At 44.7% G+C, this 115,343-nt stretch carries 103 protein-coding genes and 3 pseudogenes (2 of these 106 cut by a window edge); 40 read left to right on the plus strand and 66 right to left on the minus strand.

Going from position 1 to position 115,343, the window contains the following annotated elements:
* The 4 genes from HFV01_RS27375 to HFV01_RS27390 form a co-directional block, all read left to right on the plus strand.
* Positions 1-427: the end of an exonuclease domain-containing protein gene (locus HFV01_RS27375; protein ID WP_193520597.1), read on the plus strand. The gene continues 2,135 nt to the left of window position 1, outside the view; the window shows 427 of its 2,562 coding nt (coding positions 2,136-2,562); its start codon lies beyond the left edge, outside the window; it ends in the stop codon at positions 425-427.
* A gap of 111 nt (positions 428-538) precedes the next feature.
* The gene (gene bchI, locus HFV01_RS27380; RefSeq protein WP_006670057.1) at positions 539-1,696 is read left to right on the plus strand and encodes a magnesium chelatase ATPase subunit I; all 1,158 of its coding nucleotides are present in this window, start codon (positions 539-541) and stop codon (positions 1,694-1,696) included.
* Positions 1,697-1,741: 45 nt separating this feature from the next.
* Positions 1,742-2,260 (plus strand): crossover junction endodeoxyribonuclease RuvC, encoded by a 519-nt coding sequence (gene ruvC, locus HFV01_RS27385; protein ID WP_006622409.1) that lies wholly within the window; start codon positions 1,742-1,744, stop codon positions 2,258-2,260.
* Between the two features lie 10 nt (positions 2,261-2,270).
* Positions 2,271-2,654, plus strand: a complete 384-nt coding sequence (locus HFV01_RS27390) for a hypothetical protein (protein ID WP_006622410.1) — start codon at positions 2,271-2,273, stop codon at positions 2,652-2,654.
* Positions 2,655-2,707: 53 nt separating this feature from the next.
* Here the strand turns inward: HFV01_RS27390 and HFV01_RS27395 are convergent, their stop codons facing one another.
* Together HFV01_RS27395 and def are read right to left on the minus strand one after the other, a co-directional pair.
* Complete coding sequence (locus HFV01_RS27395; RefSeq protein ID WP_006622411.1) at positions 2,708-2,908, minus strand: hypothetical protein; 201 nt, start codon at positions 2,906-2,908, stop codon at positions 2,708-2,710.
* A gap of 46 nt (positions 2,909-2,954) precedes the next feature.
* A complete protein-coding gene (def, locus tag HFV01_RS27400; RefSeq protein WP_006670056.1) occupies positions 2,955-3,518 on the minus strand; it encodes a peptide deformylase in 564 nt (187 codons plus the stop codon).
* A 551-nt stretch (positions 3,519-4,069) separates the two neighbouring features.
* On the opposite strand from def, the gene HFV01_RS27405 reads away from it, so the two are divergent.
* Entirely contained in the window at positions 4,070-4,396 is a 327-nt protein-coding gene (locus tag HFV01_RS27405) for a hypothetical protein (RefSeq protein WP_006622414.1), read from the plus strand.
* On the opposite strand, the gene HFV01_RS27410 is transcribed toward HFV01_RS27405, so the two are convergent.
* Positions 4,397-4,834, minus strand: a complete 438-nt coding sequence (locus HFV01_RS27410; protein WP_006622415.1) for a hypothetical protein — start codon at positions 4,832-4,834, stop codon at positions 4,397-4,399.
* A 202-nt stretch (positions 4,835-5,036) separates the two neighbouring features.
* On the opposite strand from HFV01_RS27410, the gene HFV01_RS27415 reads away from it, so the two are divergent.
* Positions 5,037-5,639 (plus strand): esterase/lipase family protein, encoded by a 603-nt coding sequence (locus tag HFV01_RS27415; protein WP_006622416.1) that lies wholly within the window; start codon positions 5,037-5,039, stop codon positions 5,637-5,639.
* A gap of 37 nt (positions 5,640-5,676) precedes the next feature.
* Here the strand turns inward: HFV01_RS27415 and HFV01_RS27420 are convergent, their stop codons facing one another.
* Complete coding sequence (locus HFV01_RS27420) at positions 5,677-6,804, minus strand: RNA-guided endonuclease InsQ/TnpB family protein (RefSeq protein ID WP_193520598.1); 1,128 nt, start codon at positions 6,802-6,804, stop codon at positions 5,677-5,679.
* 200 nt (positions 6,805-7,004) lie between these two features.
* Between HFV01_RS27420 and HFV01_RS27425 the strand changes: the two genes are divergently transcribed.
* Complete coding sequence (locus tag HFV01_RS27425; protein WP_006622418.1) at positions 7,005-7,802, plus strand: TIGR00297 family protein; 798 nt, start codon at positions 7,005-7,007, stop codon at positions 7,800-7,802.
* A gap of 122 nt (positions 7,803-7,924) precedes the next feature.
* Positions 7,925-8,689, plus strand: a complete 765-nt coding sequence (locus HFV01_RS27430) for a peptidylprolyl isomerase (RefSeq protein WP_006622419.1) — start codon at positions 7,925-7,927, stop codon at positions 8,687-8,689.
* A 1-nt stretch (position 8,690) separates the two neighbouring features.
* Here the strand turns inward: HFV01_RS27430 and HFV01_RS27435 are convergent, their stop codons facing one another.
* From HFV01_RS27435 to HFV01_RS27460, 6 genes are all read right to left on the minus strand, one after another.
* Positions 8,691-10,349 carry an alpha/beta hydrolase gene (locus HFV01_RS27435; protein ID WP_006670054.1) on the minus strand — a complete coding sequence of 553 codons (1,659 nt, stop codon included), beginning with the start codon at positions 10,347-10,349 and terminating at the stop codon, positions 8,691-8,693.
* 896 nt (positions 10,350-11,245) lie between these two features.
* Complete coding sequence (psb28, locus tag HFV01_RS27440) at positions 11,246-11,596, minus strand: photosystem II reaction center protein Psb28 (RefSeq protein ID WP_006622421.1); 351 nt, start codon at positions 11,594-11,596, stop codon at positions 11,246-11,248.
* Positions 11,597-11,676: 80 nt separating this feature from the next.
* On the minus strand, positions 11,677-12,951 hold the full coding sequence (locus tag HFV01_RS27445) for a hypothetical protein (RefSeq protein ID WP_046319041.1): 1,275 nt from the start codon (positions 12,949-12,951) through the stop codon (positions 11,677-11,679).
* Between the two features lie 31 nt (positions 12,952-12,982).
* The gene (locus HFV01_RS27450) at positions 12,983-13,411 is read right to left on the minus strand and encodes an NUDIX hydrolase (RefSeq protein ID WP_193520599.1); all 429 of its coding nucleotides are present in this window, start codon (positions 13,409-13,411) and stop codon (positions 12,983-12,985) included.
* A 33-nt stretch (positions 13,412-13,444) separates the two neighbouring features.
* A complete protein-coding gene (locus HFV01_RS27455) occupies positions 13,445-13,903 on the minus strand; it encodes a DUF3531 family protein (RefSeq protein WP_174447170.1) in 459 nt (152 codons plus the stop codon).
* 136 nt (positions 13,904-14,039) lie between these two features.
* The gene (locus HFV01_RS27460; protein ID WP_006622425.1) at positions 14,040-15,038 is read right to left on the minus strand and encodes a Sll0314/Alr1548 family TPR repeat-containing protein; all 999 of its coding nucleotides are present in this window, start codon (positions 15,036-15,038) and stop codon (positions 14,040-14,042) included.
* Between the two features lie 137 nt (positions 15,039-15,175).
* Between HFV01_RS27460 and HFV01_RS27465 the strand changes: the two genes are divergently transcribed.
* Both HFV01_RS27465 and rsmG read left to right on the plus strand, forming a co-directional pair.
* Positions 15,176-15,844 (plus strand): ABC transporter ATP-binding protein, encoded by a 669-nt coding sequence (locus HFV01_RS27465; RefSeq protein ID WP_006617410.1) that lies wholly within the window; start codon positions 15,176-15,178, stop codon positions 15,842-15,844.
* Between the two features lie 5 nt (positions 15,845-15,849).
* Entirely contained in the window at positions 15,850-16,605 is a 756-nt protein-coding gene (gene rsmG / locus HFV01_RS27470) for a 16S rRNA (guanine(527)-N(7))-methyltransferase RsmG (protein WP_046319039.1), read from the plus strand.
* Positions 16,606-16,697: 92 nt separating this feature from the next.
* On the opposite strand, the gene aroH is transcribed toward rsmG, so the two are convergent.
* On the minus strand, positions 16,698-17,084 hold the full coding sequence (gene aroH / locus HFV01_RS27475) for a chorismate mutase (RefSeq protein WP_006670050.1): 387 nt from the start codon (positions 17,082-17,084) through the stop codon (positions 16,698-16,700).
* A 92-nt stretch (positions 17,085-17,176) separates the two neighbouring features.
* Complete coding sequence (gene sppA, locus HFV01_RS27480) at positions 17,177-17,998, minus strand: signal peptide peptidase SppA (RefSeq protein WP_006622428.1); 822 nt, start codon at positions 17,996-17,998, stop codon at positions 17,177-17,179.
* Positions 17,999-18,362: 364 nt separating this feature from the next.
* Between sppA and HFV01_RS27485 the strand changes: the two genes are divergently transcribed.
* Genes HFV01_RS27485 through treY form a run of 3 tightly spaced genes read left to right on the plus strand, consistent with a single transcriptional unit; the run spans position 18,363 to position 24,103 of the window.
* Positions 18,363-19,409 carry a DMT family transporter gene (locus tag HFV01_RS27485; protein ID WP_006670049.1) on the plus strand — a complete coding sequence of 349 codons (1,047 nt, stop codon included), beginning with the start codon at positions 18,363-18,365 and terminating at the stop codon, positions 19,407-19,409.
* Positions 19,410-19,431: 22 nt separating this feature from the next.
* The gene (treZ, locus tag HFV01_RS27490) at positions 19,432-21,252 is read left to right on the plus strand and encodes a malto-oligosyltrehalose trehalohydrolase (RefSeq protein WP_193520600.1); all 1,821 of its coding nucleotides are present in this window, start codon (positions 19,432-19,434) and stop codon (positions 21,250-21,252) included.
* A 40-nt stretch (positions 21,253-21,292) separates the two neighbouring features.
* Positions 21,293-24,103, plus strand: coding sequence for a malto-oligosyltrehalose synthase (treY, locus tag HFV01_RS27495; RefSeq protein ID WP_006622431.1), 2,811 nt, complete (start codon positions 21,293-21,295; stop codon positions 24,101-24,103).
* A gap of 4 nt (positions 24,104-24,107) precedes the next feature.
* Here the strand turns inward: treY and radC are convergent, their stop codons facing one another.
* From radC to HFV01_RS27515, 4 genes are all read right to left on the minus strand, one after another.
* Complete coding sequence (gene radC, locus HFV01_RS27500; protein ID WP_006622432.1) at positions 24,108-24,839, minus strand: RadC family protein; 732 nt, start codon at positions 24,837-24,839, stop codon at positions 24,108-24,110.
* Positions 24,840-25,045: 206 nt separating this feature from the next.
* Entirely contained in the window at positions 25,046-27,241 is a 2,196-nt protein-coding gene (locus HFV01_RS27505; protein WP_193520601.1) for a calcium-binding protein, read from the minus strand.
* A 504-nt stretch (positions 27,242-27,745) separates the two neighbouring features.
* Positions 27,746-29,008 (minus strand): glycosyltransferase family 4 protein, encoded by a 1,263-nt coding sequence (locus HFV01_RS27510; protein WP_006670044.1) that lies wholly within the window; start codon positions 29,006-29,008, stop codon positions 27,746-27,748.
* Positions 29,009-29,026: 18 nt separating this feature from the next.
* The gene (locus HFV01_RS27515; RefSeq protein ID WP_187758323.1) at positions 29,027-30,613 is read right to left on the minus strand and encodes a sulfotransferase domain-containing protein; all 1,587 of its coding nucleotides are present in this window, start codon (positions 30,611-30,613) and stop codon (positions 29,027-29,029) included.
* Positions 30,614-30,716: 103 nt separating this feature from the next.
* Between HFV01_RS27515 and HFV01_RS27520 the strand changes: the two genes are divergently transcribed.
* Positions 30,717-31,424, plus strand: a complete 708-nt coding sequence (locus HFV01_RS27520; RefSeq protein WP_193520602.1) for a methyltransferase domain-containing protein — start codon at positions 30,717-30,719, stop codon at positions 31,422-31,424.
* A gap of 83 nt (positions 31,425-31,507) precedes the next feature.
* On the opposite strand, the gene HFV01_RS27525 is transcribed toward HFV01_RS27520, so the two are convergent.
* Both HFV01_RS27525 and HFV01_RS27530 read right to left on the minus strand, forming a co-directional pair.
* Positions 31,508-32,092: an NADPH-dependent FMN reductase gene (locus HFV01_RS27525; RefSeq protein ID WP_006622438.1), complete on the minus strand. Its 585-nt coding sequence runs from the start codon at positions 32,090-32,092 to the stop codon at positions 31,508-31,510.
* 6 nt (positions 32,093-32,098) lie between these two features.
* Positions 32,099-32,836 carry a pirin family protein gene (locus tag HFV01_RS27530; RefSeq protein WP_006622439.1) on the minus strand — a complete coding sequence of 246 codons (738 nt, stop codon included), beginning with the start codon at positions 32,834-32,836 and terminating at the stop codon, positions 32,099-32,101.
* 571 nt (positions 32,837-33,407) lie between these two features.
* Here HFV01_RS27530 and HFV01_RS27535 point away from each other — a divergent pair.
* Both HFV01_RS27535 and HFV01_RS27540 read left to right on the plus strand, forming a co-directional pair.
* Positions 33,408-33,799 (plus strand): annotated as a pseudogene (locus HFV01_RS27535) (zinc ribbon domain-containing protein); the annotation flags it as partial.
* A gap of 105 nt (positions 33,800-33,904) precedes the next feature.
* Positions 33,905-35,485, plus strand: a complete 1,581-nt coding sequence (locus HFV01_RS27540; protein WP_006670041.1) for an NAD(P)H-quinone oxidoreductase subunit N — start codon at positions 33,905-33,907, stop codon at positions 35,483-35,485.
* 94 nt (positions 35,486-35,579) lie between these two features.
* On the opposite strand, the gene cmoB is transcribed toward HFV01_RS27540, so the two are convergent.
* Positions 35,580-36,569, minus strand: a complete 990-nt coding sequence (gene cmoB, locus HFV01_RS27545) for a tRNA 5-methoxyuridine(34)/uridine 5-oxyacetic acid(34) synthase CmoB (RefSeq protein WP_235720252.1) — start codon at positions 36,567-36,569, stop codon at positions 35,580-35,582.
* A 35-nt stretch (positions 36,570-36,604) separates the two neighbouring features.
* The gene (cmoA, locus tag HFV01_RS27550) at positions 36,605-37,360 is read right to left on the minus strand and encodes a carboxy-S-adenosyl-L-methionine synthase CmoA (RefSeq protein WP_006622443.1); all 756 of its coding nucleotides are present in this window, start codon (positions 37,358-37,360) and stop codon (positions 36,605-36,607) included.
* 151 nt (positions 37,361-37,511) lie between these two features.
* On the opposite strand from cmoA, the gene HFV01_RS27555 reads away from it, so the two are divergent.
* Entirely contained in the window at positions 37,512-38,123 is a 612-nt protein-coding gene (locus HFV01_RS27555) for a LysE family translocator (RefSeq protein ID WP_006622444.1), read from the plus strand.
* Here the strand turns inward: HFV01_RS27555 and HFV01_RS27560 are convergent.
* The 13 genes from HFV01_RS27560 to HFV01_RS27620 form a co-directional block, all read right to left on the minus strand.
* Positions 38,094-38,741: a cyclase family protein gene (locus tag HFV01_RS27560; RefSeq protein ID WP_006622445.1), complete on the minus strand. Its 648-nt coding sequence runs from the start codon at positions 38,739-38,741 to the stop codon at positions 38,094-38,096. The two genes, HFV01_RS27555 and HFV01_RS27560, sit on opposite strands and share 30 nt — an antisense overlap.
* Positions 38,742-38,823: 82 nt before the next feature.
* Positions 38,824-39,534 carry a tRNA1(Val) (adenine(37)-N6)-methyltransferase gene (locus tag HFV01_RS27565; protein WP_006622446.1) on the minus strand — a complete coding sequence of 237 codons (711 nt, stop codon included), beginning with the start codon at positions 39,532-39,534 and terminating at the stop codon, positions 38,824-38,826.
* A gap of 8 nt (positions 39,535-39,542) precedes the next feature.
* Positions 39,543-40,703, minus strand: coding sequence for a U32 family peptidase (locus HFV01_RS27570; RefSeq protein ID WP_006670040.1), 1,161 nt, complete (start codon positions 40,701-40,703; stop codon positions 39,543-39,545).
* A 109-nt stretch (positions 40,704-40,812) separates the two neighbouring features.
* Complete coding sequence (locus HFV01_RS27575) at positions 40,813-41,100, minus strand: hypothetical protein (RefSeq protein WP_006622448.1); 288 nt, start codon at positions 41,098-41,100, stop codon at positions 40,813-40,815.
* A 60-nt stretch (positions 41,101-41,160) separates the two neighbouring features.
* Entirely contained in the window at positions 41,161-42,411 is a 1,251-nt protein-coding gene (locus HFV01_RS27580) for a peptidase U32 family protein (protein WP_006622449.1), read from the minus strand.
* A gap of 14 nt (positions 42,412-42,425) precedes the next feature.
* Complete coding sequence (locus HFV01_RS27585) at positions 42,426-43,718, minus strand: S-layer homology domain-containing protein (protein WP_006622450.1); 1,293 nt, start codon at positions 43,716-43,718, stop codon at positions 42,426-42,428.
* Positions 43,719-43,768: 50 nt separating this feature from the next.
* Entirely contained in the window at positions 43,769-44,452 is a 684-nt protein-coding gene (locus HFV01_RS27590; protein WP_006622451.1) for an SDR family oxidoreductase, read from the minus strand.
* Positions 44,453-44,496: 44 nt separating this feature from the next.
* Positions 44,497-45,675 carry an 8-amino-7-oxononanoate synthase gene (gene bioF / locus HFV01_RS27595; protein ID WP_006622452.1) on the minus strand — a complete coding sequence of 393 codons (1,179 nt, stop codon included), beginning with the start codon at positions 45,673-45,675 and terminating at the stop codon, positions 44,497-44,499.
* Between the two features lie 28 nt (positions 45,676-45,703).
* Entirely contained in the window at positions 45,704-45,922 is a 219-nt protein-coding gene (locus HFV01_RS27600) for a hypothetical protein (RefSeq protein WP_006622453.1), read from the minus strand.
* Positions 45,913-46,788 carry an ion transporter gene (locus tag HFV01_RS27605; protein ID WP_006622454.1) on the minus strand — a complete coding sequence of 292 codons (876 nt, stop codon included), beginning with the start codon at positions 46,786-46,788 and terminating at the stop codon, positions 45,913-45,915. The genes HFV01_RS27600 and HFV01_RS27605 overlap by 10 nt, the downstream gene beginning before the upstream one ends.
* A 116-nt stretch (positions 46,789-46,904) precedes the next feature.
* A complete protein-coding gene (locus HFV01_RS27610; RefSeq protein ID WP_193520603.1) occupies positions 46,905-48,131 on the minus strand; it encodes an HhoA/HhoB/HtrA family serine endopeptidase in 1,227 nt (408 codons plus the stop codon).
* Positions 48,132-48,164: 33 nt separating this feature from the next.
* The gene (locus HFV01_RS27615; protein WP_006622456.1) at positions 48,165-48,434 is read right to left on the minus strand and encodes a hypothetical protein; all 270 of its coding nucleotides are present in this window, start codon (positions 48,432-48,434) and stop codon (positions 48,165-48,167) included.
* Between the two features lie 35 nt (positions 48,435-48,469).
* Positions 48,470-49,450: a DnaJ C-terminal domain-containing protein gene (locus tag HFV01_RS27620; protein ID WP_006622457.1), complete on the minus strand. Its 981-nt coding sequence runs from the start codon at positions 49,448-49,450 to the stop codon at positions 48,470-48,472.
* A gap of 680 nt (positions 49,451-50,130) precedes the next feature.
* Here HFV01_RS27620 and HFV01_RS27625 point away from each other — a divergent pair.
* Positions 50,131-50,289 carry a hypothetical protein gene (locus tag HFV01_RS27625; RefSeq protein WP_193520604.1) on the plus strand — a complete coding sequence of 53 codons (159 nt, stop codon included), beginning with the start codon at positions 50,131-50,133 and terminating at the stop codon, positions 50,287-50,289.
* A 264-nt stretch (positions 50,290-50,553) separates the two neighbouring features.
* Here HFV01_RS27625 and HFV01_RS27630 read toward each other — a convergent pair whose 3' ends face one another.
* Entirely contained in the window at positions 50,554-50,994 is a 441-nt protein-coding gene (locus HFV01_RS27630) for an Hsp20/alpha crystallin family protein (protein ID WP_006622459.1), read from the minus strand.
* A 312-nt stretch (positions 50,995-51,306) separates the two neighbouring features.
* On the opposite strand from HFV01_RS27630, the gene HFV01_RS27635 reads away from it, so the two are divergent.
* Entirely contained in the window at positions 51,307-51,513 is a 207-nt protein-coding gene (locus HFV01_RS27635) for a hypothetical protein (protein WP_006622460.1), read from the plus strand.
* 87 nt (positions 51,514-51,600) lie between these two features.
* Here the strand turns inward: HFV01_RS27635 and msrB are convergent, their stop codons facing one another.
* Together msrB and HFV01_RS27645 are read right to left on the minus strand one after the other, a co-directional pair.
* A complete protein-coding gene (gene msrB / locus HFV01_RS27640; RefSeq protein ID WP_006622461.1) occupies positions 51,601-51,999 on the minus strand; it encodes a peptide-methionine (R)-S-oxide reductase MsrB in 399 nt (132 codons plus the stop codon).
* Between the two features lie 58 nt (positions 52,000-52,057).
* A complete protein-coding gene (locus HFV01_RS27645) occupies positions 52,058-52,486 on the minus strand; it encodes a DUF2996 domain-containing protein (protein ID WP_006622462.1) in 429 nt (142 codons plus the stop codon).
* Between the two features lie 450 nt (positions 52,487-52,936).
* Between HFV01_RS27645 and HFV01_RS27650 the strand changes: the two genes are divergently transcribed.
* Positions 52,937-54,541, plus strand: a complete 1,605-nt coding sequence (locus HFV01_RS27650; protein ID WP_193520605.1) for a cation:proton antiporter domain-containing protein — start codon at positions 52,937-52,939, stop codon at positions 54,539-54,541.
* 56 nt (positions 54,542-54,597) lie between these two features.
* Here HFV01_RS27650 and HFV01_RS27655 read toward each other — a convergent pair whose 3' ends face one another.
* From HFV01_RS27655 to HFV01_RS27670, 4 genes are all read right to left on the minus strand, one after another.
* The gene (locus HFV01_RS27655) at positions 54,598-55,485 is read right to left on the minus strand and encodes a hypothetical protein (protein ID WP_006622465.1); all 888 of its coding nucleotides are present in this window, start codon (positions 55,483-55,485) and stop codon (positions 54,598-54,600) included.
* Positions 55,486-55,509: 24 nt separating this feature from the next.
* Complete coding sequence (locus HFV01_RS27660; protein WP_318286309.1) at positions 55,510-56,625, minus strand: RNA-guided endonuclease InsQ/TnpB family protein; 1,116 nt, start codon at positions 56,623-56,625, stop codon at positions 55,510-55,512.
* Complete coding sequence (locus tag HFV01_RS27665; protein WP_438861267.1) at positions 56,582-57,187, minus strand: IS607 family transposase; 606 nt, start codon at positions 57,185-57,187, stop codon at positions 56,582-56,584. The genes HFV01_RS27660 and HFV01_RS27665 overlap by 44 nt, the downstream gene beginning before the upstream one ends.
* A gap of 95 nt (positions 57,188-57,282) precedes the next feature.
* Complete coding sequence (locus HFV01_RS27670) at positions 57,283-57,786, minus strand: hypothetical protein (protein ID WP_006670789.1); 504 nt, start codon at positions 57,784-57,786, stop codon at positions 57,283-57,285.
* 205 nt (positions 57,787-57,991) lie between these two features.
* On the opposite strand from HFV01_RS27670, the gene HFV01_RS27675 reads away from it, so the two are divergent.
* The 5 genes from HFV01_RS27675 (at position 57,992) to HFV01_RS27695 (ending at position 62,589) form a co-directional block, all read left to right on the plus strand.
* A complete protein-coding gene (locus tag HFV01_RS27675; RefSeq protein WP_006622468.1) occupies positions 57,992-59,383 on the plus strand; it encodes an NAD-dependent malic enzyme in 1,392 nt (463 codons plus the stop codon).
* A 218-nt stretch (positions 59,384-59,601) separates the two neighbouring features.
* Positions 59,602-60,135, plus strand: coding sequence for an adenylyl-sulfate kinase (cysC, locus tag HFV01_RS27680; protein ID WP_035759991.1), 534 nt, complete (start codon positions 59,602-59,604; stop codon positions 60,133-60,135).
* Positions 60,136-60,290: 155 nt separating this feature from the next.
* On the plus strand, positions 60,291-60,812 hold the full coding sequence (locus tag HFV01_RS27685) for a phosphoribosyltransferase (protein WP_006622470.1): 522 nt from the start codon (positions 60,291-60,293) through the stop codon (positions 60,810-60,812).
* Between the two features lie 92 nt (positions 60,813-60,904).
* Positions 60,905-61,330 (plus strand): helix-turn-helix domain-containing protein, encoded by a 426-nt coding sequence (locus HFV01_RS27690; protein WP_006622471.1) that lies wholly within the window; start codon positions 60,905-60,907, stop codon positions 61,328-61,330.
* 179 nt (positions 61,331-61,509) lie between these two features.
* The gene (locus HFV01_RS27695; protein WP_193520608.1) at positions 61,510-62,589 is read left to right on the plus strand and encodes a glycosyltransferase family 4 protein; all 1,080 of its coding nucleotides are present in this window, start codon (positions 61,510-61,512) and stop codon (positions 62,587-62,589) included.
* Here the strand turns inward: HFV01_RS27695 and HFV01_RS27700 are convergent.
* Both HFV01_RS27700 and HFV01_RS27705 read right to left on the minus strand, forming a co-directional pair.
* Positions 62,579-62,935 carry a (2Fe-2S) ferredoxin domain-containing protein gene (locus HFV01_RS27700; RefSeq protein ID WP_006622474.1) on the minus strand — a complete coding sequence of 119 codons (357 nt, stop codon included), beginning with the start codon at positions 62,933-62,935 and terminating at the stop codon, positions 62,579-62,581. The two genes, HFV01_RS27695 and HFV01_RS27700, sit on opposite strands and share 11 nt — an antisense overlap.
* Before the next feature lie 41 nt (positions 62,936-62,976).
* Positions 62,977-63,780, minus strand: a complete 804-nt coding sequence (locus tag HFV01_RS27705) for a hypothetical protein (protein ID WP_006622476.1) — start codon at positions 63,778-63,780, stop codon at positions 62,977-62,979.
* Between the two features lie 121 nt (positions 63,781-63,901).
* Between HFV01_RS27705 and HFV01_RS31470 the strand changes: the two genes are divergently transcribed.
* Positions 63,902-64,024 carry a hypothetical protein gene (locus HFV01_RS31470; RefSeq protein WP_273247983.1) on the plus strand — a complete coding sequence of 41 codons (123 nt, stop codon included), beginning with the start codon at positions 63,902-63,904 and terminating at the stop codon, positions 64,022-64,024.
* Between the two features lie 16 nt (positions 64,025-64,040).
* On the opposite strand, the gene opcA is transcribed toward HFV01_RS31470, so the two are convergent.
* The 4 genes and pseudogenes from opcA to HFV01_RS27725 all read right to left on the minus strand — a co-directional run bounded on the left by opcA (position 64,041) and on the right by HFV01_RS27725 (position 69,272).
* Positions 64,041-65,372: a glucose-6-phosphate dehydrogenase assembly protein OpcA gene (opcA, locus tag HFV01_RS27710; protein WP_006622478.1), complete on the minus strand. Its 1,332-nt coding sequence runs from the start codon at positions 65,370-65,372 to the stop codon at positions 64,041-64,043.
* A 58-nt stretch (positions 65,373-65,430) separates the two neighbouring features.
* Positions 65,431-66,960 (minus strand): glucose-6-phosphate dehydrogenase, encoded by a 1,530-nt coding sequence (zwf, locus tag HFV01_RS27715; RefSeq protein WP_006622479.1) that lies wholly within the window; start codon positions 66,958-66,960, stop codon positions 65,431-65,433.
* A 54-nt stretch (positions 66,961-67,014) separates the two neighbouring features.
* Complete coding sequence (gene fbp / locus HFV01_RS27720; RefSeq protein ID WP_006622480.1) at positions 67,015-68,088, minus strand: class 1 fructose-bisphosphatase; 1,074 nt, start codon at positions 68,086-68,088, stop codon at positions 67,015-67,017.
* Positions 68,089-68,146: 58 nt separating this feature from the next.
* Positions 68,147-69,272 (minus strand): annotated as a pseudogene (locus tag HFV01_RS27725) (RNA-guided endonuclease InsQ/TnpB family protein).
* Positions 69,273-69,613: 341 nt separating this feature from the next.
* Between HFV01_RS27725 and HFV01_RS27730 the strand changes: the two are divergent.
* On the plus strand, positions 69,614-70,483 hold the full coding sequence (locus HFV01_RS27730) for a peptidoglycan recognition protein family protein (RefSeq protein ID WP_193520609.1): 870 nt from the start codon (positions 69,614-69,616) through the stop codon (positions 70,481-70,483).
* A gap of 80 nt (positions 70,484-70,563) precedes the next feature.
* On the opposite strand, the gene HFV01_RS27735 is transcribed toward HFV01_RS27730, so the two are convergent.
* From HFV01_RS27735 to HFV01_RS27745, 3 genes are all read right to left on the minus strand, one after another.
* Complete coding sequence (locus tag HFV01_RS27735; RefSeq protein ID WP_006669436.1) at positions 70,564-71,487, minus strand: TraB/GumN family protein; 924 nt, start codon at positions 71,485-71,487, stop codon at positions 70,564-70,566.
* Positions 71,488-71,597: 110 nt separating this feature from the next.
* Positions 71,598-72,611 (minus strand): cytochrome d ubiquinol oxidase subunit II, encoded by a 1,014-nt coding sequence (cydB, locus tag HFV01_RS27740; protein ID WP_006622484.1) that lies wholly within the window; start codon positions 72,609-72,611, stop codon positions 71,598-71,600.
* A gap of 84 nt (positions 72,612-72,695) precedes the next feature.
* A complete protein-coding gene (locus tag HFV01_RS27745; protein ID WP_006669435.1) occupies positions 72,696-74,135 on the minus strand; it encodes a cytochrome ubiquinol oxidase subunit I in 1,440 nt (479 codons plus the stop codon).
* Positions 74,136-74,233: 98 nt separating this feature from the next.
* Between HFV01_RS27745 and HFV01_RS27750 the strand changes: the two genes are divergently transcribed.
* The 3 genes from HFV01_RS27750 (at position 74,234) to HFV01_RS27760 (ending at position 76,220) form a co-directional block, all read left to right on the plus strand.
* Positions 74,234-74,410: a hypothetical protein gene (locus tag HFV01_RS27750; protein WP_006622487.1), complete on the plus strand. Its 177-nt coding sequence runs from the start codon at positions 74,234-74,236 to the stop codon at positions 74,408-74,410.
* Between the two features lie 114 nt (positions 74,411-74,524).
* A complete protein-coding gene (locus HFV01_RS27755) occupies positions 74,525-75,088 on the plus strand; it encodes a DUF697 domain-containing protein (protein ID WP_006669434.1) in 564 nt (187 codons plus the stop codon).
* Positions 75,089-75,275: 187 nt separating this feature from the next.
* A complete protein-coding gene (locus HFV01_RS27760; protein ID WP_006622489.1) occupies positions 75,276-76,220 on the plus strand; it encodes a hypothetical protein in 945 nt (314 codons plus the stop codon).
* A 26-nt stretch (positions 76,221-76,246) separates the two neighbouring features.
* On the opposite strand, the gene HFV01_RS27765 is transcribed toward HFV01_RS27760, so the two are convergent.
* Positions 76,247-77,554: an ABC transporter substrate-binding protein gene (locus HFV01_RS27765; RefSeq protein ID WP_006622490.1), complete on the minus strand. Its 1,308-nt coding sequence runs from the start codon at positions 77,552-77,554 to the stop codon at positions 76,247-76,249.
* Between the two features lie 232 nt (positions 77,555-77,786).
* On the opposite strand from HFV01_RS27765, the gene HFV01_RS27770 reads away from it, so the two are divergent.
* Both HFV01_RS27770 and HFV01_RS27775 read left to right on the plus strand, forming a co-directional pair.
* Positions 77,787-79,013 (plus strand): bifunctional sterol desaturase/short chain dehydrogenase, encoded by a 1,227-nt coding sequence (locus tag HFV01_RS27770; protein ID WP_006669433.1) that lies wholly within the window; start codon positions 77,787-77,789, stop codon positions 79,011-79,013.
* A 21-nt stretch (positions 79,014-79,034) separates the two neighbouring features.
* On the plus strand, positions 79,035-79,466 hold the full coding sequence (locus HFV01_RS27775) for an NUDIX domain-containing protein (protein WP_193520610.1): 432 nt from the start codon (positions 79,035-79,037) through the stop codon (positions 79,464-79,466).
* Between the two features lie 86 nt (positions 79,467-79,552).
* Here the strand turns inward: HFV01_RS27775 and HFV01_RS27780 are convergent, their stop codons facing one another.
* The 8 genes and pseudogenes from HFV01_RS27780 to HFV01_RS27815 form a co-directional block, all read right to left on the minus strand.
* A complete protein-coding gene (locus HFV01_RS27780) occupies positions 79,553-79,747 on the minus strand; it encodes an NblA/ycf18 family protein (RefSeq protein WP_006622493.1) in 195 nt (64 codons plus the stop codon).
* 229 nt (positions 79,748-79,976) lie between these two features.
* Positions 79,977-82,604 (minus strand): primosomal protein N', encoded by a 2,628-nt coding sequence (gene priA, locus HFV01_RS27785; protein WP_193520611.1) that lies wholly within the window; start codon positions 82,602-82,604, stop codon positions 79,977-79,979.
* A 16-nt stretch (positions 82,605-82,620) separates the two neighbouring features.
* Entirely contained in the window at positions 82,621-83,778 is a 1,158-nt protein-coding gene (locus HFV01_RS27790; RefSeq protein WP_193520612.1) for a nucleotidyltransferase family protein, read from the minus strand.
* A 284-nt stretch (positions 83,779-84,062) separates the two neighbouring features.
* Positions 84,063-85,334: an RNA-guided endonuclease IscB gene (gene iscB / locus HFV01_RS27795; RefSeq protein WP_193520613.1), complete on the minus strand. Its 1,272-nt coding sequence runs from the start codon at positions 85,332-85,334 to the stop codon at positions 84,063-84,065.
* 725 nt (positions 85,335-86,059) lie between these two features.
* The gene (locus HFV01_RS27800) at positions 86,060-86,674 is read right to left on the minus strand and encodes a hypothetical protein (RefSeq protein WP_231296466.1); all 615 of its coding nucleotides are present in this window, start codon (positions 86,672-86,674) and stop codon (positions 86,060-86,062) included.
* 143 nt (positions 86,675-86,817) lie between these two features.
* The gene (locus HFV01_RS27805; protein WP_193520614.1) at positions 86,818-88,515 is read right to left on the minus strand and encodes a CHAT domain-containing protein; all 1,698 of its coding nucleotides are present in this window, start codon (positions 88,513-88,515) and stop codon (positions 86,818-86,820) included.
* Entirely contained in the window at positions 88,505-89,620 is a 1,116-nt protein-coding gene (locus HFV01_RS27810; protein ID WP_318286310.1) for an RNA-guided endonuclease InsQ/TnpB family protein, read from the minus strand. The genes HFV01_RS27805 and HFV01_RS27810 overlap by 11 nt, the downstream gene beginning before the upstream one ends.
* Positions 89,577-90,185, minus strand: a pseudogene (locus tag HFV01_RS27815) (IS607 family transposase). The gene HFV01_RS27810 and the pseudogene HFV01_RS27815 overlap by 44 nt, the downstream one beginning before the upstream one ends.
* 462 nt (positions 90,186-90,647) lie before the next feature.
* On the opposite strand from HFV01_RS27815, the gene glgX reads away from it, so the two are divergent.
* A complete protein-coding gene (glgX, locus tag HFV01_RS27820) occupies positions 90,648-92,714 on the plus strand; it encodes a glycogen debranching protein GlgX (RefSeq protein WP_006622503.1) in 2,067 nt (688 codons plus the stop codon).
* Positions 92,715-92,749: 35 nt separating this feature from the next.
* Positions 92,750-93,487 (plus strand): phosphoribosylaminoimidazolesuccinocarboxamide synthase, encoded by a 738-nt coding sequence (purC, locus tag HFV01_RS27825; protein ID WP_006622504.1) that lies wholly within the window; start codon positions 92,750-92,752, stop codon positions 93,485-93,487.
* Between the two features lie 157 nt (positions 93,488-93,644).
* Here the strand turns inward: purC and HFV01_RS31475 are convergent, their stop codons facing one another.
* Positions 93,645-93,842, minus strand: a complete 198-nt coding sequence (locus HFV01_RS31475; RefSeq protein ID WP_318286318.1) for a hypothetical protein — start codon at positions 93,840-93,842, stop codon at positions 93,645-93,647.
* Between HFV01_RS31475 and HFV01_RS27830 the strand changes: the two genes are divergently transcribed.
* A complete protein-coding gene (locus tag HFV01_RS27830) occupies positions 93,745-96,354 on the plus strand; it encodes a cell surface protein (RefSeq protein ID WP_008056271.1) in 2,610 nt (869 codons plus the stop codon). The genes HFV01_RS31475 and HFV01_RS27830 overlap by 98 nt on opposite strands.
* A gap of 31 nt (positions 96,355-96,385) precedes the next feature.
* Here the strand turns inward: HFV01_RS27830 and HFV01_RS27835 are convergent, their stop codons facing one another.
* The gene (locus tag HFV01_RS27835; protein WP_006622506.1) at positions 96,386-96,583 is read right to left on the minus strand and encodes a hypothetical protein; all 198 of its coding nucleotides are present in this window, start codon (positions 96,581-96,583) and stop codon (positions 96,386-96,388) included.
* A gap of 164 nt (positions 96,584-96,747) precedes the next feature.
* Here HFV01_RS27835 and HFV01_RS27840 point away from each other — a divergent pair, with 164 nt between their 5' ends.
* A complete protein-coding gene (locus HFV01_RS27840) occupies positions 96,748-97,644 on the plus strand; it encodes a segregation/condensation protein A (RefSeq protein ID WP_193520616.1) in 897 nt (298 codons plus the stop codon).
* A 2,058-nt stretch (positions 97,645-99,702) separates the two neighbouring features.
* Here HFV01_RS27840 and HFV01_RS27845 read toward each other — a convergent pair.
* From HFV01_RS27845 to HFV01_RS27855, 3 genes are all read right to left on the minus strand, one after another.
* Positions 99,703-101,319: a Ppx/GppA phosphatase family protein gene (locus tag HFV01_RS27845; RefSeq protein WP_006669427.1), complete on the minus strand. Its 1,617-nt coding sequence runs from the start codon at positions 101,317-101,319 to the stop codon at positions 99,703-99,705.
* Positions 101,320-101,494: 175 nt separating this feature from the next.
* Complete coding sequence (locus HFV01_RS27850) at positions 101,495-102,793, minus strand: YcjF family protein (protein ID WP_006618295.1); 1,299 nt, start codon at positions 102,791-102,793, stop codon at positions 101,495-101,497.
* A 13-nt stretch (positions 102,794-102,806) separates the two neighbouring features.
* Complete coding sequence (locus HFV01_RS27855) at positions 102,807-104,021, minus strand: DNA double-strand break repair nuclease NurA (protein ID WP_006618294.1); 1,215 nt, start codon at positions 104,019-104,021, stop codon at positions 102,807-102,809.
* A 206-nt stretch (positions 104,022-104,227) separates the two neighbouring features.
* On the opposite strand from HFV01_RS27855, the gene HFV01_RS27860 reads away from it, so the two are divergent.
* Positions 104,228-107,287, plus strand: a complete 3,060-nt coding sequence (locus tag HFV01_RS27860) for an ATP-binding protein (RefSeq protein ID WP_193520617.1) — start codon at positions 104,228-104,230, stop codon at positions 107,285-107,287.
* A 636-nt stretch (positions 107,288-107,923) separates the two neighbouring features.
* On the opposite strand, the gene HFV01_RS27865 is transcribed toward HFV01_RS27860, so the two are convergent.
* Together HFV01_RS27865 and patX are read right to left on the minus strand one after the other, a co-directional pair.
* Positions 107,924-108,163, minus strand: a complete 240-nt coding sequence (locus HFV01_RS27865; RefSeq protein ID WP_006618292.1) for a hypothetical protein — start codon at positions 108,161-108,163, stop codon at positions 107,924-107,926.
* A gap of 329 nt (positions 108,164-108,492) precedes the next feature.
* Entirely contained in the window at positions 108,493-108,690 is a 198-nt protein-coding gene (patX, locus tag HFV01_RS27870) for a heterocyst-inhibiting protein PatX (RefSeq protein ID WP_006618291.1), read from the minus strand.
* 224 nt (positions 108,691-108,914) lie between these two features.
* Between patX and HFV01_RS27875 the strand changes: the two genes are divergently transcribed.
* Both HFV01_RS27875 and cobN read left to right on the plus strand, forming a co-directional pair.
* Complete coding sequence (locus HFV01_RS27875) at positions 108,915-109,199, plus strand: DUF3288 family protein (protein ID WP_006618290.1); 285 nt, start codon at positions 108,915-108,917, stop codon at positions 109,197-109,199.
* Positions 109,200-109,204: 5 nt separating this feature from the next.
* Positions 109,205-112,915 carry a cobaltochelatase subunit CobN gene (gene cobN / locus HFV01_RS27880; RefSeq protein ID WP_193520618.1) on the plus strand — a complete coding sequence of 1,237 codons (3,711 nt, stop codon included), beginning with the start codon at positions 109,205-109,207 and terminating at the stop codon, positions 112,913-112,915.
* Between the two features lie 47 nt (positions 112,916-112,962).
* On the opposite strand, the gene HFV01_RS27885 is transcribed toward cobN, so the two are convergent.
* The gene (locus HFV01_RS27885) at positions 112,963-114,633 is read right to left on the minus strand and encodes a mechanosensitive ion channel (protein ID WP_193520619.1); all 1,671 of its coding nucleotides are present in this window, start codon (positions 114,631-114,633) and stop codon (positions 112,963-112,965) included.
* Positions 114,634-114,943: 310 nt separating this feature from the next.
* Here HFV01_RS27885 and HFV01_RS27890 point away from each other — a divergent pair, with 310 nt between their 5' ends.
* Positions 114,944-115,343 carry the 5' portion of an SRPBCC family protein gene (locus HFV01_RS27890; protein WP_006622517.1) on the plus strand. Its footprint extends 53 nt past the window's final position, so only the first 400 of its 453 coding nucleotides appear in the window; the start codon lies at positions 114,944-114,946; its stop codon lies off the right edge, out of view.

Genomic DNA, 115,343 nt, shown 5'->3' on the forward strand with positions numbered 1-115,343 from the left:
GCTGAAGGTTGAACAACTGTCATTTGGACAGCGAAAAATACCAGAGCATTTGTGTATTAAAACAGGTCAACAAACTTATGTGCTGGCATTTTTGCATGGTTCAGGGAGTGCGTTTACTGGGAGAATTAAAAATTTTAATCGATTGGCTCTTGCTCATAAAAAAATGCGGTTTCGGTTAATGCGGGATGCTGTGGAACCGCCGATAAGGGGAGATGTTGGTCTGCGAGAAATTCAGATACTTGATGCGGTTAACCATGGGGAATATGTGATTATGGATAGGAGCGATCGCATTTGTTTTGAGTGTATATATCAAGCGATTATTGATTGGGAAAATCGCGAGTTTGCTGTAGGGATAACTCTGGAAGATATAGTTGATTTTTTGTCGATGAAACTGCCAGATTATTGGTTGATTAAGTGCCTGAGTTAATGGTAGAATGGGGGAAGCGATCGCCCCACTTCCTGAAAAAATGGTCGGACCAGTGGCGCGGCGGGGGGTGGGTATCAATGACAAACAGCAAGGGGTCTGAATTAGCACGCTATGCGATCGCCCCAATATGAGACAATAGAAAACGGTATACCGGAAACTAGAGAAACAATTGTGAGTCCAACAGCCGTCACAACTGATACAGCCAAAATATCCCAAACCAGCCGTCGCGCCGTTTTTCCCTTTACGGCGATCGTTGGTCAAGAAGAAATGAAATTAGCCCTGCTGCTGAACGTGATTGACCCCAAGATCGGCGGCGTAATGATTATGGGCGATCGAGGTACAGGTAAATCGACCACCATTCGCGCCCTAGCTGACCTGCTACCAGAAATAGAGGTCATAGCCGACGACCCCTTTAACAGTCACCCCAGCGATCCTGAACTGATGAGTGATGGGGTCCGAGAACGCATGAGTTTATCCGAAGCCATCCCGGTGACCCGTCGCAAGGTACAAATGATCGACCTACCCCTAGGGGCGACAGAAGATCGGGTTTGTGGAACCATTGACATTGAAAAAGCGTTGGCTGAAGGGGTAAAAGCCTTTGAACCGGGACTATTAGCCAAAGCCAATAGGGGTATCCTCTACGTTGACGAGGTAAACCTTCTCGACGATCACCTAGTCGATGTCCTACTAGACTCCGCCGCCAGTGGTTGGAATACGGTGGAAAGAGAAGGCATTTCTATCCGCCACCCGGCGCGTTTTGTCCTGGTGGGTTCAGGAAACCCAGAAGAAGGGGAATTGCGACCCCAATTATTAGACCGTTTTGGAATGCACGCGGAAATTCGCACGGTGAAAGAACCTAGTCTGCGAGTCAAAATTGTGGAACAGCGGACAGCCTTTGACCAAAACCCGCCGGAGTTCTTAGGAGAGTATCAACTATCCCAGGAAGAACTACAACGGCGCATAGTAGAAGCCCAAGAGAGACTATCGGGGATTAATATTGATTATGATCTGCGGGTGAAAATCTCTCAGGTCTGCTCAGAATTAGATGTAGATGGACTGCGGGGAGATATTGTCACTAACAGGGCGGCGAAGGCTTTAGCTGCGTTTGAAGGGGCTACAGAGGTCACTGTTGACCATATTGGTCGGGTGATTACTTTGTGTCTGCGCCACCGACTGCGGAAAGATCCATTGGAGTCTATTGATTCTGGAAACAAAGTCCAGAAGGTGTTTCGCCAAGTGTTTGGATTACCCGAACCGGATCAAAATTAGTTAACAACATCACAGGCAACTTTGCCTGTGTTACCGTATCGGGTTATGGTGGTTCGGATTATGGGGTTGGACCCCGGTCTAGCAACTTTGGGGTTTGGGATTATTGAATGTCACACTTGCGAAGAAGCTAGGGGAGGGTCTTTGTTCTCGGTGATGGACTTTGGGGCGATTCAAACTGAGGCTAATCAACCCCTGGGCGATCGCCTACAAACTATTTATGCTGACCTCCATACCCTACTCGAACAATGGCAACCGGATCTTGTCGGTGTCGAAAAATTGTTTTTTTACCGCATGGGAAATACGATCGCAGTTGCTCAAGCTAGGGGGGTTTTGCTGTTGGTTTTGGCTCAACGACACCTTCCTATATTTGAGTTTACCCCGGCTCAGATTAAACAGGCATTAACCGGATATGGTAATGCTAAGAAATATCAGGTGCAAGAGGCAGTAGCCAGGGAGTTAAACTTACAGGCGATACCTCAACCGGATGATGCGGCGGATGCTTTGGCGATCGCTTTGGCGACTTGGTTTGATCATGATCGGGTTTCCGATTCAATTTTAAGCTGATTGATAATCTATGTCTAATCTCATTCTGACTTCTCAAGAAATTGCTCAATTTCGTTCCCAATTGGCTGAATATTCCTCGGCATTACAAGCCTTAGATATGATTGAAGACTGCGAGGGTGATATCGAAGATGCCGCGATTTCTATGGCGATTAATGTCGGTCAATCTCCCACTACATCGGAAAATTGGCTTGATGGTTTAGCCAAGCGCCACCGAGTTACTATCTGTGAACCTAGCTATCAAGAGGATTTATTACAGTCCAATATAGCCCCGATAGTCGCTCATTTAATTTACCAAAATCAATGCCCGCCACTACTGGTCACTCCCGTGGTTATTTATGTGTTAAAAACTGGGGTTGAACAATTTTGTGAGCCTTTAAAATACAAAAAAATTTAACTGATAAATACTGACCGTAGAGCCTTAACCCTACGGTCTTTGGGCGTGTTGGTCTACTGATTGGCGCGGGCATCTTGAACCGCTGCCCAAAATAGTAGCACTGATAGGGGTATACTCAAGGCTAGAATCACCCCTGTGATTAATCCCCCTAATTCCGGTTCCCCAGAGGAAAGTTCAAAAATTGAACCAACGGCGGCGATCGCTGTAATACACGATCCGGCTAATAATAAACCACTTTTTGGCGTTCCAACCATGATCAGTTTTGACCCCACATTATTTAACTTGTTGAGTGTAATCGTGCTATTTAACCGGCTTGACTGCTTTCGGAGAAAACTTATATTTAGCCAATTCCTCATTCAGGGCTAATTGATTGTCAACGCGATCGACAAATAACACCCCCTGTAGGTGATCGATTTCATGTTGAATGGCTCGACAAAGTAACTCCGTAGCCAATATGCTCCGAGGACGGCCGTTTTCATCCTTAAAGGTAACTTCTACCTCTTCTGGGCGGACTACATCCATATAAACCCCTGGAATACTTAAACATCCTTCCTGGAAAGGTGATAACTCGCGGCTTGACTTTTTGATGGTGGGGTTAATCAACACTAGGGGGGGAGTCGCTGCATTATCAGGTTCGCAGTCAATCACGATTACCTGTTTGTGTACCCCTACTTGGGGAGCGGCTAAACCAATACCATCGGCACTATACATGGTTTGTAACATCTCCCGCACCAGTTGCCGAATTTCATCGTCAATGCGCGAAACCCGTTTGGCTGGCTGTCGCAAAACGCGATCGCCCAAATAGTGAATATCCAGGGGGGGTTTTTCTAACTTTTGCTTTTCCACCAGAACTTGAGACGTCATGAAATCCTTACTCGCTTTCGTTAACACTTATTCATATTTGATTTTAGATCGCAATCGGGGTTTGGGAGAGCGATCGCTACATATTGGATCTCAGTATCCTGGCTAAGATTCTCAATCACCCCCAATAATTAAATTTTTGCTAAGTTTTCCTGTATTTGAGCCAAATCGGTTTACGTTTAAGTCTTTTATGGCGATAATTGACTCTGGATCAAAAAATCCACCAGCTTGCGGCTGATGGATAACTCACCTATTCGTAGCATCTCAGTTGTTAATGTATCAGTTCCCGACTATTTTGACATCACCTGACCGGGTGATATTCGGTAACTAGATATCCTCAAAACAGGGGGGATATTCTTGCTCCACCATTTGCTAGGGGGTTTCACAGTGTACCTCCTCCTGTTTTTAGCCTCGTGGGTGAACTTTCACAGCTTGACCTAGAGAGTAGACAATTCAGATTCTGGCTGGAGTCCCCATTGACTGCATCTCTGTAATTCTCCATCCTAGGTAATAAGCTAAAAATCTTCCTCAACTCATTCTCAGGAGATTAAGACATGGCATCTCTCACCTATTTTGCTCACCTAAGACAAAAAAGCGATCTAATCAACAGCCCCACCTGTGCATACCCCAACAACCCATCACCCGTTGAACATAAGCAGCAAAACTCCCTTAACTACGTCCCTAGTAGCCAAGAACTTAAACGGTTTATTGGTTGTAAAGCTGGCGAGGTGATCAAGCAGATGAGGGTTTGGGGTTATCACCAAGTTACCCTCAACATTCCCAAAAACTTGATATCAGTTAAGACAGACCAAGGTTCGATCAATTTCCAGCTTTTGTCCTATGACACGATTATTGCTAATGTCAATTGCGATCGATACTAATTATTTCGAGGACATCTGACGCGCCATATCCCTAAACATATTCATGTTGGGACCGGGACGACGACGGGTCGCTGTGGACTTGGGAAGTAAGTAGTCTGTAGCAAATGTCATACCCTCCGGGGTTTTGTTCATACCACCATTTAGGGGCGCAGACGATGGGGCTACCTTAGCCACAGCAGCCGGGGCTGGGGTGGCAGGTACATCCGCTTTTGCTGCTTCTGGGGATTTCTTCGCTACAGATTTCTTCGTTTTTTCTGGCTTGTCAGCTTTGGGGGCTTCAGCTTTGGGGGCTTCAGCTTTGGGGGCTTCTACTTTGGGGGCTTCAGCTTTGGGGGCGACAGTTGGACTCGGTTCTGCGGTGGTTCCCTTAGCCTCATCAAACTCTAAAAAATAATCAGATTTTTGACCACGCCCAAACAGTTTACCAATGGCTAACATTAAACCTACTCCGTTCAGTTTTTATAAAATTGACACTCATTGCCTAACAAGTTAAATTTCAGATTAAAATTATCTGCAAGGTTTGTCCACAATTGTTTACAAAATTTTACAAAAATCCCATCAAGTGAGGGTAATTTGTGACAATAAGAGGCAAAATTGAGATAATTGTTTACACTTATTCACAAATTCTCATAATTTCCACATGAAGAACAATCAAGCCCTTAATCCGGTTTTACTGATTCATGGTATTTTCGACACGATCGCCATTTTCCAAGTGATGTCTAGGCATCTGAGACAAAAAGGCTGGGAGGTTCATAGCTTCAACCTGTGTCCCAATTACGGATTAAGTGGCATAGAATGCCTAGCAGAGCAAATTGTCGAATATGCTGATCAAAACTTTGCCCCCAATCAACCCTTTGACCTGGTAGGTTTTAGTATGGGGGGAATTGTCAGTCGCTACTATGTACAGAAGCTAGGGGGAATTGAACGAGTCCAAAGATTAATTACCATTTCGTCCCCCCATAACGGAACGATGACAGCTAACCTCTATCCAACCCAAGCGGCGGCGCAAATGCGCGCCAACAGCCCCCTACTGTTAGATTTGAATAACAATATAGGAATGCTCGATCGCCTCAATTTTACCTCAATCTGGACTAGATTTGATCTGATGATTGTTCCGGCGAACAGTTCACACCTAAATTTGGGCGAGGAAATTATCCTTGATGTGCCACTACACGCTTGGATGGTTAAAGATGCCAATTGTATCGCAGCAGTGGAGAAGGCTTTGAGAACTGCTGCTCTATAAAACTTAAACAAAACCGGACATAGCCGGATATTGATGTTTATTTCTTGCTTCGTCCGGGACTGTCGGCAGCACCCCGTCCACAAGTGTAATCGTCGGAACCAGGCGATTTTTCTAAATTTATACTGGCGTTCAAATCTCTATCAATCTTCAAGCCACAGTTTGGACATTCAAAAGTCCGACGGACTAGGGGCATTTTTTGACGATAACCGCAATTAGAACACAGTTGACTGGATGGATAAAATCTATCGGCAATAATCAACTTTGAACCATAACGTTCTGCCTTGTAACCTAGTTGACGACGGAACTCATAAAATGAAGCATCAGCGATAGAACCCGCCAAACCATGATTTTTCAGCATACCTGACACATTCAAATCTTCAATGACTACTTGGCTGTGGTTCTTAGCCAAGAAAGTAGTTATTTTATGAATCGTGTCCCGCCGAATGTTTGCTACTCTTTGATGTAGCTTTTGAACTTTTAAGAGACATTTGGCCCAATTTTTCGAGCCTTTGACTTTGCGACTTAAATGACGTTGTAATCGAGCTAGTTTTTTGGTGGCTGCTTTATAAGCCTTGGGATTAGAGAATTGGGTCCCATCGGAGCAAGTCGCCCAATTGTTAATTCCTAGGTCTACCCCGATTCTCTCTCGATATTTAGGTGTGATTTCTGGTGTGATTTCTACGAAAAAGCTAATATACCAGTCACCTGCTTGGCGCGTTATAGTGACTTTCTTAACTAGACTGGGTGGTAGAGCCTCAAATGTAGAAACCCAGCCCACAAAAGGCAGCTTATGGCGAGTTCCTGACAGATTGAATGGTTGGCCGCCATTGTCAAGGGTAAAGCTATCATGGTGGCCTTTCTTCTTAAATTTAGGATAACTGCTTATTCCTTTGAAGAAGCGCTTAAAGGCATCCCCTAGATTAATGAAGGCATATTGATAAACTCTAGAAGACAATTCGGACATCCAAGGATATTGAGGTTTCACATAATGAGTAAAAACCTTTTTGATGGAGTTGACGTTAGGCTTGAGTCCCTCTTCATAAGCTGACATCCATAAGTGTAATCCCCAATTGAACACAAATCGAGCATACCCCGCGTGTTTGGCCATCAAGGTGCGATGACGGTCATTGAGTTTTAGTTTTGTCCGGAAAGCTTTGTAAGCCATGATTTGATTTTACCATGAAGAATCCGACTTGATGAGTATGTCGTCAGGGAAATTTGGCATGGTCTGGGGTTTGACCGTATACTCATTATTGAGTTGTGAATCTTTTGGGGTATTGTACGTTATTGTCCTAAGATGTCAAGCAAATCTTGGATTAAATTCTGGCTCTAAAATTCCAACAAGGCAAAGTGATTTAAAATCTTATGTATCCACAGCTATCATTATTATCGAATCCAGCGGTAGCAGCGATCGCTATTAATACCCTACTATTGGGAATTGTCGCCCTACTACCCAAAAAACTCTTAACCCCCTCTGGTATTGTACACGCTTGGATTTTAGGCGTGTTAGTCTGGGTAAGTCTCCAAGGACCCGGATATATGGTGGTGGGGTTTTATTTCGTGATCGGATCAGCAGTGACCCGCATTGGGATGGCTGAAAAAGAGGCGGCGGGTATAGCCGAAAAGCGATCGGGTGCTAGGGGACCGGAAAATGTCTGGGGATCTGCCTTAACTGCGGCGCTTTGTGCTTTGGGAATTTGGGGGTTAAGGGGGCTGATGGTTGATAGTCCCATAACTGCGATCGCCACACCTTTACTGATGTTGGGATATGTTGCCAGTTTCAGCACTAAACTCTCTGATACCTGTGCCTCAGAGGTCGGTAAAGCCTATGGAAAACGAACTTTCTTAATTACTACCATGCAGCCAGTGCCGCGCGGTACAGAGGGCGCTATCAGCCTAGAAGGAACTGTGGCTGGTGTGGTAGCATCCCTAGCCATGGCTATGGTGGGCTGGTCAGTGGGTTTAATTGATGCCATGGGGCTGTTATGGTGTATAATAGCAGCGTTTGTCGCTACTAACCTAGAAAGCCTGATCGGAGCCACTTGGCAAAATCAGGTGGGGTGGCTCACCAATGAAGTCGTCAATTTTATCAATACCCTAATCGGGGCGATCGTTGCTATCGTGTTAGCAGTTGTCTATTTTCAACTCCCGATTCACTTTTAAACCCCCAGATTAGCTCAGTATTAGCATACCCAAATCCCAGATCATTGCTATATTAGGGGTAGACCTCATCTGGGGTGTATACTCCAGTTAGATTAACAACCACGTTCAAATTACTTTTACCTATGTCTCAACCATTTTTGACCATTAATGATAACGACTCTCTTACCCTGAGTCAATCATTACAATATCTCCAAAATTCCGGCAAGTTGCAGGATTTTCTGGCTAATATTCTCAGGCAATATGTAATTGATAAAGAACTGCAATCTCGGGATGAAGTTAACTCCAATGCAGCCGCCATTGAGCAAGCCGTGATTAATTTCCGCCTGGAACGTAATCTCAGCGACCCCCAAGCCTTCCAAACTTGGCTCGATGAAAACCGCTTGACCTATAAAAGTTTTCATGACCAGGTTTCTAATGGGTTTAAACGAGAAACTCTCAAACTCGCAGTAGTTAAAGAGAATTTGGAGGAATATTTCCAAGAACGCAAACCGTTTTTAGATTCCGTAGTCCTGTCACGAATTGTGGTTGATGACTATGAAATGGCTGAAAGTTTAAAAAGCAAAATTGCCTCGGGAGAAGGAAGTTTTGAAGCCTTAGCGCGGGAATATTCTCTCACCACAGAACGCCGGGTTAATGGCATGATGGGAGCCGTAAGTAAAGCCACATTACCAGATACCTTAAAATCTACCATTGAAGGGGCTAAGGTGGGTCAAATTATCGGACCTTTTGAAGTCGAAGGGCGCTGGTGTTTGTTCAGAATTGAAGAATTTATCGACGTGACTTTGGAAACCAAAGGCATTAAAAAACAGTTGCAGGATGAATTGTTCGATCGCTGGATGAATGAACAACTCAAAACCCTGACTGTGAAAATGCAAATTGGTGATTAATTTAGGGCTGTGGGAAAGCCCTTTGCAGTTGTTCAGGAGTCAACTCCTCCAAAATGGTCATCTGAAACAGGCTGGAACCTATAGTATTTAGATAAGCGTCATTTAAGTAATTGCGGTTATCTAACTCTCGGCGAATATGTAGGTTAAAAAACGTCAGGCTGAGTGCTTTTAAATAGGGATAAGCGAAGTTGGGGTCAGGACCAATAATTTCTGGGGGGATGGGTAATTGTCCCCCCTCTTCTTGTAAAAAGGAGAAGTGAGTCCCTCCCTCAAATAACACTAGGATGTTGTCAGAGTTGGTTAACCAGGTGAAAGGCTCAATTTGTTCTGCAATGGCTGGGGTAATATAATCATTGGTTCCTGATACGATCGCCACTGGGATATTAATAGCAGCCATTCCCCTTTCACCAAAAACTAAGCTGCTAAAGGGATTAATAGCGATCGCTGCTTTAATTCTAGGGTCCCGAAAGTTCTGACGTTCTAAAGCCACTTCCAAAGCTCGACATTGGAGGATAATTGATAAATTGAGGGTAATGCGCCGATTGGGAAGATCAGGACAATACTGGCTCAGTATCTGGGGGTTCAATTTCGCTCCCGCTAAGGCTAACACCGTATACCCCCCAAAAGATTGACCAACTACGCCAACATTTTGCAAATCTAGCCTTTCTCGCCAAAATGGGTCAGAAGCTGATTTTTGTTCCAGTAAGTCTAGTAAATAACTAATATCTGTGGGGCGCGCGGCAAATTCTGAAGGGTTGGGAGGTTCCTCGAAACCTTGTAAAAATCCTTCAAAACGATTAGCACTGGTGGCGATATGTTCGGGAATGGCTACCGCAAAACCATGGGAGGCGAGATGTTCGGCTAAATAGCTAAAGGTTTTTGGGTCTGACCCTAACCCGTGGGAAATAATAATTAGGGGGGCGGGTCTGTCTATATTTTCCGGTAAGTATAAAAACAGTGGCGAAGGGCGATCGCGATTAGGATTGAAAAATACTACCTCTGCTTCTGTCCAGCTATAGGGTCCCATAGTCCGGGGGTTAGGAATGGTGAATCTTTGTTGCGGTCTCCGGTTAGCACTATTTTCCGCCGACCTCTGCTGTGAGATTTGCTCGATAATTGTCTGATCTCTAAATAACACCTGAGTTGTTTCGTTGATCAAATCGATACTAAAATCTAAATCAATGCGAATTTGAGGGTCAGGAAACTCCTGGAGAATACCCATAATCGTTAGACCTTCTGGACGTTTAGAGGCTTGAGCGATCGCTGTTTTTAGAGCCATATAACCATTTTCGCCGTCTCCAGTATTCACCACTCTACCCATGCGCCGCAAAATGGTTTCTCCTGTTGGCGAATTTAAAAACCGATCTATACTCCAAGGACTCGCTTCAAAAGGGGATTTTAAACCTCTTCTTAATCCTTCCGGGTCTTCGATATTCAGTAAATAACCATACACAAATAAAAGCGGTGTACTCTCCCCAGACTCGACAAATTTTTCCAGTTCAGCTATGGAAATTGAGGTGTTTGCTATACCATAGGATATGATCATCTCCTCCGCGCTGTGAGCGGGGCTTACTGATGCGATCGCACTCAAAATTGCAGAAGATAAACCCACCCCAAATATTTGCCATACAGACGAAAACCATTTACCAGCCACAGCCATAAATTCCAATTAATCCATAATCTAATAACTTTCGCTAATATATCAACCCGAATCGATTTAAATTTTAAAGTATTGTTAAGAATTGATACATTTTTATTGATAATGCCTCGCAAATAGTTGACGAGATTATGGGGGTTGTGGTATCCTCCAATAAATCGTTACCAAGGGCTTATTGTGTCCTTATCCGAAAATAAAGCCTACAACCCTGATTCTATCATAATCCAGAATATTACAGCCTGTTCAGAAATCATCTGATCACCTCTCAAAGTCCCTCTCCCTTTCTGGGAGAGAGGTGTAGGGTGAGGGCAATGTATTACAAAGTCCCTCTCCCTTTCTGGGAGAGGGATTTAGGGTGAGGGCAATGTATTACAAAGTCCCTCTCCCTTTCTGGGAGAGAGGTGTAGGGTGAGGGCAATGTATTACAAAGTCCCTCTCCCTTTCTGGGAGAGAGGTGTAGGGTGAGGGCAATGTATTACAAAGTCCCTCTCCCTTTCTGGGAGAGGGATTTAGGGTGAGGGCAATGTATTACAAAGTCCCTCTCCCTTTCTGGGAGAGGGATTTAGGGTGAGGGCAATGTATTACAAAGTCCCTCTCCCTTTCTGGGAGAGAGGTGTAGGGTGAGGGCAATGTATTACAAAGTCCCTCTCCCTTTCTGGGAGAGAGGTGTAGGGTGAGGGCAATGTATTACAAAGTCCCTCTCCCTTTCTGGGAGAGGGATTTAGGGTGAGGGCAATGTATTAAGCGACTGGTGAACAAGCTGTATCTCAGCAAAATTGAAAATTCCCGATGCACGAGTTTTCCGAGAAAATCGCAGCGCCATTTTCCCCCCTATTGACAAAAACCCAATTTTGTGATATGCAAGCCCCGTCCTCGGAAAGGGCGGGGAGTATCAAGAATCAATTGGCACTATACTCAAAGCCATGGTCATCAGCGTAGCGATGCAAAAATCTCATCACCCGCCCAAAAATATCCTCAGAATCAACCTCAAAAGTACATTCTGCTTTCGAGAGTTCATCATCTCCCACATAGAAGAACTTAACACCTGTGGGACTTACGCGGATTTCTCCTTCTTCATCCCGGAGCCATAAATGGCTAATTTGTTTGCGATAAGCCCTGAGTTTTTCGATCGCCTTGAGTTGTTTAAAGACTAAAACGACAATCTTGGTGTTGCTGTCTCGGCGTTTGCGGAGGCTAACCCCACCCAGTTCCTCGTCAAGTCCATCGATAAACTGGATAGATGTAGACACAACCTATTGCTCCATAGAGTTTAGCCAAAGTTTAACTCGGAATTAAGTAGAAACACTCAAAACCTCATAAAACTTAACTTCTAGGGGTTAGAGAAACTGTTGATTCTACCACCGCCAATCACGCGACCGGGAGTGCTGCGAGGAGAAGTAAAGGGAGCCTGTTGCTGGATCACTTGATTTTGATTATTTGGGTTTAAATTGGTGGGACCGACCACATAGTTATTGGGATTGGGGGTGGCGGGCTGAAAGTTGGGAAAACCACCAGAATTGTCCGTCTGAGGCTGCTGATTGCGCCCAAAAGGATTAGTTCCGGTGTAGTTATATTGTCCGTGGGGGTTAGCGCGGTTGGGAGGTAGCACGGGTGCTGGTGGTAAACCACCTGGCTGGGTTCCAGATAAGGGCTGAGGTAGGGAACGGTTAGTTTGATATTGGTTGGGGGCTACATCAACAGTGGCTGCATTAGTTCCATCAATGGGGGCTACGGTTCTGGGAACCACCCAACTGGCTTCGGGAATTTGAACTGGGGGTGCGTATGCGGGTAGAGGAATACCAGAGGCGGTGTTATTATCCCCATTTGTCGATGATGGGGTAGCCACCTGACTATTGCTGCTTCCAGTGACTATCAGAGGGTTGAACATCCCTTGAGTTTGGGTTTGGGTTTCGCCTTCGGATTCACTTGTTGATGATGAGAAAGACTGACCCATCGCCGCCTGTAGTGGGGTGGGTGCTAAGGGGGAGTTAGTTAGGGTTTCTTGATTGTCCTCCTGGTTAGCTGGGGTTCCCCACCCTAATAAACCAAAGGATGCAGGTCTATTATTTTGGGTATTTTGGGCATTTTGCAGAGCCTGGCTGGTAGCATTAAAGGGACTGGTGGCTGTGGTTTCGGGGAATGGTTCAGGTAGGGTGGTTGTTGCTTCACTCGATCGCAAATTTCGGGAACTCTGGGTTTGGGTATTTTGATCGGACCGAGAGTTACGGCGGCGAACTTCCTCGAATACGTCTTCTCCGCCTTGGATAGGATTGTTAAATAGGCTAACATCCTCCGGGTTGTTTCGGCGTAACTCTTCGAGTAGTAAGCCTGAACTGTCAATTTCGGCAGCGATCGCCAATTCTTCCGGAGATAGTCCGCTTTCGGAGGTTTCCGGTTCCCAGTCAATCCGATAGAGTTCGGGATTTTCTGAAACTTCCCATACAAATATACTCACTAGGGAAATCACACCAATGGGTCCCCACACCCTCGGCTGGGCGATCGCCTTGAGTTTGGCAATAATCGGGTTAACTTGTTTTTCAACATCATGGTTGTGGTCGTGATGTTGATGTTGATGTTGATGTTGATGGTGTTGTTGATGTGACATGATTGATCACCGATTGAGTATAAGGACAGGACTATCCCAGGAATTTGATAAAGCCTTCAGGAACAAGTTGAGCTTCTCCTGACTTAAATCTCTCCACGGGAACCCAGAGGGCTAATTTTTGGCGATCGCCTTCCTTAAATGGGATTTGTTCCTGTTGGTAAAATTGGCGATCAGCAAATTTACATCGATACAGTTGGATAATTTCATGTCCCTGACTACCATTATAAACGAAAATGCTTTCCAGGCAATCTAGGTATTCTATATCAGTAATTTCCGCGTTGAGTTCTTCGAGAAATTCTCGTCGGAGTGCATCTCGACTATGTTCGCCAAAATCTAAACCTCCTCCTAAAGCACGATAAAAGGTTATTTGTTTTTCCTGGTCGTATCCCTGAGACACCAAAATGCGATCGTTATCCTCAATTAATCCTAATGCAATTACCCTAATTTTCGGTTTAGCCATGATTCTGAGTTAATTAGATTTTATCGGCAGCATTCAAGAGATACCATCGTTAGCAAAATCAGGATCATGGCGATTCGTTGAGACCGGCCAATCTTGATTTTGTCCCCCAATAATTAACTCTTCTATCGTGACATAATCTTCGCTGAGTTGTTCCAAAGAATTAATCAAAACATCCAAAGCCAAAGCATCACTGGTTCCCAAATCAAACCAACAACGCGCCCACAATCCCTCATATTCTACTTCCCCCATATTGTGCATGAGTGCCATCATAGCATCATGATTTCTGTCATTCTCATAAGTCATATAATTGAGGTCAACCCCCACTTCTTGCACCTGCAATTTTTCCGCATTAAATCCCCCCAATTTTCCCAACAAAAACCAGGAATTAAAAACCTCCTCAATATACTGTCTTTCTATCATGGAAGGAATGGTGCTAAACCTTAACCAAATCCAGACATCAAATTGATTAAACTCTCTAAACTTTACATCCATGATACCAGATGAAACCTCTCTATTTTTGGTCATGATTAAGGCATATTTACCCCCAGTCTGCCATGATATTACCTAAAATAACCGCGACTTATGGGGAAAGGCAGATAGATTTAGTGGGGGGGGGTTGATCAGGCTGTTATAAAGGCGGTAACTGAGTAGGTCCCCATAAACTATTATAATCTCTGATGGTATTGCGTAGGGGATGACAAGGGCGGTCTAAGCTGTCAATATTATTAAGTGTTTTGCACTGCTCATAAAAAATCTGAGCGACAGTCAGCCTAGGAAGTTGATCAGGTTGTGATAATGCTACACTAAAGCTCTGGTAAGCAGCATTCAATAGCTGAGGGTCATTTTTCTGCCTACCGAGAGAGGCGAGAATCTGAGCCTTGAGATAGAACAATTCTGGATGAAAAGGCACTTCTTCTAAGGCTTGGTTAACAATAGTTAAAGCCCGGTCTAATTGGTCAAGATCGCGATAGGCGATCGCAATTCCCCAAAGGGCGAGATAACGAGGACCTGCGTAACGTTCCAGGCGCTCTACAGCAGCCATGGGGTCAGAAAAAGGCAAATTTAAACCGAGAAATAAATCCATATATCCCTTGAGCAAATTTAGCTCTGGGTCTTGAGGATCAATTTGTTCGGCGGCATTCATCAATCGTAGCACAGTTTGCAGCTTATTTAAAGCCTGGGGAGCCCCCTTAATAGTTCCTTGAGTTTGGACAATATAAGCACCCTGTAAAAAATGACCCACCGCCATATAGAGATTTCCCCGTAGAGGGTCAGAAACCATAAGAGATTGAGCAGTTTGCAGAGTTCGGTCGGCGTAGCGTTTCATAGCATCCCAGTCTTGAGCCTGATAAGCTAGAGAGGCTTGGAGAGCAAAAACCATTGGTTCGTTAGTACCAAGCTGTTCAGCCTGTTTGAGGTACTTTTGCGCCTCAACATAGTGTCCTCGCTCAAACATAGCCCGAAAGGCGGCTTCGGTTTGTTCACCCATAACCCTAGGATTATTAGTGCGGAAGGGGTCAGCCGCAGTAGCAGTTAAAGATAACAGAGCGATCGCAATAGGGGTAATACCAAACAGGGTGATAGTTTTGGAGTGAATGGATTTTATAAGATTTGATAAGCTAATCATAGGGATCTTTCCTTGAAAATGCTAATGGGCTGGAGTTTTGCCAAAATTCAGCCCCTAGGTTAATCGAGTCATGCTATCATCTGCACCTAGTTGGTGCCAGGATTGATAGGTTTGAGTAACATTTAGAATTCCTCCAAATGCTATATATCAGAAATTTGCTTTATCATCCGGCCGCCTGCAATGCTCCCATTCTGAATAATATTAATTTAGAACTGCCTCCGCAACAGTTAGGCTTGATTGTGGGCCGTAGCGGTTCTGGTAAAAGTACATTACTAGAAATTTTAGCGGGTCTGGCTCAAAAAACGAAAGGGGATATTCGCTGGCGTGAACAGGAGTTAACTTCTGAACAACTACCACAACTCGCGGGTTTAGTGTTTCAGTTCCCGGAGCGACATTTCTGCGGTGGTTCGATTTTGGAAGAGTTGCGACTGGGACACCCAGAAATCAGACTCGATATGATGCAAAATGCTTTGGGGGAAGTGGGGTTAGAGAGTCTATCTTTAGAAAAGGCTCCCCATTCCCTCAGTGGCGGACAGCAGCGACGGTTAGCCTTAGCGGTACAATTAATCAGACAACCTCATTTATTGATGTTAGATGAGCCGACAGCGGGTTTAGATTGGTCAATGCGGCGGCAGTTGGTGGCTTTGCTGGACAAGTTAAAATCTCACTGGACTTTATTGGTTGTTACCCATGATGCGGGGGATCTGTTGGAAATTGCAGATTGTTGTTGGCGACTTGATCATGGCAATTTGCAACCTGCTGATCCGCAGACTTTGCTGAAAAATGTTGATCCGGCTGTGGTGTAACGATAGTGTTGGAGGAATTGGGTTTGGGGGAAATTCAGTCGGAAGGTTGGGAAACTCTGGGTTGGATACCTAGCGATCGCCAACTGGAAATTTTTAATATACTCTATGAGCAGATTTTGGCGGGTAATCAACGGCTTAATTTAACCCGCATTACTGATCCGGTGGGGTTTTGGGAAAAGCATTTATGGGATTCTTTGCGGGGGGTCGTACCCTGGTTGTCCGGGGATAAATTGCCTTTGCGGGTGATTGATATTGGTACTGGCGCGGGTTTTCCTGGTGTTCCGATCGCGATCGCTATTCCCACAGCCGAAGTTACATTGCTTGATAGTACCGGTAAGAAAATTGCTTTTTTACAAACTCTCATCCCTCGTCTGGGTCTGGAAAATGCTATCCCCTATTTGGGACGGGTAGAAGCGATCGCTCAACAGTCCGACCATCGCCAAAGTTATGATCTGGTCGTCTTACGCGCTGTCGCTGCTGCTACCGTGGCGGCTGAATATAGTTTACCCCTACTCAAAATTGGCGGCGTGGCGGTACTATATCGCGGTCAATGGACCCCCCCAGAACAGCAGGAGCTACAAAATGCGATCGCTCCCTTGGGCGGTAAACTAGACTCCGTGGAATCCTTTGTCACTCCTGTAACCGAAAGTGTCCGCCACTGCGTCTATTTACGGAAAATTAAACCCACACCCGATCGCTTTCCCCGTCCTGTTGGTATTCCCACCCAAAAACCCCTAGGGTCTCTATCCTCCAACTCGTAGGATGGTAGGGTGCGTCAAAGCCAGGAAATCGTCATGACAACCCGGTGATCAACAACTGACGCACCATTTCCCCTGGCTGGGGCATGATTTGATTAATGATTTAAGGATGTTAAACTCCAGTCAGGGCGGAGGTTTTTTGCACCTCGTAAATAGGGATGATGTACTTGAGTTTTGTGGCTGGGAAAATTGACATGAACGAGTACGCGAATACAGCGTTCTAGGCTACCCTTGACATACATTTGCTGGACATCCAACAGGGGAACATTTTGCCAGTGGGGACGTTCTCTGGCGATCGCCGCCGGAAAAATCGCATCCAAATCGCGAGTCACAGAAAAAGTCGTACTGATAATCTGTTCTGGATCTAACTGGTTGCGAGTTTCCAATTCATCCAGTAGTTCCGTCACCGCTTCGCGAATTGCGTCAATGGAATTTTCCCTAACTGTCGTCGCGCCACGAATCGCTCGAACTTGCCACTCCACGCCAAATCCTCCTATGATGCTTAGTAGTATAGGTTAACGGGTGGTCAAACACCACCTCGCCTGTGATTGCTTAACCCCCTGCGTGGGAATGTTTAAGGTCGATACAGCCACAGGGGTAAACCACTGGTAGACAACTCAAATTCTACCCAATTTCGGGCATCCGAGATCCTGTTAGTCGCCGCCAGATTATTACTGAGAACCCGATTTAATAAAGATTTCGGCTTTTCCAGGGTACAGCATTCAGTTTTATCCGGGTCAAGATTGACCATTTCCGCTGTCCATCGACGCGCATCTTCTTCACTCCCCAAGCGATCGATCACCCCCAACTGTAGGGCTTGTTCTCCCGTAAAAATGCGCCCATCAGCAAAAGATCGCACCGCCTCAATTTCCAAATTTCGAGACTCAGCCACAGTGCTGACAAACTGTTGATAACTCGTATCAATCAATTCTTGAAGAATTTGCTGTTCTGGTTCCGTTAATTCCCGGTCAAAAGCTAAAATATCCTTATAAGGTCCTGATTTTATGACCTTAAAAGAAACGCCAACTTTTTCCAGTAGTCTTTCTAAGTTATTTCCCCGCAAAATTACACCAATACTGCCTGTAATAGTGCCAGGATTAGCCATAATATGTTCAGCCCCCATGCCAATATAAACACCACCAGAGGCAGAAATATTACCAAAACTAGCCACAATTTTGACTTTTTTTCTTAAAGATTTAAGGGCGCTATAAATTTCCTGGGAGTCGCCAACTGTGCCGCCAGGACTATCAATCCTCAGCAGTAGCGCGGGAAATTTCCGTTCTTCAACGGTTTTCAGTGCCTCTAAAACCCGCTTGCGGGTATCACCAGCAATAGCACCACTAATTTCGATGCGAGCAATTTGTTTACGAAAACGAGACTTAAATGGCCAAATCATGAACTTTTGGGGCTTAATCAAATGGGACGGGTATCGCCGAGACCAGCAAACAGCTAAAATGGGCTAAAGCTAAACACCTCGTATATATCGAGGAGTACAGCCACCTTATTTAAGTATAATCCCACGGGGGGCTGTCTTAGCCGATGTTCTCAGCTAAAGTAGACTTTTTGGCAGTTAACCCCTATCATAGAAACAGTAACTTAACAAAACTACATATAGCAGCGGACAGGGAATCGGGAACACCGGACATCAAAAGGCCACCATCTAGGTTTCATCTTGTGTCTACTGCTATAAATAGCACAACTCACCCCCAACGAAATCGGGTGAGTGCAAACTTCAAAGATTCCTGGGAGAAAACTTGCCAATGCTAACAAAGCAGACCAACACGGATTTACCCTTGAAACCATTATTGCTGATCGCGCCATTTTTCCTGTGGGGTACGGCAATGGTAGCCATGAAAGGGGTAATTCCCCACACTACACCCCTATTTATGGCGGGGATGAGATTGGTTCCGGCGGGGGTGTTGGTTCTGTTATTTTGCTTAATCCAAGGAAGACCTCAACCTAAAACCTGGAAAGCCTGGTTATGGATTGGCTTATTTGCTTTGGTCGATGGCGCTTTATTTCAAGGATTCCTGGCTGAGGGACTGGTGAGAACTAATGCGGGTTTGGGTTCGGTGATGATTGACACCCAACCTCTGGCGGTAGCCATTCTCTGTCTGTGGCTGTTTAATGAAAGCATCCGCTTTTGGGGATGGTTAGGGTTGGTCATTGGGGTGATTGGTATTAGTGCCATCGGTTTACCGGATCAGTTGATTTTGGGGTGGTTTAACTTACTACCAGCAGAACAAATGGTCACCTCGCCAATATTAGAAAGTGGGGAATGGTTGATGCTATTGGCCGCTTTGTCAATGGCGGTGGGGACGGTTTTAGTCCGGGGAGTGTGTCGCCACTGTGACCCGGTGGTGGGGACGGGTTGGCACATGATTATTGGCGGTTTGCCTCTATTTATGTTGTCTGGTGGCTGGGAAGCTGACCAATGGGTTAATATTGATGGCGGCGGTTGGATGGCGATCGCTTATTCGACTATTTTTGGTAGTGCGATCGCTTATGGCTTATTCTTTTATTTCGCTTCTAGTGGTTCCCTAACTAGCCTCAGTTCCCTCACTTTCCTAACCCCTATTTTTGCCCTGCTATTTGGTAATCTGTTTTTGGGAGAGGTACTCACTCCTTTACAGTCAATGGGGGTGGGATTAACCTTGGTCAGTATCTATCTGGTCAATCAGAGAGATATCTTGGCTGATAAGTTCAAATTTGGTCACTCTGCTGCTGAGTCTATCCCCTCAGAAACTACTCAACCTATGGAGGTATCCCTACCCGTAAAAATCCCGGAGTCCGAACCTAAATTGTAAACCTGAACTGCGAGCTAAGACTATGAAAGTAGGTGCCAACTATCTAGGAGGCGATCGCTGTGAATTTGTCGTCTGGTCCCCCCTTCGAGAAACTGTCAATCTGCAAATCGAGACACCATCACCTCGGCTAGTTCCCATGACTAAGGATTCTCAGGGATACTGGCGGGTGACCGTTTCTGATGTACCACCAGGGACTCGCTATCGTTATCAACTTGATGGCGATACCATTCGACCTGACCCCGCCTCTCAGTCGCAACCAGAAGATGTACACGGACCCTCTCAGGTAGTTGATCATCATGGCTTTCATTGGGAAGATAGCAACTGGTCAGGAGTCCCGCTGGCTGATTTAATTATCTATGAATTGCACGTTGGCACTTTTACCCCAGAGGGTACTTTTCAAGCTGTTATTTCCCGCATTCCCGAATTATTAGAGTTAGGAATTACCGCCATTGAATTAATGCCGGTTTCCCAGTTTCCTGGTAGTCGGAACTGGGGTTATGATGGCGTTTATCCCTACGGTGTTCAGACTTCCTATGGGGGACCAGAAGGATTAAAAGCTCTCGTTAATGCCTGTCATAAACAGGGAATGGCTGTGGTTTTGGATGTGGTATATAACCACTTCGGACCGGAGGGTAATTATACCCGTGATTTCGGACCTTATTTTACTTCTAAATATCAAACACCCTGGGGAAGTGCCATTAACTATGATGATGCGGGTAGTCCGGGGGTGCGGAATTTCGTCTTAGAGAATGTTCTCTATTGGTTCCGCGATTATCATATTGACGCGCTGCGATTAGATGCAATTCATGCTATTTATGACTTTGGCGCTAAACATATTTTAGAGGAAATGTCCGACCGGGTAGCCGCACTATCTGAGGCACAGGGTCGCCAGTTTTACCTAATCGCTGAAAGTGATTTAAATGACGTGAGAATTATTAACCCCAAAAACCTGGGAGGTTATGGGATTGATGCCCAATGGAGTGATGATTTTCACCATGCTTTGAGAACCTTAATTACCGGAGATTTGACCGGGTATTATAAGGATTTTGGCAAATGTGCCGATTTGGCTAAAGCCCTATCCGAGAGTTTTGTCTACTCCTGGGATTATTCCCCTAATCGCGATCGCTATCATGGTAGTTATGCAGGCTCGCGCCCTCCCTCTCAATTTGTGGTATGCTGTCAAAATCATGACCAAATTGGCAACCGGATGTTAGGAGAAAGGTTGTCTCAACTGGCATCCTTGGAAGCCCTAAAATTAGCCGCCGCCACGGTATTGTTATCTCCCTATATTCCTATGTTATTTATGGGCGAAGAGTACGGAGAAACCGCCCCATTTCTGTATTTTATCAGTCACAGTGACCCCGATTTAATTGAGGCAGTTCGCCAGGGGAGAAAATCGGAATTTGAGGAGTTTCACGCCGTCGGAGAACCCCCAGATGCCCAAAGTATTGAGACCTTTAAGCAATCTATTCTCCATTGGGAAAAACGCAGCCAGGGACACCATAAAACCCTCTTAGGTTTCTATCAAAAACTGATTAGCCTACGCCATGAGATTCCCGCTATTAAAAAAGGCGATCGCCAAAGCCAAAAAGTCACCAGCGACGAATCCCAAAAACTAATATCTTCCCATCGGTGGACTGATAACTCTCAAATTTTGTGTATATTGAACTTTAATACACAACCAGTCACCTACCATTTCCAGAATTCTGGTCAAACTTGGCGCAAAAAGTTAGATTCCTCTGATTCTATATGGATGGGTCCAGGTTCTCATCTTCCTGATACCATTAACAATTCCCAGGAAATTACCCTAAACCCCGAAAGTTGTATCCTCTACAACTGTTAAACATCCATTCAGTCAACTACTACTTCCCTCGACATAAATTATGCGTATTCCTGTTGCTACCTACAGAATCCAATTTAACCCTAATTTTGATTTTGAAGATGCCCAAAAAATTGTCCCTTACCTGCAAGAATTAGGCATTTCCGATATCTATGCTTCCCCAATTTTTAAAGCCAGAAGTGGTAGTACCCATGGTTATGATGTCGTTGACCCCAACCAAATTAACCCCGAATTAGGTTCCCCAGAAACCTTTGATGAGTTAATCGAAGAAATCCAAAAACGCGACATGGGATGGGTTCAAGATATCGTCCCTAACCACATGGCTTATGATAGCGAAAATAAGCTATTGATGGATGTGTTAGAACATGGGCCAGATTCCGAATATTTTGATTATTTTGAAATTGATTGGGATCAAGCTTATGAGAACATCAAAGGACGAGTCCTAGCGCCATTATTAGGAGACTTTTATGGCAACTGTTTAGAAAACGGAGAGTTGAAACTTTCCTATAATGAATCCGGGTTAAGTGTCAATTATTACCATCTCAAATTCCCCCTCAGAATTGAATCCTATGCTACCCTCATCAGCTATAAAATTAACACCCTTTCCCAAACCCTAGGAAACCGTCACCCTGATGTAATTAAATTGTTGGGGGTTCTGTATATCCTCAAAAATATTCCCTCCGAAACCTCTAGCCAGCAGCGACGAGACCAGGCGGAATTTGTCAAAAAACTGCTGTGGGAAATTTATCAAGATAATCCAGAGATTCAGAAATTCATTGACGAAAATCTTGATTTCTTTAATGGGGATACCGGGAAAAGGGAGAGTTTTAATCTCTTGGATAACCTGTTATCTGATCAATTTTTCCGCCTGTCATTTTGGAAGGTCGGCGCAGAAGAATTAAACTATCGCCGCTTTTTTACCGTTAATGAATTGATTTGTGTTAGGGTCGAAGATTATAAGGTTTTTCAACGCACCCATGATTTAATTGGTGAGTTTGTCAAGTCCGGTAAATTTACCGGATTAAGAATTGACCATATTGATGGACTTTATAACCCAGTTCAATATCTGCGGTGGCTGCGGGAAAAAACCGGAGAGATTTATATTGTCGTTGAAAAAATCCTGGAATTAGAGGAAAAATTACCCGCTAACTGGCCGATTCAGGGAACCAGTGGTTATGAGTTTTTGAATTATGTCAATGGCTTATTTTGCCAGAGTAAAAATCAGGAAAGGTTTAATCAAATCTATGCCCAAATGACCGGACTTGCCAGAGATTATAATGATTTATTGGTCGCGAAAAAACGGCTAATTGCTGATAAGAATTTGGCGGGAGATGCTGATAATTTGGCACAGTTACTCAAGCGGGTTTGTGGTGATTATCGCTACGGACGAGATTTCACTTTAGTAGGTCTAAAAACTGCGATTATGGAGTTTTTGGTCAGGTTTCCGGTCTATCGGACTTATATTAATCAGGAAGGTGTGGGAGACGATGACCGCGCCTATGTGCAACAGGCGATTCGGGAAGCTAAGGGGAAATTGCCGGAACTTTTGAATGAGCTTAATTTGATGGAAAAGTTCCTGTTTCTTGATTATGATGAGTTTTTGAGTGAGGAAAATCAACAGTTGTGGCTGCGTTTTGTGATGAAATTGCAGCAGTTTTCCGGTCCGTTAACGGCTAAGGGAATTGAAGATACTCTGTTTTATGTTTATTACCGATTTTTGGCGTTAAATGAGGTGGGAGGTGCGCCTAATCATTTCGGTATTTCTCTGGAAGAATTCCACCAGTTTAATCAGCAACGTCTGGACAGTTGGCCCCATGCCATGAATGCGACGGCTACCCATGACACCAAGCGAGGGGAAGATGTCCGATCGCGTTTAAATGTGATTTCAGAAATACCTGATCAGTGGGAAGAAAGGGTGAAGGTTTGGTCACAGTTGAACCTTGTTCATAAAACCAAAATTGATAGCAAGATAATTCCCGATCGCAATGATGAATATTTCCTCTATCAGACTTTGGTCGGTTCTTTCCCCTTCCTAGAAGAAGAATATCCTGAGTATATCCAACGGATTAAAGATTATGTCGTTAAAGCAGTCCGGGAAGCTAAAGTACATACGGCTTGGTTACGACCAGATACTGATTATGAAAATGGCTTTGTGAATTTTGTCGAGCAAATCCTGGATTTCTCGGAGGATAATAAATTTTGGCAGGAGTTCCGACCCTTCCAAGAAAAAGTCGCTTTTTATGGGGTGTTTAATTCCCTGTCTCAGACTCTACTCAAGTTAATCAGTCCTGGACTACCCGATATTTATCAGGGGACAGAATTATGGGATTTAAGTTTAGTTGATCCAGACAACCGTCGTCCGGTCGATTTTGATGGTCGCCTGTCCTATCTCCAGGAAATTAAGCGACGATCGCGCACCGGAATGGAGAATTTAATTGATGATTTAATGGCGACTTGGGAAGATGGTCGTTTAAAGTTGTTTTTAATTGCGCGGGTTTTACAAGCCAGACAGGAATATCTGGAGGTATTCCAACAGGGAGACTATCAACCTGTAGCCGTAACTGGTAAATATAGCGATCGCATTATAGCTTTAGCGCGCAGTCATGGTAAACAGACAGCGATCGCCATTGTACCGAGGTTTTTGACCGATGTTATAGAACCCCCTCAATTTCCCCTAGGTGATATTTGGGGAGATACCGCTATAATTGTTCCAGAAGGTAGTGGGTCTAATTGGCATGAAGCGATCGTCAATCATGACATAGCCGCCAGTCCCAACATTCTCGTAAGTCAAATTCTCCAGTATTTCCCCGTCGGTTTACTGATTAATGAATCAGTCCCCATTTCCGACAAATAATTCCCTAGTCTCCTTGGGGGTATTCTTCCCATAACTTTGTCTTTTGGCGAATACTCCCATAATTACCATTCCCCAAAATCAGGTGGTCGAGGATAGGTAAAGACAATAATTGACCCCCTTCCAGAAGTAGGCGGGTCAACTCAAGATCTTGATAACTAGGTTCAACATTTCCTGAAGGGTGATTATGAGCAATAATCAGACGGGTGGCATTGTGTTTGAGTACCTCCCGGAAAATGTCACGGGGATGAGCCAGGGTTTCTGTAGCCGTTCCTATGGTCAACAGCTTAGTTCCCAATAGGCGGTTTTTCACATCCATTAACAAGATAGCAAATCTTTCTTGTGTCTGCCACATCAAATTATGGCTGAGAGCATTAGCAGCCACCAGGGGACTGTCAATGACCGTCAATTCCGGGGGTTTAGATAGAAAGACTCGCTTTCCCAATTCGATCGCAGCTAGGATAGTGGTAGCCTTAGCCGGACCTACTCCGTCAATTTTAGTAAGTTCCGCGACGCTGATATTTGGCATCACCGAGAGGGGATCTTTCTGATACTGGCTGAGTTCCTTTAATATGTATTGTCCGAGACCAACCGACGAGAGTTTCCCTTTTCCCTGACCTGTTCCCAGCAAAATGGCTATTAATTCTGCGGTAGAGAGGCTTTGGGGTCCCAAAGCCATTAATCTTTCACGGGGTCTCTCACTCGTAGGGATATCCGCAACTCTGAGGCTGTAGGTCATGCCATAATTTACACTCGTAAGTTAGATGAAGCATTCCCCGATTGTAGCCCACAAATGACCAGTTAATTCCGAAATAAAAATAAAATTCCCCCGAATAGGGGGAATTGATTTAGGTCTTGCCTTTTTCAGGGATAGAAGCGATCGCTTTTGGTTTTTGGTAGCTTACGCCACCCCCAATCGCCTATCGCTCCTCAACCCCTATGTCACTAAATAATCAGAATGTCACTGGTGGTAATAACCGGGAAGGTTCCATCCGGCAGTGGATTGAACCGAATAATAGGATTCGCTCCTTCTGGTGTGATTCCTCCTGCTATATTGCTGTCATCGTACCAGAGTACACCAAACTCTCGTTCATAAATTAGCGCTGGAGTATTAATTGCCTCCATCTGTGCAGCATTAAGGGTATCCCGCCAACCTCCTTCTTCCAAGTTAACGAACTGGTTCTGTCCAAGTTGATTGCCAGGTACTCCCGGAACCAGAGCAAAGCCAAAGCCACCAACGCTAGGGTCTCTGAAAAACACCAGTCGGTCATTACCACTGTGATTAAAGTCGGTAATAAAGTCCATATCCGCAAAAACGTCCTCAGATTCAGGATCAGGTATCACCGACCCACGGAACTGATAGACGAAGTGGTCGTCACCCTCACCACCAGTTAAGATGTTTTGACGGGCGTTTGGACTGTTGCCACCGTAGAGGGTATCATTTCCAGGTCCACCATCAAGTATATCATTACCTTCACCACCGACGAGGAAGTCATTACCACCGCCACCGAGGAGAGTATTATTGCCAGCGCCACCGAAGAGGAGGTCATTACCTGATCCGGTGATAATCAGGTCATTGCCCCTACTACCCTCAATGGTATTGTTACCGTGAAGGTTGGTGATATCTACGCCCTGAAGAGTTTCGCCCTCAACAACGTCATCTTCGCCGATAACCAAAGCTGCCGTGATACTGTCATCACCCAGCATATTGGCAGTATCAGTCAACAGGATGTCATTGGTAGTTCCCAATACAATGGTATCGTTACCAGAGCCACCAGCGATAACGTTAGTGATAGTATCGTCACCAACAGGCAACTCCTCTTCACCTACATCAGTATCCTCACGGGCAGGATTTACGGCGTAAATTAAGTCATTACCAGCCCCACCAAACAGGCTAACGGTAATCTCTTGGGGAATAGTATTGGTGTTAAACCACTGGCGACCGTCCAGGGTGTTGTTGCCACTGCCACCGTCCATCAAACTGAAGAGTTGCCCCACCAGGCTATCATCGCCTTCACCACCAAATAGGGAGTCACCCAAAAATGCAGATACTAAGGTATCGTTACCAAGACCACCATCTAGGACGCTACCTCCCGCAAAACCTGGTCGGGAACTAGGAATACCCTGGGTGGTTGGTTGGTCTGAGGGGTTAGTGGATAGGAAGTCATCTCCGTCGCCGCCCAATAGGGTATCCTGAGCGGCAAAACTCATAATCGTATCGTTACCAGCACCACCAACTAGGGAGTTCTGGCCTTCTCCGAATCTGCCGATGGGACCCATAATTGAATCGTCACCAGCACCACCCATCATGGTTACTTGGGTGACACCAACCAAGGCGGGCCTAGTATCAAAGGGGGCAAAACTCTGGGTCAGAGGATCAAAATCGGATGGGCCAATACCAGTAACCCGTTCATATGCCCTAGGGTCTTGAATTCTGAAGATGTTTGCAGCTACTAGGGTGTCGTTACCTTGATCCCCAGAAAGGTACGAGCCGCTGCCAACTCCCACAATGAAGTCGTTATCTTGACCACCATAGAGACTATCTCCGGTGTTGATCCCAACAATCGTGTCATTGCCAATGTTGCCGTTAACCCAGTTGTTACCTTGGTTAGCACCACCAACAGCAGGGGGAACCGCTAGACCAACATTGCTCTGACCAGAGGCATTGTAGAAACCGATTCGGTCATCTCCTTTACCCCCGTAGATGGTGTCATTACCCTGCAAACCACCTAATATCGTGTCGTCATCCTGATTCCCAAACATGAGGTTGCCGCCAGCGACTGCAACTAGCAAGTCTCTTCCGGCTCCTCCATACAGGGTTGCTGGTAGTTCAGCGACGATGGTATCGCGACCGTCTCCACCCACTAAAGCCACCCCAGCAGCACGACCTAACAGAGAGTCATTACCAGGGCCACCAAATAGGGTATCACCGGGGCCACGAGCTACCAGGACATCATTTCCACTAACGTCACTGCCAACTAGGCTATCTCCATAAACCAGACTACCTCCCAGGGTTGAGGTGAAAATGGTGTCGTTTCCTCCAAGACCCAGGATTGTGTCTGGTCTAGGGGCAAAAGGTGCGTCCTGATTATATTGATCAGGTCCGCTAGTTAAAAAGGTTGGACCTCTTCCAGATGTCATTTTGTTTCACTCCTCCGCAATGATGTTTTTTGATCCGTTGGGACTACAGACACTGCCTGAAACACCAGAGATTGTTCCGCAGTAGTTTAACCTTTTTACCGTCAGCAAGTCTAGTCCCTTCCCCACTGTTCTGTCTACAATGTCTGTAGTGTGGTTAGGATTGCTTGGGTGTATTATGATTGGTTCTTGGGGCAATTTCTCCAGAAATGTCTGGTAATCATTACTCTTAAAGATTATCTTGGGTACTCTTGCTGTTGGGACGAAATATATCCCTACTATGTTCCTGCCCACTCCTTATTTCAGCCAGTTTCAGCCCAAAAGGGTCTTATAAGCACGCTGATAAGATTTCGCTCAGATATGATTTATGCCCGGGAACTCCTCCTTTTTTCGTCTAGTCAAAGGTCTATTTGATGGGAATTATATGTTATTTCTGACCACTAACTTTGCTGTAGCAAAATTAGATAATCTGGGGTCAAAGTTTCGGGTTAGGGAAACCTCGATCGCCTATGCAATGACTGGCTGGGAGGAAATCTGTTCCCCAGAGGTGGGCTGGGATTTTTGAGCGACTTGTTCGATCAGTTGCAGTTGTTTTGACAACAATTTGGACAGATCATAACGCTCTAGGACTGTTTCCCTGGCTCGGACTCGCAAATCTGCCATACGGTTGGGGTGGTCTAATACCTCATCAACCCGGTCGGCGATTTGTTTGGGGGAAAAGAAATCGACCAGTAAGCCGTTGTAGCCATCTTGAATCACCTCCCGAATAGGGGGGGTGTCGGAACCAATGACTAGACAACCGGTGGAAAGGCTTTCTATCATAGACCAAGACAATACAAAGGGTCGAGTTAAGTATACATGGACTGCAGAGGCTTGAATCACTTTCAGGTATTGGCCATAGGGCAAGGGACCGACAAAGTGAATCCTAGATAGATCCAGGGGGATCTGAGCCAGCATTTTGTCTTTGTAACTCATGCCATTGGGTAAGGATTTACCGTAGCAAACTCTCTCGGATCCGACAACTACCACATGGCAGTTTGGTCGTCTTTCCTGTATGTACGCCACGGCTTCGATAAATTCTGGAAAACCCCTATAAGGTTCCATACCACGCGCTACATAGGTGACTATCTCATCAACTTGACTCAAGTCTAAATTAGGTAGTACCAATTTAGCGCTGGGGTCGGGTTTAAAGTAGGTGGTGTCTACGCCGTCATGAATGACGGAGATTTTCGATTGGAGTTCCGAGGGAAATTGCGATCGCTGCCAATAGGTGGGTGAAATCCCCCAATCACAGGAGTATAGGTCAATTAAAATCGGGCAATTTTTGACTCTAATCCTAGCCATATCATCAACGGTGAGGGGGTCGGCGGGGTCAAAGTCCGCATCGGAACCTTTAGCCTTATAAAACCACTCGAAATAACACAGTAAAGGGGTATCGGGAAAAGCCTCTTTGATGAAGAGGGTGGGACCCCAACCGGAGTGACCGCAGACGATATCGGGAACAAAACCCATGGATTTGAGTTTCTCAGCCATCCGATAGACGGCTTGACCATATATTACAGCACTTTCTATTCCCCGCAAATATTGGTGAGTTTCCGGGGCGCTGTCCCGGTTGGGGGTGAATAGGGCTTTAGTAACTCCGGGAATTTTCCATTCTGGGCGTTCGTATTTGGTACCGAAAATGATTTGATTATTGGGGTCTGCACCCAGGGCGGTGATAATATGTCGATATTGGGCGGGAAAGTTGGGATGTAGGAATAATGCTCGCATAATCAAGGAATAGTTGGGCTATGAAGTGATACTGACTGTGGGGGAAACGGGGGCGCGACAGATCCAAACGCAGTCACGGGGTACGGTGGTGGTGTCTTTGTGTAAGATTTCGTAGCCGATATGGCTGAGAAATTTAGCCATCAGGTTGTCGGTCATTATGGAAAAGGCGGTTCCTTGTCTACGTCCCAGCAGGTTCTGATCCCAATCTACTAGGAATTTCTGCCAACCGAGGTCACTGAGGGTGTTGGTGTGGTGGAATATACACAGGCGATCGCCTTTTAGTAGGGGTGGAATGCGGGTTAGATAGTTAAAAATATCACGGGGTTCGATGTGAACCATGGTGTCATAACAGAAACATACATCCAGGGAGGCTGGCGGAATGCCGTCTAGGGTAATGCCATCTAGTTTTACATAGTTTACTCTGTCTTCTCCCAGGCGATCGCGGGTAGCTTTTAACATTTCATGGGAGATATCCGCACAGGTAAGGCGATCGCAATATTTCAGCAGTAGGGCTGCTGTTTTACCGCCGCCAATGCCAATTTCTAGCACTCTATGCTGTTTCTGGATATACGGGGCGATAAATGTATTTTCTATAATTTGCTCATACTCAGCCCGTGATTGGGCCGCTCCTGCTGCTTTACCAATCCACTCATCACCGATATGATTAAAGTCGGGGTTGGTACTTACCCACGTTTGGGCGTAGTCATCCCAAGCGCCTTCATAGTCTATTTTCATGGTATCGCTCACGGTTTTGGGTTTAACCTCCTGGGGGGGTAAAGTTGACAGGTTTAACTTCTCGTGACTATCCCAACCTAAATCTTGGCCTAGAAATTCTCGTAGTTTGAGATTGTAGGGTTGGAAGTAAGCCTCCAATTGTTCGCGCAACTGCGGGGAAACTGGGGAATAGTTCCCAGCATTGTAGCGATTGTAGTTGCCTTGGTGATAAGGGGGAAGGTCTAGGAAGTTAAATACTTGGTTAACTACGGTGTCGGGGTGGGTGTATAGATCTTCACTGCGGATAATCAGAAATTGGGCTCTGGGAAATATGGCCATCCATCTTTGTAATTGTTGGACATAGATACCTCGGTCAAGGTAACTATAGTGTTGATGGTTGAAACTGTAATAGGTTCCGTTGGCGCTGAGTTTTTCTTGTTCCCCTTCCAGCCGCCCGGCTTCCGCTGCGATCGCTTTTTCTAAGGATAGGGGTTCACAGCCTAGCTTCACTTCCCAGTAATAGTGAGAAATGGCCCGGTCTACGGGGTTCCTCAGTAGCACAATTAGTTTCACCTGGGGAGAATACTGGTGCAGTCTCTGGGGAACTGCGGGATGATATAAATAATAGGGCGACCCTTCCCCAGTTAGTTGCTGGGGGTGAGGTAGGCGGGGAAATTGGGATTGATACCACTGGGGTGGTTGATGGTAGTTGAGGGTGAAATAGTGAATTTCTTTGCTGGCTGCGGGGATAATTTGCGGATGTTGACAGAGATACTGATACAGAGAATTTGTCCCGCCTTTCTGGGTTCCGATAATTATAAAATGCGGCGGCGGTGCGATCGCTTTAGTTTCATCTGGGGTCAAAGACCAAGGACTCCCTCCGGTTTCCATTACCACTATTTACTATTTCCTCAATGGCCAATTTCTCTAGCGATCGTACACTAAATTCAGCTACAATCACCACGTCCCCGACAGTATTTTGGCGATTGAAACCATGTCAACGGAAACTATAGAGGCGGAACCCTTACTGTATCAGTATCGTAGATTTTTTGCTAATCAGTATCTCCATGGAGATGGCATTGAAGTGGGGGCGCTTAATCACCCTCTAGCTTTACCAGAAACTGCCAGAATTAAATATGTCGATCGCCTCTCGGTACCAGACCTCAGACGGCATTATCCTGAGTTGGCTGATGAACCTCTAGTGGAGGTTGATATTATTGACAATGGAGAACATCTCCAAACTGTTGAGGAAGCCAGCCAGGATTTTGTCATTGCTAATCATTTTATTGAACATTGTCAAGACCCGATTACCACCATTGACAATCTACTCCGGGTTCTCAAAAAAGGCGGGATTCTCTATCTGGCGGTTCCCGACAAACGCTACTCTTTTGATAGCGATCGGCCTATTACTTCCTTTGAACATCTGTTGAAAGATTATCAGGAAGGCCCCGACAATTCTAAGGTCAGTCACTATCAAGAATGGGCGGAATTAGTGCTTAAAGAAACTGATAAATCTCAGGTTCAGGATATTGTCAAAAAGTTAATTAAACGCGATTATAGCATTCATTTCCATGTGTGGGAGTCTCGGAACTTTTTGGATTTCTTGGTTTCCCTGAAAAACCACCTTAATTTTCCCTTAGAGGTTCAGCGCTTATTTCAAAACTCATCTGAGTTTATTACCATTTTGACTAAATCCAGATAGGCATCCCTTCGGGGTAGCGTCAGACCTGAAGCATAAAGTCAGGCGGAAATCATCTCTGACGCACCCCCATTTCAAGGGGATATTTACAGCAATTTTTTAAGTAGGGAAGTAAGGCTCTCTCCTAATTTTAACACATCTTGCTGTTGTTGTTCATCTTTCAGATTGCCATCGGTGTCAAAAATCTGATAGCCATTGGGTAAAGTCTTCTGTTCGGGAATTACTAAGACACCAATACTTTCTAAAATAGACCGCACATGAAACAAGCCCCTTAAACCTCCTAAACCACCCGGAGAAGTTGCCATTAAAGCAGCTACTTTTCCGCGAAAACAGGTTAAGGCTAAAGGGGGTTCTCCCGGTTCTGAACGGGAAGCCCAATCAATCGCATTTTTCAGTAAAGGAGTAATTGAACTGTTGTATTCGGGAGAGGCAATTAAAAAGCCGTGATGGGTTTTTAATAATTGCTTAAATTGCAGCACCGTTTCCGGTAATCCTTCCCGGTCTTGCAAGTCTTGGTCAAACAGGGGCATCGGCAAATCTTGGAAGTCGATAAAAGTAACTTCCGCCCCGGCTTGTCTGGCTCCTTCGGCAGCAATTTTGACCAGTTTTTTATGCAAAGAAGCCTCGCGTTTACTGCCAGCAAATGCCAAAATTTTGGGTGTTGTTTCCATGATATTCTAGTTGGTATAATCTGAGGGTACGGCTAAATCAAATAGCAGGATTTCCGCCGGGTCTGATGTGCCGGTTAATCGGATTATATGGGTTTCATCGGCGGCGGGAGTTATGGCGACTCCATCTCCCTGACTGAGAGTGCGATCGCCTAAAACTACCGAACCCCTAGCTATTTGAATCCAGGCAACTCTTCCCGGTTTTATGGTATAATTTATCTGGTCATCTTCGGTAGTTAATTTAGCCCCATATAGTTCCACATCCTGATGAATAGTGACCGAACCATTCCGACCGTCAGGAGAACCCAATAATTGCAGTTGACCCCACTGTTCAGCCTCAGAAAAGGCTTTTTGTTCATAGCTAGGGGGGAGTCCATTTTCATTAGGAATAATCCAAATTTGCAACAGGTGAACTGGTTGAGTTTCCGACCCATTAAATTCGCTATGATAAATGCCAGTTCCTGCAGTCATCCGTTGCACTTCTCCCGGTCGAATTACCGAACCATTACCGAGGCTATCTTGGTGTTCTAGGGTCCCCGATAACACATAGGTAATGATTTCCATATCTTGATGGGAGTGGGTTTTAAATCCGCCTCTGGGTTGGATATGGTCCTCATTAATTACTCGCAGGGTAGCGAAACTAATATGATTGGGATCATAATATTGACCAAAGGAAAAGGTATGGCGACTATCTAGCCAGTCTAACTTTACTTGGCCGCGATCGCCACTAGGCCGAATTTCGATCATAAAATTATCCCGGCTTTAGATAATAGTGATTTGTGGGCAACTATTGATATCATAATACACAACTCGATTATCTGCTTAATCAACTATCCGAGAATAATCGAGAATTGGCAATCAATAATATGGGGTGGGTGGGCCAGGTTTACCAATATGCTGGTATCCAATGTAATTGACCCCAGTGTTTATGGCGTGGGTGGGGCGGGTTTACCAATATCCTGGTATCCAATGTAATTGACCCCAGTGTTTATGGCGTGGGTGGGGCGGGTTTACCAATATCCTGGTATCCAATGTAATTGACCCCAGTGTTTATGGCGTGGGTGGGGCGGGTTTACCAATATCCTGGTATCCAATGTAATTGACCCCAGAACCCGCCCCTACAGTCTTGGGTTCCGGTAGGAAGATAAAGAGCATGATTTAATCTCAAATTAGGTTAACATTTTACGGCAATACGGTATAATACCAAGTATGGTGCGAGACCTTCGGGTATGAAATCGAGCTGAAATGGGCGAAATAACTACCCGGTGAGGACTTCAACCCCTTGGTTGATTGGGTCGCATCCCTGGCCATCCCATAACACAGCCTGATTTTTTTGCCCCCCTTCGAGACTTCCAATATGGTTGCCAAGGTGAAGCGTCTAATCAGGTCTAAGACTGCCCGCGCCATGCTGAAATGGGCGCATTATCGATTCAAACTAACCCTGAGACATCAAGGGGAAATAACTGAACAGTTGTAGATGTGACCGAAGAATACACCAGCAAAACCTGTACTCACTGTGGTCATGTCCATTCCCAGCTAGGTGGCTCAAAAGTGTTCCGATGTCCGGAGTGCGGGTTCACTCTACCACGGGACTGGAACGGTGCTTTTGGAATCTTTCTAAAAGCTTTGCGGGATACCGCCTCTGTTACCTTAACGGGTAATAGTGCTATCGTTGCATTGTCCGGGAACAACCGGAAAAATGTCGCGTAAATGTATCAGACCCAACAGGTGGTAAAATCGGAAAGCTAACAGACCCAAGACTGTCCCCTAGGGGCCAAATGTATCAGTGTGTGAATTTAATTGCTGTGGGAACCTATGGATTTTTCTAATCTAGCAGCCCAGTTGAATGCTGGGGCGATTTTACCAGAAAGTATTGTATTGATCACTTTGATGGTGGTCTTGATCGGTGATTTAATTGTAGGGCGGACAGCATCTGCTAAATGGACACCATATGCCGCCATTGGTGGGTTGCTGCTGTCTATCGTGGCTTTATACTCCCAATGGGATAATACCAACACCCTAGCGTTTTTGGGGAGTTTTAATGCTGATCCTCTGAGTATAGTATTCCGGGGAATTATTGCCCTGTCGGCCGCGGTGACAATTTTGATGTCCGTTAGCTATATTGAACAAACGGGAACCGCTTTAGCAGAATTTATTTGTATTTTGCTGACAGCGACTCTGGGGGGGATGTTCCTGTCTGGGGCTAATGAGTTGGTGATGATCTTCGTCTCCCTGGAAACCCTCAGTATTTCCTCTTATATGCTGACAGGATACGCTAAACGAGACCCTCGGTCTAATGAGGCGGCGCTGAAATATCTGCTAATTGGGGCAGCTAGTGCGGCCGTGTTCCTGTATGGTTTATCGTTGCTGTATGGTTTATCTGGCGGTGAAACTAACCTAAATGCGATCGCCCAAGCCATTACTAATAATGGAGTAGGTGAATCTCTGGGGCTGGTAATTGCTTTAGTATTTGTAATTGCGGGAATTTCCTTTAAAATCTCGGCGGTTCCTTTCCACCAGTGGACTCCTGATGTGTATGAAGGTTCACCAACTCCTGTGGTGGCATTTCTATCGGTGGGGTCTAAGGCTGCCGGGTTTGCTTTAGCAATTCGTCTGTTATTAAATGCTTTCCCTGTATTGTCCGAACAGTGGCACTTTGTGTTTACCGCCCTAGCCATCCTGAGTATGATCTTAGGAAATGTGGTCGCCCTAGCCCAAACCAGCATGAAACGGATGTTGGCTTATTCTTCCATCGCCCAGGCTGGGTTTGTCATGATTGGGTTAATTGCCGGAACTGATGCGGGTTATTCCAGCATGGTATTTTACCTGTTGATTTACCTGTTTATGAACTTGGGCGGTTTTACCTGCGTGATTCTGTTCTCTCTGCGGACAGGTACAGACCAAATTAGTGAATATAGCGGTTTGTATCAAAAAGACCCCCTACTAACTTTGGGGTTGAGTATTTGTCTGTTGTCTTTGGGTGGTATTCCTCCCCTGGCTGGATTTTTTGGGAAAATTTATCTATTCTGGGCTGGTTGGCAAGCGGGGTTATATGCCCTGGTTTTACTGGGTTTAGTTACCAGTGTGGTTTCGATTTACTACTACATTCGGGTAGTGAAAATGATGGTGGTTAAGGAACCTCACGAAATGTCTGATGTGGTGAAAAATTATCCGCCAATTCGCTGGAATTTGCCGGGGATGCGTCCCTTACAGGTGGGTTTGGTTTTGTCGGTAATTGTCACCTCTCTGGCGGGGATTTTATCTAATCCTTTGTTTACCCTGGCTAATGATTCTGTGAGCCGTAGTCCCCTATTCCAACAGGCGGCTATTTCTCAGGCGGAAACTGTGGCAACTATTGATGTGATTTCTAGTCCGGCAATACTCGCTAAGGATTAGTGATTACCTGGTTTAGGGGCGGGTGATATCGACAGCTTTTTAGTGGGTCGCCAATCTGGCTAAACTCGCCCCAAATCATAGTAGTTGGCAGTAATTACCCCCGTTGGGCGATCGCATAATATCTCCACGGGGCGGGGTATCCTTCCATGGTTTCTTGGGGGTTTTCGGGGTTGAGAAACTCCTGTAAACTGTCGATATTAGCCCAGGGAGTCCGGCGTTGTTCTTCTACTGATAAAGGTGAGGCGAAAATACAGCGAACTTTAGTAAATCCTGCCCTAATCATCCAGGTTTCTAAACAGGACTGGGTGGGGAGAAACCAAATTCCTTTGGCGTTGGCGTAACGTTGGCGAGGGGTGAGGGCGATCGCTTTTTCTCCGGGGATACCCTGACAGTCGATGATGATTTCTCCTTTTGGGGCTAGGGCTTGCCGCATTTTTCGCAATAAACCAATGGGGTCGGTGTGGTGATAGAGAATACCTAAGCAGAAAATGGTATCGAAAAATTGGGGATAATAATCTATATGTTCGACTCCTAATAATTCAAAATGTAGGTTTTCCTGACGGACTAGGTTTTGCATTAGTTGGAAGTTCCAAAAGTGTTTGGCGTAGGGTTCAAAGCCAATTACACAATCGGGTTGCTGGTCTGCCATGCGAAACATATAATAACCATTATGGCAGCCAATATCTGCTACTTTTCGCTGTGTGAGGGGCTGAATATGGGGGGTAATTCTTTCCCATTTTAAATGCGATCGCCATTCCGCATCTATCAGCGTTCCAAATAATTCAAAAGGTCCTTTTTTCCAGGGGCAGAAAGTCTTTAATGTCGCCTCAAACCGCTGTTGCTGGTCTGGGGAAAGTTCCCCCAAGCGTCCGATTTTCACCACCGAACCCGAAAAATCAAACCATTGGGTTTGGATATCCTCAACTGCTTCTACTGCTTCTCTATACCGCTTGATTTTATCATCAAATAACCGAGGATAAGCCCATTGGCGCTGTTGCTGAATCCCATCACGGTTAATGTCGATATCATAGGCGGCTAAATAATCATCAGCATGGTACATATAATAATCCTGATTATCTGTCAAGTTTTTATCAATAATTAGGGAAGGTTTATTTGGGGTTATTTTAGAGCAATAAATGAGGTAAAATTGTGAAACTTTAACAAAGAATCAACAGCCGCAAAGCCACTGTCATGCAGCATGGCTACCTGTTGCATTTGAGTGAGGGGAATTAAGACATTTTCTAGGGCTTCCTTTTTGCGTTCAATCTCATTTTGAGCATAGCCATTTCGGGTTTTAAAGGCTTCATAATGGCGGGTCATGGTTTCCTGGAATTGGGGATAAGGCGATCGTAATTTTTCACTCAGGAATAATAAACCACCCGGAACTAACCCTTCATAAACCGCATTTAAAACCTGTTGTCTCTGGTGAACTGGCAGAAATTGTAGAGTATAATTCATCACCACAATACTACTATTTTCAAAACTACTATTTTCCGCACTTTGACAGATTAACTCTATGTCGTGGATGTCTTCTAAACCTGATAACTTTTCTTTAGCTTTCGCTAACATGGGTTCCGAGTTGTCAATACCAACTAGGGTAGCAGGTGTTTTTAAAAATCGCCCCAGTAACTCTAAAAACGTCCCCGTTGAACAACCCACATCAATAATTTTAGTACCAGGTTGATAATAGGCTTTCGTCCATTGTACCGCACAGGCGACCACTTCTTTATATAGGGGAACCGAACGGGAAACCATATCATCAAAAACCCGCACCACATCTTCATTAAAAGTAAAAGGTTTTGGCCAGGTTTCCTGTTCAAATAGTTGGTCTTTGTCGGAACTTAGATAAAGTTCTGTATCCCAGAAATTAGTCATAATTTAATTTTCCATATCGGGTCATACAATCATATTTTACAACCAACCTGCCTCCCCAACATCAATAATGACGGTAACAGACATTACTGATAATTTTTGCAATTTATAAATTTGATAATATCATGTAATAGTTCAACCATCAAATACCCAGATGAATATTATGTTTTTGGCTAAAGGTTTAGTTATTGGCTTCTCCATTGCTGCGCCAGTTGGACCCATTGGAATTTTATGTATTAGGAGGTCTCTTACTCAAGGTAAAATAGTTGGCTTATTATCTGGTTTGGGCGCGGCTACTGCTGATGCAATTTATGGCTTTATGGCTGGCTTTGGACTCACCGCAATTTCTAGTTTACTCCTCGGTCAACAAACATTATTAAGAATATTGGGCGGTTTATTTTTATGCTATTTGGGCTTAAAAATTTTTCGGGATAAACCAGCTAATGAGTCTGCTCAAATTAACCATAAACTCGGTGCTTATGCTTCCACATTTTTGTTAACTCTCACTAATCCCATGACGATTTTAGGGTTTATTGGTATTTTTTCGGGTTTGGGTTTAGGGGAAGCCAATAACTATTTTGATGCCACTTTGTTAGTGTTAGGAGTCTTTTTTGGTTCCGCCCTCTGGTGGTTACTCTTGGTGGGGTTCATTGAATTATTTCGCGATCGCTTAAATTCTACTATTTTTCAATGGGTTAATCGAGTGTCTGGGCTAATAATTATCAGTTTTGGCATCTTAGCCATTGCTACAGTTATATGGCAATAAAACCGCCCTAGCTGGCGCACCCTCTGACCCGATAATTTTTAAAGGTAGACAAATTAACTGATATTCTCCCGGTGCAATTTCAGCTAAATTAATGCCTTCTAAAATAACCACTCCTGCAGTCAATAAGATTTCATGGGTTAAGGGACTATCATTAAACCTTTGAACTGAAAGATAGTCAACACCGACTAATTGAATACCAGCATCAACTACCCATTGGGCTGCATCAGCAGTTAAGGCAACATAATCTTGTTTAAATTCCGATATTCCTCGCTCCCAAAGCTGAGAATTGGCAGTTTTAAACAAGAGTCTTTCCGTGTCTTTGGGGATGTTTAATTGATTTAATAAATTAGCAGTAATTGCGGTAACATCAGCCACGGAAATTACTAAAGCCCGCCCGATTAACGTCTCTAATGATAGTTGTTCAACAGTAGGACCACCATCAATAAAATGAGAGGGGGCATCTACATGGGTTCCCACATGAACGCTGCTTGCCATTTTAGAAACATTTACCCCATGTTGGTCAATGGTTTTGGTAGACTCAAGTTGAAAGTTTAAACCTCCTGGCCAAGTAGGTAGTTGGGAGTGTAGACCAACGGAAATATCGAGTATTTTTACCATGTTGATAACTCCATTAATTGACAACTGCTATCTAATTATAGCATGATTTATCCTACTATTCATCTGATGACAATTCGAGCCTTTAATATTTTAAATAAAAATCACGAATTAAGGCGATAAATTCATCACTGTAAATGTGTCGATCTTTTTCAATTATCAAGGTGTGTGTCTGACAGGTTTTTGGAGTTTTTCCTAATTCCATAATTATGCGTTTCACGGAATGTGTAGCTGTGGGTTTGATTAACAATTGACGATCGCAATATAATCCGAAAGTGGCGGCGATTTCTTGAAACTTGATGGCGGCTGCTGTGGGATAAATTATTGCCAGTTTCCCGGTGGGTTTTAATAATTTGGTAGTTACTTGTAAAATATCTATCTGGGAGAGGCTGTCGCTATGTTTGGCGAGGGCTATTTGATGATTATCGGGTTTATAAGCATTGGCAAAAAAGGGGGGATTAGAAATGATTAAATCGTATTGTATATCACAGAAATCCGCATATTTTTGGATAGAATTATGATAGATTTTTAGACGCGATCGCCACGGGGAATTAGCTATATTTTCACTGGCTTGTATATAAGCATCTTTATCAATTTCTACTGCCTCAATTTCCGCCGGGGAACGTTGGGCTAAGATTAAAGCAATTAATCCGCTTCCCGTCCCAATATCTAAGATATTATCGACAGATTTTATATCTGTCCAGGTTCCTAATATTACCCCGTCTGTGCCGACTTTCATCCCACAGCGATCCTGAAAAATAGTAAACTGTTTAAACTGAAATTTATTGCTGACCATACCTAGGATTAATTGCGTAAAATTAAACTACCTGGGGTAACTTTTTTAATCCAGTTGGTGATGATAATTTGGTCACGATCGCCTTTTGTGATTGGGTATCCTTGGAGATTCTTAAATGTCACAGTTTCAGGAATATTAACTTTTTCTCCGGTGGGAATTACCACTTGATTAATTTCGGAGATATCAAAAGGACGTAGGACTTGGAAAACGATATATTTACCACTTTCTCCCCCCAATGCTTCAGCGACACATAAATCATTGCGATAATGGGAAATTTTGGATTTTGACTTCATTCGGGAGAAAATAGAGGTAGTTCGATTAGCTTTAAAAAATGGCGATCGCGCTTCAGTCTGCCAATGGTTTTTAAGGGTTACTGGGTCGGTGAAAATTTGCTCACATATCTGGTCAATATCTGGAGCTAAATTACCATTTTTCCCGAAATGTCTGAGGTCTAGGCGCAGGGTATGTAAACCCGCCTTTTGTAGTCCCTCAAGTTGATCTAAAATAAACCAATCTTTATCTAAAAATAGAAAAGTTCCGTGGTGAGTTTCTACCGCAGGAAGGGGGCGATCGCCATTTTCTTCTGCCCTAGCTTTGACCTCAAGAAAACCTTGATTATTCTCCTCTGATATATGTTCAGCTAATAGCGATCGGGGTGAGTAAAAAAGCAAAATTCTCCCCACCCCCAAGACTTCACAGGGTACTGGTAATTTCTGGCAATATTTAATTAACTTATTTTCGGGAATTTCAATTGATAAAATCAGACGTTCTAAACATCCAGCGAACAGTTCACACCATCCTGTTAATGCCTCAAAATTATGATTTCCTGTCTCTACAATTAACTGAATAGGTAATTGGGGATAATGAACGATTAACCATTCTGCCGCGCCGGGATCACATACTCGAATAGCGGCAAAATTTAGGAGATCCCAATCACAGAGGCGATCGACAATTTGCATCATCACCCCTTCGGTCATTAAAATATCCCACACCAAAACCGGACGCAACCCCCGCTTTTTCGCCTCTTCCGCCAGAAAAAAAACCTCTGGCGCGGTTAACTTTCCCTGTCTAGCTAATAAAAAAGGTTCTAATAAAACCTCCCCCAAATTAGCTACCCTAGCGCATCTATCTAAGTCCTCTAAACTACCCACAAAAGTATTAAATATCATCAATTATTATTCCCTAATTTTAGAATCTTAAATGGTTAAAGTTAATCACATCAATTGATTGGCTTTGCAGATAACTAGCTAATTTTCAATAAAATATCTAAATCGCGAATCATACCTGTCTAATTTTCATGGATTTAACCTGGCTAGTTTCGGCATCCACCTTAAATATTTTATACTCTCGCCGATAGCGAGAAGTCTCCAAAACTTCACCCAAAGGATCTTCTAATCTATCGGCTGGACGAGTAAAGCCTAAAGTAATCAACCAAGATTGATCATCCTCAGAAAGTTCGACTTCTTCGACTCTCAAATCTTGAATATCTAGGTTGCCCATAGTCTCCCATAGAGAAATAAGATATTGTTTGGCAGCGATCGCCGCTGCTTTAACATCAGTTTTCATGCTCCACGTTTCCCGGCTATTTAAAGCAATTAGTTTATTATAGCATCAATTATTCCCTAATTAACTACCAGTAACCATAGAGTATGGGGCTGTTATTTCTACTTTGGATGGAGATAATCTCAGCAAATGCAGTTGGTGAACCTGCGCTAATTCGGGGACTTTGGTAATACAAACAATACCATCTTTTCGCATAAAATTAATCTCCTCACCGACTACGGAAAATAAACTATTAACTTGATAATTAATAGGCTGACCATGAGGCAGGATAAACTCGACTTTATCTCCCACAGATAAAGGTTCTACCAATTTGATAGCGATCGCCTCTTCAGTCGTATCTAAAACCATCCCTAAATAATCATGAGTTCCGGTATTATTTCCGGCGGCTTGCTCAAAAACCGAACCCTCACCCGCCGCCGTTTCTAGGGAACCAGAAAAATAATCCCTGTGGGGAATTGACTGTAAATCTGCCGCTATTTCCTGCAATAATTCCGGGGTTAACTCACCTTGAGAATAAGCATCAATCGCCCGACGATAGGCTTTACAAGTCATCGCTACATAAAAGGATGATTTCATCCGTCCTTCAATTTTTAGGGAACAAATGTGATGTTTGAAAAAATCACCGACCTGATAGATACCCCACAAATCTTTGGAGGACATAAACGTAATGGTAGAATCCTCAGAAGATAGTTGATAAGGAAGGCGACAAGATTGAATACATCCACCTCGGTTAGAATCCCGTCCGGCGGTATAATTAGAAATGGTACAATGTCCAGAATATGCCATACACATCGCCCCATGAATAAACATCTCAATTTCTAAGGGTGCTGCTTGGGGATTTTCGGCTGAGAATTTAGCCCGCATTTGACCAGCTTCGGTGATGCTAACTTCCCTACCTAAAATTAGGCGATCGACCCCAAATCTAGCCCAGAGTCTGGCTGCATATCCATTTAAACAGGAAGCCTGAGTTGATAGGTGAATTTTCAGATTAGAACAGTTGTTAATAACTCGCATAACTCCCAAATCGGAGACAATGACTGCATCCACATTGAGCTGTTCTAACAGTTGACAATAATCCCCAAATTCGCTAAAATCTTCATCATGGAGGAAAGCATTTAAAGTTACATAAACTTTAGCCCCCCGTTCATGGGCAAATGTGACACCTCTCTGTAAATCTTCGGGGCTAAAATTATCAGCCCTAGCTCGCAATCCATAATTTTGACCGCCTAGATAGACAGCATCTGCGCCATAGGTAATGGCAACTTGTAATCTTTCTAAATTCTTGGCTGGGGCTAATAGTTCTGGTTTCCACATAATCAAAAAACTGCTTAACTAACTGGTGTCTGATTAACTTCTAAAATCTCTCTAACGGTTCGCCCATCTCCTTGAAATCCAAAATACCATAAAGCTGTCGCTGCTTCCGCCCTGGTGACAGTTCTTTGCGGTTGAAATAGGGTAGTAAACCCAAACACTCGCCGAATATTAGCATTATCTCCATTATCAAAATCTGCTAAAATCGCCCTGATGGCATTACTATTAATTTTGGAGGCATCCTGAAATCCCCAACGTTGTTCAACGGCATCTACAGTCCCTTGGGGTAAGCCTTGGCGGATATCTAAGGGGACCTTCCAAAGGATTAAATACTCGCGGGTTAAGGGGGCATCTGGGCGGAATTGAACGGCGGTAGTATCCCCAGATAAAGAACTAGGAATTAAGCCAGCTTCAGCTAATCCTTGAATTTCGGCAAAATAGGGATGATTGGCGGGAACATCGGTAAATACAGGTTGACTACTAGAAATGGATAAACGAATTTGTCTACCTGGAATATCAGCATAAATCTTATTGTTTGCTTGGACTAAAGCGCGGGCAAATTCTCCCCTGGTAATAGCTTGGTTAGGATTAGGAAAATTTTGCTCAAAAACACCTAGTTTGGCGACATCCATAGCAAACTGTTTTAATTCCTGGGGAATGTCGCCAGTTGTAGAAGGGGTGGGGGTAGGGGTGGGAGTAGTTTCAGGTTCTGGGGTAGGACTTGAAGTGGCGGCTGTAGGGTCAGGAGACTCTGGAGACTCGGAAGGGGTAGGTTGGGGTTGAGAGGCGATCGCTTCTGGGTCGCGAGAATAATCTATAGAAAACTTAGTTTTTCCCTCTAATACTTGGTCTAATTTCAGGTTAATTGTTACCTGTAAATCCTGTTTAGTCGCCACCAACAAACCATCACTTTCTTGGTCAGCATTGCTAACTATTTCCCAGCCATCTGATGCCAATCTATTTTGGTAGTAGGTTCTGACGAAATCAATGGGGTCGGTGGTTCGCCAAACTGTTGAGGTTTTTTGTGTATCGCTGGCGGCGAGGGTGACATCTTGTAAGCTGGAACCGGGATAAATGGAGATTTCCTGGGGGAAATTTTCGGGTAATTTCAGAAAATCATCAGGGGGTGAAATAGGCTGATTTTCTGTGGCAGCCGATTCCTGAAAAGGGGGATTTTCTTGGAGTTGTGGATCTGCTTCTAAAGATTGTTGTAAGGAGTCTCCTAGGGTACTGTTGGCACAACTACTTAATAGGGCAGTTATGCCGATGATGGGGATAAGTTTGATTAAATATTGGCTGATAATTTTCACGATTTTTGGTGATAAATGGGTTAATAATTACTCAAAAAATGGCTGATAATTTAATTGGGAACAGTTACGGGAACCCCATTTTGTTTGGGGCTAAGTCCTAGAATAAAGGGAACTGCTTTTTTTACCCATTCCTGTGGGGAAGTAAAAGCGGCTGCATCTTCCCCATAACAAATTTCTAACATATCTGTGTGAATAATTCCCGGACTCATGGGAATGGCTGCTAACCCTGGGGGAAGTTCCTGCGCGAGGGCTTGGGTTAACCCTTCGATCGCCCATTTTGAGGTACAATAGGGGGCTACCTGGGGAGAAGTAGATCGCCCCCAACCGGAACTCAGATTAATGATGATACCGGTACCCCGTTTCATCATGGCGGGGACTAGATAGCGGATCACATTTGCTACTCCTTTAATATTGACATCAATTACCTGATTAAATTCATGGGGTGGCACTTCCCACAGGGGCGCAAGTGGATTAATTATAGCGGCGTTATTAATGACTATATCGGGGGCTGGATAATTTTTGAATAGGTGATTAATCCAATTTTCTACGGCTTGAGGTTCTTCGACATTAACTACTTGAAAATTATGGGGTTTTCCATATTTTTGGGTCAGCAGGTCTATGGGTTCCCGGGAACGAGCGCAACCAATAACGGTATGTCCTAAATCAATAAAACTCTCGGTCAAAACTCTACCTAAACCTCGACTTACTCCAGTAATTAAAATAATCTTACTCATCATTAACTCCTATTTAGCCATTAATTAGTGTAACAGATAATCGTTTAAATTGCCATAATAAACTCTATCAATTTGTCAATATGTTCTGGTTCATGGGTTGCCATTAAGGAAATCCGCAGCCTGCTGGTGGTGACGGTGGGGGGGCGAATGGCGGGGGCAAAAATTCCCTGCTGTTGTAATTTTTGGGCTACCTGTAAAGCGATCGCTGCATTTTTTAGGGGGTAGCATAAAATGGGGGAAGTAAAACTGGTAAAGCCGGAAAAATTGGGATTTTCAGAATTATCAATATTCTTTAATTTTGCCTGAATAGTTGCCACATTTTCCCATAATTTAGCGCGTCGTTGGGGTTCTTGTTGGACAATTTTAATTGCTGTTAAAGCGGCTGCTGTATCGGCTGGAGTTAAACCGGTGGTATAAATCCAACTAGGGGCGCGGTTTCGCAAAAAATCAATGGCTGTGGCTGAACCTGCTACATAACCTCCCAAACTTCCTAAAGCCTTACTTAGGGTTCCCATTTGTAACAGGGGAGTCCCGGTCAAATGGAAGTATTCGACACAACCCGCGCCATTTTTTCCAAAGACTCCGGTAGCGTGGGCTTCATCGACTAATAACATACTATCAAACTCTTGGGCGAGTTCTACTAATTGTGGTAGGGGGGATAAATCACCGTCCATACTAAACAGAGTGTCGGTAATAATTAGACTTCTGCGGTGTTGGTGGCGATGATTTTTTAACAGGTTGGTTAGGTGATTAATGTCGCTGTGGGGATAGTTAAAAACGGTCGCGCCGCTGAGTTTTGCCCCCATTTTTAAACTGGAGTGGTTATACTCATCAGAGAGAATGATATCTCGCTGATTAACGAGGGCGCTAATAGTGCCAATATTAGCTAAATAACCGGAACTAAAAACTATGGCATCTTCGGTATTTTTGAGGTTGGCGATCGCCAATTCTAGCTGTCTGTGCAATTCCCGATGTCCGGTTAAAAGTCGCGAGCCAGTGGTTCCTGTCCCCCACTCACGGGTCGCATTCATGGCGGCTTCTATTAAACGTTTATCCCCTGCTAAACCCAAGTAATCATTACTGGCAAAATTGAGCATTTCTCGCCCATTTACAGTAATGATAGGACCGGGAAGACTAGCAATGGGTGTAACGGAACGATACCAATTAGCCTGGTGAATGGTATTGAGCGATCGCTGCATCCACCCATAAGCATCTTTAACCATAACTCGTTTTTTTAATCGGGGAAATTCATCAATGTTCAGAGGGGTTAATAGTATCGATATCCGCACTATTTCCGCGCACGGAAGGCAGTCTTTCCACTAATCCCATATCAAAGGCAATATCTGGCAACTCCCCCACCATATATTGTCCGGCTTGCCAAATGCGATTAGGGGTAAAACACATCTGGCGCAGTTCCACCACTTCCGTGGGTTCAAACATTTCCCTACACATTCTTCTTTCTAGTCCCATTCTTCTATAATCTCCTCTTTTTTGATTCTATGACGGGCGTGTTTTAGGTCATTACTATTAATCATTTTACCACAGTGGGGGCATATAAATGTAGTGACTTGATATTTTTGGGCTTTTCTTTCCTCAATGACCTCCGCAAAGCCAGAGGCGATAATACCTGCGGGAAGTGCAATAATACCAATACCAGTGATGGCGAGAACCGCCCCCAATAATCTCCCCCAGGGGGTAATGGGATAAACATCACCATAGCCAACGGTCGTCAATGTGACTACCGCCCACCAAATGGCTAAAGGAATATTAGCAAACTGTTCTGGTTGGGCTTCATTTTCCAAAAAATAGATGATACTCCCGGAGAAAAATAACAAAATTATCACCATACCCAGAGTCATAATTAACTCTTCTTTTTTATTGTTTAATACACTTTTAATTAGGTTAAATGATTTAAGATATCGAGTCAGTTTAAAAAACCGCAAAAATCGAATTAAACGAAATAAACGCGCCGCCCTCATATCGGGAATCATCATCGGCAAGTAAAAGGGTAAAACTGCCATCAAATCAATTAAAGCCAAAGGGGTAAACATATATTTAATTCGTCCCCACAATGGATGCTTGTAATGTTCATCTATGGTACAAGACCACAGCCTTAAAAGATATTCGATGCTAAAGGCAGCAATGGAAAAATATTCAAAGTTTTGGAATAAAACATAATATCTTTGTCTCAAGTCAGCGACAGTCGCCAAAGAAACTGCGATGACATTGAGGACGATTAAAGTAATAATAAAAAAATCAAAAATTTTACTAAATGAATCATGGATAGTCCAGACTTCTAAAATGAGGAAAAGTCGTCTTTTTAATTTTGGTAGCATGATTCATAAACCCAGCTAATGTGATGACTTTATTATAAAACACGAAAAGCAGCGATCGCGTAATGATTACCCGATCGCCACTTTCACAATTGTCAACTTAGGGAATAGCCCCAGTCTTACCGACTCAAGTTAGCATCCTGTAGTTCCCCAGGACGCACCGCGATTTGTTCCGTAGCATTTCCTCGTCTCACTTCCAGTCTTAAAGGCTTCCCAATTTGGGCTTTTTCGACAACCCTCTGTAGTTGGTCTGCTTGAGTAATGGATTTACCATCAATTTTAGTCACCACATCACCGCGACGTAAACCGGCGTTGGCGGCTGGACTGTCAGGAATAACCTGAACTACCAAAACTCCATCAATTTCAGGAATCATCACCATGGAGTTAGGATCACTATTAAACTCCTGAGCTAATTCTGGTGTTAAAGTAATCATCCGAATACCAATAAAAGGATGAGGGATTCTTTCACCCCTGGCTAAATTGTCTTTAATAGCCTTAGCGGTATCAATAGGAATGGCAAAACCAATCCCTTGACCATCAGCGCGAATGGCTGTATTTATGCCAATTACTTCCCCTTGTTCATTTAACAAAGGTCCCCCAGAATTTCCAGGGTTAATAGCGGCATCTGTTTGGATAAATTCTAGGCGTTTATCAGGGATTCCTACCTGAGAACTAGGGCGGTTTAAAGTGCTAACAATTCCTAAAGTCACGGTATTATCTAATCCGAGGGGATTACCAACAGCGATCGCCCAATCTCCTACCTGTACTTCCGCCGAATTTCCCAACTTAGCCACTGGTAAATTATTACCATTAATCTTAACCACCGCTAAGTCAGAAGGTTCATCAGCGCCTTTAACTTCTCCTTGAAATTGGCGACCATCTCGCAGGGTGACGGTAACTTTATCTGCACCTCGGACAACATGGGCGTTAGTTAAAATCATCCCATTACTGTCCACAATAAAACCCGAACCTTGTCCCCGTTGTTGATATTCCCGGGGAAATTGTGGCATATCTTCCCCAAAGAAACGCCGGAAAAATGGATCATCAAAAAAAGGTTGAGGAATATTAGTAGAAACAGTCCTTTCTGTATCCAATCGCACTACCGCCAGACCCACACGATTGACAGCATCGGAGACAAAATTTCCGACCCTTTGGGGGACACGCGCCACCGTTTCCGGTGGCGTATTTGATGCCATTACTACTTCCTGCTTAATGGTCGCCTGGGCTACAGGGGTTAACCAATCAGGAAACAATCGCAGGAATCCTAAAGTTAACCCTACACTCAACACAATGGCGATCGCATAACCGCCAAACTGACCAAAATTAGATCCTTTTTTGTCTTGCATTAACCAGTCTCCCAACAAGCATTTGATTATATTTTAGATAGCCGGCCACAAAATATCACTAGCTGTTTTAAACCAGCCATTCACCTTGCGCCATAACCTTTCAGGCTGATCATCTACCACCTCAGAGGCGATAGTTTCCACATCTACAACTGTGGCATTTTCCCAATCGTCCCGTTCAAAATTCCGAATCGGACGGGTAGAAGATGCCATATTTTCCGATTCAATTAATTTCCTTTTCACCCAGTCACGAACTTCTCCGGTTTGATTGATTACCAAATTTTCCCAGGTAGTTTGAGAGTTCATAGCTTCTCCTTTTGGTGAGTGGTTATACATCTTACTTAATTAAGCCAATTTTCTAGGTTTTGACGAGGGTTAAAACTGCTGATTTGTTGTAGTTCTTGGTATAGTTGTCGTTGGCGATCGCTTAAAGTTTTCGGTGCTACCACCTTGAGCCGCACAATCTGATCACCTTGTCCCCCTTTAGGAATCGGCCAACCCTTACCTCGCAGCCGCAGAGACTGTCCCGATGCCACCCCTGGGGGAACCTTCATTGTCACCTTACCCGAAGGGGTAGGAACCTGAATTTCCGCCCCTAAAACTGCCTCCTCTGGAGTAATTCCCACCTCACAAATTAAATCATTTCCATCAAACTGAAAAAACGGATGTGGTTCCAGTTCAACAGTCAAATATAAATCCCCTCTTTTTCCAGAAGTCGGACTAACTCCCCCCTTTCCTTTTAAGCGAATCCGACTATCAGGCTTCGCGCCTGGGGGAATTTTAACCTTAATTGTTTCTCCATCCAAGTTAAATTTCTTTTCCACCCCCTTAAAAGCCTCCGAAAAAGTCAGAGGCAATGTGGCCGTAAAATCGCGGGGCGGTACTTGTTCATAACCCCTATTACCGCCGCCAAAAAAGTCGCCAAACTCATCAAAAGCACTATAACCGCTACCATTGGGATAGCCGTAGGGCTGGCGAGGATTACCGCCAAACCTGCCTAGTAACTCATTAATAAAGTCATCAAAATTACCATATTGGTTAAAGTCAAAATCACCTACCCCTCCCGGTGGTGGTCCCGCACTAGAAGGGTCCCAATATTTCCCAAATTGATCATACTTCTGTCGTTTATCGCGATCGCCAAGAACCTCGTATGCTTCATTAATATCCTTAAATCTTTGTTCCGCAGCGCGATCGTTAGGATTCACATCAGGGTGATATTTCCGCGCTAAGTTCCGGTAGACTTTTTTGATCTCCTGTTGACTGGCATTCTTATCCACCCCCAAAATCCCATAATAATCTTTATAGTTCATTTTAGATGACATCAGCAAGCACCTCCTTCGCACGCTTATCTACAAGATAACAAAATTGGGAATTGGGTTCAAAGCCAGATCACCTTTACTTCCCCATTCCCAACTTATTACCTCTTATATTAGCAGTCTAGTCGCTGGTTTGGTGGGTTCAGAGTACATATCAGCCAGCCAGATCAGCATTCAGTTATGGTCGAAAGGGAAGTCACCTTCCCTAACTCCAATTCAAAACCGTGCTTGATATTTTCACATCACACGGCTCCTGATGTGGATACCCTATTGTCAGTAGGAACAAGGTTACGACCCCTCGCTTTATGACTTCAACTTTAGGAGCTTTATGCCACACGTAGTCTTTAAACTCGTTTTCGCCACTATACTCCTATTTATTGCAGTCTCTATATCCACACCGTGACTAGTGGGCATATCCCAACCATTACAGTTAGGCATTGGCTTTCAGTCACATCCTTTCCCCTTATGGGCATTCGCTTACACTTTTCACTACTTTACGAGATGTACTCGCAGAGAGCCCAATAGGGGTTTAAACGTTCCGTATATATGGGTATTCCATCTTTAGATTTGTCCTTTCCACCGGGGTAAAATTAAAGGTCTGTGTAGGTAGTGTGAAGAAACTCCTACTTTTCCCCTTGCTCTTTTGAGCGCAGCGTGTCAACCTATTTCGCTACTTAATGTTGACGATGGTTCAGGCCAGACATTCGGTTTCCCTAATCATGGATGGTTGGCAGTGGTCGGATTTTGGGAATAGGTTTTCCCTCACGCCTTCCGTTCCCCGCTTAAATCCCAGATTTGTGATTTCTGAAACTTGGGGTGGCTATCGCCGTTACTCTTTCCCATAATCGCTCCAAGTAAGTTATAATACTCCTCCTAGGTAATACTTGGACGGTGTATTGCGATTTCTTAAAATGGGATTGACCATGAGTTCCCTACCTTGCTTAGAATCACACCTTCCTAAGCGTTGGGACATATATACAGTTAAGGGGTAAACTGGTTGACAGTTTATCTCCCTCTAGGAGGTTATTTCAGGCATTGCAGCCTTATTTCACTCCTAAACGTCTCGCACCTCCTAAACGTCTCGCACCTTCACCTACATTATAACTGATTTAAGCCAGATCGACCTTAACCACCCGATTTTTTTCTTCCTCAGCTTTAGGGAGAGTCAGGCTAAGAATGCCATCTTTATATTCTCCATGAACATTAGTATTTTGGACCCGAATTGGTAGAGGAATCACCCGGCGGAATTTACCATAGCGAAACTCACTGCGGGTTACTCCTTTTTCTTCCGTGTGTCTTTCTAATTTCCGTTCCCCACTGATAGCAATAGAATCCGCTGTTACCTGTACATCAATATCTTCGCGATTCATTCCGGGAACTTCTAATTTCAGATGTAAGGCTTCCGGCGTTTCCTGAAGTTCCGCTGCTGGTACAAATGCAGAACCCACATCTTCCGAAGTAGTAGTTAAGCTATCAAACAAGTGATTCATTTGACGTTGCAGAGTGTCAATTTCCCGGAAAGATTCCCAATTAAAACTAATGATTGCCATAATCTTTGCTCCTGTTTTATATCCTGGTTTACTTGAGGTTATCTCTTACCTCTTGTCTTACAGAATAGTCAATTTATCTTAGTTTTGGATTCGGTTTTAAACACTGAGAATATGGCAATAACCGAACTGCTTTAGTTTCCCTTGGTGGTACGTTAAACCGTACCTTAATGGTCGTGAAAAGTGAACCCACCCCCATCATTCATTAATCCAGATAGTACCCCGGTCTCAGCCGGATTTCCGACTTGCCTTGCCTTTTCCCCAGAAGCAGCGTTATATTTAGACAATCCACACTCTGAGGGTACTGAGGGTACTATGAAAATTTGGGTCAACGAACAGCTAGATCCCAATGGTATTGTCTATTCTTGCATTGCTTGTTGTGACGAAACTCAAGCTATGGAATGTCATGAGTCTTTCCAAAACAATCTCACCGAAACTCAAAAGCAAATGGGTTGGGTCGCCAAACTCCGCACTGTCGAGTCTTGGGATGATGTCCCTGTTAGCGCTTTAAAACTCAATTAGCACCCCCATCAAATTAAAATCCAGCCCCAAAGTACCGGGCTGGATTATCTAAATATTCTCGGTGAGACTTACTAAAAACCCATTAACCTAGTCAGTCTTTTGAAAGTCTAGGGAAGCCGAATTCATGCAGTAACGCTTTCCTGTCGGTCTTGGTCCATCCTCAAAAACATGGCCTAGGTGAGCATCACACTTAGCACAGAGTACCTCTACCCGGCGCATAAACAAACTATTATCCTGTTCATATCGGACACTATTTTCCGAAACCGGTTCCCAAAAACTTGGCCATCCCGTACCGGAATCATATTTGGTTTCTGAGGTGAATAACTCATTACCACAGCAAACACAACGATAAACACCCTTTTCTTTGTTATCGTAATATATGCCAGTAAAAGCGCGTTCAGTCCCCTTTTTCCGGGTGACTTTGAACTGTTCTGGTGTTAGCTGTTGCTTCCACTCTGCCTCAGTTTTTTGTACTTTCTCAACCATAAATGAGTCACTCCGATTTGTGTTCTCCCAAAGCCTAACTTAAAGCCTAACTTAAAACCTAATTCAACGCCAGCCATTTTTGAGCATTCAGGCGCTGAACCACCCCAAACACCAGCAAATCTAAAGTAATCCGGCGCTCATCTCCCAAAAATCCCTCGATCGCCGATGGTTGAGTACCATTAGCCGCCCAGGAAAAAAACTTTGGACCCTTAATATCTTCTTGGGGAAAGTAGATATTAAACTTCCGTGCGCCACCTTCCCAGCTTCCCGTCACCTGCCAACAATCTTCTGCAATTTGTAGGCTAGGCGGAAACTTAGCCTTGACTAATGCCACATCGAGATCTGTAATTCCCTGTTCCTCCAGGGCTTTCTTAACCGCCGGAATATAATGATTTTCGATAAACTCTGGAAACGGCTTATCCTCCACTGCGGGGGGTTTCTCCTTTTTCGCCTTGGCGGCCGGTTTTTTCTTTTCTTCTTCTGACATCGATAGTTCCTGAGTTACAATTCACCCAAACGTATTCTATCGCTATTCGATCGCGATCGCCTTCCCCCAACAAACCTCCCCACTTTCCACAACAGTCACCCTCAGATAATCACATCAGTTTTGCTAATCTATGCCCCTCCATCTATTTAATATTCCAAAGATTGTTAAGAATTAATACATTTTTATTGCTAATCTCTCGCAAAAAGTTGACGAGATTCTGGGGGTTATGGTATCCTCAGATAAATCGCATCCAAGGGGTTCCTGTGTCTTGATGCCAAAATAGAGGCTACAACCCTGATTATATCGTCGCCTAAATTATTCTCTCACCACAAGTTAAAATTCACGATGCACGAGTTTGGAAGCCAAAAGCGATCGCCATTTTCTGAGATGTTGACAAAATCGACATTATGTGCATAGGATGCAATTTTCCGCAGTGAGGGAATTTAAAGGATGTTAGCGAGTGCGATATTAATCCTAGTGATGGGTTTTTTTGCTGGGGAACTTGCCCGCCGATTAGGTGCGCCGCCTCTAATTGGGATGATTGGGATTGGCATGATCATGGGTAAGGAATTTGGCAACTTAATTAGTCCAGAAGTCCTAGGGGCTGCCGATGATCTGCGACTGGTAGCCGTAATGATCATTTTAATGAAAGCAGGTCTAGGACTCGATCGCTCTAAACTAGCGCAACAAGGAACAGTCGCCCTCCGGCTAGGATTTTTCCCCGCTTCAATAGAAGCCTTAGTAGTAGCGATCGCCTCAATGTTCCTATTCAATTTTGACTTCATGACAGGTCTACTATTAGGCTGCGTAGTCGGCGCAGAGTCACCCGCCGTTATTGTCCCCGGAATGTTGCGCCTAAAAAGCCTAGGCTGGGGTGTGACCAAAGGCATTCCCGACGCGATTTTAACAGGTAGCGCCTTATCAGATGTCCTGCTATTATTAGTATTTAGCCTACTGCTAAACTTTCTGGGTTCAGGAAGTACAGAAGCCATTAACCTAGGGTTCATCAGCCTATCATCCTTACAAATTCTACCATTCCAAGTAATCCTAGAAATCGTCCTAGGATTAGTAGCAGGTTTCCTAGGCGCGCGATTATTAGTATTTCTATTAGTCAAGCAGACCTGGACGCGCAACGTAGTTCAAGACATAATCATCGCCGCCAGTTTAGGACTGTTTCTGGTAATTTTCAGCAACACCTTTCCCTACTACTCCGGCTATCTAGCCGTGATGGCGATGGGATTCTTTTTAATCGAATTTGATGCCCCCCTAGCGCGATTAATCCGCAATAGTTTTGATGTATTGTGGATAGTAGCGGAAATTGTTTTATTTGTAATCATGGGGGCTACCATTCAGTTACAGGTTTTAGGGGATGTCTTATTACCGGGTTTATTATTAATAGTAATTGGTCTGGTAATAGGTAGAGGAATAGGCTGGTATTTATCGACATTAGGGAGTAATTGGAATCGCCAAGAAAAGCTGTTTTTATTGCCGGGAAATATGGCAAAAGCCACCGTACAAGCGGCTATTGGTGCTTTACCTTTAGCGGCGGGAATTGAGGGAGGGGAAATAATTTTAGCGATCGCCGCCTTAGCAATTCTAGTAACCGCCCCCTTGGGTGCTTGGTCTACCCAAGTATTTGCGCCGAAACTCTTAGAAAGGGGAGAAGTAGACCCCACCAAAGTAGCCGTTAAAGGTCATCCAGTTTTATTAGCTGCTGTAGACCCGTCACCCCTATCAACTTCCGTATTGCTAAAAGCCGCCGACCTAGCGCGGCGCAGCCATGGTCAAATCATCGTTTTATATGTAGATAATGTGGGAGACGAACCGGGAAGATTACAACTAGAAAAACAAGCGCACCAACTTCTAGCAGATATCCGCTTTGAATTTCTGGTATTATCAGGATTAGTACCAGAAACCATTGTCAAGACCGCCGAAAGTCGCGGGGTGACTGATGTAGTAATTGGTACCAAATCCATGAACGGTAAAAAGATGATGGTTAACTCAGTCTCTCAAGCCGTTTTAGAGATGAGTACAATTCCGGTAATTACCGTATAAGGAAACCAGAGAAAGTAGAGACAAGGCGGGTGTCTTATCTCTACAATTGGGTAGTGTTAAATCTCAGCGTAAGCACGTTCAATTAAACGTCGCGCCAGAGTTTGAATACCGGTATGAGTGTAGTAGTTAGTGGTCATGTCGAGGAAAGCCGCCACATAATCCAACTTATCGTCAGCGATATCGACAAAACTCTGAAGGTTGCTAACCACCTTAGAAGGTGTCAAATCATGATCGCTGACAAAACCACTCATCCAACCTGTGACGGAATTAAAACTTTCCTGAACAAAATGCAGCTTTCCGTCTGGGTCTCCCCCAGGAATCATGGGATTAATCCGTTTAAAACCCTCACTTTTCTCCAATTCAGAGGGAGTCAAATTCGCAATAATACTCAACCCCTTTTGAATAAAATCGGGACCCAAAGGGATTAACCCATCCAAACAGACCAAAGCCGCCATACGCATGATAGACTCGCCGCCATAGTTAGCGAGAGAGGCGACAAAATCGCCGATACTATCCCCAGGAATGCCATTAATTTGGCAAAAGGCGACCAATTCAGTGACCACCTTTAAAGATAAATCGATCGCCTGTGCTTTATCAGCTTTGGGGGTCAAGTTCCCCAGGAAACCGAGAAAACTGACATTCTGGCTAATTTTATTAGCCAGCGCCGCCGTCCCTAAAGCGGTCCCCGCACTGTCAATAGTTTGATATAGCCAAAGTGCGCGTTGGTAGCCCTGAGATTTATCATTATAAAGCCAGAGGGCGCGTTCACTGATATCCTGAATCAGACCCGGATCATCCTCGCCAGTGATAGTTTTAACGGTATTTTCAAAACCTACCAAATTATCCCACTGACCAGGAACTGCAAAATCTAGCCCCCGCAACACCATTACAGTTATCCCACCAGTAGGGAGTTCATCAACCAATTCAATAATAGACTTACTCACAATTCAGACTCCTTGCTGATACATTTACGCGACATTTATCCGGCTATTGCCTGACAATGCGACGATAGCACTATTACCCGTTAAGGTAACAGAGGCGGTATCCCGCAAAGCTTTTAGAAAGATTCCAAAAGCACCGTTCCAGTCCCTGGGTAGAGTGAACCCACACTCAGGACATCGGAACACTTTTGAGCCACCTAGCTGGGAATGGACATGACCACAGTGAGTACAGGTTTTGCTGGTGTATTCTTCCGTCACATCTACAACTGTGGTTCCAGTTATTTCCCCTTGATGTCTCAGGGTTAGTTTGAATCGATAATGCGCCCATGTCAGCATGGCGCGGGCAGTCTTAGACCTGATTAGACGCTTCACCTTGGCAACCATATCGGAAGTCTCAAAGGTGGGCAAAAAAATTAGGCTGTAGTTGTGAGTCAAGTAGTGAGCAATTTGTTTGTGGGCTTCATCAACTAGATTGCGGATTTTGGTTCTCATTCGTTGAGCCGCTTGCCTCATCCGTCGCCTTCTTGAACGACAGGGTTCCTTGGCGATTCGGCTCATCAAATCATCCAAATGTTGACATAGCCTAGTAATGCGTCCAATATCCCCGGAGCCCAATTCCAGAAATCGAGAGCCATCAAACCCAGTTATGAAAGTTCGCACACCCGGGTCTAATGCAATCACGCCAGTAGCGTCAGTTGGGGTAACGGCAACTGGTTCAGGGAAAATCGCCAACCATCGACCTTTGGTAAACACCAACTGAGTCCCTTGCCCGCAAGTTTTAGGGATGGGTTCGGAAACCATGAAAGTTAATCCTTTCGTGAGTCTTGGATACCAACTCCCTGAAGAGAAATTAGTATTATTGAACTTAATCCCTTGAGAGCTGTCACGACAACTTCTAAACCTTGCATCAGGACTAGCGGTCAAAGCCTGATAGGCATCAAAGATGGCATTTTGCCGAATGTGGCAGGGTGTTTCTTTGACCCATTCGGGTAAGTCGCTCTGCATCACTTTATTGCGTAACTTTAACTTGCTTAGTCGTTTACCACTCCGGGATAATGCAATTGCTTGGTTGTAGCAATACCGACAAGCAGCCAGCCATTTACGCCAGACTTGATTTAGCTCGGGGCTGGGGTAAATCCGGATCTTCTTTGACCTGAGTTTTGTATTTACTCCGTCCGTATAATCGGGAACTGAAGCAGTGGAGGATGGCGAGGATGTCCTCAACCATTTCTGGTTCTGGACTGAGACTTGTCTGGTTGAGAACCATGAGTGAGCACCTGTTTTGCTCACAGAGCCATCCAAACAAGTCAAATCCCCATATTGCCAATCGGTCTGGGTGGGCAACGACAACCATGCGGACATCTCCTGACAAGACTTGTCCCAGTAAGGCCAGCATTTTCTTTCCCTTGAAGTTGAGCCCGCCTCCGATTTCTGAGACGACTTCTGCTTCGGGGTAGAGGTTGGACAGTGCGGCCACCTGTCGGTTGAGGTCGGACTGCTGGGCGCGGCTACTAACTCTGGCATAGATAACGACTTTGCGTTTGTCACTGCCTGATTTGGCAGTATATGACTCAACGTTGTATCGTCGTTGCCCAGCGGGGGTTCTGATGGTCTCGATTGAGCCATTGTCGTCCCATCTGCGGAGTGTTCTTTCATGGACTCGAAGGATTTGGGCCGCTTCCTTGGGTTTGACATATCTGGCAATAGGTTTATCCTCAACCATTCTCGCTTATTATACCGTATTGCCCTAAAATATTAACCGAATTTGTGATTAAATCATGCTCCCAAAAACTTGATAGATTAACGCAATTGTGCTAGACCAGAGAGATTAAAATTTTGTAACCAGACTTCGCGATCGCTGGGAGTAAAAGACTCAGAACTAGATTGAACCTTAACCTGAAAGCGATCGCCTACCAGTAGCGCCGTAGTGTTTCTACCCTGAGTAACTGCGGGATATCCACCAATTCTCTGGGTAGACTCCTGAAACTTGCGGGCGGCGCTAGGGTTATTAGCCAAATCATTAATCGATAGCAGCGCCAGAGCATCACCACCGCGAGAAAGTTGCGCTTGAGCAAATCCCTCTTTTTCTTGGCGGAAAGTAACACTATAGCCATCGGCACCCCTAGGGAAATATCGGTTAAACTGACCCCCAGGGAGAGGTTGAGCATCTGCGACCTGTTGAACCGCCCCGGTAGTACCAGTATCAGGTGTGCTAGTGGTTAGATCAGAGCAGCCGGAAACCAGCACCGATAAACTGAGGACAACCGCGCAGACTAACTTGGGAAAATAGTTAATTTTGATCATGGTTCCCCATTTGTGGAAGGACAGCGAATGGGACATTAGACAAAAGCCAAAAAGCTAATCTGATTTTATGCTATCGGTGAACTACACAGGCATTATCTGGCTTTCCTGACTCAATGATGATTAAGTGAACTTGTATCAAACGAGATATCGAGATTTTCTCATAGCAAGCTAAAATCTACGGTTTAACTTCTATGGTTATTGCAGCATGGTCAATCTCACACCAAATCCGAGTTTTAGTGTCACCCTGCGCTTACAATTGCCCAATAAAGCGGGTAAGCTGGCCAGTGTTGTTCAGGCGATCGCCAATACTGGGGGCAATATGGGTCCGATTGATCTGATCGAACAAACTCTCCATACCACCGTCAGGGAGTTCACCGTTGATGCTTCGAGTACAGAACACGCCGAGGAAATTATCGAATCGGTCAAAAATCTGCCAGATTCAAAGCTGCTGGAAGTTTACGATCGCACTTTTAACCTACATCGCAGCGGCAAAATTAGCATTAATAGCAAAATTCCCCTCAAATCTCAAAGCGACCTAGCCATGGCTTATACTCCCGGTGTGGGTCGCATTTGTCGGGCGATCGCCGATGACCCGGAACAGGTCTACAACCTCACCATTAAACAAAATACCGTGGCTATTGTCACTGATGGTAGCGCCGTTTTGGGTCTGGGTAATTTGGGACCGGGAGGTGCTTTACCTGTCATGGAAGGTAAGGCTATGCTGTTTAAGGAATTTGCCGATATTGATGCGTTTCCCGTCTGTCTGGATACTCAAGACCCTGATGCCATTGTGGAAACAGTCAAAAATATCGCCCCGGTGTTTGGTGGCATCAATTTAGAGGATATCGCCGCCCCTCGCTGTTTTGAGATTGAAGCGCGACTCCGAGAAATTCTCGAGATTCCCATATTTCACGATGACCAGCATGGTACGGCTATTGTCAGTTTAGCTGCTTTAATCAATGCCCTGAAGTTGGTTAACAAACCCATAGAGGAGGTCAAGATTGTTTTAAATGGGGCCGGGGCTGCGGGAATTGCGATCGCTCGACTTCTCAAAAAAGCCGGGGCTACTCAAATTATTATCTGTGATTCTCGCGGCATTATCTCCAAAGGGCGATCGGACCTCACCCCCCAAAAACAAGAATTTGCTGTCGAGTTATCTGGAACTATTGCTAATGCCATGAAAGGGGCTGATGTGTTTATGGGGATCAGTGTTCCCGGTGTGATCACCAGGGAAATGGTTAAATCTATGGCTAGTGATCCCATTGTATTTGCTATGGCTAACCCCATTCCTGAAATTCAGCCAGAATTAATCACTAATGATGTGGCGGTGATTGCTACCGGACGCAGTGATTATGCTAATCAAATTAATAATGTTTTGGCATTTCCTGGCATTTTCCGGGGCGCTTTGGACTGTCGGGCTTCCAGCCTCACTATGAGTATGTATTTGGAAGCGGCGGCGGCGATCGCTGCTTTGGTGACAGCTAATGAGTTGAGCCCTGAAAATATTGTGCCGTCCGTTTTTGATAAGCGTGTGGCGATCGCTGTAGCTGCAGCCGTCTCCCATACTGCGCGCCAAGAAGGAATTGCTCGCCGTTAGGGTTTAACTATTGGGGGAATTTTCCCCCACCCCTACTCACCATTCCCAAAATTGCCATAAACAACCGCTCACAGGCTGGCCAACCTGTTTAATTTCATGATCAAAATGTCAACAACTACTCTATTATATTGGGCGGGGAGTTTTTTAGAGGCTCCACCTCTATGAGAAGGGGCGCAGATTTTAGCTCAATTATAATGTTGACAGGAGAAACTCAATCAATGGAGCAAAGAGGTGTAACAGTCTGGTTTACCGGCTTGAGTGGCGCGGGGAAAACCACCATTAGCCAAGCTGTAGCCGAAAAGCTGAAATCTCAGGGATACAGATTAGAAATTTTAGATGGGGATATAGTCCGCACTAACTTAACTAAAGGCTTAGGGTTTAGCAAAGAAGACCGCGATGAGAATATTCGCCGCATTGGCTTTGTTTCTCATTTATTAACTCGCAACGGTGTGATTGTATTTGTTTCCGCAATTTCTCCCTATCGAGAAATTCGTGAGGAAGTCCGTCAACGGATTGGTGATTTTGTCGAAGTCTTTGTTAATGCACCCTTAAATGTTTGTGAAGAAAGGGATGTGAAAGGACTGTATCAACGGGCTAGGGCTGGCGAAATTAAAGGCTTTACTGGTATTGATGACCCCTACGAACCTCCCCTAAATCCTGAGATTGAATGTCGCACCGACCTCGAAGAACTTTCGGAAAGTGTTGATAAGGTGATTCAAAGTTTACAAAAATTGGGTTATTTAGGAGCTTGAATAAATCACGATTATCAGGTAGGTAACAGAGACTAATCCGGCGCTGAGGGGAATTGATTAACTCTCCCCTAGCCGGAATCCTGATAGCTAACTTCTGGCTGCTGCTTTCCAATTAATCAGATAATTATCAATATATTAATAGTCAATTTGTGTCTATGAATGACTTATATATTTCTTGGTCGGAATATTACCAAAAAATCGAAGTTTTAGCAGCTAAAATATATCAATCTCAGTGGGAGTTTAATCAGATTATTTGTCTGGCTAGGGGAGGGCTACGAATTGGGGATATACTCTCGCGTATTTATGATGTCCCCCTAGGGATTTTGGCGGCTTCTTCCTATGGGGGACCCGGTGGAAAAATTCGAGGAGAAATTCAGATCGCCCATCATCTTAGCATGACTACAGAAAATTTGGGCGATCGCATTTTGTTAGTAGATGATTTAGCTGATTCTGGGATTAGTCTTGAACGTTCAATTGTTTGGTTAACAGAACACTACCCTGATGAGATTACCCAAGTTCGTACAGGAGTAATCTGGTATAAAAGTTGTTCTACCTTTGTCCCTGATTATTATGTGGATTTTCTGAGTAATAATCCCTGGATTCATCAACCCTTTGAATATTACGAACAACTCCAGCCAGCGGATTTAGTCCACCAGGTGAATGGACTAGATTCTTAAACAAAATTAACGTTTAACGCCAAGGTATCAGATATTTGATACTCTATTAAGTTGTTAAACTGTACACTGAAGCAAACCACAGTTGAAAGCTAATGTCAGAGATTGAATCGAATCTCCAGATCTTGATGCGAACTTTGAGACGGAGACTGCATTTATCCCAAGAAGGGTTAGCCCAAAAGCTGGGCGTGTCTCGTGGTAGTGTCAATCGTTGGGAAAATGGTCGGGGTGAACCTTCTCAAGCTATTCTTAATAGTATTCAGCATCTATGGGAATCGGTATTTGATGAGGAAGAACCCAAAGCCAGAACCTCTTACCTCAATAGTGTCCCCAAATTCCGACAGTCTGATGTGATGCGGATTTTAGGAGTATCTCACCAACGGGTTAGAACTTTGCGTATTCGCCAGACCTTAAAATTTTATTGGGATGAAGAAATGAATACTTGGGTAACATCAGATATCGAAATAAAACGTTATCTACGTCGCAAGGGAAAACGATTAAGATACAAGGAAATAAAGTAAATTAATCCCTATGTTCGGTGTTGGTAGTCCCAGACCATACGCCCAGAAACCTATCCCCTGGGCGGTGGGTTTTGGTCTGTTTACAGATACCTAAAGGGCTACAAGAAGCGATCGCCTCTGCGGTCAAGCGTGCGGACTAATTATAGCATCAAATTACTCTAGTTAATCAACTAATAAGTATGCCTCAAACAAGCTGGAAATTACTATTTATCTCAACCCCGGTCGGTCCCCTAGGTTCAGGATTAGGGGGGGGAGTCGAATTAACATTGTTGAATATGGCAAAAGCCTTACACAGCCGAGGTCATGATATAACCGTTGTTGCGCCTTCTGGGTCAGTGTTAGAGGCCCTATCAGTTATAGAAATTTCGGGGAAACTACAACCGATCGCCCAAAATCAAGACCGAGATTCTCTGATTACCATACCGGAAAATTCTGTGTTAGGAAATATGTGGGAATATGGGCGACAGGTACAGACAAACTATCATGCAATTGTCAATTTTGCCTTTGATTGGCTACCATTTTATCTGACTCCTTTTTTCCCGACTCCGATCGCTCACTGGGTGAGTATGGGTTCCCTAATTTCCGCCTTAGATCAGATAGTTGTTGAGGTGATGAAACAGTTTCCGGGGACTGTCGGATTTTATAGCCATACCCAAGCCGCCACCTTTGGTTCAGACCTAGGCTATGCTTGTTTAGGAAGTGGCTTAGAAATGGATCGCTATCAGTTTTGTGATCAACCCCATCAACAACTAGCTTGGATGGGTCGTATTTCCCCGGAAAAAGGCTTAGAGGATGCGATCGCGGCGGCGGATAAAACAGGTATCCCTCTGGCAATTTTTGGCAAAATTCAGGATGAGCAATATTGGCAAAATATCCTGAATACTTATCCGAATGCGCCCCTAAATTATCGGGGATTTTTGAATACAGATGAACTACAACAGGGTCTGCGTGAATGTCGAGGTTTATTAATGACTCATCGCTGGGTAGAAGCCTTTGGAAATGTCGCTATTGAAGCCTTAGCCTGTGGGGTTCCGGTGATTAGTTATCGACGGGGTGGACCCGCCGAAATTGTCCGAGATGGTGAAACGGGTTGGCTAGTCGAACCCGACAGCGTAACGGGTTTGGTCGATGCGATCGCCAAATTAGAGCAAATTGACCGCCGCCAATGTCGCGCTTTAGCCGAAAAGGAATATTCCTTAGTAGCTTTAGGCGATCGCTTAGAAACATGGTTATCCGATGTGATCGCGCTTAAAAATTGAACTGAGGATGTATCCTAGGATTCAGTTTTTCCTGGACAGGTTTTCCCCCTTGTAAATGTTGGGTGGCGATCGCCTTTGCATCTTCCGGTTGAACTCGATAGTACCAAGTCTCATCGGGAATTACCCGCACCGTCGGACCTATATTACACTGTCCTAGACAGCCACTAGCCTCCACCTTCACATTAGGGACATCTGCATCCTCAAAGGCTTTCAGAGTACCCTCGGAACCATTCCGCAAGCAGGACTGATGCTGACAAACCAGGACACACCGAGATTGATCCGAGGTGGTTTGTGGTTGGGGTGGCTGGGTTTCTGGCATTTGGGAGGTTTTGCTAAAAATTTCCATACCCCCATTATGTACAAAACGCGATCGCAAAAGCCAGGGGATTACTGCTGAGAAGGTCTAACCTCCAAAACCCCCCTATCTGTAAATACCACCTCAAATACCACTGTTTTACCCGCAGTTTCCGCCGCCATAGCGTCAGATTCCACTAGAGTAGGTAGAGGAGTATTATCAACGTTTTCCGAAGCCTCAGAAGACTTAGGTTCAAATTCCGCGATCGCCCCCGTCGGAGTCACTGTCACCATGTAACTGACCGCCGTAGGAACCGGGGTTCCTTTCACAGTCCAAGCCCGGTCAATTTTATCGTAAATAATATTATTCAATTCTTCAATATTGACCGTCTCAGGAACTGCCGCTACCTCGTTTCCTGTCGTCATCTCAGCCGTCGGAGTTGGGTCAGGAGTCATGGCTGCTTCAGTTTCCGGGGACTCCGACACTTCTGTAGTTTCTGGTGTAGTTTCTGGAGTCGCAGCAGTAAGGTCCTCCGTAGTTTCTGGGGTCTGGGGTTCAGAAGCGATCGCATCAGGAGTTTCTGTTGTCTCCGTCGTCGTAGTCTCTGCTGTTTCTTCCACCACAGAGGCGGCGGGAGTAGTCACCACTTCCATAGTCGCCTCTTCCGTAGCCACAGTTTCTTCTTCTGACTGACTTCCCGTTGTCGTAGCCTGGTCAGGACTAACCATCAGCGACCCCACCACCGCCATCATCACCACCGCAATTAGGGCTACAATAGACCCAGTTTTCACTACCGGGGGTAGTTCCGAGGTAGTTGTCGAGTTATTGACATTTTGCTGAGGGATAAGTGGTTCATTTTCCGGGGTTTCCGGGGAATTATCTTTATGGGAATACATATTCAGACACCTCTGATGATATCAATGTAAATTCGCGCTATATTGTAGATGCTTTCCGTAGTCTTGCCAACCTCTGGCTGGCTGGCTTCCAATTAAACCAGGATTTTTAATACTTAAAAATATGGGTATTTTTGAAAGTAAGTGTGAGGCGATCGCCTCCATTTTATTAAAAAAGCGATCGCCAGCAACACCAAACCCCAAAACACAAATTTATTCTATAGTATCCCAGTCATCCTTAAAGTAACCGATTATACCAAAACCTAGCGCAGATTGAGAATTGCAGATACCGCCGCCAGGCTTTCCTCATACAAAACATCTCGGCCCCAGCGTTGTAGCTGTTGCGCCATCAGATATTCTGCTTTTTGGTCTGTCACCGAAGTCACTTGTTCAGTCTGACACGACTGGGCGCTACCCCCCGCCTCCATACGCATACAGCCAGTAGTTTCCGAACATAGAATAGTGCAGCAATTAGCCTTGGGATTAGTAGAAGTCAGGCGCACACCCACCAAATCGCCCGGAATTTCCCCAGTATCTGCCATAGGAATAGCAGCGAGTTCCCCAATAATCTCCTGATTATCAGGACCACGGAACTTAACGTGCTTCAGGTCATAGTCTCCCCCCGACTCAGTAAACTCCAGAGGTTCCCACTGCAAACGACTAGCAAACCAACCGAGGAACATCAAAGCCTGAGCCGCATTACCCTTTTCATAGTCGAGGGTAATATGGTCAATATCCCCAAGATACATCCGACGTTCTGGGGGGTCAAAAGTAGCCGCTGTCAACTCCTGCCAAGGCGAGAGACGATGCCAATTCAAATCAGCAATATAGGTTTCTTGGTCAACCAGTTCCTGCATTTTGAGTAATTCCGATTCAGGGTCGCTGAAATAACAGGAATCGACAATCACACAATTACTGCAACAGGACAAATGCTTAAACAATTCTTGTTCCGGGTTAGGGGTAGCCTTCCACCAGACAAACTTAGGCAAATCGGGAATTAATAAAGATGTGACCACATTACTAACCCTTTCCAAAGCCGCCTTAGTGCCTCGGAGGGTGACATATTCACAACAGATTAAACCCTCTTCCTTGTTGTTTTGTAGGGGACAATAGGCAGAAACCTGGGCCGTAACTCCCGTATCTTCTCCCCAAGTCGGACAGAGAGTGATAATGCGGCAGGGATTTTGGTTAGCAATAGTTTCGCTGATGCTAAATCCACGAGCATCAATATTTCTAATCACCCGCTGTTCTGGGGAAAGTTTAGCAAACTCAGTGCGTAGGTGTTCCAGGGTATCCGAATCTACCCGACCCGTAATCGGCAATTGATAAGCCTTTTGAGCATCACGAACAGCATCACGGGTCTCCGTACCATGAATACCATCGATCGCCCCTTTATAAAAGCCGAGACCCCCCAGGAGTTGCTGAAACTCCTCCGGTTCATAGATCACCATGCTAAAAGTAGCCGCCCTAGTAGCGATCGCCGCCGTTTTACCCTGACCGAAACTTTGACTAAGCCAGATGCTATTAAGTTCTGCCTCAATTTCACTCAGAGAAATATCCTTTGGTTTCTGGAGTGCAACAAGTGGTGTATTCATATTTAACTCAGTAGCTTATTGATTGAACGCGAACAAAAGTTATAGATAGACCCAAATATCAAAGCCTACGCCAACGGCGACCATCCCGGTTAAGCAATAGTTCCGCCTCCACAGGTTCCCAGGTTCCCGCCTCATAGAAAGGGATACTATCTGGCTTCGCCGGAGCATCCCAGGCTTCCAATACCGGAGTTAGAACCCGCCAGGACGCTTCCACCTCATCCCCTCGCGTAAATAGAGTTTGGTCTCCCAGCATACAGTCAATCAATAACCTAGCATAAGCATCAGTGCTAGGCTTACCAAAAGCCGTATCATAGCGGAAATCCATATCCACCGAGCGAGTTCTGAGGGAATTTCCCGGAGTTTTCACCTCAAACCGCATCGAAATCCCTTCATTCGGCTGAATTCGCAGCGCCAACACATTAGGATTAGCCTGTTTAGCAGCAGATTGGAACATTAAAAAAGGCACTTCCTTAAACTGAATAGCGATTTCCGTAACCTTCTTAGGCATTCGCTTACCAGTACGCAGGTAAAAAGGTACACCCTTCCAGCGCCAATTATCAACACTAAGTTTCAAAGCCGCATAGGTAGGCGTAGTAGACTCTGGTGATGCGCCATCTTCGTCACGATAGCCCGGAACCTGCTGACCATTCATCCATCCCTTGATATATTGTCCTCGGACTGCTGCTGTTTCTAGGTTATTAAAATCTGCCAGACGGGTAGCTTGTACCACCTTAACCTTTTCCGTGCGGATACTATCAGCATCCAAAGAGTTAGGGGGTTCCATAGCCGTGAGCGAGAATAACTGCATCAAATGGTTTTGTACCATATCCCGCAGCGCCCCAGCCGTTTCATAATATCCCGCTCGTCCTTCCAAGCCTACAGTTTCCGCCACCGTTATTTGTACATGATCAACAAACTGACGATTCCACAACGGTTCAAAAATAGCGTTAGCGAACCGAAACACCATCAAATTCTGTACTGTTTCCTTACCGAGGTAGTGGTCAATACGGTAAACTTGCTCCTCAGTGCAGACATTACGCACCACCCGGTTAAGGACTTGCGCCGAACCCAGGTCACGACCAAAAGGCTTTTCAATAACTAGGCGTTGCTTTTTGGGGTCTTCCAACATTCCGGCTTGTCCCAGTTGTTGGGCTGCTTCTCCAAAAAATCTAGGAGCCACCGATAGATAAAATACCCGATTTCCACGGGTTAGGCGTTTCGAGTCTAATTCAGCCAAAAGGGATTTTAGCTTTTGGTAGCTTTCCGGTTCGTCCATATTACCGGAACAGTAGTATAAGCCTTGGGCGAAGTTATGCCATATTTTTTCCGATTGTAGCCCGCCGCCAAATTCTTCAATACCCTGTCGAAGATGCTCACGAAAATAGTCATCAGTCCAGTCTCGGCGTGCTACCCCAACAATGGTTAATTCTGGGGGTAACTTACGTTCGAGGTGCATTTGATAAATGGCGGGAACTAGCTTACGCTGGGTTAAATCGCCGGAAGCCCCGAAAATTACTAAAATTTGGGGTTCGGGAATGCGGTCTTGTTGTAGACCAACGCGGAGGGGATTTTCTGAGAGTGTAACCATCTAGGCTGTCGTGAATAATTAAGTTAACAGAGGTTGCCGGATTTTATTATTGATCTAAGTTTCCGTTTCGCGACGTTTGCGATCGCTTATAAATGACTCCACTAAAGCTACATCCTCTTTACTACCAATAATCAGAGGCGTGCGTTGATGGAGTTTTTCGGGAACCACATTTAAGATATCCTGACTACCCGTACTAGCGCGACCCCCCGCCTGTTCCATTAAAAAGGCCATTGGTGCCGACTCATATAATAGGCGCAATTTACCATCAGGGTTTTTCACTGTTCCCGGGTATAGGAATACTCCTCCCTGACAGAGAATGCGGTGAATATCTCCCACCAAAGCCCCACTATAGCGGGCTGTGTAGCCATCATGGCGGTGAACATAACGGATATAGTCTCGGTAGCATTCCTCCCACTGCCAAAAATTACCTTCGTTAACACTGTAGACCGGACCATGTTCGGGAACTTGGATATTTTCCTGAGCCAGGATAAATTCCCCCAGACTGGGGTCTAAAGTAAAGGAATGAACCCCCCTACCAATTGAATAAACCAGGAGCGTGCTAGGACCATATAGGATGTATCCAGCAGCGATTTGTTTATGACCGCCTTGCAATAAGTCTAGGGCTTCTCCTTCTTCGTCGTAACCTTCCTGTTGACGGATCGCGAAGATGGAACCCACATTCATATTAACATCCAGGTTTGAGGAACCATCTAGGGGGTCATAAAGCAGAGTATAGCGTCCGATGGGGCAGTTTTCTGGGATGTAGTAGGGTTTATCCATTTCTTCCGAAGCTAGGCGACACACTAAGCCGCTTTGTTTGAAGGTCGAGATAAAAACTGCATTGGAGAAAAAATCCATTTGTTTGACTTCTTCCCCCTGGATATTCACTTCTCCCGTAAATCCTAGGGTTCCTTCTACCAACCCCGCCCTTGACAGACGACGGGCGATCAGTTTCCCCGCTAGTCCAATGCGGTTCATCAGGGCGCTAATATCTTGAGCATCAGGACCGAAACTTTGGAGTTGCTGTAAAACGTGCCGCGATAGGGTTGTACAGTCCCGATCTAAGTAGTATCCTCTATCTAAACCTAGGGGATCTGGCTGGATTTGACCGCTTGCTGTCTGTACCATAAGTTAAATTCTGCTCTATAAAACTTAAACAAAACCGGACATAGCCGGATATTGACGTTTATTTCTGGCTTCGTCCGGGACTGTCGGCAGCACCCCGTCCACAAGTGTAATCGTCTGAACCAGGCGATTTTTCTAAATTTATACTGGCGTTCAAATCTCTATCAATCTTCAGGCCACAGTTTGGACATTCAAAAGTCCGGGACTAGGGGCATTTTTTGACGATAACCGCAATTAGAACACAGTTGACTGGATGGATAAAATCTATCGGCAATAATCAACTTTGAACCATAACGTTCTGCCTTGTCACCTAGTTGACGACGGAACTCATAAAATGAAGCATCAGCGATAGAACCCGCCCAACCATGATTTTTCAGCATTCCAGACACATTCAAATCTTCAATGACTACTTGGCTGTGGTTTTTAGCCAAAAAAGTAGTTATTTTATGAATCGTGTCCCGCCGAATGTTTGCTACTCTTTGATGTAGCTTTTGAACTTTCAAGAGACATTTGGCCCAATTTTTCGAGCCTTTGACTTTGCGACTTAAATGGCGTTGTAATCTGGCTAGTTTTTTGGTCGCTGCTTTATAAGCCTTGGGATTAGAGAATTGGGTCCCATCGGAGCAAGTCGCCAAATTGTTAATTCCTAGGTCTACCCCGATTCTCTCTCGGAATTTCGGTGTGATTTCTGGTGTGGTTTCTACAAAAAAGCTCATATACCAGTCACCTGCTTGGCGCGTTATAGTGACTTTCTTAACTAGACTGGGTGGTAGAGCCTCAAATGTAGAAACCCAGCCCACAAAAGGCAGCTTATGGCGAGTTCCTGACAACTTGAATGGTTGGCCGCCATTGTCAAGGGTAAAGCTATCATGGTGGCCTTTCTTCTTAAATTTAGGATAACTGCTTATTCCTTTGAAGAATCGCTTAAAGGCATCCCCTAGATTAATGAAGGCATATTGATCAACTTTAGAAGACAATTCAGACATCCAAGGATATTGAGGTTTTACATAATGAGTAAAAACCTTTTTGATGGAGTTGACGTGATAGCTGAGTCCCTCTTCATAAGCTGACATCCATAAGTGTAATCCCCAATTGAACACAAATCGAGCATACCCGGCGTGTTTGGCCATCAAGGTGCGATGACGGTCATTGAGTTTTAGTTTTGTCCGGAAAGCTTTGATTGGCACCATGATTTGATTTTACCATGAAGAATCCGACTTGATGAGTATGTCGTCAAGGAAATTTGGCATGGTCTGGGGTTTGACCGTATACTCATTATTGAGTTGCGAATCTTTTGAGGTATTGTACCTTATTGTCCTAAGATGTCAAGCAAATCTTGGATTAAATTCTGGCTCCCAACAGTTCCCTAAAATAGAAGCCAAGGCTAAAGTATCGATATGGACTCAGCCTGAACTCAACGGAGTTTCCGGTTCAGCCTTTAGGCAAACTTTAAGATCTCGATCGCTTATCCTGAATATTTGGATTAAACTGTTGAAAATTCCCTTATTCATGGTTTGCGGTTGTTTAGATGAAGTTAAAATTTACCCCGGTTTTGCTGTTGATCATGTTTGTGGTGGCTTTGGCGGTTCCTATGTTTTTGTCTACTGGGAGACTGGTGGTAGCCGAGGAAGTGGCTAATGTTACTTTAGAATTGCAGCCTACCTGTGGGGTTAGACCTACTACTAATGTGGCTGTGGCTTCTACCCAGGTGGGTCCCCCTATTGAACAACCAGCACCTTTGACGCGGTTTCGTCGTCCCTTAACTGCTCAAAGTTCCTCTGGCCATACTCCTCAAGAATATCAGGCGATCGCCAATCAGACTAACTACGGCCAACGGTTTGTCTATGATATTAATGGTCAACTGAACAATAATCAGCCAATTATTGTCCTCCACGAAACTGTTACCACCAGTCAAAATGCCATTAATTTTTTCCGCACCCGCCACACTTCCGAAGATAATCAGGCCAGTTACCATACCTTAATTACCCTCAATGGAGATATTGTTTATATTGTCCCTCCCGATTTAAGGGCTTTTGGTGCCGGAAATTCTGTGTTTGTTGGTAGTCGCGGTGAAGAAGCAGTCAGGACTCATCCTAAATATCCCGCTTCTGTCAATAATTTTGCTTATCATGTTTCCCTGGAAACACCACCAGATGGCATGAATAACCGTCCTAGCCACAGTGGATATACCATGGCTCAATATCAGTCTTTGGCTTGGTTAGTTTCGCGGACGGGGGTTCCTAATGACCGCATTACTACCCATCAAGCTGTTGATAGATCTGGTCATAGATCTGACCCCAGAAGTTTTAATTCACAGCTTTTTTATCAACTTCTCAATAATTATCCCAGAACCCAGGAAATTATCATTGGTTGTCGGGTTCCGGGTTATCAAGGATAATTGGGGTTTGATTGACTCTCAATAGTTAATGGTTGATTGGGCGGGTTAACTACCCGCTTTTTTAATTTCCTGATCTGTGGTTATTGTTGTTGGACTGAATAACCTTGGTCGCGCAACATTTGGACGATACCATCTTCTCCCACTAAATGACCAGCACCAACTACTACCAAATAGTTTTTATCATCTTGTAAAAAATTCTGTATTTCGGTCATCCATTTGAGGTGGCGATCGCGAAAAAGACGATTTCCCAACTCTGGATAATCTTTAAACCCAGTAATTATCAAATCTTCTAAAGTCTGTTTATCTCCCGACTTCCAAGCCTGTAGCATTTGTTGAAATGAGTCTTCTAAGGTGTCAATTTCTTGGAGGGTTTGTCTTAGCATCTCATCCTGTTGTTCCCAGGACAGACTATCAAATATCTTGAGTTGATCCCTCATGGTTTCTAAACTCATGATGGTTTTGTCTTGGGCGATCGCTTGCTCAAAAAAGTATCTGTCCACACCATAAAGCGGGTCAAAACCCAGATTTTGCAGTTGTAACGACATCAAAGACATCGACACAAACCACGGCTTAAAATTCGTAAATATTTGGATAGGATATTGCAACTTTTCCATGGTTTTTTGAACCAGATGATAAGTTTCATCACTGATTAGATCTAGCAAGGTTTTACCATCTGGCGGCGTAGCTATCTCTAGCATAATCGCTTGGCTTTCCAGACTTTCTAGGTCATTGATATTCAGTTCAAATACCACATTATCAGCCTGATTAAAAGCATCATTCATTACCTGGGGTAAAGGATAATCATCTGCACTCAAAACATGAATAGAACCCAAAAAATAAACTTGATTTTGGGGAGTTTCTACAGACCAGAGGAAGTGTTTAGACTCCGCCGCGTGTAAATGTGTCACCTGGGAAACATAAATCACCACCAACGCAGTAATTAGACCCGTGGTTACTAATTTTCCCAAAGTAGTTAAAAACAGGGACTTGATGGATTTTGGCATAATTAACAAATTAATATGATTTCATGGTTATTATAAAGGTTGGTCGGGGTATCTGGTATAATTAGGGTATTTTTATATAGGGAGTGAGACACTCCCTAGGGATTTAGGGACTATTCCTCATAAGCCGCCTCGGTAACTTTCCCACGAAAGACAAAATATTGATAAATGTTGTAAAACAACATGACCGGAATTAAAGCGCCGACAAAAATAATCATAACCACCATTGAACTGGGGTCAGCCGCAGCTTGATAAATGGTAATTGTTGGGGGGATAATATAGGGAAAAACGACCATTGCTAATCCCAAAAAAGTGAGGACAAAAATTAAAATTGTCCAGATAAATGGGGTTCTTTCTTCCTGACGGGTGATACTTCTGAGTAATAAGCCAATTAGCACTATTCCCAAAATTGGAATTAGGGAAAAGATATAAACTAGGGGTTGAGAAAATAAGCGATCGCGTGCTGATTCATAAAAAATCGGCGTTACCACAGTGATTAAAATCGCGCCAATTAAAGTAGTAATAGCCGCCAGTTTAGCCGTTTTATAGTGAGTTTTTTGTAACTCGCCTTCAGTCTTCCAAATTAGATAGGTAGACCCAATCAAAACATATCCTTGAATCAAAGTTAATGCTACTACTATAGTCGGGAAACGTAACCAATCCCAAGTGGTGCCAATAAAATGACCGTTAGCATCAACCCTAATCCCTTCCAGAACCCCACCGAGGGCGAAACCTTGACCCAAAGCCGCCAAAAAACTACCCGCCCCAAAAGCAAAATTCCAGAATAACTTATTAGTCGCTTGTTCGCGAAATTCAAAGGCTACAGCCCTAAAAATTAAGCCAAAAATCATCACGAAAATCGGCACATATAGGGCGCTAAGAATAGTGCTATAAGCCAGAGGAAATGCGCCAAATAGACTACCCCCCATCAACACTAACCAGGTTTCATTAGCATCCCAAATATTACTGAGACTGGTCATCAGGATGCTGCGGCGTTTTTCGCTAGAGGAAGTGATAGACAAAATTCCCACCCCCAAATCAAAGCCATCTAGCATCACATACAAAAACAGGAATAAAGCCAAAATTCCAAACCAGACTTGAGGGAGTAAATATTGCAAAGTTTCCATTAATTCTTCTCCGGGATGATGACTTGATGATGAGTGGGGCGATGTAGCGATCGCCCCTAATTTTCGGGTAAGATAAAACCAGAGTTAACCTTGAGTTTCTGCTGGTCTTTCGTCCGGGGAAAACTGACCGGGGCTAGTATCAAAAGCCGGGCGAACTCCACCAGGAATAGCCAACTCCAAATTCGGACCACGGCGAATAATTCGACTCCCAAAATAAATCGCCGCCACCAACAGCAAACTATAAACCACAGCGAAACCAACCAAAGTAGTTAACACATTTTCCGGGGGTAAATTAGAAGCAGCATCAACCGTGCGAATTTCATTATAAACCGTCCAAGGTTGTCGTCCTACACAACGCACAGTCCAGCCAGCCTCAACCGCAATATAACCCAGAGGTGCAGAAATAATCCAACCCCACATTAACCAACCCTGTTGAGTAATATTGTCCGCTGAAAGTTTCCCCCGTAACCACTGAATAACGGTGACCGCCATGAGTCCAGCCAGAAAGAAACCAATAGCAATCATAATCCGAAAAGAGTAGTAAATCAAACCCAATAAACGCGGTCTATCTTCTGGTTTCCACTCTTTTAAACCCAAGACAGGTTCGGATAATTCTTTTTTAAATTCGAGAATATACCCTAAACCATTCGGGATAGTAATTTCCCAATCATTTTTTTGGGTCTGGGGGTTAGGAAAAGCCAACAAACTCCAATCAGCAGACTGTCCAGCGGGGATAGTTTCCCACTGCGCCTCCATAGCGGCTAATTTAGTAGGTTGGTAGTGATAAACTTGTTCGCCACTCAAATGTCCGATATAAAGCTGCATAGGTGCGACAGCGATAGTAGCTGCGATCGCAATTTTCAGAGATTTGGAGAAAAACTGATGATGCCGTTTTTTGAGGATATACCAAGCACTAATACCACCAATCACAAATAGCGATGTTTCTAATGTTGCGAAGAACATATGCAGAAAGCTATTTAACATGAAGGGATTAAAGATAGCTTGAAAATAGTCAAGCACGATAAATTTCCCCTCCACCATTTCCACTCCCGCCGGGGTTTGTAGCCAGGAATTAGCCGACAAAATCCAAAAGGTTGAAAGATTAGCGCCAAAAGCCACAAGAATCGTGGAAACAAAGTGAATAATAGGGTTGACGCGCTCCCAACCAAACACCATAATTCCCAAAAAAGCCGCTTCTAGCATAAACGCCCAGGAAGCCTCGAAGCCAATTACACTGCCAAAAAAGTTACCAATAGCCTCTGATAAAGGAGCCCAATTCGTGCCAAATTGAAACTCCATAGGAATGCCACTAGCGACACCTATTCCGAAGTTAAGGACGTAAAATTTAGACCAAAATCTGGCATGATAATAGTAGTCTGGGTTGCGAGTTTTTAGCCATAGTCCTTCAATAATAACTAGGTAGATACCTAGCCCGGTAGTAAGAACTGGCCACAACATATGAAAGATGGCTGTCAGTGCAAATTGCATTCGGGACAGTGCCACGGTGTTGGATAGAATATCCACGCTTTTCTCTCCGTTTTAACAATGTTATCGGATTATTCCCTACTACTTGAATAGGGGACGACTAGGAATGTCTAGTTATCAATTATAGCTTGATAATTATGATTGATTATGCTGTCCTTGGCTGTAAGCAAGCCCAATTTGAGACTCTGGGAAATGCCAAAAAGGTTGCTAGTCCAGGAAAAATGAGTTTGTTAATTTTTGTTAAGGCGGTGACACCTAGGCGCTGGCTAATGTGGCTGAAAAACTGGACTGGCTGGGCTTTAGGGGGGCTATAGATTGATTTATTAGCAATTTTCAATAGTTTGGGAAAGGGTAAAATAAAAGAGGGTCGTTTTGGCAACATCTCCCGAAGCGCCCCCCAAATCATTATTGTTTACCAGGTACTCCTAATGAGTAAAAAAACGCAAGCAGAAGCTATTATTCGCAATCACGTCCTCTGGTCAATGGGAGGTGGATTAATCCCTATCCCCATAGTGGATTTTATGGCTGTTACTGCTATTCAAATGGAAATGCTACAAGAACTTGCTAAACTGTATGGAGTCAACTATTCTGTTAGTACGGGAAAAGCATTTGTTTCGGCATTAACAGGTACAACTATTGCTCGTTTGGGTTCTAGTTTCATTAAGGCAATTCCGGGTATTGGTTCGTTAATTGGTGGAACTTCAATGGCTTTGACTTCTGGGGCTTCTACCTATGCGGTGGGACAGGTTGCTATTAACCATTTTTCTAGTGGTGGGTCTCTGAATAATTTTGCGGAAGAAGAGGTTAAATGGGCTTATGACTCGGCTTTTGAAAAGGGAAAAAACTATGTTTCTGACCTGGAAAAAGACAAGGCTGATGAGGCGGCTAATATCTATCAAACTTTAGAGAAATTGGGTCAATTGAAGCAGCAAGGTGTCTTGAGTGAGGAGGAATTTCAAGCGAAAAAACAAGAACTATTATCTCGGATTTAGGGAATATTGTATCGGGGTTAATTAACTGGCTGGTTAAATAATGACGGTTTCTGAAACCCGGTTTCTGGTCATGTTTCCCCCCTATTTTTCAGCAGACGGGAGAAACTGGGTTTCTTAATTATCACGATGCACTACTATGGTCTAAAGATAGCCTAATTTTTACACTTATTTAGGAGTGCTATATAGTATGTTTTATCATATTCCTAAAGCTAAACTTACTACTTCGCCACAGGCGGTTTTAGAAATACTGAAGCAGTCTAAAGGTCTGGATCGCGCGCGCCATGAATGCACTGATTATGATGATTTACTGAAGAGAAATCGTTTGTCTGGTGAGTATTATAGGATTTTTAAAAACCAGACTAATGATATGCTGATGGGTGTGGTTAGAAATTATTTGAGGGAAATTAAGGCGGCTGATAATGGGACTATTCCCAATGATAAAGATGAGATACGGCGCGCAAAATTACAGTTATTTAATACAATTGTTGATGATATATATACCCAAATTAACAGGGTTCTGGATTTACAAAATCCTAATTATCTGGAAAGCCGAAAAGGTAGGGTTGAACAGGACATTAGGAAACTCTCGGAAAATATTAATGATGCGAAAAGAGTGTTGGTTGAGTCTCTTTCCAAAAATCTCCAAAATATCAAAAGTTTGGAACAGCAAAAAAATATGATTGAATGCAGTATTCTCAGGCTAGAGATAGAGATAGATGATAGTGAAGGCTTTTATCATCATAACTATCAACTGCAACAATTATATGCAATAAATCAAGGACGTAAACAAGGACTTAACCAGGAATTGACTAATTTACAACATCAGATAAATGTGATTAAAAAAAATTGCCAAGATTTAGACACACAGACTAATAATAAAATATATACATGGAACGAAAAAAGGCAGGATAAAATTCGGGAAAAACAGCAACTTTCGGTTAAAATTAGCGAGGAAATTCAAGAGGTTAAAAATCAGGTGATGAAGGGATTAAATGAACTACAAGAGTTAGTGCAGCAAGAAGGTTCATTGGCTGGGATGATTCCGAATAATTTACATGGCTTATTAGGGGATATAGGAATAAAATGGGGTGGTTGTTTAAGGGAATATGAGAATAGCAACCACCCTAGATAAAGTTGGGTTTAGTTGAACTTAAAGGCTTAATTTAAGCGCCGATTCCAATCTGTTTCAGCATCTACGATCGCCTGATCAACAGTTTTTCGATTTAACATGGCTGCTTGCAAATTGTTGTAAATAATGCTTTGCAATTCTTTGATGTCTTCTAGGGGGGGAATCAAAACTTGAGCGTTTGTCATCTGTTGGGCGCTAATTTTCCTGGCTTGGTCTTGGGGTGTGGCATCTGCGGGGATGTTTTGAAAGAAGGGATTTTCTAATGCTTCAATACTGGAAGGGATGACGTTTGATGCTTTAGCAAAGTTTAATTGATTAGCACTATTAGTCACAAATAAGGCAAAATTTATGGCATCTTCTGGGTGGCGAGTATTTTGGGGGATAACTAGGTTCATGACAGCCACGGAGATTTTACCAGTTTCGCCAGTAATAGCGCTAGATGGTGCGGAAACTTTGGCGATATCGGGGGCATTTTCTGCGATCGCCCTAAAGAATTGAGGTCCGGTGGTCAATAGGGCAATTTCCCCAGCTTGATACAATTCGATCGCCCTTCGATGTCCCTGAGTTAAGACTTCTCTGGGTAACAGATCCCGTTGATATAAATCAACCCAATATTGAAAGGCGGCGCGACCTTCGGGAGTATTAAAAGCAGCCCTTCTATTATTATCAACCAACTGGACCCCCATCTGAACTAAGGACTGTAAAACTTGGGCGGAGTCGGTGGGTACAAAGGAAACAAATAGGGCATATTTTCCGGTTCTCTCGCGAATAGTTTGGGCAACTGTAGCGACTTCCTCATAGGTGGTGGGGGGATTTTCCAGACCGGCTTGATTGAGTAAATTCTGATTATAAATGACAATTTGGGTAGTCAAATACCAGGGAATGCCAAAGGTGCGATTCTGACAATTATCACCGTCGCAGGTTTGGATCATATTAGCTTCCCAGATATTGGGTAAATATAGCGATCGCACTTCTTCGGATAGGTGTTCATCCAAATTTAACCAAGCATCGCGACCCGCCAACATAGAGGCAAAATCGGGGTTTAAATTCACCAGGTCGGGCGCAGTTTGGGCGGACACCGCCGCCAAGATTTTACTCTCCATAGCTGACCAAGGTACATCTACCCAGCGAATTTTGACTTCGGGGTTATCATTTTCAAAGTTAGCAATTAACTGATTAAAATAGTCATTAAACTGAGGTTGAAGCTGCATTGTCCAAAACTCCACCTCACGGCGATCGCTTTGATCAGCAGTTGGGGAGGCGCAACTAACCCCCCAAGTCAACAGCAAACCCAACAAAGCCCAACCTATAAACCGTTTCCAGGTCTTTGAACCCATATCATTTATATCAAACTAGAATAAATAACCCAGTATACACTATTATTCAGATAACCATCTGCATCCAGCCAGAGGGGGAAGGTGTCTAACCCTCCATTTCGGCTAGAGATAACCAGCCCAACTCCCAGAATCGAGATTTTCTGGAAGTTTCAAACATTTAACAGCCCTTTGGCATATACAATGCTAAATGGTAAATTTTAACAAAACCAATGAGGTCTGAAACTCTAAGTTTATGCTAACGCTAGTGATCATAAATACAGTTTGGGTAGTAGCTTCGGTGGTGTGGGTAGAATTAGTCCGAGACACCTACCACGCCCTCGCCCATGTTTGGCAACCCCTGTATCGCCTCCATTCTTGGCATCATCGGGTATTTCGTCCCGACTATAGCATTAAAAGTGAGGAGATTTATCGGAAAGCCCACTGGTATAATGATGTGCCAGAGGCGATGGTTATGTTAGTATTCAGTCTGGGGTTTTGGTTGGGTATCTATGGACTAACAGGAGATCCTCACTGGTTGACGCTGACGGGTTCAGTTTACACCCTCGGCTTTCTACTGCCTGCGATCGCTAGAGGTTCAGGAGTTCCCCACGCGGACACACTCACTGATTTAACCCACCTTCCGGGTAATTTTTCTCAGCCACCGTCGCGGTTATTGGTGAACCCATCTTATCACTGGCGACACCATTTTGATAACCAAAATGCCTACTTTTGCGGAACTCTCACGGTTTTAGATAAAATTATGGGAACAGGACTTTCTCTAAAAGGTAAAACAGTGGCGGTGACTGGCGCTTCTGGGAGTTTAGGGCGCGCGCTACTTAAACACCTCCACAACTCTGGGGCGAAGGCGATCGCTTTATCATCAACTTCCCAAACTATCACCCTCACCATTGACCAGCAAGAATTACCCCTAAAAACTATCACCTGGCAAGTAGGAGAAGAGGAACAGTTAGCGAATCTGTTAGAAACCGTAGATATCCTGATTATCAATCATGGTATTAATGTACACGGGGAACGAACCCCAGAGGCGATCGGCAAATCCTACGAAATCAATACTTTCTCCAGTTGGCGACTCTTAGAATTGTTTTTAAAAACCGTTCGCACCAACACAGATATCGCCCGCAAGGAGGTCTGGGTCAATACTTCCGAGGCAGAAGTTAGCCCCGCCTTTAGTCCTCTTTATGAACTCAGTAAACGCACTTTAGGGGATTTAGTCACATTACGCCGCCTCGACTCTCCCTGTGTGATTCGCAAGCTGATTTTAGGGCCTTTTAAAAGTAATCTTAACCCCATTGGGGTGATGTCAGCCGACTGGGTAGCGAAGCAAATTATCAAACAAGCCAAGTCCAACGTGAGAACGATTATTGTCACCATTAACCCTATAACATTTGTGGCTATCCCGATTAAAGAGTTTTTGGTTTCTAGCTATTTCAGGTTATTTAGCAAATCTCAGCATACCTAGATCCATTTTATCATCAATCCAATGAGCTATCGTAATCCCGCGCCGACAGTAGATATCATCATCGAACTTATAGATCGGCGATCGCGACCGATTGTATTAATAGAGCGAAAAAATCCCCCATTAGGCTGGGCTATTCCCGGAGGATTTGTAGACTACGGCGAGTCAGTAGAAACCGCAGCCACCAGAGAAGCCAAAGAAGAAACGGGGCTAGATGTCACCTTGATTCAACAGTTCCATGTTTACTCAGACCCTAACCGAGACCCTCGCCAACATACCCTAGCTGTGGTATTTATCGCTACGGCGAAGGGAGAACCCCAGGCGACTGATGATGCCCAAAATTTAGACATCTTTGAGCCTTGGTGCATTCCACAGAATCTATGCTTTGACCACGATCGCATTTTACAAGACTATCTGCAATTTCGCCATTTTGGACTCCGACCCAGGCTAATGTGAGTCACCCAACTACCCCCAACTCGCTTCTTGTCAGAAAAAGAAAGTAAGAGACAGAGGTGGCCAACTAATATCGAGGTAATATCCACTTACTCAGCACCGGAATTGGGTTCTAAGCCCCACTGATACTTGAGAAAGTGCTGATACATATTTTCCCTAACCAACATTTGTTCGTAAAGATTAACCAAAAACTCCTGGGCTTGTTCCCGGCTCATTTGGTTTACCTGCATTCTAAATGAGGACAGGTTGAATTGTTGTTCCAAAGATAAGCTACTAGGTTCCATGATGACGTGAACTCCTTAAAAGTGGGTTTGGGTTAATTTTCTAGGATGGCCACCCTTGTCCCGGAAATTATTACGAATTATAACAATTATTTGACAAAGTGCCTACCTTAATATACCCAAATCTTTGGATTTACCATAACAGATCTAACCCAAAAATTTGTCATCCACGATACGAGATGACTGGATAGTTGAGAAAAAACTATGGCTGTGGGGGGATAAGTGGCAATAGTTAACCGAAACTGAGAGGGTCAACATCAATGGAGAAGCGAACAGAGGGGGGGCATTTTTTAGCCAAAGCAGCCAGAGAGGGAGTGGGGGTAGTCTGACCGGGGAGGAATTTTAATAAAATCTGCCAGCGGTATTGATTAGCAACACGCATAATGGGAGCGGGTGCGGGTCCCAACAGTTCGCAAGTTCCCGGAAGCAGCTCAGAACTTAACTCAGAGGCGATACGGTGGGCGGTTTGTTCAACCTCGATCGCATCATAACCCCTTAACCGGAGTAAAATCAAGCCACCAGAGGGGGGATAATTAAGCTCTGAGCGGTGTTGTAGCTCGGTTTCCACAAAAGAATCATAAGCATGGTTTCGGACGGCTTCGACGACGGGATGTTCGGGGGTATAGGTTTGGAGAATTACCTGTCCGGGGTCGTTACCACGTCCCGCACGTCCGGCCACCTGTAGCAAAGTCTGAAAAGCACGCTCACTAGCGCGGTAGTCGGACAGGTGCAGAAGTCCATCAGCGGAGACAATACCCACCAGCCCCACAGAGTCTAAGTCTAAACCTTTGGTGAGCATTTGAGTACCAACTAATAAATCAGCCTCCCGGTTAGCAAACTGAGTTAAGAGAATTCTATGGGCATTTTTGGTGCGGGTGGTGTCACTGTCAAAGCGGATAAACCGCAATTCTGGAAAAAGGCGGGTTAATTCCTGGGCGACTCGTTGGGTCCCACTGCCAAAATGTTTAAAATAGGGAGAGCCACACTGGGGACAGCGTTCGGGGTAGGATTGGGAATGGTTGCAGTAGTGACAGCGTAGGTATGGGATAGCTTCGGCGTGAATGTGGTGATAGGAGAGAGAAACATCACAACGGGGACATTCCATGACGTAGCCACAACTGCGACAGGAAACAAAGGTGCTATGTCCGCGACGGTGGATGAATAAAATGCCCTGTTGATTATTGTCTCGCAAAGAGGCGATCGCCAATTGTAGACTTCTACTGAAAATGGATCGATTCCCCTGCTTCAATTCCCGACGCATATCAACGACTTCTACCGGCGGCTGGGGGCGAGATAATACCCTTTCAGGTAAAGATAGATAATGAATGGATGGGTTATGATTGTGGCGATGATGCTGCCAAGTTTCCAAGGCGGGAGTGGCTGAACCCAAAATTAAGGGGCAGTTTTCCAGTTCCGCCCGCCACGCTGCCACAGTGCGAGCATGGTAGCATGGCTGCGGCTGGTCCTGTTTAAAGCTGCTGTCATGTTCTTCATCGAGAACAATTATGCCTAAATTGGGTAAAGGGGCAAAAATTGCCGATCGCGTTCCGATTACTACCTGGGGAGTACCTTGGATCATATTACGCCAGGTATCGTAGCGTTCACCTTCTGACAAACCACTATGATAGACAAACACCACCTCACCAAACCTCGCGCGAAAGCGATCGGTTAGTTGGGGAGTTAAGCCGATTTCCGGGACTAGGACTAGGGCTGATTTACCCTGGTCAATAATGGGGGCGATCGCCTGTAAATATACTTCAGTTTTGCCCGAACCTGTCACACCATGCAGCAGCAGTTGATGAAAACCAGATAACCCCAAAATTACGTCTAAGGCTTGTTGTTGGTGTTCCGTCAGAGATAAAGGCTGATCCGCTATTGTCGAAATACCCTGTTCCGTGCGTAGAATTTCGCGATCGCCAATTACTACACATCCCTTTTTCTCCAGAGTTTTGAGTAAGCTAGAACTGGTGTTGCAGGTTTGCAATAAATCAGTTACCCACATTTCCCCACCCCGCCGCCGCAAAATTTCCAGCACTTCCCGCTGACGGGTGGTTATGTCTATAAAGTCTAACTCTACCCAATCTATCACTAGGGTGATTGCTGGTCTGAGTTTAGGGCGCGGTGGTGTCGGCGGTTCGAGATAGCTTTCCACCCAACCCCGTTTGATCAGATCCTGTAGTCCCCGAGAGCCTCCCTTAATTTGTCGTTGCAAATACTGCCAGGTATAGTCTCCCGTAGCTGACTGGCGCAAAAGTTGTAAAATCCTTTGGGCTTTCGGTTGCAAAAACTCTTCAGCACCGTCTGGAATAGCATTAGTAACTAAACGAATACGTCGCTGGCTACGGCGTAGGAGTCCGGGGGGGAGGGCAGTTCGGATCGCCTTAATTAGGGGGGTTTGATAATACTGGGCGACCTGTTGTAGTAATTGCCAATAATTGGGGGGGAAAAATCCCTTGACAGTGATATCTTCTACGGGACGCACTTTGATAGAGGTAGCCTTACCCGGTTCCCTCAGATTTTCTGGCAGTTCTGATGTTAACCTAATGGCGATCGCCCCTATCTGTTGAGCGCCAAAGGGGACACTGAGAATATCCCCCGGCATAATATCTAAGTGAGGCGGCACTTGGTAGGTATAAAGTTGTTCTATATCTTCCGTGTCCTCCGTCTGGCGGAGGGTGGGTATATCCACTAAAACCTCAACCAGTTGATGGTCACCATTACCGCCCCAATTTTCTGAACCGTAAGATAGACCACCTTCAGCCAGTTTTAGGGGAAGTGGGTCGCTTTTCGGAAATAACCTGCTGGAAACAGAGGGTGATTCGATTGCCCCCCCGTACAATACCACGGAAGATTTATGCATACAACCTACCCAAAAGTTATGAGGTGCTGAGAATATCTGCGATCGCCTGATGTTCTTCTGGGGGATCACCCACAGCCTGTCGAGCATCAGTAATCAGCCAATCCAAAGCCGCCGCCTGAACATCAATCGAAGCTCCCAGCTTATCCACACAGTAGCGACCAAACACCAATTTGTCTACCAGGCGCACCCCACGCCCCAACCGAGAATACTCGAAAATCACGCTATTACTGACATAGGAGTTGCTACATATTGAGCAACTCGGACCTATCATAGTCGGACCGATAATAGTTGCACCATCTTCAATGCGGGTCATACCACCGATATAGACCGGGCCTTCAATATGGACTTTATCCCAATTCACCGCCACATTTAGCCCAGTGTAAATCCCCGGAGCCACTTCTCTACCTGGGATAGGCACATTTTTCACCTCACCCAGTAACACACTGCGAATAGCCCGCCAGTAGTCGGGAACCTTCCCAATATCTACCCATTGAAAATCCATAGTAATCCCATAAAAGGGCGCGCCTATTTCCACCAAATGGGGGAACAGTTGGCTACCAATATCATACTCGCACCCAGACGGGATGTAGTCAAATATCTCCGGCTCAAAGATATAAATCCCCGTGTTAATGCTGGTGCTGAGAGCTTCTTCTACAGATGGCTTCTCCTGAAAGGTCCTAATCCTGTCCATTTCATCCGTAACCACCACCCCATAGCTGGAAACCTCATCTTTCGGTACAGATTTCATCACCACAGTAGCGATCGCACCTTTCTGTTTATGCCATTTTACCGCCTCACTCAGGTCTAAATCAATTAAGGCATCCCCGCACAACACCACAAACGTATCATCAAAAAATGGGTTAAAGTCCTGGATTTTTTTCATTCCTCCAGCAGACCCCAAAGCCTTACCTATCAGTTGACCATCTTCGATACTCCCCTCAAATGAGTAAGAAATCTCTACCCCAAACCGCTGACCATCACGAAAATAGTTCTCAATTTCATCCGCCAAATGGCTCACATTGACCATGATTTCCTTAAAACCATGGCGACGCAGCAAATCTACCAAAAACTCCATTACTGGCTTTTGGAGAATCGGAATTAATGGTTTCGGTATGGTGTAAGTAATAGGGCGAACACGAGTCCCCTTACCAGCAGCCAAAATCATCGCTTTCATATTCACACTCTACCCTCAGCTATTCTTATTCTTTAACACTCCCCGCCTACAAAGGCTAGGCTAGGGATTCTTCGTTGATCAGCCAGCGGGAGCTTAACCCCTTGCTAAATATCTTCCCTGTTTGCTTAATGGTTTTCCGTTCTACTTAGACAATGACCTGATCCACATTTAGTCTCGGTCAGCCCTCTGGTCCCGTTCACGTAAACCTCTTGGGAGCGTGGAAGCCCCGTGTCTTTAGACCGGGGAGGAAACGCGACAGGGGGACTTTAGTCCCCGTCAATCTTTCAAGCATAGGCGTAACCATCCTTCCTGTGAATCGGTTGGCAGTATTTGTGGCTGATGCCTGCCACCCGTACCGAAGCGGTGGTAATATCAAAACTACCAGACGCACGGCAGAGAACCCGTCCTAGATATGAGCCAATTTTCTTCCCCGCTGTGACCAGTGCCGTCACCATGTCGCCAGTCTGAAAGCCTTTATGAATTTGCCTCCTGGAGCGGTGACGATTCGGGAATCCGTACTTATTCGTCCCGCACATCTGACGGGTTCCATGCCCCTTTGCTAAAATCAGCAACGGTTTTGAAGTCAGAACTTCGAGTGATTCGACTGGTCCAACACAGGCAGTATCAAGCCAGTGAGCTTTAGGTAGGTTGAGCCTCAGTCGATTGAACTTCGTTTGTCCGCCCGTTCCTGTGGTAACTGGGAGTCCTGTTGCTTTCAAAGCATTGAACAAAGCCCATCGGGTCGAGTTAACGGCTGCTGCATCTTTAAGCGGCGATTTTACCTGCCTGAGAAGACGACTCAGTACATCAGGCTGGCTCGATAAAAAATCCCGAATGTCCCCATTGCCTTTGGCTTGATTGCATGAGTGGCAAGCCATCGTCAGGTTAGAAACCCGGTCAGAGCCACCCTTAGACCGAGGGTGGATATGCTCAACTTCAAGTGGTACATTTTGAGCCCCACAGTAAGCACAGGTTCTGTCCCACTTGAACAACAGGTATTCCCTGACTTCATAGCCTTGTAATTCTCCCTGCTGATACTCAACACCTGATATCTCAGGGTTTTCCATCAATTGCAGGTCGAACCGTACTAGCTCTTGAGCAATGCGGCCAACTGGGGCAAGTCTACGAAATCGGTGAACCCAGGTCATTAGAGTATCTACTCGATGCTGCCAGCTGGGAGCTAACCAACCCTTGCTCCGAGTCCGATTCAAGAACCGAGCTGGTCGATATCGGGTCTTGCGGTTTCGTCGAGAACGTCGGAGTTGACGACGAGAGAGCAATGCTTCTTTAATCTGCTGTCCTCGGTGCTGCAACTCGGCAGCAAAGATAATATGATTCCCTTGCTTCAAGGCAATTCCAGTGACTTTAGAGCCTGGGTCTAATTTGAGTTCGAGGGGTTCAGGATTAGCGTCAACCTCCTTGTTTAGAATAATGGTGAATGGGTAGCGTCGAAATACCGATGCTTTCCCGGCTTTGAGCAGTGATCGTGCCACCCCTGGCTTGCACGGTGTCAGGGGCTTGCGGTTGGTATCTAAAACGAAAATATGGTTAGACATTGTTGCGTCTGTTCTGATTGCTCGTAACGTCTGCTATGCGCTAACGCGCACGCTGCGCGAACGCTAATGTTCAGAGTCGGTACTTTCCAAATCGCACTGTCTTAACCCCTTAGAACTGTTTAACGATTTGGTTCTAGTGCCTGGAACTAGCACGCATTCCAGGGTAGGAACTTTAACTCTTGCTCTGAACGTAGCCAGTTAAGGCTTAAGCTGGTCAGCTACCTGAAAGCGGGGGCACGAAGCCCCCGTGCTTCAGCCGGGGGTGCTGACAGACACCATTAACCATAACTTAAAGACACTTACTTTCCCCTGGTGTATGAATATTCCACTACAGCTTTTACTAGCCTATCAATATTTCCCGATTTTACCCAAAACAGATTGACCCCCTACCTTCCCGGTTCCCTTTCCTGAGTTCTTATGCACCAAACCTAGTTTGTGCCAATATATATCACCAAGGACAGTAGCCCTGTACGGGCGGGTTTACCAATTATCTCGTCCATATAGCCAATAATCGGGAATTTTAATTTTTGCCCAGATAATATTTGGGGGGACGATAGAATCAGGGCGATCGCGTCTTTTTTTGCGTATAGACACAATAACCCCTTGGGTGCGATTTCTTCAATGATACCATAAGCCCTATAATATCGTCAACTTTTTGGCAGATATTTTGGCGAAAATTGCCACAATTGTTAACAGTCTTTGAAAAATCCCATCAATTAATCTGATTAACTCTCCTGCAAAGAAGTTCCGGTGGTGTTTGCCAAAGTTAGGGCATAATGAGCGATCGCCAAACTCAAGCGAGCTTGTTCTACGGGTGAGAGTTCATGCCATTGTTGGGAACCCACTTTTGTCAATATTGATTCTAGGGCGCGATTGTCATTTCCGCGCATAGCATTAACCATAGGACGAGCGAGAACCTGCAAATCTTCCGGGTCCCACTCAGGTAAAATTTGACTAACGCAAAATACAAGCTGTTCACCAAGACTCTGGAAAGTCTTATCCTGAGCAACTGCTTTAGATATTCCCCTAAGTATATTTTCAGGAATGCGAGATAGGAGACTTACCTCGCCATTAAGTGTTAATTTATCAACTAATAATTGATACAGAGAAATCCGCGGCCACCGATTTTCTATATGTTCAAAGAAGACTTGGGATCTTTGAGTTATATCATCGTCACTGAAACAGTGTGACAGAGACAAGTTTAGATCTGCCTCCTCAAAATAGCCATAAGATTCTGTTTGTTCATGGCTCCAGGGATAGGCAGAATTTTCCGAGTCATCTAACAGTAGTGACCAGAAATCCAATGCGGTCTCATCATTGTGGCAATTAAGTTTAGTCATTGAGTAACATCCTTTGTTGACAACATAATCCAAGGTTCGGGATAGGCGGATAATGGATAATTGTTCGGGATGGTATCCCGCACCCATAGCTACAAAACTGAGAGCAGCAATTCCGCAAGTTCTCTGAGGATAAGGATAGAGTTTTACGGGCTATCAATCAAAAATTCCCAAATGCGACCCTGGGAACTGCCAAATTTTAACTTAGTTCCCGATGAAAGTTGTACCTCTTGATGATGAATGCGGTGCCACTGCTGCTTCTGTTCCTCCCAAACTAGAGTACCGTAGCGAGAGAAATCTCGCAGAAAGTAGGTCGGCGGATTGGTGGGAGACCCGTTACCATTGCGACAGAAAATCTCGGCGTGTTGATTAGAAATCCATGATTCATGCCAAACAATATCATTTTGTTCCGATCGCCCTATCTGAACCCGTCCGGCTTCTATTAGCCAGCTTTTTGATGTGACTTCCTCAGTTGTTTGCTGGAGTTTCAGATAGGCGCGGGGGAGACAATATCCTAGCGCCGTGGGTGAGTTGGCGGGTAGTTGGGTGCGAATAGCGTCCTCGGTGGGGGCTAGGAAGCCATTAAACTCAGGGTGCATATATAATATGGGCAGAGTCCAAGCTGGCTGGTTGAATTTGTAGAGGGTCAGCAACTGTTGTCTGGCGATCGCTACAGCCCGATCAATGGGCATCCTTTCTGATAAGGCTCTAGCAAAGGTTTGAATAAAACTGAGGGCTTCGCTGTCCGTAATGGAGTCCCGCATTCCTAAAACCGCTGGGACTCCATGATGGATTAATACTTTAGCCAAGCTGCTGCTGGGAATGGCGGGAAGAGTGATGTTTTGTAGAGTCGATGATAATTCCATGGCTGGGACTGCACTCCAGCAGGCATTAAATACCGCTAGAGTGATACCACAGCGCACTAGAACTTGAGCCAATTCTGTACCATTAATGGTAGTTTGCTCTTGTAGAAATAGTAAACCACCATCAGGACCCGTCAAGCCATGACCTGCATAGAAGATCACGTTATACGGTATCTGACCTAGCTGCTGGGGGGTTTCTAGTTCCGTAATTAGTTGGGCTACACTGGGCTGGATTAGTGTTTTGATGAAACAGGGTAGCCGATCGCTTCTTGATGAGTCAGATCCTGGGTCGGTGGTGTTGGCTAAAACTTCCGCAATTTGTGAGGCTTCCTTTTCTAATTCCAGCCAATGGGAATTTGTGGCTGGTGGGGTTTGACATTGGGGGATGTCGTTATGACCTAAAACTAATAAGATGTTTAGGGCTTGGATTAAGGGGCGATCGCTTAATGGTTGGACATCACAGGTAGTGCGACTAAATAACAGCCTCGGACTTAGGGAGATGGCTGGTTGTCCCGCCTGTGATTGCATAATTTCCCATGGTAGGGGAATTAAATTGGGCGATCGCACATCTAATCGTATTCTCAGCGGACATTTTTGGCCTAGGGCTAGTCCTTGACAACGGTGGAAACTGCTTTGAATTGCTCCCTGAAACAGCCACTGCCATAAATCTATTCCCAATTGTTGCATTAGTCGGCTGCTGTAGCTGGGTTTGGTTTCCAGAGCGGCTGATAATGGTGGTAGACTAAATTGCGGGTCATTCATGGCTGACTCACTCACCCCTAGGGGTAAGCTATCTGGGGAAAACATTTCTAACCAGGCTTGCCATAATTGTGAGAGGGATTCTGGCCATATACAGTCATGGTGGACATAATCGCTGGCATTGACAGAATTAAACACCCAGGTGGCGAAGTGGTTGCCTGTGGGTGAGTTCAAACGAGCGATCGCAATACTTAGGGTCGGACTGATACATTTACGCAACATTTATCCGGCTATTGCCTGACAATGCGACGATAGCACTATTACCCGTTAAGGTAACAGAGGCGGTATCCCGCAAAGCTTTTAGAAAGATTCCCAAAGCACCGTTCCAGTCCCTGGGTAGAGTGAACCCACACTCCGGACATCGGAACACTTTTGAGCCACCTAGCTGGGAATGCACATGACCACAGTGAGTACAGGTTTTGCTGGTGTATTCTTCCGTCATATCTACAACTGTGGTTCCAGTTATTTCCCCTTGATGTCTCAGGGTTAGTTTGAATCGATAATGCGCCCATGTCAGCATGGCGCGGGCAGTCTTAGACCTGATTAGACGCTTCACCTGACTGGCCATATCGGAAGTCTCGAAGGTGGGCAAAAAAATTATGCTGTAGTTGTGAGTCAAGTAGTGAGCAATTTGCTTGTGGGCCTCATCCACTAAATTCCGGATTTTAGTTCTCATTCGTTGAGCCGCTTGCCTCATCCGTCGCCTCCTTGAACGACAGGGTTCCTTGGCGATTCGGCTCATTAAATCATCCAAATGTTGACATAGCCTAGTAATGCGTCCAATATCCCCGGAGCCCAATTCCAGAAATCGTGAACCATCAAACCCGGTTATGAAAGTTCGCACACCCGGGTCTAATGCAATCACGCCAGTAGCGTCAGTTGGGGTAACGGCAACTGGTTCAGGGAAAATCGCCAACCATCGACCTTTGGTAAACACCAACTGAGTCCCTTGCCCGCAAGTTTTAGGGATGGGTTCGGAAACCATGAAAGTTAATCCTTTCGTTAGTCTTGGATACCAACTCCCTGAAGAGAAATTAGCATCGTTAAACTTGATGGCTTGAGAACTATCCCGACAGCTCCTAAACCTTGCGCCAGGACTGGCTGAAAAGGCGAGATAGGCATCAAAGATAGCATTCTGCCGAATATGGCAGGGTGTTTCTTTGACCCATTCGGGTAAGTCACTCTGCATCACTTTATTGCGTAACTTTAACTTGCTTAGTCGTTTACCACTCCGGGATAATGCAATTGCTTGGTTGTAGCAATACCGACAAGCAGCCAGCCATTTACGCCAGACTTGATTTAGCCCTGGGCTGGGGTAAATCCGGATCTTCTTTGACCTGAGTTTTGTATTTACTCCGTCCGTATAATCGGGAACTGAAGCAGTGGAGGATGGCGAGGATGTCCTCAACCATTTCTGGTTCTGGACTGAGACTTGTCTCGTTGAGAACCATGAGTGAGCACCTGTTTTGCTCACAGAGCCATCGAAACAAGTCAAATCCAAACCTTGCCAGTCGGTCTGGGTGGGCAACGACAACCATGCGGGCATCTCCTGACAAATGATGTCCCAGTCAGGCCAGCATTTTCTTTCCCTTGAAGTTGAGCCCGCCTCGGATTTCTGAGACGACTTCTGCTTCGGGGTAGAGGTTGGACAGTGCGGCCACCTGTCGGTTGAGGTCGGACTGCTGGGCGCGGCTACTAACTCTGGCATAGATAACGACTTTGCGTTTGTCACTGCCTGATTTGGCAGCAGTATATCACTCAACGTTGTATCGTCGTTGCCCAGCGGGGGTTCTGATGGTCTCGATTGAGCGATTGTCGTCCCATCTGCGGAGTGTTCTTTCATGGACTCCAAGGATTTGGGCGGCTTCCTTGGGTTTGACATATCTGGCAATAGGTTTATCCTCAACTCTTCTCGCTTATTATACCGTATTGCCGTAAAATGTTAACCTAATTTGAGATTAAATCATGCTTTGATTCGGCGACATTGAAAATTGGCATTCCCACGAGATCACCCTGAACTTCAGAGTTGGTAGACTTAACAGTTTCGCCGAGTCTCATTTTACCATAAATCTGTCGCGAAATGTGTCGCGATCGCCTAAAATCTTAAAGGATTTCTTGACAACATCTTGGCCATAGCTGCCTCGATTGGGAACTAGGGGACATCCCTCATAGACTGAACATACTAAGAAAACACCCAAATCTAACTAAAAGTCAACGAGAAACAATTTCTCCCATTAAAGCATGGTTGCTACATACAGCCTTTGAGGACCAACCTCAACAGTTTCCGGTGAGAATTTGGCGTTCCACCTGAGAATATTAAAACCTCTAAGATTTTCAAAGGAGTCGATTAATTAATGAAGTCTGATATTGGGCGCGGTCAGAGTTTCCCCCTCGGTGCTACAGTTTATCCTGATGGGGTCAATTTTTGCTTATTTTCCAAAACCTGTGCATCTTTAGAGTTGCTGTTTTTTGATGCCCAAGATGATGCCAAACCTAGCCGTGTGATCAAGTTTGACCCTCAGTATAATAAAACTTTCTACTACTGGCATATTTTTGTCAAAGGCATTAAGGCAGGGCAAATTTATGGATATCGCGCCTATGGAATGTTTGAGCCGGAATTGGGCTATAGATTTGACGCGGATAAGGTACTGCTTGACCCCTATGCTAAAGCTGTGGTTAATACCGAAAATTATAGTCGGGAAGCGGCCTCCAAACGTGGTGATAACTGTGCTAAGGCTATGAAAGCCGTAGTCGTAGACCCCAAAACTTATGATTGGGAAGATGATAAGCCGCTGGAAATCCCCTATTCTCAAACCGTAATCTATGAGATGCACGTGGGCGGTTTTACCCGCAATCCTAACTCAGGTATTCCCCCGTCTAAACGAGGAACTTATGCAGCCTTAATTGATAAGATACCTTATCTAAAAGACTTGGGAATCACTGCAGTAGAATTAATGCCTGTTCATCAATTTGATGAACAAGACGCTGTTCCGCCTCGAAAAAATTACTGGGGTTATAGTACAGTTTCCTTTTTTGCTCCCCATAGACAGTATAGTTTTAGGCGCGACCACCTCGGACCTGTTGATGAATTTCGCGATATGGTGAAAGCCCTTCATAAAGCGGGTATTGAGGTAATTTTAGATGTAGTTTATAACCACACCGCCGAGGGAAATGAGAATGGTCCGACTCTCTCATTTAGGGGGATTGACAATTCTATGTATTATATGCTGGAGGAGGAGAATCAGTCGTTTTATAGTAACTATAGTGGCTGCGGAAATACCATTAAAGCCAACCATGAAATCGCGGGACAAATGATTATTGATAGTCTGCGCTATTGGGTTTCCGAGATGCACGTGGATGGTTTTCGGTTCGATTTGGCATCAATTTTTTCCCGAAATCGTGATGGTACACCCATGGAAGATGCGCCGATTTTATGGATTATTAAATCTGACCCGGTATTGGCGGGAGCCAAACTAATTGCTGAGGCTTGGGACGCAGGGGGACTGTATGAGGTGGGGTCTTTTGCAGGCGATCGCTTTACCGAATGGAATGGACAATTTCGGGATGATGTTCGCAGTTTTGTCAAAAGTGAACCCAAACAAATCCAACGCCTAGCCTATCGAATTATGGGGAGTCCAGATATTTACCCCAAACCCGATCGCGAACCTCATTGTAGCATTAACTTTATCACCTGTCACGATGGCTTTACCCTCAATGATTTGGTTTCCTATAACCAGAAACATAATCAAGCCAATGGTGAAAATAACCGGGACGGACACAATGATAATCGCAGTTGGAATTGTGGAGTTGAGGGCTTAACTAATGATACCTATATCGAAGCCCTACGCAATCAACAAATGAAAAACTTGTGGACAATTCTGTTAGTATCCCAAGGAACTCCCATGCTGTTAATGGGTGATGAAGTCCGCCGCACCCAAAACGGAAATAATAACGCCTATTGTCAAGATAACGAGTTAGGTTGGTTTGACTGGAGTGATGTCGGTAAACACCCGGAACTATTGCGATTTGTGAAAAATCTGATCCGATTTACCCAAAGACTGCAAATTTTTCGGATTGAAAGCATTTTAGTCATGGACCCCAATAGTAAATTACCTAACATTACATGGCATGGGGTACGCTTAAATAAACCCGATTGGGCAGATTATTCCCGCAGTATTGCCTTTAGTTTACGACATCCCGAAAAACAGGAATATCTTCATATTATGCTCAATTCTTATTGGGAACCCCTCCTGTTTGAGATACCTATTCTCCCAAAAGGTCAACGGTGGTATCGTATTGTGGATACAGCTTTAGCAGTCCCCAATGATTTCTGTACCGAGAAAACAGCCCCCCCAATTCAAGGGAATCACTATCGAGTCCAGGGACGCGGATCAGTTATTCTGATGGCACAGTCCCGGTAGCAATTACCAAAATACTAACTTAACCATCGCGCTATATGTCTGATATCTCTGACCGACAACAACTGTATGAAGGGAAAGCCAAAATCGTCTATACCACTGATGACCCAGAGGTGTTGCTGGCTTACTATAAGGATGATGCCACAGCATTTAACGCCCAGAAACGGGGGACGATTAAAGGGAAGGGTGAAATTAATAACACCATGTCTGGTCATCTGTTCAAACTCCTAGAGGCGGCGGGTGTTCCCACTCATTACATTGATACCCCTAGTCCTAATGAAATGCGGATCAAACGGGTGAAGATTGTTCCTGTGGAAGTGATTGTTCGTAATATCGCCGCAGGGAGTCTGTGTAAACAGACGGGAATTCCCCTGGGAACAGTTTTGCAGCCCCCTTTGGTGGAATTTTGCTATAAAAATGACCAGCTAGGTGATCCTCTACTAACTCGCGATCGCCTCTTGGTGATGAATTTGGCGACCCCAGAACAGCTTAAATCTATGGAAGACCTCAGCCGCCAGATTGACCAGATTTTGAGTGACTTTTTCAGTGAATGTGGTATCACTCTGGTAGACTTTAAGCTAGAATTTGGCATTACCTCTGATGGTCAGTTAATATTGGCTGATGAGATTAGCCCTGACACTTGTCGCCTCTGGGACCAAGCCGAAACTGACCCTAACCTCCGGGTGATGGATAAGGATCGCTTCCGTAATGACCTCGGAAATGTCGAGAGTGCTTATCAGCAAGTATTAGCTAGGATTCTCAGTCGTCTGGGTTGAACTTGCGGGTTCTACCATCAGCCCCCTTATAGGGACACGACAGGAACCCGCGAAACCCGGTTTCTCTCAGTCTTCTGGCTTCCTCAAAAGATTGTGCCAAGAAACCGGGTTGTCTCTCCGAATAATTGGGCAAAATACCTGAAAATTTCGGATTGGGTCAGGTATCTGGGACGGGAAAAGGAATTTTTCCACCTTGAGGTTGTAACATGATCGATGGCTGATTATTTGGTGTGTGGATGTCCAAGAATGTCAATAACATGGGCTTCTGTTCTTTCTGGGTTGCCTGTTTGGCAACTTCAGCAACGTTTGGGCTATCAAATTCTGCTAGTGGTAAAACCCCTCCACTGATTTTCAATGACTATCAAGGGTCTTTGGCAGTTTCTGATCAGTCTAACGATGCTCATAAGGAGTCAGAAGCGATCGCTATCCCTTCTGTCCAATCGGGGACGACCAGCTCAGACCCGACCCAGTTTCCCCTATTTCAACTCAAAAATAACGACTACCAGAAACTGGCAGATTTTCCTCGGTCCGTAAGTTCCCCATTGGTAGCACTGGAAAACGTCGATGATAGCCTTGTAGCGTCCGACAGCACCGCCAGCGCCAGAACACAGGCACACAAGGAGCCTGCCTCGACCAAGGTGGAAATGGGTCTCGCCTCCTGGTCGGAAAATCCACCCACGCCAGTATATTCGCCTTTTGAACCCTCTCTGGGTAAGCCGGAGTCAAAACAGGCGAATTTTGATGTCATGCCGTCAGCAGACCAAATAGCCATTGCTAACCTTCAGGAAAGGTCAAAGTTTAGGCTCCCTCACTCTCCACAAGACTTGGATAGTTCCACCAAAAGCCATTTATTGACCCCTCAGACACCTTTGGCTGTGTCTCAGGAGCGCGCCGCCGGGGTAAGGCCATCAGAAGACTGGTCTAGGGAGCCTCAATGGGTGGTTAATTTGATGCAGGCGATCGCCTACGAGTGTGAACATTGCAGCCTCGACGGCACTAGGGGCCAGGAAAATCTGGAGTTAGCCCAAAATAATCTACCGCCATCAGTCCCCGGAACAGGCCAGCCGGGAGAACCTGATGTGCTAATTGCTGAAGTTCTCGTATCGGGAACTGATAATGAGCAGTTGGTGGATGTTGTCTATGGGGCGATCGCAGTTCAACCAGGACGCACCGCTACCCGTTCCCAACTCCAACAAGATATTAATGCCATTTTTGCCACCGGTCTATTTAGAAACGTCCGAGCTGTCCCAGAAGATACCCCCCTGGGAGTCAGAGTCACTTTTGATGTCGAACCTAACCCTCCCCTACAGCAGGTTATTATCGAAGGAGATCAGGTTCTCCCCTCCGAGGTCGTTGATGCTAGTTTTGCTAATCAATTCGGTCAAATTATCAACCTGCGACGCATTGAAGAGGCGATCGACGATATCCAAACCTGGTACCAACAAAATGGCTATGTACTCGCCCAGGTAATTGCCGCCCCAGACGTTACCACAGAGGGGGTAGTAACTTTAAGAGTCGCTGAGGGCGTAATTTCCGAGATTATAGTTCGTTTCCTCAATGCTGATGGAGACCCAACCGACCCTGACGGTAATCCCGTTACAGGTCGCACCCGTGACTTTATTATCACCCGTGAAATTCAGTTGCAGCCCGGAGATGTCTTTAACCAAGCAACTATTCAACAGGACTTAGGTAGGGTATTCAGATTAGGCATTTTTGATGATGTCCGACTTCAGCTTGAACCTGCCCCCGAAGACCCCACCAAGGCTAATATGATTGTTAATGTCATTGAACGTAGCACTGGGTCCGTCGCCTTTGGGGGTGGTTTCAGTTCCGCCACCGGTTTGTTTGGAACTCTTAGCTATCGTGAAGCCAACTTGGGGGGAAATAATCACCAATTAGCCGCCGAAGTGCAGGTTGGTGAACAGGTTTTACTCGTCGATTTGAGCTTTACAGACCCTTGGATTGCTGGAGACCCTTACCGCACCTCCTACACTGTTAATGCTTTTCGCCGCCGTGGGATTTCTCTAGTTTTTGAGGAAGGCTCCGAAGATGTTAGACTCCCTAATGAAGACCGCCCTAGGGTAATTCGGACTGGTGGTGGTATTAGTTTTACCCGTCCCTTTGCCGAAAATCCTTTTGTTGACCCCGACTGGGTGGCTTCCTTGGGTTTTCAATATCAACGCGCTCAGGTAACAGATTCTCGTGAACGTATCACCCCCCGCGATGAGAGAGGTAAACTTCTTTCCGCTAGTGAGTCTGGCGAGGATGATTTATTTACCGTTCAGTTTGGGTTGGCCACCGATCGCCGTAATAATCGCCAAATTCCCACCAGTGGCTATGCTTTTCGCTTCGGAACAGAACAATCGATTCCCATAGGTTCCGGGAATATATTTTTTAATCGCGTCCGAGGTAGTTATAGTTATTATATCCCCGTTGATTTCTTACAGTTGGTTCCAGGCGCACCCCAAGCCTTAGCTTTCAATATTCAAGCTGGCACAATTATGGGCGATTTCCCACCCTATGAAGCCTTCCCCTTGGGGGGTGCTAACACTGTCCGAGGTTGGCGTGAAGGTGCTTTAGCCGCCGCCCGCAGTTTTGTCTTGGGTTCCGTCGAGTATCGCTTCCCAGTCTTTTCTGTTGCTAATTTTTTGATTGGCGGCGCTTTATTTATTGATGGTGCCCATGCTTTGGGTACTCAAAGCAGTGTCCAAGGAAATCCTGGCGGTATTCGTGGTAAACCCGGCAGTGGGATTGGTTTCGGGGGCGGCGTTCGCATTCAGTCTCCTCTCGGTCCAATTCGGATTGATTATGGGATTAATGATGAAGGCGGAAATCAGATCCACTTCGGTATTGGTGAACGCTTCTAAATCTCCAGTCAATTACATCTAGTTGGGTGCCTCAGAATTCCCAAATAGACAGGGCACCCAATAACCCTACGCCGTGTTTTATTAAAGCGAGAAGGGGGGAAATTAATAAACGTTCTCGGTTCTGGATTAGACGAGCGATCGCTTCCCATTGTCCATCTCGGAAAGTAGCGTCAGGGTTATTGAGGGCGGTTTTTAAATAAGACAAGGCTTGGGATTTTAAAGATTCCATGATCAGTTAAACTCAGGCATACTAGAGACCATCATATTCATTGTAATCAAAAATATCTAAGTCAGCCCTCATAGCCTTATGCTATAATGCGGAAGCCTACATCCAGCTATAGTAGTAAGCACAAGTTCCTGTTCACACCCCAGCCGACCGGAGAAACAACGCCTATGACCTCTGACAAACCCCAGGACGCTTTAGCCAGCCTCTCAGAAGGAATTGCGCTTCTGATTGATTTGGCTAAACAGGGAGAAATAGATCCCTGGGATGTGCGGGTGATTGACGTGATTGATCGCTACCTCAGCCAACTGACTCCCGGGGTTGATTCCGTCTCCAATAATCAGTTTGTAGAACTTTCCCAATCTGGTCAAGCCTTTCTTTATGCTTCTATGCTGGTGCTACTCAAGGCGGATAGCCTCATGGATTCTGATGCGGCTGGGGATGATGATGCTATGATTACCGAAGAGTTAGAATTTTTGGGGGAAGATTCAGAAGCTGAGTGGCTGCGTCCTCAGAATTTGGAACGACAGTTACGCCGCCGCGCTGTGGCTAAGGTTCCCCAAAAGCGTAAAGTCACACTCCAAGAGTTGATTGATCAACTACAATTAATGGCGACTACCATCGCCCAACACCAGAGTCGTCCCCGTCCCCGTCGTAATGTTTCTGTTAACAAAAATAAAGCAGCTAAAGCGATCGCTGAATTAGCACACCAAGAAAACCTGGTCGAGATGGCTGGAAAATTAGAGGAACTTCTCCAGGCTGAAAGTGTAGACCCACAAGGCGATTGGTTAGAACTTGAACAATTATTAGTTCTCTGGTCTAATCTGATTGGTAAGCAGAAAACACACACCCCCAACCTGTTAGAATCCACCAATCTACTCCCAGAGTCAGCCGCAAATACTCCGCCTATTTATAATTCTAAACATGATCGAGTTGGGGTTTTTTGGGCTTTGTTATTATTATCGGCTCAGTCTAAGGTAGAGTTATCCCAGGATGAATTTTATCAGGATATTAAAGTCAGGACTTTAAATATATCCCCCCAGCCTCAATTAAACAACATCCGATAATCAATTAATAATTAATAATTAATAATTAATAATTGTAGGGGCGGGTTCCTCTAGGACCTCGGCTTTCAAGGAGAATATTAATAAACCCGCCCCACCCCACCCGGTAATTAATTAATTAATAATTAATAATTAATAATTGTAGGGGCGGGTTCCTCTAGGACCTCGGCTTTCAAGGAGAATATTAATAAACCCGCCCCACCCCACCCGGTAATTAATTAATAATTAATAATTAATAATTAATAATTGTAGGGGCGGGTTCCTCTAGGACCTCGGCTTTCAAGGAGAATATTAATAAACCCGCCCCACCCCACCCGGTAATTAATTAATTAATTAATTAATAATTAATAATTGTAGGGGCGCGCCTCCCCTAGGACCTCGGCTTTCAAGGAGAATATTAATAAACCCGCCCCACCCCACCCGGTAATTAATTAATAATTAATAATTAATAATTAATAATTGTAGGGGCGCGCCTCCCCTAGGACCTCGGCTTTCAAGGAGAATATTAATAAACCCGCCCCACCCCACCCGGTAATTAATTAATAATTAATAATTAATAATTAATAATTGTAGGCGGCGGCCTCCCCTAGGACCTCGGCTTTCAAGGAGAATATTAATAAACCCGCCCCACCCCACCCGGTAATTAATTAATTAATTAATTAATAATTAATAATTGTAGGGGCGCGCCTCCCCTAAGACTCCGGCTTTCAAGGAGAATATTAATAAACCCGCCCCACCCCACCCGGTAATTAATTAATAATTAATAATTAATAATTAATAATTGTAGGGGCGCGCCTCCCCCTAGGACCTCGGCTTTCAAGGAGAATATTAATAAACCCGCCCCACCCCACCCCGGTAATTAATTGATAATTAATAATTAATAATTAATAATTGTAGGGGCGCCCTCCCCTACCCTAGACCTCGGCTTTCAAGGAGAATATCAATAAACCCGCCCCACCCCACCCGGTAATTAATTAATTAATAATTAATAATTAATAATTGTAGGGGCGGGTTCCTCTAGGACCTCGGCTTTCAAGGAGAATATTAATAAACCCGCCCCACCCCACCCGGTAATTAATTAATAATTAATAATTAATAATTAATAATTGTAGGGGCGCGCCTCCCCTAGGACCTCGGCTTTCAAGGAGAATATTAATAAACCCGCCCCACCCCACCCGGTAATTAATTGATAATTAATAATTAATAATTAATAATTGTAGGGGCGCGCCTCCCCTAGGACCTCGGCTTTCAAGGAGAATATTAATAAACCCGCCCCACCCCACCCGGTAATTAATTAATTAATAATTAATAATTGTAGGGGCGCGCCTCCCCTAGGACCTCGGCTTTCAAGGAGAATATTAATAAACCCGCCCCACCCCACCCGGTAATTAATTAATTAATAATTAATAATTAATAATTGTAGGGGCGGGTTCCTCTAGGACCTCGGCTTTCAAGGAGAATATTAATAAACCCGCCCCACCCCACCCGGTAATTAATTAATAATTAATAATTAATAATTAATAATTGTAGGGGCGGGTTCCTCTAGGACCTCGGCTTTCAAGGAGAATATTAATAAACCCGCCCCACCCCACCCGGTAATTAATTAATTAATAATTAATAATTAATAATTGTAGGGGCGGGTTCCTCTAGGACCTCGGCTTTCAAGGAGAATATTAATAAACCCGCCCCACCCCACCCGGTAATTAATTAATTAATAATTAATAATTAATAATTGTAGGGGCGGGTTCCTCTAGGACCTCGGCTTTCAAGGAGAATATTAATAAACCCGCCCCACCCCACCCGGTAATTAATTAATTAATTAATAATTAATAATTGTAGGGGCGCGCCTCCCCTAGGACCTCGCCTGCCAACGACAATATTAATAAACCCGCCCCACCCCACCCGGTAATTAATTGATAATTAATAATTAATAATTAATAATTGTAGGGGCGCGCCTCCCCTAGGACATAGCCTACCAACGATAAGATAAATAAACCCGCTTTCTGGGGAGAGGGGGAAAGGGTAGCGCCACATCAATTATCGGGTTAGTTGACAGTTGATTTAAGGCTCTAAAAACGCCGCCAGTTTGATGTTATATTGTTGCTCGAACACATCTTTTTTGATGTCTAAACTCCACAATTCCAAAGCACAATTATCCTGGCGGTCAACCGGTTTCAGTATCAATTTAAACTCTTTTTTATCACGATCGCACTCACAATTAACCTCAGCTACAGCCCCTATTTGACGACGGTCTAAAGCCACCGCTAACCGCATCAAAGGATTAAGACGGTCGATAATGTGACGGTTTTTCTTCGACAAGTTTTGATAATTTTCATGTTTCTTTTTGGGGGCGCTTTTCCGGTGATAACGAGCCAGATTAGCAATCATCTCAATTTCGGTTTCAGTATAACCCAAAAGTTCCCCATTACGGATTAAATAATAGGAGTGTTTATGGTGTGCAGAATGACTAATATATAGCCCGCAGTTATGCAAAATAGCCGCCGCCCACAACAACTCTCGTTCCGCCGATCCATAGTCATGGAGAACGCCATGAGTTTGGTCAAATAGGCTGAGAGAGAAGGCTGCCACCCGTTCACCATGTTCTAAATCTACATTATATTTTTGAGCAATTTTGAGGATGCTACGTTGTCGGATAGAACTTTCATATCGTAGGCGGTCTTCAATCAACCCATGGGTAAGCATCCAATCAACAATTACCCCTTCCCGCAAACTTCTTTCACAAATAGTCAGAGATTCTATTTCTAATAAACTCATCGCCTCCTGTAAAATCAGCGCCCCAGCCAGGATAATTTCCGCCCGCCGATCATTTATGCCAGGAATTTGTAACCTTTCTTGGTAGGATAACTTCCGCAGACGACTAACGATATTGTGTAACTCATTTAAAGTAATTTGGTATCCTGCTAAAGGTGTAGGCTCAGTGCCTAATTTTTCCTTAGCAATCATCACCGCCAAGGTTTCAATTGTACCGGAAGTGCCGACTAAATGGGATACTTTTCGATTGGGGAGATGAAGACGCAACTCATCAACGGGACGTTCCAACATTCCCCGAATATAGGCTTGTACAAACAGAAATTCTGTGCGAGATATAGGGTCAGTTTTGATATATTCTTGAGTGAGACGGACAGCCCCGACCTTGGTACTACTGAGAAATTTAGGTTCTCCACCATCTCCCAAAATCAACTCTGTCGAACCCCCTCCGATATCAATAATAACGTGGGGTTCGTCGTGAAATTCCATAGCCGAGAGGACACCCAAATAAATTCTCCGGGCTTCTTCAGGACCAGAAATCAGGTTAACTTCGAGATCCAATTCATCGGATACTTGTTTGATAAAATCCCGACCGTTGGGCGCTTCCCGGACTGCACTGGTAGCGACAGCAATAACTTGTTCAGCGTTAAAAGTTTTGGCTAGTTCCTGAAAGCGTTTGAGGGTGGCGATCGCCCTATCCATGACTTCCGGCTTGAGTTGTCCTTTAGGTCCACAGTCTCCGAGTCTGACCGTATCTTTCTCTCGGGCAATAATCGTAAATGCGGGTAGACTCTTATCAATTCGCACTATGACCATGTGCAGAGAGTTGGTTCCTAGGTCAATAGAAGCCAAAATATGTTCGCCACTGGGCCTTAATTGCTTCCCTAAATGCGGAACTGATGTAGCCATAACAAATATATATTAAGCGATTCTAAATTCTATCTTAGATCAAAACTTGCCACTTCAATATCCCCTGTAGACAATCTTAGCCACCAGTAGGGGCGAACAGTAGGGGCGAAAAATTTTTCGCCCCGACAATTGTCCTTTGTCTCCTTCTACCCCTTTCCCAGAGGGAGGGGGAGTTTCATGGTCCATTGTCGATTTGGGTTTGAGAATTTTTAAAGGCTTGTTTCATCACCGATTGAATTCGCTTAGGATCGGGTTTTTTGCCACCCATTAAATCCCCGAAATATACACAAGTAGCTTCACCTAAAGCCCCCGTATAAGCAAAAGCCCAAGAAGCAGCGATCGCACTTCCAAAAGCCGGAATAAACTTAATTAATTCCCGACCGACCGCCTGAGCGAGAAATCCACCAGCGATCGCACTAACAATACCCCCAGCTTGGGAGGGGGTAATAGTTTGACCGTAGAGTTTTCCTAGTAACCCCACCATAGACACTTGTAGGGCTGTTAAAACTGGCATAGTCGCAAAAGGTAGGGGAACCGCTGCTATAGTAGCCGCCATAATTGAAAAAGCTAAAATATAGCGCCTTCCCACGTCTCGATATAAACTACTTAATTCCTGTCCCGCCTGTCCTTCCAAAAGCTGATAAATAGTCCTGGCTTCCGCTTCTGGCAACAATTCTATCAAAGTATCCCTAAAAGTTTCTAACCCATAAAATACCGGGGTGTAGCCATCTTCTTCTCGGGTAAAATCAATGGCAACTAGGCGATTATATAAATTATCAAAATCCTCTTGTATGGCATCAAAACTTCGCTGAAAGTCTGGAAAATCCGGCGGATAGGCGGGATGATTTGCCGTTCCTGTGGGGTAGACTTCATGGAGACAAGTTACCACCAATAAACAGGGTAAATCAGGGTATTTTGACCGTAAACTAGCCGCAATAGTTCGCAGGGTATCTGTAGCGAAATCATTAATTTTCACCGTCAAAATTAGCACCCGTGCGCCGCGAGTTTCCTGCTGTAAATTCTCCACCAATTCCGCTACCAACTCATCCGTATCCTGATTAATATCCCCCAGTCCGACCGTATCCGTAAAAATCAGTAAAGGTAGATCCCCGGAAGGGTAAGCATATCGTTGAGTGTTTTGGGTGTGGGGCTTAAATCCCTGGCCGACAATTTCCGCCGAAACTCCTGTTAATCCCCGAACAATGGAACTTTTACCCGCTTGAGGTTTCCCAATTAGCAGCGCTTCTGTAGTTGGAAGTTCAGCCCGGACGCGCTCTAAAATCTCAGCAACTTCGCTCTCACTAACATTAAATAATCCCCCAATTTTATCAGTTATTTTCCCTAGAGTCAAGACTTTTTTCAATCCTTCGCCAAGAGATTCCCATGGCGCTTTATTGGGCTGTTTTTGATGATTCTGGTAAGACTGAGAAGGTTCTGGGGGTAAATTGCTATCAGTATCAGATGGTTCAGACATAATTAAAGGTGTGTTAAGCAATACTTCCGCGTTTGCGTGCTTCTTTGTAGGAGATACCGACGTTAGGGAGTCCGGCGCGAATCATTTGGTCTTCTAGCATAGCAAAAAACCGAGTCCGATCGCCTCCTCTCACCACCGCTTGATTGTGGGCTTCCGCTAAAGCCACCGGGTAACCATAGCCTTTATAAACTTGGGCTAACATAATTGATAAAGCTAACTCAAATTGTTCCGTATTTTCAGCTACCCAAGCCGGACATTCAATTCTAGCGATTTCTGTGCCGACATTCACATAACAGAAGTAGATGGAATCAAAATCATAATAATCTAAAATACGCGATCGCGATCGCCAGAGGGGGCTGCGCTGTCCCGGTTTCAGATAATTAGACCATAGCACCGTATCTCGCAGAGGTTCAGAAATTTGACAGGGGGCTTGTTTAATCTTGCCTTTTTTGTCCACTTGACCGAAATCTGGGCAATTTCGCGCACAATCAGGTTCATTATACGGACACCCTTGCAATCTCAGAAACGAAATAGTTTCGCTACTGCGAGAGGCGCTGACATAACCCATCATCGGAATACCAGACACTTTAATCATATCCCAGGCTTCTAAAATCGGTTCGATAATGCGATCGCGCGCTTCTGTTGGCAATGTTTCCAAAAACCAGTAAACTAGGGAACCATCTACTAAGGCGAGGGCCGGGTTAAGGTTGTCCCCTTGAATCGTAGCAATCTCTCGGGCTGTTTCCGCGAGGGCGATCGCTTCCGAAATGCTGCGTTGGTAGCCCATCCATTCCTCTGTGCGAATACCCCACTGGCGCGAAATATATAGGTCTTCGGGACGATAAAAAATTTCGGGAACACTATCAAGGATCGGGTGGCGACTTTGACCGTAATAGAGGACAACCCTACCGATGTTGATTAGGTAACAATAGGCGATTTCGTGGGCGTTAGGGGCGATTTGGGACCCGTCTGTGGCAAAAACTGTATGGGCGGCGGGTGGTGCTTGAATCGTGAAACAGCTATCTAATTGGTCTATGGGGATGGCGGGATGAAAGGGAATCCGATCTACCCAGTAATTCAGGCTTTCTATCAATTCTTCTTGATGCTTTTGGGCTTCTGTCAGCAGGTTTTGTGCTGCTTTTAGGCGATCGCTCGCCGCTTGGGCTTCACGGGTCAAGTGTTTACTCATCCCTTGCATTTGGCGAGCCAGTTGAGTTAGGTCAAGCATAGTATTCGGGCGTGAAGTCACACCTAATTATAAATCTCAGAGGTTAACTTGATGTAGCTACCCGGAAATACTTATCGCTGATTGCCAATATAAGTTTTTCGGTACATAATATATATGTTAGGCTCTATTGACAATTTTATGCTCACAAATCATCGGGGCTAATGCTGGGTTACTTTTATGATTAACAACTAGGAGTTAATTAGATAATGGATAAAGTCGAAAATTTTGCCTTAACATCTGTTGATCTCAGTAATTGCGATCGTGAACCCATCCATATTCCCGGTAAGATTCAATCTCACGGTTGTTTGCTAGTTCTCCAGGAACCAGAACTAATCATTTTACAAGCTAGTTGTAATACTCAACTATTTTTGGGGCGGGAAGTAGAGGCTGTTGTTGGCAAAACTTTAAGCCAAGTATTTACCCCGATCGCCTTTCAAAAAATATCCCAATCTCTGAAATCCCATGATCTCAAATATTCAAACCCCATTGATATCGAATTAACCCATAACAATACCCCCCAACAATTGACCGCTATTGTCCATCGACATGATCATGTATTAATCCTGGAGTTAGAGCCACATATACCCACACAAACCCACCGCGCTTATGGCATTTATGCACAAATTCAATCTTCCCTTCCCGCTATTGAAAATAAAAACAGTTTCGAGGAATCTGCCCAATTTTTAGCCCAGGAAATTCGCCAATTAACCGAATACGATCGCGTTATGATTTATCGGTTTGAAACTGATGGGAGTGGCATTGTCGTAGCCGAAGATAAAAAACCAGAATTAGAGCCTTTTCTCGGACTCCATTACCCCGCTTCCGACATCCCCAAACAAGCCCGACAACTCTATTCTAAAAACTGGGTGAGGATTATTGTTAATGTTAATGATAATCCCGTCGCTATTTACCCTCTTCATAATCCCATTACTCAAAAACATATCGATTTGAGTTATGCCACTCTTAGGAGTGTTTCCCCTATCCATATTGAATATCTGCAAAATATGGGGGTTTCCGCTTCCTTGTGTATTTCTCTCATTAATGACCAAAAACTATGGGGTTTAATTGTTTGTCATCACTACAGCCCTAAATTTGTCTCCTATGAATTGCGCCAAGCCTGCGAATTATTAGGGCAATTTATGTCAGTGGAACTGTTCCGTCAATATCAAAAAAATTGGGAAGCCTATCAGATTAAAGTCAAAAAAATTCAGCAACTCTTTAGACAAGAACTCTCCGTACATGAATCGGATTTAATTAATCGAATTAGGACAATGATTGATTCTAGTGGTCAACATTTACTAGAATTAGTTAATGCTCAAGGTGTCGTCATTGGCTTACAGGGAGAACTCACTGAGTTCGGAGAAACTCTCCCTCAACCCGATTTAGATGATCTACTCTCCTGGCTGCGTAGCTATTACCCACAGGAAATTTTTTATACCGATCGCCTCGCTGAAATTTACCCACCTGCTCAAAATTACATCAACCAAGCCGCTGGGTTGCTGGCTATTTCCATTTACTTAGATCAAGCCACTTATCAAATAGTTTGGTTTCGTTCAGAAATTATCCAGACTGTTACTTGGGGGGGGAATCCTAACAAAGCAGTTGTTATTGATGATCATAACCAAATGCGCCTATCTCCTCGCCAATCTTTTGAAGCCTGGAAAGAAACAGTTAGTGGTCATGCTTTGGGTTGGAATGAATTAGAAATTAACGCCGCCATGGAACTCCGCAATACTTTAATGTTGGCGGTTTTGCATTTCTCTCATTTCGCCTTAGAAGAAGTTGCGAAACGCGCGGAAATGGCGAATCGAGCTAAAAGTGAGTTTTTGGCTAATATGAGCCATGAAATCCGCACACCCATGAATGCCATTTTGGGTTTTTGTGATTTACTCAAAGGATTGGTTGAAGATGATAAACAACAATCTTATCTCGATGCGATCGCCGCTGGGGGTCGAGCCTTAATTAGTTTGATTGATGATATTTTGGATCTCTCCAAAATTGAGGCGGGAAAACTTGAACTTGAGTATCACCATGTCTATTTGCCAATATTACTACAGGAAATCCAGCAAATATTTTTACCCACAGCTATGGCTAAGGGTTTATCACTACAGATTAATTTTGAACCCAATGTTCCTAAAATTATCGAATTTGATGAAGTCCGACTCCGCCAAATTCTCTTTAATATTGTCGGAAATGCTATCAAATTTACCGAAGATGGTTCCGTTACGATTTCGGTTCGCGCTGAAAGTTTTGAGCATAATTCTCACCTCACTCTCCAAATTGTGGTAGCAGATACTGGTATTGGAATAAATCCAGATCAGCATCAACAGATTTTTGAAGCCTTTGTACAAAGTGAGGGACAAAGTAATCGTCGCTATGGTGGGACTGGACTCGGTTTGGCTATTACTCGAAGACTTACCCATCTGTTGGGAGGTACACTAACTCTCGACAGTCAGTTGAGCTTAGGAAGTGTTTTTACTTGTACCTTTCCTAATGTCAAAATTACACAATCTCATCAATTAAATAATCTACAAACCGCCATTTATTTGTCAGATTTAATCCCCTCTACTATCCTAGTGGTCGATGATGTCGAGTCTAACCGCAAGCTAATTGCTGGTTATTTTGATACCACAGAACACCTACTGCTAGAGGCTAAAGATGGATACCAGGCGATCGCTATGGTTGAAACTCATCATCCTGATGTCATTTTAATGGATCTACGAATGCCCGATTTAGATGGCATTGCGACCAGTCAACTCATCAAACAAAACCCCCACACTGCTAATATTCCCATTGTTATGTTAACCGCTTCTGTGGTCGCCAAAGATTTTGAATTAAGTCAAAATTTATGTCAGGGATATCTACGCAAACCTGTCAATAGAGAGCAACTCGCCGCTGTATTATCCGATATTTTAGCACGCAAAATCGATATTCAACCGCCTAACATACCTCAACAATTAACTGAAAAAACAGCAATTAATATCACTAAATTACCCTTGAATCAATTGCTAGAGTTAAAGGAAATTTTACGCAAGGAAGAAGAGAAAGGATGGCCAGAATTACGCGATCGCATGACTCAAAGAGAGTTGCGATCGTTTTTGCGACGCTTACAAAAGTTAGCTAAAAACTATCCCTGGAAGCCTCTCCAAGATTATGTCACCATTCTCGATCAGCAATTTGCAGACTTTGATTGGGATAACTTACCAGATACTATCAATAACTTCCCCACATTAAGGCGATCACTTGAACAACTAGAGTCCCCCTAGTCCCCTCGGTCCTAAGTCATGGTTTGGTAAAGGTTTTGTCATGAGTTGATGAAACTAGCCTCCAGATCATCTATAGAATCTTTGAATTTTGCCACCTTTCGGGTATATTTGAAATAGGGAATTTATCAAAATATCTCGGTGGTGTTAGGGGCAAAAGATTCTCAGTAAAATTACTGAATTACTCATGTAACTTGGTCTATTAGTTCAAGCCAAAAGCCAGTGATTTTACTTACATACTAACTCGCATTCATCTGGGGGAGGTCTATTATGACCGGTCTGGAACTGATTATTTTTATTTTTGGCCCGTTTATTTCATTTAGTTTGGCTTGTTTACTTGTATCTAACCAACGAGAGTTTGGCACCGAACCGGATACCAACAAATACTAACACTAACATATCATCAAAAATTTTCTTGGTGCAGCCACCTAGCGGACAACCGCCCCAAAGCGGACGGGTTGGGTTAGGGAATTGGGGCAGGTAATTATCTACCAAAAAGGCGATCGGGGGGCATATATATCTATAAGTCTCCGATCGGTGATCAAAAGTTCCCGGAAACCACCACTAAAATTGGTACTCCCATGAGTGGTAGCTTCCTGGTGTCTAGTGCTGACCACTAGCTAGGTAGGTAGAGACCGACTAGCGCCGACCATCTCCTGGCTGAGGATAGGAGGGAGACTCCTCTGGGGACTTATTATCGACTGCCATAATCTGGCTATCAACAATGGTCGCCATCTCTTGGGTCAATTGTGTATGAAAATCTAGGGAAGCCACGGAGATGGTTTTTGTCTGCGCGGGGGAAGGGGCGACTAAGGCAGCAGCGCCTACAGAAGCGATCGCAGCACTAATAGCCAAGGAAGCCAAAGCATTATATAGCATTTTTAAAGACCCTATCGATATGTGGTAACAGAACTTGCTTAAAATACTTGGGCTAGATTTCCATATCCGGAAAAAAATATAATTTTTCCCAAAAATCTCTAGTCTAGTTGGATGACAATCAGAATTTTATGAAGACATGGGGGGGGAGACAGTCAACGGAATAATTCAGATATATTCGGCGTAATATTAGCCAGAAGTTACGGTAATCACTCATTCTGGATACGCCAGCAGTATCACCCATGAAAATAATCCCTCAATTGACAAGGGTTAATTGAGGAGACTATCTGATATATTGCGGGTAATAAAGTATATTTACATGGTTGGATGTCTTAGCCTTTCCTGCCGCTACCTCGGTGGGGGGTAGGACTGGATTCAGTCTCTGGTATTTGGTTGTCATTGACTTGAACTAGCTCATAAATTGATTCATGGGAAGACTCAGACGGGGTAGCTGTAGTCTCCAATTTGGGTTGATTAGCTAGATTAATGAGTGCCAAGCCAGATAGCATAATTAAACTGGAAAGACGCATGAGGGAATGTCCTTATCAAAGTTTCCACTATCTAATACCAGCGGGATATCAGCTATCCGGTAAAAATCGCAAAATGGGATAACTAGGAAATCATTAATCACTGGAAAATAGGGGATTTTACCGATTCATCAATTGCCCCTACCTGCCCCCCATTGGCTAGACCTATCTGGTAATAATGCTTAACTGGGGCTATAATTAACCTGAGTTCTAGGAATGCTGCCAAGATGGACGATCGCCAACAGAAACACCCCCAGTACAAAAGCGATCGCCGAATGGTTGATCAGCTTTTGGCCAATCAGTCACCGGGAGACTTAGAACTGGCGGAACTTGCGCGTCTGAAAATCCGTTACCAGGGGTTCCCCGGCGCTTGGGATATCCAAAAAGACCTAGATCGACTTTTGCAAATGTGGAATTACACGGAAGACAGCCTCTTCGAGAAAACTCGCGCCATTCATGCTGAGGGTCATGTTTACCGCGCTAAAAACCGAGATAGTGATGATTGGGTATAAATAAGATGCACAGAATTGCAGCGATACCAGGAGGCTGGAACCCCGATACAGAGGGGGTTATCTTTATTGAACAAACTGCCGCGCCAATTATTGTTTTAACTGCAGCGGATACAGAAATTCAAACCTTAGCAGCAGCCATAGCTGAGTTACCCTCAGACTTTCCCAATTTACGAGTAACTAATTTGCTGAACCTGCAACAGCAGCTTACTATAGACACCTATGCTGAGGAGGTCTTATCTCAGGCGAAGGTTGTAGTTTTGCGACTGTTGGGGGGACGTTCCTATTGGTCCTACGGTTTGGAAGTTTTGGCGGAAATCGCGGAAACTAAAGGGGTAGAATTGATTATTTTACCGGGAGATGATGGCGGCGACCCGGATTTAATTACTCAGTCTACGGTTCCCCTAACTGTAGCTAACCGAGTTTGGCAATATTTTAGTGAGGGAGGGGTAGAAAATACGATCGCAGCTTTGCAATATATAAGCGATCGCTATTTAGCCACTAATTACAACCCGCCGCCACCTGTAGCCATTCCCAGGGTCGGTCGTTATCCGTGGCGCGCGCTGTCCCCGGTCTCTAACTATCGGGAAGTGGGAATATTATTCTATCGCGCCCATTATCTATCAGGAAATACTGCCCCCATTGATAGCCTTTGTCAAGCCTTGGCGGCTCGTCAACTTAACCCGGTTCCCCTGTTTGTTTCATCCTTGCGAGATCCAGAAATCCAACAGGAGGCGATCGCCTATTTAACCAAAGCCAGACTCTTAATAAATACCACAAGTTTCTCGATTTCATCCCTGGATAATTCCGACCTACCCAGCGCCCCTCTGTTTTCTTTAGATATCCCCACATTACAAGCCATTCTGAGTGGTATTAGCGAACAGAGATGGCAATCAAGTCCCCTCGGATTACCTCCCCGTGATGTGGCGATGAATATCGCTTTACCAGAAGTAGACGGCCGCATTATTACCCGCCCAATTTCCTTTAAAACTGTCAAAAATAGCGATACCAGACTAGAAACAGATATTGTTCATTATCAACCCAAAAGCGATCGCATAGAATTTGTAGCCGACCTCGCCGCCAACTGGGTCAAACTCTCAGAAACCCCCACCCACCAAAGGCGCATCGCCCTAATTTTAGCCAACTATCCCACCCGTAACGGTCGCCTCGCCAATGGTGTCGGACTAGATACCCCCGCCAGTTGTGTAGAAATTCTCCAGGCTTTAAAATTAGCCGGATATACCGTCAGCGATTTTCCCCTTACCGGAGATGATCTGATTCAGGAACTGACCAGGGGAGTGACTAACGACCCAGAAGGGCGAGATTTTCGGGAAGTTAAGCAGTTTTTAAAATGGCAAGACTACCTGACTTATTTTAACACTTTACCCGCCGTTGTGCAAGGGGGAATTAAAGAACGTTGGGGGGTGCATTTTTTTGAGAATCCGCCGGAGATATTACCGATTGCTGGGGTACAATTTGGCAATGTTTTTGTGGGGATTCAACCATCACGAGGTTATGATATTGATCCGAGTCTGAATTATCACGCGCCGGACTTGGAACCGACCCCAGAATATTTGGCTTTTTATGAGTGGCTAAGAAACCACTTTGAGGCTCATGCGGTGGTTCATGTAGGGAAACATGGTAACTTAGAATGGCTACCGGGTAAAGGGGTAGGACTGTCGGAGGAATGTTACCCAGAAATCGCCCTGGGACCTTTACCGAATTTCTATCCGTTTATTGTTAATGACCCTGGGGAAGGTTCCCAAGCGAAACGCCGATCGCAGGCGGTAATTTTAGACCATTTAACCCCGCCAATGACTAGGGCTCAATTATATGGACCTTTGCAACAATTAGAAGGGTTAATTGACGAGTATTATGAGGCTCAAGTATTAGATCCATCTCGGTTAAAAACTATCAGCGATCGCATTGTGGAGTTAATCCGCAAGGAAAAGTTAGACCGGGATTTGGGCATCTCTGACGGGGAAATGGTGTCGGAATTATTTGGCACAATTGACGGTTATTTATGTGAACTAAAAGAAAGTCAAATCCGCGACGGTTTACATATTTTGGGGCGCTGTCCAGAAGGGAGACAATTGCGGGATTTAATCATAGCCATAGCCCGTCATCCCAGCCAAAATCGATGGGGTTTAACCAGGGCGATCGCTCAAGATTGGGGTTGGGAATTAGACCCATTAACAGCTAATCCGGGGGATTTATGGGAGGTGGAAGGCGACCAGAAAAACAGTGAAATCTGTAGGACAGTCGGGGATGCGATCGCCTTAATCGAAGACCAAGCCGCGATTTTAATCGACCAATTAATCAGCCAAAATAGTCAGGAATTCCCAGGGGAATTGACCCGCCAAGAATTAGTTTGGATCGAAAATATCCTCCTCCCCAATCTGAAAAAATGCGATCGTGAAATTCAGAACCTATTAAGGGGACTTGACGGCTGCTATATTCCCAGTGGATCATCCGGTGCGCCGACTCGTGGACGACCTGATGTTCTCCCCACCGGACGGAATTTCTACGCGGTCGATATTCGCGCCATTCCCACAGAAACCGCTTGGCGGGTCGGTCAGTTAGCAGCCGAAGCCTTGGTAGAAAAATACACCCAGGATCATGGAGAATATCCCCAAACTCTAGGGCTATCTGTGTGGGGAACTTCCACCATGCGGACGGGGGGAGATGATATCGCCCAGGCTTTAGCCTTGTTAGGGGTACAACCAGTCTGGGAGGGTGCGTCCCGGCGAGTGGTGGATTTTGAAATTTTGCCGATTTCCATATTGGGACGACCCAGGGTTGATGTCACCTTACGCATTTCTGGGTTATTTAGAGATGCTTTCCCCAATTTAATCGATTTATTCGATCGCGCTGTCGAGATGGTTTCTCAGTTATCAGAAACCCCCTCAGAAAACCCGATCGCCGCCACGGTCTATCAGGAAACTACCGCTGGGGTGGAGGAAGGTTTGACGGAAGATGAAGCTAAAATGCGATCGCGTTTGCGGGTATTTGGGTCAAAACCGGGAGCCTATGGTGCTGGGTTACAAGGATTAATTGAATCCCAAAATTGGACCGATGACAGCGACCTGGCGCGCGCTTATTTGAATTGGAGTAGTTATGCTTATACTGGCGGTCAGGGAATTTCTGCCCCCCAAGCCTTTGCTAACCGTCTCCAACAAATGCAGGTGGTTTTACACAATCAGGATAATCGAGAACATGATATTTTGGACTCCGATGATTATTATCAATTTCAGGGAGGGATGACGGCCGCGGTGCGGGTTCTCCGAGGCGAAAATCCCGATACTTATTTTGGTGATAATTCTCTCCCAGAAAATCCCAAAGTCCGACAGTTGCGGGAGGAAATCGCCAGGGTATATAGGTCGCGGGTGGTGAATCCTAAATGGATTGCTGGGGCGATGCGACACGGTTATCGGGGGGCTTTTGAAATGGCGGCTACAGTAGATTTTTTATTCGCTTATGATGCTACCGCCCAATGTGTTGATGATTTTATGTATGGGGGGATAGCTGAGGCTTATATATTAGATGCACAAGTCCAAAATTTTGTCCGCGAAAAGAATCCTTGGGCGTTGCGGGATATGGGGGAAAGGTTACTAGAAGCACACCAGCGAGGGTTATGGTCTTCCGTAGACAGAGATTTATTAGATAGACTACGCAACGTGGTTTTAGAGGCGGAAGCTGCGATCGAAATGGCAGAATAAACAGTAGAGGCAGGGTGATAACCTGCCCCTAAGAGGCGATCGCGCCTTTACTGTTTTAAGCGAGAGATGATCTCACGAATTTGCTCCGATGCTACATCGCGACCTCCCAAACCAAAGGCGATCGCAATAGCAACAGCGATCGCACCCAGTAGCAAGCCAAAAGCCAAATTCACAATATCACTAGCAATTCCCATTTGCTGAAGTGCCATAGCACCCACAAAGATAATAACAGCAATGCGGGCAGCCTGAGCCAGCAATTTAGCCGAAGAAGTGCCGGAACTCGATATCAAATTATGAGCCAAGTTAGCCAAGTATAAACCAATTCCAAAAATGATCACACCCAATAGCACTCGGCCAGCAATGATTAACAACTGCTCAACAATCAAAGTTAAAGCAGTTAAGCCCAAAATGTCCGTAGCCGTCACTACCGCAAAGAACATCACACCTACCAAAGCAATCACACCCACGATTTCCGAAGGTGTTTGCTTCGTGGCACTGGTCACAGGCTTATCATCTATCACCTCATCCTCTTCTGTGGTCTGAGTTGGGGTAGAAACCGGACTAGCCTTAGATTCAATTCCCAACCAAACAAAGATATTGTTAAAACCCAGATTGGTTAGCAGGTTAGTCACCAAATCTCGGACAATCACCCCAAACATATAAGCCAACACCAATATCACACCCGCAATGAAAACTTGGGGAATGACATTAAAGATCTGATTCAGCATCGAAATCGCTGGGTCAGAAATCGCATTAATCTGGAGCGCTTGCAGGGCTGAGATGGCAATAGGAATCATCAGCACAACATAAACAATTGTGCCTAGCACAGAAGATAGGGATGTAGTCCCCATCGCCCTTTCTAATCCCAACTGATTGCTGAGACGATCAAAACCAACAGCAGCCAATAAATTGGTAACAATGCGACTGACGATTTGAGCCAAAAGCCAACCACCTGCCGCAATAACTAAGGCTTTCAGGATATTGGGTAGACTCGACAGGATTTGATTGACCATCGTCTGCACCGGAGATAGCAACCCAGCTAACTCCAAAGTGCTAAGAATCATGGGCAGAAACAGCAGGAAAATAAACCAATAAATGGCATTTCCCAAGGTGTGACTCAGAGAAAAATGGCTCTCGTTTGCCCCATGGGGAACCTGCTGGTTGAGTCGCTCATCCAGCCTGAACATATCCAAGAACCTAATCATCAAGGTTCGGCAAATGGTAGCCAATACCCAGGCCACCCCTAACAATCCGGCTGCTCCTAATATCCTAGGTATGTAGCGGGTGATTTCATTCAACAGGGTAGTCAGGGGAGCGGAAACAGAAGTTAACTGGAGTCGGTCAAAGAAACCAATAATCGCAAAAATAAAGATAACCCAGAAAACTAGGGTCCCTGCCCATTTTTCTACGGGAAAGTCCTCACCGCCTTCCGTAGACCCAGAAATCCAACTGACCAGTTTATTATCTATATCGGTCTTTTTGAGTAGCTTTTTGACCAATGAACCCGCAAACCGAGCAAGTAGGTAGCCAAATAACAGGATTAAAATGGCTGTCACCAAATCCGCCACGGGTATATCCGCCAATATATCCCCCATGTGAAAATTCATCAAGTCATCAACGGGATTCGGTGATGAACCCTCTTGAGCTAAACTTAAATGGGATAGGTTCCCTATTCCTATCCCCAAGGGATTGGGAATTATACACGAAGTTTCAATCATAATCTTTGTAGATGGGTTCTAAAGTTTTACAATCTAACAGAATAATTATCCCCCTAACATCTCCCCAGGGAAGGAAACTAGCAAAATTTGATCAACTCTGTTATTTTCCTCGGTGATGATGTTGAACTCAAATCCAGGTGAGATTCACCAGTAAATCTATGCTCATCAGTTTTCGTCACTGGTTCCGATTGTTATAAAATGCCTACAGATGAGTTAAACCTCTGTGTGTACAAACTTGTTTGATCTCACCGTTGGGGTGGACATTAGTTCGTTCAACGGATAACGTTCTGAATATAGCTTGAGGCTTAGGATGTCATCTCGTCAAGTATTTGAACAGTCTATTCACATTAAAGCGATCGCCACTACGGTTGAACGCTGTATTACCGATCGCCATTTGATGCGTCGTTGGTTAAATCCCGCCCTCCGTTGTGACCCAGTGGGCGATTGGGATACTGATGTAGGGGGACGTTCCCGCTTTGTTATTCAAATTCCCATTATTCAACCTACCTTAGAGAGTATTGTCCTGGAAAGAGAACCGGGGCTAATTGTCTGGGGATTTGATGGATTTTTCCAAGGATGCGATCGCTGGGAATGTCAACCCCAATCCCAGGGAACTTACTTATTAAATCGCTTTGAATTTGAGATTAATAACCCCTTAATTGCCTTTGGTTTTAATCGGTTCGCCGCCCCTTGGACTAAGGCGGACATGG

This window comes from Limnospira fusiformis SAG 85.79 (genome assembly GCF_012516315.1).
GTDB lineage: Bacteria > Cyanobacteriota > Cyanobacteriia > Cyanobacteriales > Microcoleaceae > Limnospira > Limnospira fusiformis.

What these genes read in the sequence shown, in the direction of transcription:
- bchI (WP_006670057.1), top strand. Translation starts at nt 539, where the DNA reads ATGCGATCGCCCCAATATGAGACAATAGAAAACGGTATACCGGAAACT.
- ruvC (WP_006622409.1), top strand. Translation starts at nt 1,742, where the DNA reads ATGGTGGTTCGGATTATGGGGTTGGACCCCGGTCTAGCAACTTTGGGG.
- HFV01_RS27390 (WP_006622410.1), top strand. Translation starts at nt 2,271, where the DNA reads ATGTCTAATCTCATTCTGACTTCTCAAGAAATTGCTCAATTTCGTTCC.
- HFV01_RS27395 (WP_006622411.1), bottom strand. Translation starts at nt 2,908, where the DNA reads ATGGTTGGAACGCCAAAAAGTGGTTTATTATTAGCCGGATCGTGTATT.
- def (WP_006670056.1), bottom strand. Translation starts at nt 3,518, where the DNA reads ATGACGTCTCAAGTTCTGGTGGAAAAGCAAAAGTTAGAAAAACCCCCC.
- HFV01_RS27405 (WP_006622414.1), top strand. Translation starts at nt 4,070, where the DNA reads ATGGCATCTCTCACCTATTTTGCTCACCTAAGACAAAAAAGCGATCTA.
- HFV01_RS27410 (WP_006622415.1), bottom strand. Translation starts at nt 4,834, where the DNA reads ATGTTAGCCATTGGTAAACTGTTTGGGCGTGGTCAAAAATCTGATTAT.
- HFV01_RS27415 (WP_006622416.1), top strand. Translation starts at nt 5,037, where the DNA reads ATGAAGAACAATCAAGCCCTTAATCCGGTTTTACTGATTCATGGTATT.
- HFV01_RS27420 (WP_193520598.1), bottom strand. Translation starts at nt 6,804, where the DNA reads ATGGCTTACAAAGCTTTCCGGACAAAACTAAAACTCAATGACCGTCAT.
- HFV01_RS27425 (WP_006622418.1), top strand. Translation starts at nt 7,005, where the DNA reads ATGTATCCACAGCTATCATTATTATCGAATCCAGCGGTAGCAGCGATC.
- HFV01_RS27430 (WP_006622419.1), top strand. Translation starts at nt 7,925, where the DNA reads ATGTCTCAACCATTTTTGACCATTAATGATAACGACTCTCTTACCCTG.
- HFV01_RS27435 (WP_006670054.1), bottom strand. Translation starts at nt 10,349, where the DNA reads ATGGCTGTGGCTGGTAAATGGTTTTCGTCTGTATGGCAAATATTTGGG.
- HFV01_RS27445 (WP_046319041.1), bottom strand. Translation starts at nt 12,951, where the DNA reads ATGTCACATCAACAACACCATCAACATCAACATCAACATCAACATCAC.
- HFV01_RS27450 (WP_193520599.1), bottom strand. Translation starts at nt 13,411, where the DNA reads ATGGCTAAACCGAAAATTAGGGTAATTGCATTAGGATTAATTGAGGAT.
- HFV01_RS27455 (WP_174447170.1), bottom strand. Translation starts at nt 13,903, where the DNA reads ATGGATGTAAAGTTTAGAGAGTTTAATCAATTTGATGTCTGGATTTGG.
- HFV01_RS27460 (WP_006622425.1), bottom strand. Translation starts at nt 15,038, where the DNA reads ATGATTAGCTTATCAAATCTTATAAAATCCATTCACTCCAAAACTATC.
- HFV01_RS27465 (WP_006617410.1), top strand. Translation starts at nt 15,176, where the DNA reads ATGCTATATATCAGAAATTTGCTTTATCATCCGGCCGCCTGCAATGCT.
- sppA (WP_006622428.1), bottom strand. Translation starts at nt 17,998, where the DNA reads ATGATTTGGCCATTTAAGTCTCGTTTTCGTAAACAAATTGCTCGCATC.
- HFV01_RS27485 (WP_006670049.1), top strand. Translation starts at nt 18,363, where the DNA reads ATGCTAACAAAGCAGACCAACACGGATTTACCCTTGAAACCATTATTG.
- treZ (WP_193520600.1), top strand. Translation starts at nt 19,432, where the DNA reads ATGAAAGTAGGTGCCAACTATCTAGGAGGCGATCGCTGTGAATTTGTC.
- treY (WP_006622431.1), top strand. Translation starts at nt 21,293, where the DNA reads ATGCGTATTCCTGTTGCTACCTACAGAATCCAATTTAACCCTAATTTT.
- radC (WP_006622432.1), bottom strand. Translation starts at nt 24,839, where the DNA reads ATGACCTACAGCCTCAGAGTTGCGGATATCCCTACGAGTGAGAGACCC.
- HFV01_RS27505 (WP_193520601.1), bottom strand. Translation starts at nt 27,241, where the DNA reads ATGACATCTGGAAGAGGTCCAACCTTTTTAACTAGCGGACCTGATCAA.
- HFV01_RS27510 (WP_006670044.1), bottom strand. Translation starts at nt 29,008, where the DNA reads ATGCGAGCATTATTCCTACATCCCAACTTTCCCGCCCAATATCGACAT.
- HFV01_RS27515 (WP_187758323.1), bottom strand. Translation starts at nt 30,613, where the DNA reads ATGGAAACCGGAGGGAGTCCTTGGTCTTTGACCCCAGATGAAACTAAA.
- HFV01_RS27520 (WP_193520602.1), top strand. Translation starts at nt 30,717, where the DNA reads ATGTCAACGGAAACTATAGAGGCGGAACCCTTACTGTATCAGTATCGT.
- HFV01_RS27525 (WP_006622438.1), bottom strand. Translation starts at nt 32,092, where the DNA reads ATGGAAACAACACCCAAAATTTTGGCATTTGCTGGCAGTAAACGCGAG.
- HFV01_RS27530 (WP_006622439.1), bottom strand. Translation starts at nt 32,836, where the DNA reads ATGATCGAAATTCGGCCTAGTGGCGATCGCGGCCAAGTAAAGTTAGAC.
- HFV01_RS27540 (WP_006670041.1), top strand. Translation starts at nt 33,905, where the DNA reads ATGGATTTTTCTAATCTAGCAGCCCAGTTGAATGCTGGGGCGATTTTA.
- cmoA (WP_006622443.1), bottom strand. Translation starts at nt 37,360, where the DNA reads ATGACTAATTTCTGGGATACAGAACTTTATCTAAGTTCCGACAAAGAC.
- HFV01_RS27555 (WP_006622444.1), top strand. Translation starts at nt 37,512, where the DNA reads ATGAATATTATGTTTTTGGCTAAAGGTTTAGTTATTGGCTTCTCCATT.
- HFV01_RS27560 (WP_006622445.1), bottom strand. Translation starts at nt 38,741, where the DNA reads ATGGTAAAAATACTCGATATTTCCGTTGGTCTACACTCCCAACTACCT.
- HFV01_RS27565 (WP_006622446.1), bottom strand. Translation starts at nt 39,534, where the DNA reads ATGGTCAGCAATAAATTTCAGTTTAAACAGTTTACTATTTTTCAGGAT.
- HFV01_RS27570 (WP_006670040.1), bottom strand. Translation starts at nt 40,703, where the DNA reads ATGATATTTAATACTTTTGTGGGTAGTTTAGAGGACTTAGATAGATGC.
- HFV01_RS27575 (WP_006622448.1), bottom strand. Translation starts at nt 41,100, where the DNA reads ATGAAAACTGATGTTAAAGCAGCGGCGATCGCTGCCAAACAATATCTT.
- HFV01_RS27580 (WP_006622449.1), bottom strand. Translation starts at nt 42,411, where the DNA reads ATGTGGAAACCAGAACTATTAGCCCCAGCCAAGAATTTAGAAAGATTA.
- HFV01_RS27590 (WP_006622451.1), bottom strand. Translation starts at nt 44,452, where the DNA reads ATGAGTAAGATTATTTTAATTACTGGAGTAAGTCGAGGTTTAGGTAGA.
- bioF (WP_006622452.1), bottom strand. Translation starts at nt 45,675, where the DNA reads ATGGTTAAAGATGCTTATGGGTGGATGCAGCGATCGCTCAATACCATT.
- HFV01_RS27600 (WP_006622453.1), bottom strand. Translation starts at nt 45,922, where the DNA reads ATGGGACTAGAAAGAAGAATGTGTAGGGAAATGTTTGAACCCACGGAA.
- HFV01_RS27605 (WP_006622454.1), bottom strand. Translation starts at nt 46,788, where the DNA reads ATGCTACCAAAATTAAAAAGACGACTTTTCCTCATTTTAGAAGTCTGG.
- HFV01_RS27610 (WP_193520603.1), bottom strand. Translation starts at nt 48,131, where the DNA reads ATGCAAGACAAAAAAGGATCTAATTTTGGTCAGTTTGGCGGTTATGCG.
- HFV01_RS27615 (WP_006622456.1), bottom strand. Translation starts at nt 48,434, where the DNA reads ATGAACTCTCAAACTACCTGGGAAAATTTGGTAATCAATCAAACCGGA.
- HFV01_RS27620 (WP_006622457.1), bottom strand. Translation starts at nt 49,450, where the DNA reads ATGTCATCTAAAATGAACTATAAAGATTATTATGGGATTTTGGGGGTG.
- HFV01_RS27625 (WP_193520604.1), top strand. Translation starts at nt 50,131, where the DNA reads ATGGTTCAGGCCAGACATTCGGTTTCCCTAATCATGGATGGTTGGCAG.
- HFV01_RS27630 (WP_006622459.1), bottom strand. Translation starts at nt 50,994, where the DNA reads ATGGCAATCATTAGTTTTAATTGGGAATCTTTCCGGGAAATTGACACT.
- HFV01_RS27635 (WP_006622460.1), top strand. Translation starts at nt 51,307, where the DNA reads ATGAAAATTTGGGTCAACGAACAGCTAGATCCCAATGGTATTGTCTAT.
- msrB (WP_006622461.1), bottom strand. Translation starts at nt 51,999, where the DNA reads ATGGTTGAGAAAGTACAAAAAACTGAGGCAGAGTGGAAGCAACAGCTA.
- HFV01_RS27645 (WP_006622462.1), bottom strand. Translation starts at nt 52,486, where the DNA reads ATGTCAGAAGAAGAAAAGAAAAAACCGGCCGCCAAGGCGAAAAAGGAG.
- HFV01_RS27650 (WP_193520605.1), top strand. Translation starts at nt 52,937, where the DNA reads ATGTTAGCGAGTGCGATATTAATCCTAGTGATGGGTTTTTTTGCTGGG.
- HFV01_RS27670 (WP_006670789.1), bottom strand. Translation starts at nt 57,786, where the DNA reads ATGATCAAAATTAACTATTTTCCCAAGTTAGTCTGCGCGGTTGTCCTC.
- HFV01_RS27675 (WP_006622468.1), top strand. Translation starts at nt 57,992, where the DNA reads ATGGTCAATCTCACACCAAATCCGAGTTTTAGTGTCACCCTGCGCTTA.
- cysC (WP_035759991.1), top strand. Translation starts at nt 59,602, where the DNA reads ATGGAGCAAAGAGGTGTAACAGTCTGGTTTACCGGCTTGAGTGGCGCG.
- HFV01_RS27685 (WP_006622470.1), top strand. Translation starts at nt 60,291, where the DNA reads ATGAATGACTTATATATTTCTTGGTCGGAATATTACCAAAAAATCGAA.
- HFV01_RS27690 (WP_006622471.1), top strand. Translation starts at nt 60,905, where the DNA reads ATGTCAGAGATTGAATCGAATCTCCAGATCTTGATGCGAACTTTGAGA.
- HFV01_RS27695 (WP_193520608.1), top strand. Translation starts at nt 61,510, where the DNA reads ATGCCTCAAACAAGCTGGAAATTACTATTTATCTCAACCCCGGTCGGT.
- HFV01_RS27700 (WP_006622474.1), bottom strand. Translation starts at nt 62,935, where the DNA reads ATGGAAATTTTTAGCAAAACCTCCCAAATGCCAGAAACCCAGCCACCC.
- HFV01_RS27705 (WP_006622476.1), bottom strand. Translation starts at nt 63,780, where the DNA reads ATGTATTCCCATAAAGATAATTCCCCGGAAACCCCGGAAAATGAACCA.
- HFV01_RS31470 (WP_273247983.1), top strand. Translation starts at nt 63,902, where the DNA reads ATGGGTATTTTTGAAAGTAAGTGTGAGGCGATCGCCTCCATTTTATTA.
- opcA (WP_006622478.1), bottom strand. Translation starts at nt 65,372, where the DNA reads ATGAATACACCACTTGTTGCACTCCAGAAACCAAAGGATATTTCTCTG.
- zwf (WP_006622479.1), bottom strand. Translation starts at nt 66,960, where the DNA reads ATGGTTACACTCTCAGAAAATCCCCTCCGCGTTGGTCTACAACAAGAC.
- fbp (WP_006622480.1), bottom strand. Translation starts at nt 68,088, where the DNA reads ATGGTACAGACAGCAAGCGGTCAAATCCAGCCAGATCCCCTAGGTTTA.
- HFV01_RS27730 (WP_193520609.1), top strand. Translation starts at nt 69,614, where the DNA reads ATGAAGTTAAAATTTACCCCGGTTTTGCTGTTGATCATGTTTGTGGTG.
- HFV01_RS27735 (WP_006669436.1), bottom strand. Translation starts at nt 71,487, where the DNA reads ATGCCAAAATCCATCAAGTCCCTGTTTTTAACTACTTTGGGAAAATTA.
- cydB (WP_006622484.1), bottom strand. Translation starts at nt 72,611, where the DNA reads ATGGAAACTTTGCAATATTTACTCCCTCAAGTCTGGTTTGGAATTTTG.
- HFV01_RS27750 (WP_006622487.1), top strand. Translation starts at nt 74,234, where the DNA reads ATGATTGATTATGCTGTCCTTGGCTGTAAGCAAGCCCAATTTGAGACT.
- HFV01_RS27755 (WP_006669434.1), top strand. Translation starts at nt 74,525, where the DNA reads ATGAGTAAAAAAACGCAAGCAGAAGCTATTATTCGCAATCACGTCCTC.
- HFV01_RS27760 (WP_006622489.1), top strand. Translation starts at nt 75,276, where the DNA reads ATGTTTTATCATATTCCTAAAGCTAAACTTACTACTTCGCCACAGGCG.
- HFV01_RS27765 (WP_006622490.1), bottom strand. Translation starts at nt 77,554, where the DNA reads ATGGGTTCAAAGACCTGGAAACGGTTTATAGGTTGGGCTTTGTTGGGT.
- HFV01_RS27770 (WP_006669433.1), top strand. Translation starts at nt 77,787, where the DNA reads ATGCTAACGCTAGTGATCATAAATACAGTTTGGGTAGTAGCTTCGGTG.
- HFV01_RS27775 (WP_193520610.1), top strand. Translation starts at nt 79,035, where the DNA reads ATGAGCTATCGTAATCCCGCGCCGACAGTAGATATCATCATCGAACTT.
- HFV01_RS27780 (WP_006622493.1), bottom strand. Translation starts at nt 79,747, where the DNA reads ATGGAACCTAGTAGCTTATCTTTGGAACAACAATTCAACCTGTCCTCA.
- priA (WP_193520611.1), bottom strand. Translation starts at nt 82,604, where the DNA reads ATGCATAAATCTTCCGTGGTATTGTACGGGGGGGCAATCGAATCACCC.
- HFV01_RS27790 (WP_193520612.1), bottom strand. Translation starts at nt 83,778, where the DNA reads ATGAAAGCGATGATTTTGGCTGCTGGTAAGGGGACTCGTGTTCGCCCT.
- iscB (WP_193520613.1), bottom strand. Translation starts at nt 85,334, where the DNA reads ATGTCTAACCATATTTTCGTTTTAGATACCAACCGCAAGCCCCTGACA.
- HFV01_RS27800 (WP_231296466.1), bottom strand. Translation starts at nt 86,674, where the DNA reads ATGACTAAACTTAATTGCCACAATGATGAGACCGCATTGGATTTCTGG.
- HFV01_RS27805 (WP_193520614.1), bottom strand. Translation starts at nt 88,515, where the DNA reads ATGTTGCGTAAATGTATCAGTCCGACCCTAAGTATTGCGATCGCTCGT.
- glgX (WP_006622503.1), top strand. Translation starts at nt 90,648, where the DNA reads ATGAAGTCTGATATTGGGCGCGGTCAGAGTTTCCCCCTCGGTGCTACA.
- purC (WP_006622504.1), top strand. Translation starts at nt 92,750, where the DNA reads ATGTCTGATATCTCTGACCGACAACAACTGTATGAAGGGAAAGCCAAA.
- HFV01_RS27830 (WP_008056271.1), top strand. Translation starts at nt 93,745, where the DNA reads ATGGGCTTCTGTTCTTTCTGGGTTGCCTGTTTGGCAACTTCAGCAACG.
- HFV01_RS27835 (WP_006622506.1), bottom strand. Translation starts at nt 96,583, where the DNA reads ATGGAATCTTTAAAATCCCAAGCCTTGTCTTATTTAAAAACCGCCCTC.
- HFV01_RS27840 (WP_193520616.1), top strand. Translation starts at nt 96,748, where the DNA reads ATGACCTCTGACAAACCCCAGGACGCTTTAGCCAGCCTCTCAGAAGGA.
- HFV01_RS27845 (WP_006669427.1), bottom strand. Translation starts at nt 101,319, where the DNA reads ATGGCTACATCAGTTCCGCATTTAGGGAAGCAATTAAGGCCCAGTGGC.
- HFV01_RS27850 (WP_006618295.1), bottom strand. Translation starts at nt 102,793, where the DNA reads ATGTCTGAACCATCTGATACTGATAGCAATTTACCCCCAGAACCTTCT.
- HFV01_RS27855 (WP_006618294.1), bottom strand. Translation starts at nt 104,021, where the DNA reads ATGCTTGACCTAACTCAACTGGCTCGCCAAATGCAAGGGATGAGTAAA.
- HFV01_RS27860 (WP_193520617.1), top strand. Translation starts at nt 104,228, where the DNA reads ATGGATAAAGTCGAAAATTTTGCCTTAACATCTGTTGATCTCAGTAAT.
- HFV01_RS27865 (WP_006618292.1), bottom strand. Translation starts at nt 108,163, where the DNA reads ATGCTATATAATGCTTTGGCTTCCTTGGCTATTAGTGCTGCGATCGCT.
- patX (WP_006618291.1), bottom strand. Translation starts at nt 108,690, where the DNA reads ATGCGTCTTTCCAGTTTAATTATGCTATCTGGCTTGGCACTCATTAAT.
- HFV01_RS27875 (WP_006618290.1), top strand. Translation starts at nt 108,915, where the DNA reads ATGGACGATCGCCAACAGAAACACCCCCAGTACAAAAGCGATCGCCGA.
- cobN (WP_193520618.1), top strand. Translation starts at nt 109,205, where the DNA reads ATGCACAGAATTGCAGCGATACCAGGAGGCTGGAACCCCGATACAGAG.
- HFV01_RS27885 (WP_193520619.1), bottom strand. Translation starts at nt 114,633, where the DNA reads ATGATTGAAACTTCGTGTATAATTCCCAATCCCTTGGGGATAGGAATA.